Here is a 115,343-nt window from a genome sequence, read left to right on the forward strand (position 1 = left end):
AACGTCAAAGGAGCAAGCTCCTTCTTCGTCCGCTCGACTTGCATGTATTAGGCACGCCGCCAGCGTTCGTCCTGAGCCAGGATCAAACTCTCCATAAAAGAGAAATCTGAATAGCTCAAATCTCATTTGCTGGCATCATAATTAATATGATATCCAAAATTGTCTTACTTTATTGATTACGCTTTGTTTGTTCAGTTTTCAAGGTTCATTTTATGCGCCATCTCTTGGCGACTAATACATAATAACATCATTTATTCATGAAAGTCAACACAAAATCATAACTTTTTTTAGAGGTTTATTTTTTAATATAGAAATTAAACAATGGAGGAATGATTGATGAAGCGTAAAACATTGATTTTACTACTTTTCTTTATACCAATACTGGTTTTTAGTAAGCCATTATATTTTACAAGCATCCCTGTATTTAATCTTACCAATAAACCAGCTGTCCTCACAAAAGGACATTACGGACAATCACTTATTATTGAAATTTCTTTTTCTAATGAATGGTTGAAAGATTGGCTACAATCCGTTAAAGAACCGTACCCACTACTTTTATTAGATGCAGATTGGATAGCCCGTTCACCTGAGCACTTAGAAATCATTCGAGAACGTAAACTTCCTGTCGGTTTGCTTGGCCCTCAAGATACTGTGGATGACCCTACAGATTTTAGCATTATCCAAAAAAATATTGATACTTATGTAGAATATATGAAAGAAGCACCTTTATGGTTTGCCACACAAAATCATCACTATTCTCAAGATTTACAAAAAAACTTATTTCAGCAACATATAAATATGCTTGCTCCATCACGTATTTGGCAAGGAAATCACATAACCAAATTGCAACAAGGTGATTTTGTTTTTATTTCATTACATCAAAATAATCAAATGACACCTAAAGCACTTCATACATTTTTACAGGAACATCAATTTATATCTGTGGAAGAAAATATTTTTGGCTATAAAATTCAAACGAAAAAATCGCCTTAAAAATCAATTATATTTTAAAATGATTGTCTATACAGCACAAAACACAACCTTCATTCATAACCTTCGTTAATACTAAAAAGTTGCCATTAATTTTTGGCAACTTTTTTAGTATATCCAGCTTGTTTACGACGCTCTTCTAATTTTCGTCGGTCTTCCTCGGATTTTGAATTATATTTAGGTAATACTAATAATTGATACGCGTTGACAGCGATTAATGGAAATAATAGCAATGCTACATATTCATTAATTTTTTCATCGCGGCCCATTAAAGCAATTGTCCACTCCAACGTAGTAATCACAACCATAAAGAATACAGCCGAAATGAACACATGCTTTTTCCCTGTTAACTTTACTTTTTGGACAGCCGTAGCAATAGCGCTAAATAATAATACAATTAGTAGTCCAGCATAGAATAGCCAACTTTGACCATCTTTTACTCCTGGTACAAATCGGAAGAAAATAATATCAAAAATCGTAATAGCGATTAATAAAAGTTGGACCCAATTCCATAATGTCAGTGTTCTGAAAATATTAACACCTACTTGATGTAGTGTTAAATAAGCAAAAAAGCCTGCTTGTGCAATAACACTCATCGTGAATCCTAAAAATACCATCCATACAAAACCTGCTAAAAACTCCCCCCATTGTCCATTGGTTACATAGGGCTCAAAAAATTCCCATCGAATAAATAAACTACATATACCAGTAACTGCGCCACCCACTAGCAACGCAAAAAAGAAAAACTTGACCCAATTTCGTATCGTCACAACTAAAAATCCTCCAATTTTCAATATCTCTGTACTCATTTTAACAATGACACTTTAAAAAAGCTATTTCTCATCCCAATCAATACATAAAGTCGGTTGAAATGTGAACAATAATTGAAAGAGTCTATTTATAGAAAGGACTGATGATTCATGAGGAAACTAACTGTATTATTTATCCTACTCCTTCTTCTTTCCGCATGTGCTCAAGAAAAAAATTCAACCATGTCATATGATGAAATAAAAAAAATGATGATTGATTCTTTGCAGACTGAGGATGGTAAGAAGGCATTGCGACAATTGCTGGAGGAGCCAAGTTTCCGTGAGCTCTTAATTTTAGAACACGAAGAAGTAAAGAAGGCGACTGAGGAAACTTTGTTATCGAAAGAAGCTGAGGATTTTTGGAAAAAAACGTTTGAAGATCCTAAATTCAAAGAGACTGTCGCTAAAAGTATCCAAAAACAGCAACAGGATATTATGAAAGAGCTGATGAAAGACCCTACTTTCCAAAAAGATTTAGAATCCTTCTTTGGTCAACCTGATATGCAAAAGCAGTTAGAAACGATTTTGAAATCAGCGAACTTACGGAAGCAAATGGAGGAAATCGTCAAAGAGACTATTGAAAGCCCGCTTATGCAAACGAAATGGCAGGAGCTTATTCAAAAAGGTGGAGGTGAAGGGGATAGTTCGAAAAGCGAAGATAAAAAGGATAAAAACAGTGAGCAAAAAAGTTCATCATAAACGAAAATGGATTTCCTCCGATTTGCAGAGGAAATCCATTTTTATTATTTATTCATAATTTTCGTCGCAATATCTAAATAAATTTGGCCAGTCGGATGATTTTCTGCATAAACAGATGGAGCAAAATCAATATCAGACCAATCAGGCTGACCAAGTGGAATTTGACCAAGCAACTCTGCACGTAGCTCCTCAGCTAATTTCTCTCCACCGCCTTGCCCAAATACAAATTCACGTTCCCCCGATTTCGACTCATACCACGCCATGTTTTCAATAACACCTAAAATTTCATGCTCTGTTTGTAATGCCATTGCTCCTGCACGTGCTGCTACAAAGGCTGCTGTTGGGTGTGGTGTTGTGACAACAATTTCTTTAGAAGATGGTAGCATTTGGTGAATATCTAATGCCACATCACCTGTTCCTGGTGGTAAGTCTAATAGTAAGTAATCTAGTTCACCCCACTCTACGTCGCGGAAGAATTGATTTAATACCTTCCCTAACATCGGACCACGCCAGACAATCGGTGCGTTATTCTCCACAAAAAAGCCCATCGAAATCACTTTTACACCAAAGCGTTCTACAGGTATAATGCGATTATCAATTACTTTTGGCATATCAGGTACACCCATCATATCAGGCACACTGAAACCATAAATATCAGCATCAATTAAACCTACTTTTTTACCTAGGCGTGCTAAAGCTACCGCTAAGTTCACAGATACCGTCGATTTCCCTACGCCACCTTTACCAGAAGCGATTGAAATGACTTGCACTGTGCTTAATGGTGATAAAATGTCTTGCGCCTCTGCTTCTGTAGCCGTACCACGGAAGCTTTGTAATTTTTCCGCAGACAATTCCTCAAAGCGAATCCCCACTGTACCTACACCCGCTTCTTTCAGCACTTCCACAATTTTCATTTGTAATTGCAATTGTTCAGGTGTATTCGTTTTGGCAATCGCTACTTTTACACTAACATGATTTTTTTCTTCCTTCATTGCTACATGAATAATGCCATCTGTTTCTGCAAGTGGTTTATGTAAAAACGGATCTTGTAGTTGTCCTAGTATTTCTCTTACTTTTTGTTCAGTAATCACAACAAACACTCCTCTTATTTTCTCTCTATGTTAGTATAGCATAATGCTCTGATGTAAGTGGTAGTTGTTGCTCTACTCCATTTTCGCTAATAAATAGGATTCGATGCCTTCCACAATAGCATCGCCCATTTTTTCTTGGTATTTCTTATCAACTAATAAAGCGCGTTCTTCATCATTACTAATAAATCCTGTTTCCACTAAAGCAGCAGGAACACCTACTTTTTTCAATAAGTAAATTTGCTTAATGGATAATGCTTCACGATCTGTATTTTGCAAATTAGTTCGAATCGTTTGTTGAATACTTTTGGCTAATAATTCCCCATCGGCATGTCCATCTTTATGATAAAACACCTGTGCACCACGCCATTTTGTTTCAGGAATAGCATTCGCATGAATCGTAATAAAAATATCTGGCTGCTCCTTCTCTACGATATCCTTTCTTAAAAAGATATCCTGTTTTTTGCGTTCTCTCATCGTACTATAGCTGTTGGAGGCAGCATGTTCAGCAATTACATCTCCATCTGTTGTACGTGTCATAATAACGGTTGCCCCTTTTCTCTTCAACTGTCTTTCAACATGTTGAGCAATCGCTAATGTAATATCTTTTTCAATCACATTTTCTTTTGAAGCCCCACCGTCCTCGCCGCCATGTCCCGCATCAATGACAATTTTTATGCCACCGAGTGGGTCGGGCAAGAAGAAATTACGATCTGAAGCATTTGTTTCATATGCTACCACTACAACACTCATCAGCATAATAACCCCTAATGCCAACCAACGTTTCATCTATGTCCACCACCCTTTTACATTTAGTGTACGAAGCTTGCCTGTAAACTATGCTAAGGGATGGAAAATTCCTATGTTGACAAATAAAGATTGCAAATTATGTATAATGAAATAAATACGATTTAGCATTTTTACAAAGGAGGAAGCCATGACATCAGAAATACTAAAATTTTATTGTGGAGCAGTATCTTTGTCACATTGCTTTTCGCATTTTTCATATCCTATGAATCCAATCATTGTGGTGCACCATTTCAATGGTTGCGATATATAGGATATGATGCGCTATCCTCCATTTTTTCTTTATTGATGCGACATTGATATACGGTATCTTATTTTTAGGAACTCAAGCTATGACGTTTAAAAAAATATCTTAAAAACAACCATCTGACTTTGCTTCAGATGGCTATTTAGCCTGTCTTCCCTACAGCTTTTTTGTTCCATCGCTCATTATTTCTAATAGTCATAAAAAGTCGTATTGTAGCCATGTTTATATATACTTGCATAAAAAGCTGTATTAAGAATGTGCATACAAAAAGCCAGGGAACATTGGTCTCACAACGTTCATGGCTTTTCAAGTGTCCCAAAACTTTCATTTGGGAACGCTATGAAGAATATTGTAGGCATAAAATTTATTTTAATTGTGCATGAACAACCATTGAAATACTATTTGCATCAAACTTTTCTTTTTTCCATGAGCCATATAAATTAACTAGCTCAAATCCATGTTGTTGTAAAAGACGCTTTAGCTCTAATGGATATGTATATCGCAGTTTAATACTATCTTTATATTCATTATTTGAAGAGATGTATGTAGAAGTGCATTCTAAAATTTGAGTCAGATGATTGTATTTTTCTTTACTAATAACTTTTGTTGTTTCTCCATTCGATTCAATCAATTCTTCAGACATATCAACATTTGAAAGTTCATATAAAATTGGATTTCTTGTATCAAAAATGAATTCTCCTTTTGGGTTTAAATGTCTTTTGACAGAGGTGAATAGAGCATCTTGACTCTCATTTGTTAAAAAATGTTGGAAAGAGTTGCCTGTCATGTAGATAAAGTTCGTTTTAATAGGCAAGTTTAATTGTGTGCAATCTTGGACGCTTAAATGAATGTTAACCCCTTCAGTATCAGCTTTATTTTGTGCATATTTCAACATTCCTGCATCAATATCAACACCGTATACTAAGTGTCCTTGTTTTGCTAAAGGTATTGCTAAACGACCTGTTCCACAAGCCAGTTCAATGATTGAATGAGTCCTTTCAGTTAAATGAGCTTCAATGAATTCTAAATCTGCCGTATAACTTTTATAGGTTTCATCGTATTTCTTAGGATTGGCATATTTAGATAAGTTCTCGGTAAATTCATTATTGGACATAAATAAACTCCTTTTTGACTTTTGTGAATATTCATTATATCACTCTTACAAAAGTTCCTAAAGCTTCGTTTGGTCATATTTCTTAACTTAGCGTTGTAAATCTCCGTAATTTTGAAGGTACTCCTTGTTGCACTAAACTGCTTCGTTTGTTGAATAACAACCATCTTTTCGAAAACAGCTAACCAATAAAAGTAGTCTTTGCGAATACATCACTTTGTTAAATCAATAATTTCTTGGTTGGCTTTTATTAATTTATCCCACTTAGGTAATTGTTTCACTTCCTCGTCAAACTGAAGAAAATTTATTCCAAGTAGAAAATCGTAATTTTTTTACTAAAGAAGAACTGAAATTATTCTTTGAATGCTTAGAGGAAGATGGGGACTTATTAAACCTTTGTTTATTTCGTGTTCTCGCTTTTACAGGTATTCGTAAAGGAGAGGCACTTACCTGACATTGGAATGATATAAATTGGATAAATCGAGAACTATTTATTCAAAAAATGCTTGTACGTATACATTCTAAACATGTACTACATCGTCCAAAAACGAAAGCATCCTACCGTAAAATCAATATTGATACTAGAACACTAGAAATTTTAGAGCAGTGAAAAAATTCACAACAACCATTGTATAAGGAATTAGGCTTTAAAATCGCTACAGATGAATTGCAGCCTATTTTTACCCGTTTCCATCAACAGAATTATGAAATGACATATACGTGTGAATCAGCACCTAATGATAAATTAGCAGCTTTTTATAAACGCCATCCTAATTTACACCGTATAAAAGTACATGATTTCAGACATACACACACTTCATTATTCTTTGAATCAGGAGCGAGTTTAAAAGGTGTACAAGTACGGCTTGGTCATAGTGATATTAAAACGACCATGGATATTTACACACATTTACACACATGTTACACAAACAGCACGTGAAAAACTAGCGGATCAGTTCCAAAATTACATTGATTTTTAGTCGAAGGGGATTAACGGGGGATTATTTTTATTTTCAATGTAAAAAAGCTCCTCTCAGGAAAACCTGAGAAGAGCTTGGAAACGTTGATATAAAAGCGATATCAGCGTTTTGAGAACTGAGGTGCACGACGAGCGCCGCGTAGACCTGGTTTTTTACGTTCTTTCATGCGTGAATCACGAGTAAGTAATCCAGCAGATTTTAATGCAGGACGGAAATCTGGGTCTACTTGAAGTAGAGCACGTGCGATACCGTGACGTACTGCACCAGCTTGACCAGTGTAGCCACCGCCGTTTACGTTTACATGTACATCGTAGCTTCCAGTTGTTTCAGTAGCTACTAATGGTTGTTTGATAACTTCGCGTAATGCAGCGAACGGTACGTATTCTTCGATTTCACGTTTGTTGATAACAATTTTACCTGTGCCTGGTACTAAACGTACGCGAGCTACAGAGCTTTTACGGCGACCAGTGCCGATGTATTGAACTTGTGCCAAAGTAATATCCTCCTCTTATTTTATATTATCCACGAAGCTCGTATGCTTCTGGTTTTTGTGCAGCATGTGGATGTTCTGTGCCAGTATAAACGTTCAATTTAGTGAACATTTTACGTCCTAAAGAGTTTTTAGGAAGCATCCCTTTAATTGCTAATTCAAGCATTCTTGTTGGGTACTTATCTAACATTTCACCAGCAGTACGAGTTTTTAAACCACCCGCAAATTGAGTATGGTGACGGTAAAGTTTACCCTCTAATTTGTTACCAGTTAAATGGATTTTGTCAGCGTTGATGATGATTACGTGATCACCTGTATCAACGTTTGGTGTGAATGTTGGTTTATGTTTACCACGTAAGATTGCAGCTACTTCAGAAGCTAAACGTCCAAGAGTTTGGCCTTCTGCATCAACTACTAACCATTTACGGTCTACTTCGTGACCTTTAGCCATGAATGTTGTACGCATGTATATATCCTCCTAATCGATTCGATTACCGTTATTTTTCATTAAACTACACTATAAGTTTTCGGGGCTTATTTGTGGTGGTAATGAAAATACCATCTGTTATCATATAATGAATGCTACTTAAAGTCAAGCAATTTTATTAAACACCTGGTAAAGTTGTTAAAGCCTTATCCCCTATTACACAGAGGTGCAATTGTGCTCAAATTTCTCTCAATCTGCAAAAAAATTTTTGGCTATCTATCCATCGACTCAGTATGTGGTTAAACGTCTGCCACTTCGGGATAAAAAACCTTTTCCAAATATAACCCTTGTGGTGGTGCTGTTTTCCCTGCTTGTCCTCGATCCATTGTGGCGATGACATGAGCCACATTCGTAATGTCTCGTCGTCCTATCCCAACTTCCCAAAGTGTCCCTGCAATAATACGCACCATATTATACAAAAAGCCATTCCCTTCAATAATCATGTGTAACTCTTGTCCATGCCATTCAAATTTTAACGAAGCTACTGTACGCACTTTATCCTTTACACTCGTATTAGCCGCACAAAAACAGGAAAAATCATGTGTACCAATAATGGCTTGTGCGGCCTCCTGCATGGCGTTTACATTCGGTACAATTCCATTTGTCTCTACTGTATAATATCTGCGAAATGGGCTTTGTACAGGCTCACAGCACCATATATACCGATAACGCTTACCACTCACACTATAACGTGCATGAAAATCAGTGGATACTTCCTCTACTGTTAGCACACGAATATCCTTCGGTAGCTGTACATTGAAGGCTTTCATATACTTTTCGGGTGGAATCGTTAAGGGTGTATCAAAATGCACTGTTTGTCCTGTCGCATGTACTTTTGCATCTGTACGACCACTGGCTGTTACTTTTATGTTTTCTCCTTTGTGCATCACCGCTAGTACACGTTCAAGCTCTGCCTGTATTGTACGCTCTCCTGGCTGTACTTGAAAGCCTGAAAATTGTGTACCATCATAGCTAATGACTGCTTTTAATCGTCGCATCATGCTTACTCCTATCCTCTATAATAGAACAGTATAATGGCCATTACAGCTAGTAATACAAGTGCAAATGTGTCACTCATATCCCATTTTAGCTGACGATAACGTGTGCGACCTTCGCCACCACGATAGCCTCTTACCTCCATAGCTGTTGCCAAATCCTCTGCACGTTTAAATGCACTAACAAAGAGTGGCACTAATAAGGGAACTACAGCCTTGATTCGTTCACCAATTGGCCCTGAGGATAAATCTGAGCCACGAGCCATTTGTGCTTTCATAATTTTATCCGTTTCATCCATTAACGTTGGGATAAAGCGCAATGAAATGGACATCATTAATGCTAATTCATGCACAGGTACTTTGATTTTTTTGAGCGGATTTAACAACACCTCAATCCCATCTGTAATCGAAATAGGCGATGTCGTTAATGTTAAAATAGATGTCATAAAGACAAGCACAAGGAAGCGAGTTGAAATGAAAATTCCTTGTCGAATTCCGTCCTCATAAATGGTAATACTCTTCCAATGAAATACCTCTGCACCACCCTTTGTCATAAAAATATGAATGAGGAATGTGAATACCATTAAAAAGAGCACAGGCTTTAAGCCATTAATTAAAAAATAAAGTCGAATGCGTGATACTAAAACAATGAGCAATGTAAAGGTTAATAGCATGGCATATGTCACAACATTATTTGCTAAAAAGACAATAACGATAAACGCAAACACGAAAATGAGTTTTGAGCGTGGGTCTAGCTTATGGATGGGCGAATCCCCTGGTAGGAAACGGCCAAATATCATTTTTTCCATCATTGTTCCGCACGCTCCTCTCTTAGCTCTCGTGCAATTTCAGCAGCAAGCTCTTCCTCTGTCAAACACACTTTACTAAGAGGCTTGTTCATTAATTGTTCTACTTTTTGCTGGAATCGAACAATACGTGGTGGCTCTAAGCGAAAGCTGTTTAATGTCTCTGTATCTCTAAAAATTTCATGTGGTGCACCACTTAAGACATTTTTCCCCTCATGCATAATGATAATATTATCCGCATAACGAGCTGCATCTTCCATACTATGTGTCACTAAAATTGTTGTTAAACCACGTTTTTTGTGCAATTCATAAAACATATCCATAATTTCTTTTTGTCCACGTGGGTCTAATCCTGCTGTCGGCTCGTCCAATACAATGACTTCTGGCTCCATTGCGAGTACACCTGCAATAGCTACTCGTCGCATTTGTCCACCTGATAAATCAAATGGTGATTTTTCCAGCACCTCAGCAGGCAATCCGACTAAATTGACAAGTTTTCTTGCTCGTAACTCAGCTTCTTGCACAGCCACACCAAAATTTAGAGGCCCAAACATAATATCTTTTAATACGGTTTCTTCAAATAATTGATGCTCTGGAAACTGAAAAACAATTCCTACTTTTTGTCGTACAGCTTTTAAATCTCTTGCCTTCTTGCCAGCAGCAACAATACGATTGCCAATATGCACTTCACCAGTAGTAGGCTTTAATAAGGCATTAAAATGCTGAAGAATTGTTGATTTCCCAGAACCTGTATGCCCAATAATGGCTTGATATGTACCTGAGGGAATCGTAAAATCCACATCAAATAATGCACGTTTTTCAAAAGGTGTCCCTTGTGCATAAGCATAGCTTACTTGTTGAAGTTTGATGTCCATAAGTCATTCACCAGCTCTTCTTCTGTGATATGTTGTCCCAGCAATGGAACCCCTTCCTGTTGCAATAACTTCGATAGCTTCCATGCAAATGGTAAGTCTAATCCGAGCTCCACTAATTTATCTCCTAATGAGAAAATTTCACTCGGTAATCCTTCAGCAAATTTTTTGCCATCGTTCATAAAAAGCACACGGTTTGCTAGCATGGCTTCCTCTAAATCATGGGTAATGGATATAACCGTTAGCCCTATTTCCGCACGTAAGGCTTGAACGGTTTGTAGCACTTCCATGCGCCCCTGTGGATCTAACATGGATGTGGCTTCATCTAAAATAAGCAACTTAGGCTTTAAGGCAAGTGCACCAGCAATCGCCACACGTTGTTTTTGTCCACCAGACAGATGATGTGGTTCATGGTTCATAAAATCACTCATATTGACTTGTGCCAATGCCTGATGCACACGTGTAACCATTTCCTCAAAGGGAATTCCGTTATTTTCAAGTGCAAAGGCGACATCGTCCTGTACAGTAGCACCTACAAATTGATTGTCTGGATTTTGAAAAACCATGCCCATCTGTGAACGACTTTGCCAAAGGTTATCTTCATTTAGTGGTTTCCCTAAAATACGTACTTCTCCTTGCTGGGGGAATAATAAACCATTCATTAACTTAGCAATGGTCGATTTACCAGAACCATTATGACCCACAATGGCAATCCATTCGCCTTCTTGTATCGCAAAGTTAACATCGTCCACAGCGTTTCGACTTTCAGCTACTTCTGGTGTATATGAAAAAGTGACTTGATGTAATGATAATATTTCAGACATGGCTAAAGCTCCTCTCAACAGTCTCGACTCTACTACCTAACTTACACTGTTTTATGTATGAATTCTACTACAAGCTATACCTAGGTATAAAAAAAGCACCATCCAATTGGCGCTATCGTATGTTTACATATTCAATAATAAAAAAGCGCGCACCTCATTCAATAGAAATGCGCTAGTCGTTCCATTTATAAGAAACATGGGTGCTCAAGCCCATGTCCCTTCAGAATGAGGTGCGGAGAGCTAAACGAGACGCCACATCGAAATGCCCGCTCATCATAACGCTCAGCTTAATTATTTGTCGTATAAATCTTTTATAAAGAAAGAGGGTGGTGATTCCCACCCTCTTTCACACTTGTTTTCTACTATGATTAAACTAATTCAATCACAACAACAGGTGCACCGTCACCACGACGAGGACCTACTTTAAGAATACGAGTGTAACCACCTTGACGCTCTGTATAACGTGGTGCTACATCATCAAATAACTTTTGAAGTGCAAATGATGTAGATTCGTTACCTTCCGCATCAGTCGTTGTTACTAGCTCACGACGGATGAATGCAGCAGCTTGACGGCGTGCATGTAAATCTCCGCGTTTACCTAAAGTAATCATTTTTTCAACAGCTTTGCGTACTTCTTTAGCGCGAGCCTCAGTAGTTTCAATGCGCTCGTTGATGATTAAATCAGTAGCTAAGTCACGTAACATCGCTTTACGTTGAGAACTTGTACGACCAAGTTTTCTGTAACCCATGGATGTTTCCCTCCTTTTAACAAAAATATCTGTTTAAATCGCTTAGTCTTCTTTGCGTAATCCTAAACCAAGCTCTTCTAACTTCGCTTTTACTTCTTCTAGTGACTTACGTCCAAGGTTACGAACTTTCATCATATCGTCTTCTGACTTGTTTGCAAGCTCTAGTACTGTATTAATACCAGCACGCTTCAAGCAGTTGTAAGAGCGAACAGAAAGATCAAGTTCTTCGATAGTCATCTCTAAAACTTTTTCTTTTTGGTCTTCTTCTTTCTCGACCATGATTTCAGCAGTTTGTGCCTCGTCTGTCATGCCAACGAAGATGTTTAGATGCTCGGTTAAAATTTTCGCTCCGAGCGAAATCGCCTCTTTCGGACCAATGCTACCATCTGTCCACACATCAAGCGAAAGTTTATCGTAGTCAGAAGACTGACCTACACGAGTATTTTCCACTTGGAAATTAACACGTGCTACTGGAGTGTAAATAGAGTCGATCGGGATCACGCCGATAGGAAGATCCTCACGTTTGTTTTGATCAGCAGGAGTGTAACCACGACCACGTTGAGCATACATACGCATACGCAAATGACCGTTTTTAGCGATTGTTGCAATATATAGATCTGGATTTAAAATTTCTACGTCACTGTCATGTGTAATGTCAGCAGCCGTAACTGTACCATCGCCTTTTACATCAATCTCAATAACTTTTTCTTCGTCAGAGTAGATTTTAAGAGCTAGTTTTTTCACATTCAAAATAATTGAAGCTACATCTTCTACAACGCCTTCTACAGTTGAGAATTCGTGAAGAACACCATCAATTTGAATAGAAGTAACAGCAGCCCCAGGTAATGAAGACAGAAGGATACGACGTAAAGAATTACCCAAAGTGTTTCCATATCCGCGTTCAAGCGGTTCTACAACAAACTTTCCATATTTGGAATCTTCGCTGATCTCCACTGTTTCAATCTTTGGTTTTTCAATTTCGATCATTTCATTTACCCTCCCTCAAAACATCAAATGTATAGGTTCTTACCATCATAGATTCGATCGTCAATGACGTATCGTTTATTATCTGCACAAGACAGTTTGTACAAAAAATGATGTTCTCATACAATTATGAGACGCACCCATTACACGCGACGACGTTTTGGTGGGCGGCAACCATTGTGAGGAACTGGCGTAACATCTTTAATAGCAGTTACTTCTAAACCAGCAGCTTGAAGTGCACGGATTGCAGCTTCACGACCTGCACCAGGACCTTTAACAGTTACTTCCAACGTTTTCAGACCATGTTCAAGGGATGTTTTAGCAGCAGTTTCTGCAGCCATTTGAGCAGCAAATGGTGTAGATTTACGTGAACCACGGAAACCAAGAGCACCAGCGCTTGACCAAGATACAGCATTACCTTGCATATCTGTAATCGTTACGATTGTATTGTTAAATGTAGAACGGATGTGTGCAATACCAGATTCGATATTCTTTTTCACACGACGTTTACGAGTTTGTTGTTTACGAGCCATGTTAAGAAGGAACCTCCTTTACTTATTATTTTTTCTTGTTCGCTACAGTTTTACGAGGACCTTTACGAGTACGTGCGTTGTTCTTTGTATTTTGACCACGAACAGGTAAGCCACGACGGTGACGGATACCACGGAATGAAGCAATTTCCATTAAACGTTTGATATTTAAAGAAACTTCACGACGTAAATCACCTTCAAGTTTGTATGAATCTAATTGTTCACGGATTTTGTTTAACTCATCTTCAGTTAAGTCGCGTACGCGTGTATCTTCAGAAACACCTGCGCCTGCTAATACTTTCTGAGCTGTAGTTTTACCAATACCGTAAATGTAAGTTAATGAAATTACCACGCGTTTATCGCGAGGAATATCAACACCAGCAATACGTGCCATTCGCTAAAGCACCTCCTTTAAAATTATCCTTGTTTTTGTTTGTGTTTAGGATTTTCACAGATTACCATTACTTTACCGCGTCGGCGAATTACTTTACATTTTTCGCAGATCGGTTTCACAGATGGTCTCACTTTCATCTAACCTAACCTCCTTAATAGTCCGGAGCGCAAAAGATTATTTAAAACGGTATGTGATACGACCGCGAGTTAAATCATAAGGAGATAACTCGATAGTAACCTTATCTCCAGGTAGAATACGGATAAAGTGCATACGAATCTTACCAGATACGTGTGCTAAAATCACATGTCCGTTTTCTAATTCTACCTTAAACATCGCGTTTGGCAAAGTCTCAACAACTGTTCCTTCGACTTCAATTACATCATCTTTCGCCATCTACTCTGTCTCTCCTCTCTATATGCAAATTCAAGTTCTCATCGTTACATCAAACGGATATCTGCTGCAACTTTAGAAGCAACCTCGTTTCAACATATGTTTGGATTGTATGAGAGATGTTTGAAAGACGCTCGTCTGGTTTCGTTTCACACAATCCACGGAATAAACAGGACTCACAGAAGAGTACCGAATTTCACATGTTTACACGAATACCGGAATGTCTTGGATGAGATATTCATACCCGTTACACAGATGCTTCCACGAAAACCATTATACTCTTTTAATAGTCATCTTGCACTTTTTAAAAGAAATATATACCGGGCACAATATGCTTTTGCAACTCTCAAAAAAATTATGTTTCGTTGTTGCTTCCGCATGCCTCCCGCGGAAGCAGTATTCTGCGCCCGGAGCCGGGTATCAGCTGCGGCTGCCCTGTAATAGAGCATCAAGGTCAGCAAAAACTTTATCAATATCTTGCTGTCCGTCAATATTTGTTAGCACACCTTTAGCTTCGTAGAAATCAAGTAATGGTTGTGCTTGATTCATATTTACTTCCAGACGATTTGCAACCGTTTCAGGATTGTCATCGGCACGTGTATAAAGCTCGCCACCATCTTTATCACATTTTCCTTCCTCAGTTGGAGGATTGAAAATTAAATGATATGATGTACCACAAGTTTTACAAATACGACGACCTGACAAACGAGCAATAAGTTCTTCTTTTTCTACTTGAATGTTCAATGTATGCTCAATAGCTTTACCTAAGTCAGTAAGAATACTATCTAAAGCTTCAGCTTGAGGAACAGTACGTGGGAACCCATCTAGTAAAAAGCCTGTATTACAATCAGGTTTTGCAAGTCGCTCACGCACAATACCAATCGTTACTTCATCTGGTACTAATGCACCTTGATCCATAAATGATTTTGCTTGTAAGCCTAACTCTGTACCATCTTTAATAGCAGCGCGGAACATATCACCTGTAGAAATATGAGGAATCGCGTACTTCTCAACAATTTTATCTGCCTGTGTACCTTTACCAGCACCTGGAAGACCCATTAAAACGATATTCATAAGGAATATTCCTCCCACAAAAGGTTTGCTGATTTTAGGAAACGATAAAACGTTCCCCAAAAACCAACATTATTTCATAAAGCCTTTGTAGTGACGTTTAACAAGTTGAGATTCTAGCTGTTTCATCGTTTCCAGCGCTACGCCGACTACGATAATAATACTAGTACCACCGATCTGCACTGCAGCAGGCAATTTCATCATGTTAATGAATAAAATTGGCATAACAGCAATAACAGTCAAGAAAATCGCCCCAACGAATGTCAGACGATATAACACGCTTGTTAAATACGTTTGAGTGTTTTCACCAGGACGAATGCCTGGAATATATGCACCCTGTTTTTTCAAGTTATCTGCCACATTTTCAGGATTCACTTGTACGAATGCGTAGAAATATGTGAACGCTATGATCAAGGCAACGTAAATAATCATTCCAGCAGGTTTTGTATAATCAAACGTGTTTTGAATGAATGTTGTTACACTGTTTTGATCGAAAAACGCGACTAACATACGTGGTGTAGTAAGAAACGCTACTGCGAAGATTACTGGAATAACCCCTGCAGCATTTACTTTTAACGGTAAATGAGTTTGTTGTCCACCTGTTTGTTGATTGCGTCCAGTAACTCGTTTTGCATATTGAATTGGAATTTTACGCAACGCTTGTTGTACATAAATTACTCCAACTACAACAGCAAGTAAAATCAATACAAGTAAAGCAAGGATAATGATGTTGATAAATAATTTATCGCCAGCACCCTCGATTTGCTGTGCATAGATTTGGTTTACTCCTGTAGGTAATGCTGCAACGATACCTGCGAAGATAATCACAGAAATACCATTTCCAACACCGTGAGCAGTAATTTGCTCAGCTAACCATACAAGGAATGCTGTTCCCGCTGTCAATACAATAGAAATTGTAACATATGTTAAAATTCCCTCTTCTTTAATCAATGAGCCACCGTACATTTTGTTAAAACCAAATGACATTGCGAATGATTGAATAAAGGCAAGAATAATTGTAAAGTAACGAGTGAATTGTGCAAGTTTACGTCTTCCAACTTCACCTTGCTTCGCCCACTCTGCAAATTTCGGTACAACGTCCATTTGCAATAATTGGACAATGATTGAGGCCGTGATGTAAGGCATAATTCCCATCGCAAAGATAGAGAAGTTTGCGAGTGCACCACCGCCAAAAGTATTGAGGAAACCAACGAGGTTGAACTCATCAGTTGCCTTTAATACATTTGCGTCAACATTTGGTACAGGAACAAACGTACCAATACGGAACACAATTAACATCAATAATGTAAAGATGATTTTATTTCTTATATCTCGAACACGCATAAAGTTAGAGATTGTTTGAAACATTAAATCACCTCAGTAGTTCCGCCGGCATTCTCAATTGCTTCTTTTGCTGAAGCAGAGAATTTATGAGCTTTTACTGTAAGCTTTTTAGTAAGAGTTCCGTTTCCAAGAACTTTAATTCCAGCTTTTTCATTGCTCACTAGACCAGTTTCAAGTAATAATGCAGCTGTTACTTCTGCACCATCTTCGAAACGATTTAGTACGTCAAGGTTAACGATAGCGTATTCTTTACGGTTAATGTTCGTAAAGCCACGTTTTGGTAAACGACGGAATAATGGGTTTTGACCGCCCTCAAAGCCTGGGCGTACTCCGCCACCAGAACGAGCGTTTTGACCTTTATGACCTTTACCTGCTGTTTTACCGTTACCAGAACCGATACCACGACCAACGCGATTACGTTGTTTACGAGAACCTTCTGCTGGTTTTAACTCATGCAGTTTCATAGTGGGTGGCACCTCCTTGTTCAATAATTGAAAATTAATTTTCTTTTACAGTAACTAAGTGAGCTACTTTATTAAGCATACCGCGAATAGCTGCGTTATCAGCTTGTTCAACAGTTTGGTGTAATTTGCGTAAACCTAATGCTTCGACAGTTTTGCGTTGTCCTGGTTTTGCACCAATCACAGATTTAGTAAGGGTGATTTCTAATTTGTTTGCCATTATCTTTCCCCCCTTATCCTAATAATTCTTCCACTGATTTACCACGTAATTTAGCTACGTCCTCTACGCGTTTTAATTCAGTTAAACCTTGAATAGTTGCACGCACCATGTTAATTGGTGTGTTAGACCCAAGAGATTTTGAAAGAATATCAGTAATACCAGCAAGTTCTAGTACTGCACGTACTGGACCACCAGCGATAACTCCTGTACCAGGAGCAGCAGGTTTAATTAAGATTGAACCTGCACCGAAGCGACCTTGCACTAAGTGTGGAGTTGTTCCACCTACGCGTGGCACTTCGATTAAGTTTTTCTTCGCATCTTCAACAGCTTTGCGGATAGCATCTGGCACCTCTTGAGCTTTACCAGTACCAAAACCTACATGTCCGTTTTTATCGCCTACTACAACTAATGCTGTGAAGCGGAAGCGACGTCCACCTTTAACAACTTTAGCAACACGGTTAATAGTAACTACGCGTTCTTCAAGTTCTCCAAGTTTGTTTGCGTCAATTCGACTCATGAAATGTGTCCCTCCTTCTTATTAGAATACTAAACCGTTCTCACGTGCAGCTTCAGCTAAAGCTTTCACACGTCCATGATATAAGTAACCACCACGGTCAAATACTACAGCAGTAATATTTTTTTCCGCAGCGCGTTTTGCGATTGCTTCACCGATTTTAGCTGCCGCCTCAACATTGCTACCAGCACCTTCAAAACCTTTTTCTTGAGAAGATGCGCTCACAAGTGTTACGCCTGCTACGTCATCGATTAATTGCGCGTAAATGTTCTTGTTTGAACGGAATACGTTTAAGCGTGGACGCTCAGCAGTACCCGAAATTTTAGAACGTACACGTGCATGACGTTTTTTACGAACTTGATTTTTATCTTGTTTCGTAATCACAAGGGTCACTCCTTTCTAATGCTTAAGCCGCATTATTTACCTGTTTTACCTTCTTTACGACGTACATGTTCGCCTTCATAACGAATACCTTTACCTTTGTAAGGCTCTGGTGGACGAACGTCACGGATGTTAGATGCAAGAGCACCAACGCGTTCTTTATTAATACCTTTAATAATGATCTTAGTGTTAGAAGGAACTTCAATTTCTAAGCCATCTTCAGGTGTGAATTCAACTGGATGTGAATAACCAACGTTTAATACAAGCTTTTTACCTTGTAATTGCGCACGGTAACCGACACCAATTAGTTCTAATGCTTTTTCAAAACCTGCAGAAACACCAGTAACCATGTTTGCTAGAAGCGCACGAGTTGTACCATGGTTTGTACGATGTTCTTTTGATTCAGAAGGACGAGATACTGTGATGATGTTGCCTTCTTGCTCAATTTTCATATCTTGGTGGAAAGAACGAGCAAGTTCACCTTTAGGACCTTTAACAGTAACTGCATTGCCTTCAGCAACAGTTACAGTTACGCCAGCTGGTACCTCGATAATTTTTTTACCTACACGAGACATTTAGTTGCACCTCCATTCATTAATTGCTAATTACCAAATGTATGCTAGAATTTCGCCGCCAACTTGTTTAGCACGAGCTTCTTTATCTGTTAATAAACCTTGTGAAGTTGATACTAAAGCGATACCAAGACCGTTTAATACTTTAGGTACTTCATTTGTTTTAGCGTATACACGCAGACCAGGCTTAGAAATACGTTTTAAACCAGTAATAACACGCTCATTGTCTTTTCCATATTTTAAGAAAATACGAAGAACGCCTTGTTTATCGTCTTCCTTGTATTCTACATCACGAATGAAACCTTCACGCTTTAAAATTTCAGCGATTTCTCTTTTTAAATTAGAAGCTGGTACTTCTAATTTCTCGTGACGAACCATGTTCGCATTACGAATACGAGTAAGCATATCTGCAATCGGATCAGTCATTGTCATTACATTTACCTCCTTCCCAAATTAGGGGATTACCAGCTGGCTTTTTTCACGCCAGGAATTTGTCCCTTATATGCAAGTTCACGGAAACAAATACGGCAAAGTTTAAATTTACGATATACTGAATGTGGACGGCCACAGCGTTCACAACGTGTATATTCTTGTACTTTAAACTTTTGCTTACGTTGTTGTTTAACGATCATAGATTTTTTAGCCACGTTTTCGCCCTCCTTATTTAATTACTTCTGGAACGGCATACCGAATTGTGTCAATAACTCGCGAGCTTCTTCGTCAGAGTTCGCTGTCGTTACGATCACGATGTCCATACCGCGTACTTTCGAAACTTTATCGTAATCGATTTCTGGGAAAATTAATTGCTCTTTTACACCTAATGTGTAGTTACCGCGACCGTCAAATGCTTTTTTAGAAACACCACGGAAGTCACGTACACGTGGAAGTGCGATTGCGATTAATTTATCCAAGAATTCATACATACGCTCACCGCGTAATGTAACTTTAGCACCGATAGGCATACCTTCACGTAGACGGAAACCTGCAATCGATTTTTTTGCTTTTGTTACAACTGGTTTTTGACCAGTAATAATTGATAATTCTTCAACAGCTGCATCTAGCGCTTTTGAGTTTTGAACTGCGTCACCAACACCCATGTTGATTACGATTTTCTCAACTTTTGGTAGTTGCATAACTGATTTATAACCAAACTTGCTCATAAGAGCAGGTGAAATTTCATTTGAGTATTTTTCTTTTAGGCGGCTCATTTGTGTACCTCCCTTCTTTATTTACTAATTAGTCGATTACTGCACCTGATTTTTTTGCAACACGAACTTTTTTACCGTTTTCGATTTTATAACCTACACGAGTCGGCTCGCCAGATTTAGGATCGATTAGCATTACGTTCGAAACGTGAATTGCAGCTTCTTGGCTTACAATTCCACCTTGTGGATTCAATTGGTTAGGTTTAACGTGTTTTTTCACGATATTCACACCTTCAACAAGAACGCGATCTTGCTTAGGGTAAGCAGCAAGGATTACGCCTTCTTTGCCTTTATCCTTACCAGTGATTACCTTAACCTTGTCACCTTTTTTTACATGCATGCTGTCGCACCTCCTTGATTGGCACTATCATGAAATTAAAGAACTTCTGGAGCTAGAGAAACGATTTTCATGAAGTTGCTGTCACGTAATTCACGTGCAACAGGTCCGAAAATACGAGTTCCGCGTGGTGATTTATCATCACGAATGATTACACAAGCATTTTCATCAAATTTGATGTACGTGCCATCTTTACGACGAACGCCTGATTTAGTACGAACGATAACAGCTTTAACAACGTCACCCTTCTTGACAACGCCACCTGGTGTTGCTTTCTTAACTGTACAAACAACGATATCACCGATGTTAGCAGTTTTACGGCCAGAGCCACCAAGCACTTTAATTGTAAGAACTTCACGTGCACCTGAGTTGTCAGCAACTTTCATACGACTTTCTTGTTGGATCACTTAGGTTACCTCCCTTCGGAAATTGGTTGTTCCGAAATAGTTATTAAATAATAACCGCTTTTTCTACAACTTCAACTAGACGGAAACGTTTAGTAGCTGATAGCGGGCGAGTTTCCATGATACGTACGATATCACCGATTTTCGCTGTGTTTAACTCATCATGAGCTTTAAACTTTTTAGAGTATTTTACACGTTTACCATAAAGCTTGTGCTTTTTATAAGTTTCAACTAAAACAGTAACAGTTTTGTCCATTTTATCTGAAACAACACGGCCCGTGTAAACTTTGCGTTGATTACGCTCAGTCATACTTGAAAACCTCCTTTATCAGTTATTTGCACTGATTTCTCTTTCACGAATAACAGTTTTCATACGCGCGATAGCTTTACGCACTTCACGGATACGAGCTGTGTTTTCTAATTGACCAGTCGCCAATTGGAAGCGAAGGTTGAAAAGCTCTTCTTTCAGTGATTTCACTTTTAATTCTATTTCAGAAGTAGCAAGGTCACGAATTTCATTAGCTTTCATTAGATTCACCACCAGTTTCTTGACGTTTTACAATCTTACATTTAACAGGAAGTTTGTGAGATGCTAAACGAAGTGCTTCACGTGCAACTTCTTCAGATACGCCAGCAATTTCAAACATTACTTTTCCTGGTTTAACTACTGCTACCCAACCTTCTGGAGAACCTTTACCAGAACCCATTCGGACTTCTAGAGGCTTTTTCGTATAAGGTTTATGTGGGAAGATTTTAATCCAAACTTTACCGCCACGTTTCATGTAACGTGTCATCGCAATACGGGCAGATTCAATTTGACGGTTAGTAATCCAGCTAGCTGTTTGAGCTTGTAAGCCCCACTCACCGAATGCTACTTCTTTACCGCCTTTTGCTTCGCCACGCATGTTGCCGCGGTGTTCACGACGGTATTTAACGCGTTTAGGCAATAACATATTATTTGCCTCCTTCCACAGATTTCTTCGTAGGAAGAACTTCACCACGGTAGATCCATACTTTAACGCCTAATTTACCGTAAGTAGTGTCAGCTTCTGCGTGTGCATAATCAATGTCAGCACGTAGAGTATGAAGTGGAACAGTTCCTTCACTATAGTGTTCAGCACGCGCGATATCAGCGCCACCTAAACGACCAGATACTTGTGTTTTAATTCCTTTTGCACCAGCACGGATTGTGCGTTGGATCGCTTGCTTTTGCGCACGACGGAATGATACACGGTTTTCTAATTGACGAGCGATATTTTCAGCTACTAGACGAGCGTCAAGATCAGCACGTTTGATTTCGATAATATTGATGTGTACACGTTTACCAGTTAAATCGCTAAGGTATTTACGAAGATTTTCAACTTCAGTACCACCTTTACCGATTACCATACCTGGTTTCGCAGTGTGAATTGTAATGTTTACACGGTTTGCAGCACGTTCGATTTCTACTTTAGAAACAGAAGCGTCTTTAAGAGCCGTTTCAATGTGTTTACGCACTTTGATGTCTTCGTGAAGTAGAGTTGCATAGTCTTTTTCAGCGTACCATTTTGACTCCCAGTCACGAATAATACCAACGCGTAGTCCTATTGGATGTACTTTTTGACCCACGGATTAACCCTCCTTCTTCTCAGATACCACTAGAGTAATGTGGCTTGTGCGTTTGTTAATTGCGCTTGCACGTCCTTGTGCACGTGGACGGAAACGTTTCAATGTTGGACCTTCATCAACAAATACTTCAGATACTACTAAAGAATTGATGTCAAGATCGTAGTTGTGCTCAGCATTAGCAACTGCAGATTTTAATACTTTTTCAACGACTGGAGACGCCGCTTTTGGAGTATGACGTAAAATTGCAACTGCTTCACCAACTTGCTTGCCTCGAATTAAGTCTACAACTAGACGTACTTTACGAGGAGCAATGCGAACTGTACGAGCGATAGCTTTAGCTTGTGTCATTAGGATTTACCTCCCCTCAAATTAGCGTCTTGTTTTCTTGTCGTCTGCACCGTGACCTTTATAAGTACGTGTTGGTGCGAACTCGCCAAGTTTATGGCCTACCATATCTTCTGTTACGTATACAGGAACATGTTTACGTCCATCATAAACAGCAATCGTTAAACCGATGAAGTTTGGGAAGATTGTAGAACGGCGAGACCAAGTTTTGATAACTTGTTTCTTTTCTGAACTCTCTTGAGCTTCCACTTTTTTCATTAAGTGGTCATCAACAAAAGGTCCTTTTTTCAAACTGCGACCCATGTAGGAACCTCCCTCTGCGATTGCACCACGGCTCTCACATAGAACCGTAGTTTAATCACTTTATTTTTTACGACTACGGATGATGAATTTATCCGATTTGTTTTTCTTCTTGCGAGTTTTGTAACCAAGTGCTGGTTTACCCCAAGGAGTCATTGGTGATTTACGTCCGATTGGTGAACGTCCTTCACCACCACCGTGTGGGTGATCGTTAGGGTTCATTACAGAACCACGAACTACTGGGCGTTTGCCTAACCAACGGCTACGACCTGCTTTACCGATGTGTACAAGTTCATGTTGTTCGTTACCAACTTGACCGATTGTAGCACGGCAAGTAGCTAATACTAAACGTACTTCACCTGATTGTAAACGTACGATTACATATTTATCTTCACGACCAAGAATTTGTGCAGAAGTACCTGCAGAACGTACTAATTGTCCACCTTTACCAGGTTTTAACTCGATGTTGTGGATTGTAGTACCCATTGGAATGTTTGCTAATGGTAATGTGTTACCTACTTTAATATCAGCATCTGGACCAGATACGATTGTTTGACCAACCTCTAGACCTTTTGGTGCTAAAATGTAAGCTTTTGCTCCATCAGCGTAGTTGATTAATGCGATATTCGCAGAACGGTTTGGATCATACTCAATAGTAGCAACTTTTGCCGGAATGCCATCTTTAGTACGTTTGAAATCGATGACACGGTATTGCTTCTTATGACCTCCACCATGATGACGAACAGTGATTTTACCTTGGTTGTTACGACCAGCTTTGCGTTTTGTAGGTTCAAGCAATGATTTCTCAGGCTTGTTTGTTGTAATTTCCGCAAAGTCTAAAGACGTCATATTACGACGACCATTAGAGGTAGGTTTATACTTTTTAATCGCCATTGTGTTTTCCCTCCTTCTTAAGTGCTCAAAACATTATATCGTTCAATTATTACATGTTGAATAATTCGATTTCTTTGCTGTCTGCAGTTAATTTAACAATCGCTTTACGACGTTTGTTTGTATAACCACCATAACGGCCAACGCGTTTGAATTTACCTTTGTAGTTAAGAACGTTTACTTTCTCAACTTTTACGCCAAAGATTTCTTCTACAGCGTCTTTTACTTGCGTTTTGTTAGCGCGAGTGTCTACTTCAAAAGTATACTTTTTCTCTGCCATAAGTTCTGAAGAACGCTCAGTAATGACCGGACGTTTTAAAATATCACGTGCTTCCATTATCCAAGCACCTCCTCAACTTTTTCTACTGCAGCTTTTGTGAATACAACATTTTCATGACCTAATAAATCAAGAACATTGATTCCATTTGCAGTTAACACTGTTACACCAGGGATGTTACGAGCAGATAATGCTACATTTTCATCTAGGTCAGCAGTTACGAATAAAGATTTTTTCTCTAAAGAAAGATCTTTAAGAATTTTTGTGAATTCTTTTGTTTTTGGTGCAGCTAATGTTAGTGCATCAAGAACTAAGAAGTTTTGTTCAACAACTTTAGCTGATAAAGCTGATTTAAGAGCTAAGCGACGAACTTTTTTAGGTAATTTATAAGAGTAGCTACGTGGAGTTGGACCGAATACGATACCACCGCCGCGCCATTGTGGAGAACGGATAGAGCCTTGACGAGCACGACCAGTTCCTTTTTGACGCCATGGCTTACGACCACCACCAGCAACCTCAGAACGGTTTTTTACTTTATGGTTACCTTGACGTAGAGAAGCGCGTTGAGCGATTACTGCGTCGAATAATACTGCTTCATTTGGTTCGATTCCAAAAATCGCATCGTTCAATTCGATTTCACCAACTGAAGCACCTGTTTGACTAAGTACAGATACTTTTGCCATTCCTGTTTCCTCCTTTCTTTAATGATTACTTAGCTTTAATCGCAGTTTTAACTGTAATTAGAGCTTTTTTAGAACCAGGAACATTACCTTTAACAAGTAGTAAGTTACGTTCCACATCAACTTTCACGATTTCTAAGTTTTGGATTGTAACTACAGTGCCACCCATTTGACCAGGTAATTTCTTTTGTTTGAATACGCGGTTCGGAGCAACTGGACCCATTGAACCAGGACGACGGTGGTAACGAGAACCGTGGGCCATAGGACCACGAGATTGTCCGTGGCGTTTAATTACACCTTGGAAACCTTTACCTTTAGTAACACCTGTTACATCAATTACATCGCCTTCTGCGAAAATTTCTACTTTGACTTCTTGACCAACTTCGTACTCTTCCACGTTCACGTTGCGGAATTCACGAATGAAGCGCTTAGGAGCAGTGTTTGCTTTTGCTACGTGACCTTGTTCTGGTTTGTTAGAAAGCTTAATACGCTTGTCTTCAAAACCAACTTGGATTGCTTCGTAGCCGTCTGTATCAACAGTTTTCTTTTGAAGTACTACGTTTGGAGTAGCTTCGATTACTGTTACTGGGATTAAATCGCCATTTTCAGCAAAAACTTGTGTCATACCAATTTTTCTACCTAAGATTCCTTTAGCCATTTGTCACACCTCCTGTAAGTTTTAAAAAGTTATATTGTTTTTACCATTAAAGTTTGATTTCGATATCAACGCCAGATGGTAAATCAAGTTTCATTAACGCATCAACAGTTTGTGGTGTTGGGTTAACGATATCGATCAGACGTTTATGCGTACGCATTTCGAATTGCTCACGAGAATCTTTGTACTTGTGAACAGCACGTAGAATTGTGTACACAGACTTCTCAGTTGGAAGTGGAATCGGACCTGATACACTTGCACCCGAACGTTTTGCAGTTTCCACAATTTTCTCAGCAGATTGATCTAAAATACGGTGATCATACGCTTTCAAACGAATACGAATCTTTTGTTTTGCCATTATTTTCCCTCCTTCTCGCCTATTTTCTAGACATTCTCCACGAAAATTTTCCCACACACCGCCATGGCAAAGCGGCCGGGTGTGTCGGCAACCTCTCGCTTCATCGCAGTCAAAGACCAACATTCAACATTATATACAATAAAAAAAGAATAAGCAAGTCTTTTTCGCTAAATTCTTTTAAATGTTGCAGATATTCTTCAATAACTACTTTATATATTGCTTATTTAAGCCGTTTATAAGTATATAATCTTTTTAAACATATTGCAATACATAAGGTAGCTTATTAATATTTTAAAACTTTCAAATAATTCGAGTTGAAATGGAGCTATCAAAAAAACTAATAATCCGCGAAAGATGCAGAACTCTCTCACCGATTATTAGTTTCACTTTATCTCTTTTTCTTCATATCAACTACAACGATTCACGTACTACTCTTCTATAATAACCCACTGAAAGAATCGCAAAAATCGTATATAGTGCGATATAACAAGACATCGCTATCCATAATGGTGCCGTTAACTCTGTACCAAATAAAAACCAGCCCGACTTCACAGCAAAATAGCTATGTAATAAACCAATTACTAAAGGCACTCCAAAGTTAAACGCTTGCTTCATATAAATACCCTTCATGATATCTCTTTCTGTAAAGCCAATCTTTCTTAGAATTGTATAGGAATCACGTTCTTCTTCTGCCTCAGACATTTGTTTAAAGTATAGAATACTACCTGTTGTCATTAAGAAAGCCAATCCTAAAAATGCTGTTATAAAAATAGTTAGCCCTAAAGATTCAACGCTATCCTTACGTTGCATTTCATAAGATAGTTTTTTATACTGATATGTGCTCCCTGAACTATCGGTTACTGTCAAACGATTCGTACCTGTTTGAATATACAATTCCTCTGCCTTCGTTAGATCTTCTTTTGATTTTAACGTAATAGTCGTTTGTTGATGCCAAGGATATTCTTTCATGGATTTTAAAGAAATAATGTGTTGCTGCATGACTTGTTCTGATGTTGCTACTAAGTGATTAAACATTTCATCTGTCACAACAAAGACTGGCCCACCACCTCCTGCTGTCACAATACCACTTATCAAGCTATGTTTTTGAATATCCACAACACGGAATGTTTCTTCCGATTTCCCTATTGATGTAACAATATCTCGATCCTTCTCTAATGGAAACATCTCAGCCATATAACCACCATAGTTTGTTAAAATGACATCGCGATCTTTTAATGAAGTATCAGGAACAATTTGTTGATAATCAGAAAGTGGAATAGTATAAATAATCCCCTCCATTGTATATAAAGGGCTGTCCTTTTGTTCTTCAGACATTAATTGCCCTATAGCAGCTGATACACCTTGCAAACGGTAATCTGTTTTATCGTATGCAATCTTATTTTCATCTAATGCCTTTAAAAATGCTTCACCATCATTATCAAGTAATATAAAATCACCTGGTACTTCACTATAGGCAGATGTCTCTGCTGAATAATACGCAATATAAGACAATGTAGTAATCCCTAAAGATACACCTGTTAGTACCGTAATCAACGTTAAAGATTTTGCATTGCTTTTCATCCGATGCATAATGGGTGTTAAGGCTAGAACATCTCGGACTGATAAATGTCCCTTTTTATTTAAGCGAATTGTATTCATAATAAACGCTACAGAGAAACGAAAAACGAGGAACGTTCCACCAATTGTTGTGATTAAAATAATAAGCATGTTTAGAAATAAATTATTAGCCTCTTCCATATTAAATAGCTTTGTTGAAGCATAGTAGCCATAGCCAATTAACATAAGCCCTAAAAATCCGACTGTCATTTGGAAAGGGCTAAATCTTCTTACACGTTCATCAGCTTGCTTTGTAGCACTAAATAATGATAGCAATGACACGCGATGAATCATCCAAGCCATCTGTATAAGAACAATCATTAACAAAATAGCAAATACAACCATCGACTGCTGTAGTGCTTGTGTACTGAATGTCATTGTCACAAGCATTTCTTTTTCCAGTACACGTAATAACACCATTGCAAATACACGTGAGCTAAAGAAGCCTAAAAGCATCCCAATGAGTACTGCACCTACAAACAATACAACGTTTTCAATAGCTAATAAACGCACAATCAAGCCTTTTGTCATACCAATCAACTGATATAAACCAATTTCCTTACTGCGACGCTTCATAAATAAGTGATTAGCATAGAGAACAAAGAACAACACAATAAAATATAAAATATATGTTGCTACCTTAAAGCCTGCCGTCGCTGTCCCACTTAATTGTACAGCTTTCCATACCTCAGTATTATATTGCAATGTAACAAAGGAAAAATATAATGTAACACTAAAAATAAGTGCAAAGAAGTAAAGATAGTAATGTTTCATATTTTTCTTCATACTGCGTAGCACAAGTTTACTAAGACTCATAACCGTCACCACCTAGCACACTTTGTGTATGCATAATTTCTTGGAAAAATGCTTGTCTTGTTTTATCACCCTTATAAAGCTCACTATAAATTGACCCATCCTTTAAAAATAATACACGTGTACAGAAACTAGCTGCTACAGCATCATGTGTCACCATCATAATCGTTGCTTCTTTTGTTTCATTGATACTTTGTAAATTTTTTAATAAGGCTGTTGCTGATTTTGAATCCAATGCACCTGTAGGCTCATCAGCAAATACTAAGGATGGATTAGTAATCAGTGCACGAGCCGCTGACGTACGCTGTTTTTGACCACCTGATATTTCATTTGGATATTTATTTAAAATTTCTGTAATACCAAGTAAATTTGTTAACTCTTTAACACGACTTTCTGCAATGGTTTTAGATAACTTACCAATCGCCAATGGTAAAAGAATATTTTCCTTCACTGTTAACGTATCTAATAAATTATAATCTTGAAATATAAAACCTAGCTGCTCCCGTCGAAAATTGGCTAATGCCTTCTCTTTCATATTACGCAAGCTATGACCATTGATTTCAATCACACCCTCTGTTGCAAAATCAATAGAACATAAAACATTTAACAGCGTTGTTTTACCTGAGCCAGATGGTCCCATAATACCTACAAATTCGCCTTTATTCACTTCTATATCAATGCCCTTTAAAACTTCTTGTGCTGTTGATTTTTTCCCATAAACCTTCTTAATTTTACGACCAATTAAAACTGCCAATTTATAAACTCCCCTTTCTATATTTCAAGTGTACCCTGTTGTCTCTCATAATTCGTGCGTTTTACATGACAATATAAAAAGGTAGGTGACAATTTCGTCATCTACCTTTTAGCTTGGTATATTCATTTTGTAACGGAAAGCGTAGTGTGAATAATGAACCTTCCCCAGCTTTTGATTGTACATCAATACGAATGCCAATTTTTTGTGCTGCATTATTGGCTAAATAAAGCCCCATGCCTGTAGATTGTGTAGATTCTCTTCCTATTGTACCCGTATACGATTTTTGAAAAATACGAGGTAAATCTTCTTGAAGGATGCCTATGCCAACATCTTGGATATGTAATCGAGTTGCACCAGTTGCATCGATTTCTGTAAAGATAGTGATTTCAGTGTTCTCAGGGCTATATTTAATTGCATTTGAAAGAATTTGTCGTACAATAAACGCTAGCCATTTACCATCTGTCATCACCGTACCTGAAAGTGTGTCAATTTCAAAACCAATGCCTTTTTCCATACACCAAGCTTTTAATGCTCTAATTTCCTTATAAACAATTGATTTTAGTTCAACTGCTGTTAAATAATTGTCCTTTTCAATGGAATGTAGTCGAGTTTGATGTAGCTGTTGATCCACTAATAAATGAAGTCTTAGCCATTCATGTTCTAATTTTTGGCGCAATGCTACATCATCTACATGCTCTAGCATTAGATTAATCGCTGTTAATGGCGCCTTCACTTCATGAACCCATGCCAATAATTCATCTGCATACTCTTGTAGTTGCACCTTTGCTTGATTTAATTCGCTATTTTTAACGAAAAAAATATCTTCCATTTCTCGAAAATAAATCGTTTGAAATGGTGATAACGTTAAATTCATTTTATGAAGCTCATCCATCTGACTATTCATATTTCCCAGGAAATCTTTTAATTTCCCAACCTCTACAACATAACGCCAACTAAAAAAGAGTGTAAAGCTAACAAATAAGCTACTATTTACATACCAAATTGAAACACTATTTAATCCTATATCTAGCATAAATAATACATTCAGCATTACAACTATAAATAGAAAAAAGCCTAACCATGCTAATCGCTCTCGTATAAATAAAAATAACAATGTCATTCACCCTTGGTATACTGCTATATAGCCAAGTCCTTTTTTCGTTAAAATAACTTCCTGTAAACCGATGTCCTCCAGTTTTGTGCGTAATCGATTTACATTTACTGATAAGGTATTATCATTGACAAACCGTTCATCATCCCAAAGTTTTCTCATCAGTTCATCTCTTGATACAATTTGATTTGCTCTCTCTACTAAAATGCGTAATATAAATAGCTCATTTTTAGTCAATGAAGCAACGGCTCCCTCATACACAATTTCACTTCGTGTATAATCAATCACAGCATTATTAAAACGTGTAACATCCATTTTTTCTTCAACATAGTCATATGTTCTTCGTAAAATAGCCTGCACTTTCGCAAGCAGTACTTCCATATGAAAAGGCTTCTGTATAAAGTCATCCGCCCCCATTTGCATAGCCATCACCATATCCATTGGATGATCTCTAGAGGACAAAAAGAGGATTGGCACTTTCGATAGGTGGCGAATTTCACGACACCAATGAAAACCGTCATATGCTGGCAATTGAATATCAATTAGTACAAGCTGTGGCTTTTCTTCAAGAAAATCATCCATCACCTTTTGAAAATTTTTAGGTCCAATCACGTTTAAAGACCATTGTGCAAATCTTGTTTGAATCATTTCAAAAATTGATGGATCATCTTCTATTAATAAGATTTTCATCTTTCATCACCTTCTTCTCCTGTTTACTTCCCTTATTTTAACATAAAAAAACCAATCTGTAGGCGTCCCTACAGATTGGTTTAAAAAATTAGCATAGGCTAAAATTATTTTTGGATAGAAGCAACTACGCCAGCACCTACAGTACGGCCACCCTCACGGATAGAGAATTTAGTACCTTCTTCAAGAGCGATTGGAGCGATAAGTTCTACTGTCATTTCGATGTTATCGCCAGGCATAACCATTTCTACGCCTTCTGGTAAGTTACAGATACCTGTTACGTCAGTTGTACGGAAGTAGAACTGAGGACGGTAGTTAGAGAAGAATGGAGTATGACGGCCACCCTCTTCTTTTGATAAAACGTAAACTTCAGCTTTGAAGTTAGTGTGTGGAGTGATTGAGCCTGGTTTAGCTAATACTTGACCACGTTGGATTTCTTCACGAGCTACACCACGAAGTAATGCACCGATGTTGTCACCAGCTTCAGCATAGTCTAATAATTTACGGAACATTTCTACACCAGTTACAGTTGTAGATTTAGCTTCTTCAGTGATACCGATGATTTCAACAACATCACCAACTTTAACTTGACCACGTTCAACACGGCCAGTTGCTACTGTACCACGACCAGTGATAGAGAATACGTCCTCTACTGGCATCATGAATGGTTTGTCAGTTTGACGTTCTGGAGTTGGGATATAGCTATCTACAGCATCCATTAATTCGATGATTTTTTCTTCCCATTCTGCTTCGCCTTCAAGAGCTTTAAGAGCAGAACCTTTGATTACTGGTAGGTCATCACCTGGGAAGTCATATTCAGATAGTAGGTCACGGATTTCCATTTCTACTAATTCTAATAATTCTTCGTCGTCTACCATATCACATTTGTTCATGAATACTACTAAGTAAGGAACACCTACTTGACGAGATAAAAGGATGTGTTCACGAGTTTGTGGCATTGGACCATCAGCAGCAGATACTACTAAGATACCGCCGTCCATTTGAGCAGCACCAGTGATCATGTTTTTAACATAGTCAGCGTGTCCTGGGCAGTCAACGTGTGCATAGTGACGAGATTCTGTTTCGTATTCTACGTGAGAAGTATTGATTGTGATACCACGCTCTTTTTCTTCTGGAGCGTTATCGATATCAGCGTAAGATTTAGCTTCTCCACCCATTTTTTTAGAAAGAACTGTAGCGATTGCAGCAGTTAATGTAGTTTTACCATGGTCAACGTGTCCGATTGTACCAATGTTAGCATGCGTTTTCGAACGGTCAAATTTTTCTTTAGCCATTTGAGAAAGCCTCCCATAATCTATGTTTTAGTTTTTATGTTATGATTGCTGGCTCGAACCGGGCCCAGCTAAAGCCAGATAATCATAGCTTATAAATTAGTTATACTTGATGCAAGATGAAATTTCAATTATTCACCTTTATTTTTTTTAACGATTTCTTCAGAAATTGATTTTGGTACTTCCTCGTAGTGATCGAATACCATTGAGAATACACCACGACCTTGCGTTGCAGAACGTAAAGTTGTTGCATATCCAAACATTTCTGAAAGTGGAACCATTGCACGAACAACTTGAGCATTACCACGAGCTTCCATACCTTCTACGCGACCACGGCGAGAAGTGATGTTACCCATAATATCACCAAGGTATTCTTCTGGAATAACAACTTCTACTTTCATCATTGGCTCTAAAAGAACTGGGTTACATTTAGAAGCAGCAGCTTTTAGTGCCATAGAAGCAGCAATTTTAAATGCCATTTCGTTGGAGTCAACATCATGGTAAGAACCATCGAATAATTTCGCTTTGATGTCGATTAATGGGTAACCAGCGATTACACCACGGTCAAGTGAATCACGAAGACCTGCTTCAACAGCTGGGATGTATTCACGTGGAACTACACCACCAACAACAGCATTTTCAAATTCAAAGCCTTTACCCTCTTCATTTGGAGAGAACTCGATCCATACGTCACCATATTGACCACGACCACCAGATTGACGAGTAAATTTACCTTGAACTTGAGCAGAGCCACGGAATGTTTCACGGTAAGATACCATTGGAGCACCCACGTTAGCTTCTACTTTAAATTCACGACGCATACGGTCAACTAAGATATCAAGGTGAAGTTCACCCATACCTGAGATGATTGTTTGACCAGTTTCTTGGTCTGTATGTGCACGGAATGTTGGATCTTCTTCTTGTAGTTTTTGTAAAGCTTGACCCATTTTATCTTGGTCTGCTTTAGATTTTGGTTCTACAGAAAGAGAGATAACTGGTTCTGGGAACTCCATAGACTCAAGAATAACAAGGTTTTTCTCTTCACAAAGAGTGTCACCAGTTGTTGTATCTTTAAGGCCTACAGCAGCTGCGATATCACCAGCAAATACTTTTGAAATCTCTTCACGGCTGTTTGCGTGCATTTGTAGAATACGACCTACACGCTCACGTTTACCTTTTGAAGAGTTTTGTACGTATGAACCTGAATCAAGAACACCAGAGTACACACGGAAGAACGTTAATTTACCTACGAATGGGTCAGTCATAACTTTAAATGCTAAAGCTGAGAATGGCGCTTCGTCTGATGATGGACGTTCAGTTTCATCACCATCTGGAGTTGTACCTTTAATAGCAGGTACATCAGTTGGTGCTGGTAAGTAATCGATTACTGCATCAAGCATTTTACGAACACCTTTATGTTTGAATGCAGTACCACAGATTACTGGGTAGAATTCTACAGCGATTGTTGCTTTACGAATAGCTGCTTTTAATTCTTCTTTTGAAATTTCTTCGCCAGCGAAGTATTTTTCCATGATTTCTTCATTAACTTCAGCAATTGCTTCGATTAATTTTTCACGGTATTCTTCAGCTTGCGCTTGGTATTCTTCAGGAATTGGTTGACCTTCACGTAATGCAGTACCTTCTTCATTATCGTAGTAAGTTACTTCCATTTCAACTAGGTCAATGATTGCTTTGAATTCATCTTCAGCACCGATTGGTAATTGAATTGGATGTGCATTCGCTTGTAAACGATCATGTAATGTACCTACAGAATATAAGAAATCTGCGCCCATTTTATCCATTTTGTTAATGAATACAATACGTGGTACACCGTAAGTAGTTGCTTGACGCCAAACTGTTTCTGTTTGAGGTTCAACACCAGATTGTGCATCAAGTACTGTTACTGCACCATCAAGTACACGTAATGAACGTTCAACTTCTACAGTGAAGTCTACGTGTCCAGGAGTATCGATGATGTTAACACGATTGCCTTTCCATTGAGCTGTTGTCGCAGCAGAAGTGATTGTGATACCACGTTCTTGCTCTTGCTCCATCCAGTCCATTTGAGAAGCACCTTCATGCGTTTCACCAATTTTATGAATCTTACCTGTGTAATAAAGGATACGCTCAGTTGTTGTTGTTTTACCAGCATCAATGTGAGCCATGATCCCAATATTACGTGTATTCTCTAATGAGAATTCGCGTTTCATTGAGGTTTTCTCCTTCCATAATTGGACTTATGCAATGTTTAGATTACCAACGGTAGTGAGCGAATGCTTTGTTCGCTTCTGCCATTTTGTGCATATCTTCGCGTTTTTTCACTGATGCACCAGTGTTGTTAGAAGCATCAAGGATTTCATTAGCAAGACGCTCTTCCATTGTTTTTTCACCACGAAGACGAGAGTAGTTTACTAAGTAACGAAGACCTAAAGTTGTACGACGTTCTGGGCGTACTTCAACTGGTACTTGGTAGTTAGAACCACCTACACGACGAGCACGTACTTCAAGAACTGGCATTACATTGTTAAGTGCAGTTTCGAATACTTCGATTGGATTTTGACCAGAACGTTCTTTTACTAATTCGAACGCACCGTATAAAATCTTTTGAGAAGTACCTCTTTTACCATCAATCATCATTTTATTGATTAAACGAGTTACTAGTTTTGAATTATAAATTGGATCTGGTAACACGTCACGTTTGGAAACAGGACCTTTACGAGGCATGTGTTTTCCTCCTTTCACTAAGTAAGTAACATATAGATTTTAGATTATTTTTTCTCTTTAGGACGTTTTGTACCGTATAGAGAACGTGATTGCATACGACCGTTTACACCAGCAGTATCAAGAGCACCACGTACGATATGGTAACGAACACCCGGTAAGTCTTTTACACGACCGCCACGGATAAGAACAACACTGTGCTCTTGTAAGTTGTGGCCTTCACCAGGAATGTACGCTGTAACCTCGATTTGGTTAGTTAAACGTACACGAGCGTATTTACGTAACGCTGAGTTCGGTTTTTTAGGCGTCATAGTACCTACACGAGTACAAACACCACGTTTTTGAGGAGATTTAACGTCAGTTAAAGATTTTTTAAATGAGTTATATCCTTTGTTTAACGCTGGTGAGTTTGATTTCGTGATTTTAGATTTACGAGGCTTACGTACCAATTGGTTAATTGTAGGCATCGATTTTTCCTCCCTTCATTCCTTCTTTTTAATACCACACATCCAGGTGGTTCATTTTTAGGGTAAAAACAAAGTCTTTGTGCTTCATACACAAAAACTACTCTACAGCAATTGCAACTACTGCAGCACCTACGTGAATTCCGCAGGTTTTGCCCAGTTCCTTTTTGGACTCAACTAGAATAACTGGTATACCGATTTCTCTCGCGAAAGATATGGCCGAATCGGTTACCCAATTGTCTGCATCAAGTGCCACAAAAAGCTCTTTCACTGAACCAGTTTGCATTGCTTTCACTGCTTGCTTTGTACCTATGATTGTTTGACTAGCCCTTACTTTATCATAAGACATTTGCATATCCTCCGAAGTATAGACAGTTAACTATCAACCTTCAATATATTATCATTACTAATTTCAACTGTCAACTAAATATATAAAAAAATCCAAAGAGATGCATAAAGCACATCTCTTTGGGTTTGATGTTTTATTCAGCGGATACAAAATCCTCTGTGTCTAATTCGTCTTTTTCAATACGAATTTGACGGTAACGTTGCATACCAGTACCTGCTGGAACAAGTTTACCGATAATAACATTTTCTTTTAAGCCTAGAAGTTCATCACGCTTACCTTTAATTGCTGCATCTGTTAACACACGTGTTGTTTCTTGGAATGATGCGGCAGATAAGAATGACTCTGTTTCAAGAGAAGCTTTTGTAATACCAAGGATAACTGGACGACATGTTGCAGGTGTTTTTCCATTTAGCACTGCATCCATATTTGCTTCTTTAAATTGGTGAATGTCTAGTAATGAGCCTGGTAATAATTCTGTATCACCAGCTTCAATCACACGCACTTTACGAAGCATTTGGCGAACCATTACTTCGATATGCTTGTCACCAATTTCTACCCCTTGCATACGATATACTTTTTGAACTTCTTTTAATAAATATTCTTGAACAGTCGAAACGTCTTTAACTTTTAGTAACTGCTTCGGATCGATAGAACCTTCTGTTAAAACTTGACCACGTTCAATACTATCACCTTCAACCACTTTTAAACGTGCGTTGTAAGGTGCTTGATATTTACGTGTTTCGACGTCACCTTGAATTGTAATTTCTTTTAGGCCTTCACGAATTTCTGTGATATCTGAAACAGTACCTGCGATTTCGGAAATAACCGATTGACCTTTTGGATTACGTGCTTCAAAAATCTCTTGGATACGTGGAAGACCTTGTGTAATATCATCACCAGCAACCCCACCTGTGTGGAATGTACGCATCGTTAACTGTGTACCAGGTTCACCAATTGATTGGGCTGCAATAATTCCTACTGCTTCCCCAACTTCAACTTCTTCACCTGTTGCTAGGTTCATACCATAACATTTTTTACATACGCCATGTTTTGTATTACATGTGAAGGCTGAACGGATTGTTACTTCCTCAATACCAGCATCGATAATAGCACGAGCTACATCTTGGTCGATTAAGCCATCTTTCGCTAAAATCACTTCACCTGTTGTAGGGTGCAGAATTGTTTTCTTCGTATGACGACCTACAATACGCTCATCTAACGCTTCGATTAACTCTGTACCTTCCATTAAAGCGCCAATCGTTAAACCACGGTCAGTGCCACAGTCATCTTCACGCACGATAACATCCTGTGCAACGTCAACAAGACGACGTGTTAAGTAACCAGAGTCAGCTGTTTTTAGGGCTGTATCGGCAAGACCTTTACGAGCACCGTGAGTAGAGATAAAGTACTCTAATACCGTTAAACCTTCACGGAATGAAGATTTGATTGGTAACTCAATGATACGACCAGCTGGGTTGGCCATCAGACCACGCATCCCTGCTAATTGCGTAAAGTTAGATGCGTTACCACGAGCACCAGAGTCAGACATCATGAAGATTGGGTTTGTTTTCTCAAGCGATTTCATTAGTTTTGCTTGGATTTCATCTTTGGCAGCACTCCAACTTGAAATAACACGGTCATAACGCTCATCTTCTGTGATGAAACCACGACGGAATTGTGCTTGAACTTTATCTACTTTTTCTTGCGCTACTGCTAAAATTTCACCTTTATCTGGTAATACTACGATATCGGATACACCTACTGTAATACCAGCACGTGTTGAATATTGGAATCCAAGGTTTTTCATGCGGTCAAGCATTTTAGACGTTTCTGTAATGTGATAACGTTTAAAGACCTCTGCGATGATATTACCTAAGAATTTTTTACGGAATGGGTTTACAACTGGCATTGAAGCAAAGTTTTTACGCAACACAGCTGTACGCTGTGCATCTGCTTTACCTTTTTCATCAAGTCCATTGTAAGCCGCATCTGCTTCAAGCTCTTTTAATGTTTCTGCATCAATCACTAAATTCGCAAAATACTTACTTGGTGTTTCTTGTTCCAAGTTAAAGTCAGTTGGCTCGTTAATATATGGGAATGATCTTGGTAAGATTTCATTAAAGATCACTTTCCCAACCGTTGTTAATAAGAACATATTATTCTGTTCTTCTGTAAACGTTGGGTTATTTAGTGAGCCAGCTTTAATTGCAATTCTTGTATGCAGATGGACATGTCCTGTATCATAAGCCACTAATACTTCATTAGGACCATAGAAAACAGAGCCTTCCCCACGAGCATCTTCACGCTCAAGTGTTAAGTAATAGTTTCCTAATACCATATCTTGAGAAGGTGTTACAACTGGCTTACCATCTTTCGGGTTCAAGATGTTTTGAGCAGCAAGCATTAATAATCGAGCTTCTGCTTGTGCTTCAGCTGATAATGGTACGTGTACCGCCATTTGGTCACCATCGAAGTCCGCATTATACGCCGTACATACTAATGGATGCAGACGAATTGCACGTCCTTCTACTAATGTTGGCTCAAACGCTTGAATACCTAGACGGTGAAGCGTTGGTGCACGGTTTAATAGTACTGGATGCTCACGAATAACATCTTCTAAAACGTCCCATACATCGTTGTTTAAACGTTCGATTTTACGTTTTGCTGATTTAATATTATGCGCAAGACCACGCTCTACTAATTCTTTCATTACGAAAGGTTTAAATAACTCAATAGCCATTTCTTTTGGTAAACCACATTGGTACATTTTTAAGTTTGGACCTACTACGATAACGGAACGACCAGAGTAGTCCACACGTTTACCTAATAGATTTTGACGGAAACGACCTTGTTTACCTTTTAGCATGTGTGACAATGATTTCAATGGACGGTTACCAGGACCTGTTACAGGACGACCACGACGACCATTATCAATCAACGCATCAACAGCTTCTTGTAGCATACGTTTTTCATTTTGCACGATAATATTCGGTGCACCAAGATCTAATAAACGTTTTAAACGATTATTACGGTTGATAACACGACGATATAAATCATTTAAGTCTGAAGTGGCAAAACGTCCACCATCTAATTGCACCATTGGACGAAGCTCTGGTGGAATAACTGGTAGTACATCTAAAATCATCCACTCTGGAGAGTTGCCTGAGTTACGGAATGATTCTACTACTTCAAGACGTTTAATAGCACGTGTACGACGTTGACCTTGTGCTGATTTTAACTCTTCTTTTAAAGAATATGTTTCATCTTCAAGGTCAATATTAGCTAATAATTTTTTAATCGCTTCTGCACCCATTGATGCTTCAAATGAAGTACCAAATTTTTCACGATATGCACGGTATTCTTTTTCAGAAAGTAATTGCTTGCTTTCCAAGTTTGTTGCACCTGGATCAATAACAACATAAGAAGCGAAGTAAATAACTTCTTCCAATGCACGTGGAGACATATCTAAAATAAGACCCATACGGCTTGGAATTCCTTTGAAATACCAAATATGCGAAACTGGTGCTGCTAATTCGATATGCCCCATGCGTTCACGACGAACTTTAGCACGTGTTACTTCAACACCACAACGGTCACAAACGACACCTTTGTAGCGTACTCGTTTGTATTTACCACAGTGACATTCCCAATCTTTTGTAGGACCAAAAATGCGCTCGCAGAATAAGCCATCTTTTTCAGGCTTTAACGTACGGTAGTTAATTGTTTCAGGTTTTTTGACTTCACCATATGACCAAGAACGAATCTTGTCAGGAGATGCTAAACCAATCTTCATATATTCAAATTCATTAACGTCTATCAAGGAGCCTACCTCCCTCTAGTATAGGTCTTTATAAAGACTCTTTTTACGCAGCTCGACAATCGTTTGTAAAGAATAAGCTCTTTAACAAAGGATTAAAATAGAATAATTTATTGAAAGAAAAAGCCGAGCAGGGCGTTAAATCCTGCCCGGCTAATTTGAAAAATAAGTTTTGCCATATTCACAGCTGTGAATTTTGGTTATCCATTATTCAAAAGACTCTACTGGCTCTTCTTCTGTATCTGGCTGTGGTGCAATATTAAGTGCATCTGCTGGCTGAAGATCATCTTCTTCATCTAAATCACGAAGCTCGACTTCTTCATCATTCACTGTCAGCATTTTCACATCCATACCAAGAGATTGCAATTCTTTAATTAATACTTTGAATGATTCTGGAACACCTGGCTCTGGTACACTTTCTCCTTTAACGATAGCCTCGTATGTTTTCACACGACCTACAACATCATCGGATTTCACTGTTAAAATTTCTTGTAACGTATAAGCTGCACCATATGCTTCAAGTGCCCAAACCTCCATCTCACCAAAACGTTGACCACCGAATTGTGCTTTACCACCAAGCGGTTGTTGCGTTACTAATGAGTATGGTCCTGTTGAACGAGCATGTAATTTATCATCAACCATGTGCGCAAGTTTAATCATATACATGACACCTACTGATACACGGTTATCAAATGGTTCACCTGAGCGTCCATCATACAGGATTGTTTTACCATCACGGTTCATGCCTGCTTCTTCCATTGTTTCCCATACATCTTCTTCGTTCGCACCATCGAATACTGGTGTCGCCATATGAACACCTAAAGAACGTGCAGCCATACCTAAGTGTAGCTCTAAAACTTGTCCGATATTCATACGTGAAGGTACACCAAGTGGGTTTAACATGATATCAACAGGTGTTCCATCTGGCATAAATGGCATATCTTCTTCAGGTAAGATACGAGAGATAACCCCTTTGTTACCATGACGTCCAGCCATTTTGTCCCCAACACGAATTTTACGTTTTTGAACAATATATGCACGTACTAATTGGTTAACACCTGGTGGTAATTCATCGCCATCTTCACGATTAAATACTTTGACATCAAGGATGATACCGCCAGCACCATGTGGTACACGTAATGATGTATCACGTACTTCACGAGCTTTTTCACCAAAGATTGCATGTAATAAGCGTTCTTCAGCTGTTAACTCTGTAACCCCTTTAGGCGTTACTTTCCCCACAAGAATATCGCCGTCACGTACTTCCGCACCGATGCGAATAATACCACGTTCGTCTAAGTTACGAAGTGCATCTTCCCCAACGTTTGGAATATCACGAGTGATTTCCTCTGGTCCTAATTTTGTATCACGAGATTCTGATTCATATTCTTCAATATGAACAGATGTATAAACATCGTCTTTCACAAGGCGCTCACTCATAATAACAGCATCCTCATAGTTAAAGCCATTCCAAGTCATGAATGCAACAAGTACGTTACGTCCAAGAGCTAGCTCACCTTTTTCCATTGATGGACCATCTGCTAAAATATCACGAGGTTTCACACGATCTCCAACTTTTACAAGTGGTCTTTGATTGTATGATGTACCTTGGTTTGAACGAATGAATTTTTGTAATTTATATTTTGTTAAATCGCCTTTAACTTCCTTGCCATCGACTGTTTCAATACGGCGAACATGAATTGTACGAGCTTCAACATGCTCTACAATACCGTCATACTTCGCTACGACAGCCGCACCTGAGTCACGCGCATCAACATGTTCCATACCTGTACCAACAAATGGTGCTTCTGGGTTAAGAAGTGGAACTGCTTGACGTTGCATGTTGGCACCCATAAGTGCACGGTTAGAGTCATCATTTTCTAAGAATGGAATACATGCAGTGGCAGCAGATACTACCTGCTTCGGTGATACATCCATATAGTCGATAACATCACGCTTAAATACTGTATTATCACCACGGAAACGTCCTACAACTTCTTCGTTGGCAAAAGCTCCATCAGCTGTTAAAACAGAATTCGCTTGCGCTACCACATAGTTATCTTCTTCATCAGCTGTTAAGTAATCAATTTGTTCCGTCACTCTTCCTGTTTCAGGATCAATACGACGGTATGGCGTTTCAATAAAGCCAAATTTATTTACTTTCGCAAATGAAGATAATGAGTTAATTAACCCGATGTTTGGTCCCTCTGGCGTTTCAATCGGACACATACGACCATAGTGAGAATAGTGAACGTCACGTACTTCAAAGCCAGCACGTTCACGTGTTAAACCACCAGGCCCTAATGCAGATAGACGACGTTTGTGCGTTAATTCTGCTAATGGGTTTGTTTGGTCCATGAATTGTGATAATTGTGAACTACCAAAGAACTCTTTAATTGACGCAATTACTGGACGAATATTAATCAATTGCTGTGGTACGATTGCAGCAGTATCATTAATAGACATACGCTCACGTACAACACGTTCCATACGAGATAAACCAATACGGAATTGATTTTGTAATAATTCACCAACAGAACGTAAGCGACGATTTCCTAAATGGTCAATATCATCTGTTGCTCCTACTTGATAAAGCAGATTGAAGAAATAACTTACAGATGCTAAAACATCAGCAGGTGTAATATTTTTCACTTCTTCGTCAATGTATGCATTGCCGATAATGTTAATTTCTTTTTGTGCTTCATCTTTTGGTGCATAAATTTTAATAGATTGGATTGTCACATCGTCTTCCAATACACCACCAACTTGTGATAGCTTACGGTAACCGATACCTTTCGATGAATCCTCTAAGTAAGGTAAAATCTTGTCTAATGTACGACGATCAAGAACTGTACCTTTTTCTACTAAAATTTCGCCTGTTTCTGGGTCTACAAGCGTTTCAGCAATCGTTTGATTAAATAAACGATTTTTGATGTGTAGCTTTTTGTTCATTTTATAACGACCAACATTCGCTAAATCATAGCGTTTTGCATCAAAGAAGCGAGAATATAGTAAGCTCTTTGCACTTTCTACTGTTGGTGGCTCACCTGGACGTAAACGTTCATAGATTTCTAAAAGTGCCTTTTCAGTACTTTCAGAGTTATCTTTTTCTAATGTATTACGCAAGTATTCGTTATCCCCGATAATATCGATAATTTCTTGGTCAGAACCAAAGCCTAATGCACGAAGCAATACTGTCGCTGGTAGTTTACGAGTACGGTCAATACGCACATACACTACATCCTTGGCATCAGTTTCATATTCTAACCACGCACCGCGGTTTGGAATAACTGTTGCTCCGAAGCCTTTTTTACCATTTTTATCTGTTTTATCATGGAAATATACACTTGGTGAACGAACTAATTGTGAAACGATAACACGTTCAGCACCATTGATAATGAACGTACCTGTTTCTGTCATTAATGGGAAATCACCCATAAATACATCTTGTTCTTTTACTTCATCAGTTTCTTTGTTGTAAAGACGCACTTTCACACGTAATGGAGCTGCGTAAGTAACATCACGTTCTTTACATTCATCGACATCATATTTAGGCTCACCTAATGAATAATCGATAAATTCTAATGAAAGATTACCTGTAAAGTCCTCGATAGGCGAAATGTCATGAAACATTTCACGTAAACCTTCTTCAAGGAACCACTCATAAGACGCCGTTTGAATCTCAATCAGATTTGGAAGCTCAAGCACCTCGTTAATACGCGCAAAGCTTCTACGCTGGCGGTGTTGTCCATACTGAACTAGTTGACCTGTCAACTCATTCACCCCTCAATAAAGCGATATTAGGTCTTTGCAAAAACATACAAATAGTGTATGCTGTCGAAAGACAAAAAGAAAACGAGTCTTCAAAAGATCTCATTTTCGGTTAACTAAACTTATCTTGGCAAGTATACCCATATTAAAAGAATTATATACAAAAGGGCATACGACCTCAAAATAATATTTTTGCATTTTATTATGTTATCATAGCCAATTTGTCAAGTCAATATTTTATACATATTTCGTTTATTTTTTTGCACGAACAATCCAATATCCCTTTTTCTTTTCTACGATATCGACTGTCTCATACTTTTCTTCTAAGTAATTTACTGTCGACGGTGCACCTTGCTTCTTTTGTATCACTACCCACAGCTCACCAGAAGGCATCAATTTATCATATGCTTCATCATAAAAACGAAAAATGGTTTCTTTTCCTGCACGAATTGGAGGATTTGTTAAAATAGCTGCCGCCTGTATATCTTCAGCAACCGCTGATAGTCCGTCACTTACAAATATGCGTACATTTTGAACACCGTTGACTTGTGCATTTTTTTGCGCTAATGCGACAGCTCTTTCATTAATATCCATCATCCAAACTGCACGTTCTGGATGTGCCTTAGCCAATGATAATCCGATTGGCCCGTACCCACAGCCCACATCAAACACAGCTCCTGCAATAGCAGGCATTTCAAACGTATCTATTAACACACGGGATCCAAAATCTACTTCGCTTTTACTAAACACGCCCGAGTCTGTTTCAAAAGAAAATGTGTAACCCAACAAATCAAATGTCCAGTGTCGAGGCTTACTTTCAGCTTGAGGTTTATTTGTATAATAATGATCTGACATATCTACGCCTACCTCCTTTAAATAGAAGAAAAAAGCTCGCCAAAATGACGAGCTTTCTTTTTTGTTTGAAGTAACGTAAAATTACTTAACTTCTACAGATGCGCCAACTTCTTCAAGTTTAGCTTTGATTTCTTCAGCTTCATCTTTAGAAACACCTTCTTTAAGAGCTTTAGGAGCGTTATCTACTACTTCTTTAGCTTCTTTAAGACCTAAACCAGTGATTTCACGAACCACTTTGATTACTTTAATTTTTTCTGCACCAGCAGATGCTAATACTACGTCAAACTCAGTTTTTTCTTCAGCAGCAGCAGCACCGCCAGCTACTACAGCTACAGGAGCCGCAGCTGTTACACCGAATTCTTCTTCGATAGCTTTTACTAAATCGTTTAATTCAAGAACTGTCATAGCTTTGATAGCTTCTAAGATTTGCTCTTTATTCATTATAATTTCCTCCTAATTGGATAATGTTTTTTTATTACGGTCATGCCGCTAGGGTGAGAACAGTTATGCGATTATGCGCCTTGTTCTTCTTTTTGTTCTGCAACAGCTTTTGTTGCAAGTGCGAAGTTACGCACTGGTGCTTGAAGTACAGATAAAAGCATAGAAAGAAGACCTTCGCGTGATGGAAGTTCTGCAAGTGCTTTAATATCTTCAGCAGAAGAAATTGTACCTTCAATAATACCTGCTTTAATTTCTAAAGCGTCATTTTTCTTAGCGAACTCGTTGATGATTTTAGCAGGAGCTACAACATCTTCATTTGAGAACGCAATTGCGTTAGGACCAACTAATACGTCGTTGATTCCTTCAAGACCAGCAACTTCAGTAGCACGACGAGTTAAAGTGTTTTTGTATACTTTGAACTCAACGCCAGCTTCACGAAGTTGTTTACGAAGTTCTGTTACTTGCGCAACGTTCAGACCACGGTAATCCACAACTACTACAGAAGCAGCGTTTTGGAATTTCTCAGTAATCTCTTGAACTTGTACTTTTTTGTTTTCGATTGCTTTGCTCATGATGACACCTCCTATTAGAATGGGTCATTTATACCGACAAAAGAAAAGCCTCTGAGCTAAATAGACACAGAGGCTGAAAGTCATCATCTTTAAAAATAAGAATCCGAATTCCGATGTCCTCGGTAGGAACATTAAGTGACAAGTCACTCCTACTGTCTACGGTACAAATGGATAATTCACAACAGCGATAATTCTATCACGTAGATAAATCACTGTCAAGAAATTTATTATTATTTTACAACTACGTTTGCAGCGTCAATTTTAACAGCTGGTCCCATTGTTGTTGTAACGTTTACAGACTTCATGTAAGTACCTTTAGCTGCTGCAGGTTTTGCTTTTTGCACTACGTCAAATACAGCTAAGAAGTTTTCTACTAATTGTTCTGTTGTGAATGAAGCTTTACCGATAGGAGCATGGATAATACCAGACTTTTCAGCACGGTATTCTACTTTACCAGCTTTGATTTCTTCGATAGCTTTTGTTACATCAAAAGTAACTGTGCCAGTTTTAGGGTTTGGCATTAAACCTTTAGGTCCTAATACACGACCAAGTTTACCAACTTCACCCATCATATCAGGAGTTGCTACGATTACGTCAAAGTCAAACCAACCTTGTTGAATTTTTTGAACGTATTCTGCATCACCAACATAGTCAGCGCCAGCTGCTTCAGCTTCTTTTAACTTTTCACCTTTAGCGAATACTAATACACGTTGAGTTTTACCAGTACCGTTTGGTAACACTACTGCACCACGGATTTGTTGGTCATTTTTACGAGTATCAATTCCTAAACGGAAAGCAACTTCTACAGTTGCATCAAAGTTTACTGTGCTAGTTTTTTGAGCAAGTTCGATTGCTTCATGTGCACTATATAGTGTATTACGATCAATTAATTTTGCTGCTTCTTGCAGTTTTTTACCTTTTTTAGCCATTATATTCTTCCTCCTTGATTGTGGTTATAGCGGATTTTACCTCCCACGAATAAAGGTTGCGCGTTCACAAAGAAACTCCGCAACCTTCCAAAAACAAAACATCATCAAGTAACAGGGATTAGTCTTCGATAACAATACCCATGCTTCGTGCAGTACCTTCAACCATTAACATAGCAGCTTCTACTGAAGCAGCGTTAAGGTCTGGCATTTTTTGTTCAGCGATTTCGCGAACTTTATCACGTTTAACCGTTGCCACTTTTTTACGGTTTGGTTCACCAGATCCAGATTGGATACCAGCTGCTACTTTAAGTAGAACTGCTGCAGGTGGAGTTTTTGTAATGAAAGTGAAAGAACGGTCCTCGAATACTGAAATTTCTACTGGAATAATAAGACCAGCTTGATCAGCAGTACGCGCATTGAATTCTTTACAGAATCCCATGATATTCACACCTGCTTGACCTAATGCAGGACCAACTGGTGGAGCTGGATTCGCTTTACCAGCAGGGATTTGAAGTTTTACAACTTTAATAACTTTTTTAGCCACGAGACACACCTCCTTAAGTCCGTGATGTGGTAACTGGGTTGCCCCTCCCACTCAAATATCTGTCTGTCAGCTACTTGCCGATAACATTAAAATTATCATTGCAGACATCAAAACAAAGTATGATAGTCTGACCTATGAAATAATACCACTTTTATTTTTTTAAAGCAAGTGGTAATTAACAAAATTTGCGAAACACCTATACAAATTTATCTTTAAATCTTTTGAATTTGTTCAAAATCAAGTTCCATAATCGTTTCTCGCCCAAACATATCTACAGATACTTTCACTTTTCCTTTTTCCGTGTCTATTTCTTCTACACGGCCTTGGAAATGTGCAAATGGCCCTTCTAATACTTCAACCGCTTCGCCAATTGTAATATCCACTTCAACCACTTTTTCTGTCATGCCCATTTGTTGTAATAGGCGATCCACTTCTTCTGGTAATAATGGCGTTGGCTTTGCACCACCACCAGACGAACCAATGAATCCTGTTACACCTGGCGTATTACGGACAACATACCATGAATCATCTGTCATAATTAACTCTACTAAAACATACCCTGGGAATACCTTACGCATCATTGTACGTTTTTTACCGTCTTTCATTTCTGTTTCCTCATGCTCTGGCACGATTACACGGAAAATCTTATCTTGCATCCCCATTGTTTCTACACGTTTTTCTAAGTTCGCTTTTACACGATTTTCATACCCTGAATAAGTATGAACAACATACCAATTTTTCTCCATAACTATTAGGACTCCTCCTTAGCAACTAAATGTTACATAACCTTCCTAAACTCTACATTCTATTTTACAAAGCAAACGAAAAAACCCGTTTATTATAATGACGGGCTATTTTCAAAGATATTCACATGATACTACTGACTATTATAAATCTAAGAACCAGCGGAATAAAGAAGAAATACCTAAGTCAGTTAACACAAAAAATATAGCCATAACAACAACAGTTGCAATAACAACAGTCGTGTACTTTGTTAGCTCTTTACTTTTTGGCCAGCTTGTCTTGCGCATTTCCGACATTACATCGCTGAAAAAGCTTTTAATCTTGCCCATTTTAGCTTAACCCCCGAATCAACTTATCTATTCACAAATATATCTCATAGCGTTTGTTTATGCACTGTATGCTCATTACAATGCGAGCAAAATTTTTTTAATGTGAGACGTTCTGTTGAACCTTCCTTTGCGGGGACGGTATAATTTCGTGAACCACATTTCTCACAGTTAAGTACGACTTTTTTTGCCATATAATCACCTTTTCGGCACTTTGTCTTTTAAAGACTAACACCTATATTTCTCAATGTCAACAATGCTCTTGCTGTTGCGAAAGCGAAGCGACAGCAAAAAGCGCTGAACATCCCTATAAGATTTCTTCTAGCACCAGATGCCTCTCTAATTTACGCTTCACGCGCTGTAATGCATTATCAATAGATTTAACATGGCGATTCAATGTTGCTGAAATTTCATGATAAGATTGACCGTCAAGATAGAGTGCTAACACTTGTAGCTCTAGCTCACTCAAAATCTCACCCATCTTCTCTTCCAAATAGCCAAACTCTTCTCTATGAATAATTAACTCCTCTGGATCATCCATCGGTGCGCCTGTTAGTACGTCCATTAATGTACGATCAGATTCTTCATCATAAATAGGTTTGTCTAAAGATACATAAGAATTTAAAGGGATATGCTTTTGCCTTGTCGCCGTTTTAATAGCGGTAATAATTTGTCTGGTAATACATAATTCCGCAAAAGCTCGAAAAGACGCCAATTTATCTCCTTTAAAGTCACGAATTGCTTTATATAAACCAATCATACCTTCTTGTACAATATCTTCCTTATCGGCACCGATTAAAAAATAAGATTTCGCCTTAGCTCTTACTAATAAACGATATTTGGTAATTAAAAAATCTAACGCATCTGTATTACCTCGATGCACCATTTCAACAAGCTCTTCATCATTAAATAGTTCAAAATTTTGTGCTACTTGTATCGGATTACTTTTAATCATGGTATCACCTCAGCCATCACAGATAATTAGGAACAGTATAACGGACTTCAAAAATGTGCGTCAATGAATCATTTTAAACCCCGACGCCATTTTTCAAACATCAAAGCAACGTCAGGTTTTAACTCTATACGAGAAGGTGGCTTGTCCTCTTGCTTCCCCTTCACATCATGTGTAATTCTATGTTGAATAATGCCTACATCAATTTCTAGCTCTCTTGCTGACTTTCGCAAAGCACCATTACCAAAAATCACACTTTGTTCTGCCATATCCGAGGTTGCTACATGAATTTGTACATTTCTAGCTTTTAAGTCCCTCGTCATTTTTTCAATGCGCTCATCTGCCGTCTCATTTTTTCGTGTATAGATGACTTCAACGTCATTTTCAATATACGTTTGTTCAACACCTGGTACAAGATGCGCATCAAAAACGATAATAACACGCCACCCCATTGTTGCTTTGTATTCTGCCATCAACTCGATCAGCCTTCTACGTGCATCTTCAAAATTTGTATCTCGTAATGGGCGTAACTCTTTCCAGGCGCCAATCATATTATAGCCGTCAACAAGCAAAATATTTTGCATTTTTACTCATTCGCTTCTTGACGTTTACGATACACTTCATACATTAAGAGTGCAGCAGCAACAGAGGCATTCAATGATGTAACATGTCCCACCATTGGCAAATGATAAAGGAAATCACATTTTTCTTTTAATAAACGCCCCATCCCTTTTCCTTCACTACCAATAATCAAAGCAAGTGGCAACGTAGCGTCCATTTTACGATAATCCGCAGAACCCTTTGCATCTGTCCCTGCAATCCATACACCGCGCTCTTTTAATTCATCGACTGTTTGGGCAAGATTGTTTACTCGTACAACAGGTACATGCTCAATTGCCCCCGTTGAAGCCTTTGCAACAACAGCCGTTAAGCTAACAGAACGACGCTTTGGTATAATAATACCATGTGCACCAATTGCATCGGCTGTTCGCATAATAGAACCAAGATTATGTGGATCTTCAAGCTCATCTAAAATCAAAAAAAATGGATCTTCTTGCTTTTGTGTTGCTACTGCAAATAAATCCTCTAGCTCCGCATAGCTATACGCTGCAACAGAGGCTACAATACCTTGGTGATTCGCACTTGATAACTGATCGACCTTTTTCTTTGGCACAAATTGTACAATGATGCCACGTTCCCTCGCTAAATCAAGTAGCTCATTAATTCCTGATTTTTTTACCCCTTCTGCAATCCACACTTTATTCATGTCACGGCCTGATCGTAGTGCTTCTAACACAGGATTTTTTCCAGCAATCATTTCACCATTTTGTTCTGTCATGAATTCGTCACTCCTTTCGTTTCATCAATAATTTGAATCGCATATGCAATAATTTCATAGACACGCTCTAGTTCATTTACTAAATATAAGTTGCCTAGTATCGCTTCAAAGCCTGAGCTATTACGATATGTTTGTACATCTGTATTTTTTGGAACAGAGCCAGATTTGGCATTGCGTCCACGGCGGAACACAGCCAACTCCTCCTCTGTTAAAAAGTTTTCATCCATCATGCGATAAACAATCATCGACTGCGCTTTTGCCGATACATAGCGTGTTGCCTCTCGATGCAATATGTTTGGCTTTACACGACCTGTGCGCAGTAAATGCTCACGTACTTTTTGCTCAAGAACAGCATCTCCCATATAAGCTAGTGCTAGCGCATTCAGTTGTTTTACATCTTCATTACGAAGTTTATCCACATTCCTTACCCTCGTTTCCATCTAGTTCCTTGGCGTGTATCCTCTAAAATAATACCTTGCGCTTGTAAATGGTCCCGAATTTCATCTGAACGAGCAAAATCGCGATTTTTACGTGCCTCAACACGCTCCTGCAACAATGCCTCAATCTCTTCGTCCAACAGTTCTTCTTCTTTAACAAACTCAATACCTAAGACGTCACCAATTGCCTCAAAGGTTTCGACAAATTTCTCTAATACTGCTGCATTTGTATTTACTTCGTTTAAATAAATATTAGCAATACGAGCTAATTCAAATAATACTGAAATCGCATTTGCTGTATTAAAATCATCATCCATCGCTTCTTCAAAAGCTGTTTTTTGCGCAGCAATCTGTTCAAACCATTGTGCTGAATCCTCACCTAAATTCGCTGTTGCTGTCAAACGGTGCTTCACATTGTGATAAGCTGTACGAATTCGCTCCAAGCCAGCCGCAGCCGCATCTACTAAATCTTTGGCAAAATTAATTGGATGACGATAATGCACAGATAGCATAAAGAAACGCAAAATTTGTGGGTCAATTTGCTTTCGGATATCATTGACAAGTATAAAGTTGCCCAGAGATTTAGACATTTTTTCATTATCAATATTAATATAGCCATTATGCATCCAATAACGAGCGAATGTTGCATCATTATGCGCTTCTGACTGAGCAATTTCATTTTCATGATGCGGGAATGTTAAATCTTGACCGCCTGCATGTATATCAATTGTATCACCTAAATGCTCACGAGCCATAACTGAGCACTCAATATGCCAACCTGGGCGCCCTTGCCCCCAAGGACTTTCCCAAAAAATCTCGCCTGGTTTAACAGCCTTCCATAGAGCAAAATCTAAAGCATCGTCCTTTTTCTCGCCCGCTTCAATACGTGCACCGATTTTTAAATCATCCACATCTTGATGTGACAATTTACCGTAGCCATTAAATTTACGTGTACGATAGTAAACATCTCCTGCTGATTCATATGCATAGCCTTTATCAATCAACACTTGAATAAATTGAATAATATCGTCCATATGCTCTGTCACACGTGGATGAGCATCTGCCTTTTTGCATCCTAATGCTGTTACATCCTCAAAATAGGCTGCAATAAAGCGCTCCGTTAACTCATTTACTTCTTCCCCTAATTCATTAGCTGCTTTAATAATTTTATCATCAACATCTGTAAAATTAGAGACAAACTTCACCTCATAGCCACGATACTGAAGATAGCGACGCACTGTATCGTATACAATGACAGGACGTGAATTTCCGATATGAATATAATTGTAGACGGTTGGTCCGCATACATACATTTTGACCTTACCTTCTTCTAGCGGTACGAACACTTCTTTTTGACGTGTTAACGAGTTAAAAATTTGAATACTCATGGATTTTTCCCCCTCTTATATTTTATAGAAAATAAAAAAACGTCTCTATCATCCGAAAACGGTATGACAGAGACGCTAATTTGCGCGGTTCCACTCTGATTGAAGGTAAGCCCCTCCACTCTGAACGTTCTTTAACGGGAACGACTCGACAAAGCCTACTTCACTGTTCAGCTTTATGCTCAAAGGTGCATTTCTGTTTTGCCTTGGCTCAGACCACTTGCAGCCGATGATGGTCCTCTCTTTAGAGCATGCGCCACATACTTCTCCTTTTCAACGCTTTCTCAATTTAACTACATTGTACAATGAATACTTAAATTGTCAATCCATATAACATTGAAATTATTTTGCAAATTTCTCTACACGATCAATTACTTTTTCTTTACCAATTAAACAAATGGCATTCGGCAAATCTGGGCCATGTGTTTCCCCTGTTGCTACAACACGGATTGGCATAAATAGGTTTTTCCCTTTATGGCCTGTTTCTTTTTGTACAGCTTTAATAGCCGCTTTAATCGCATCGGCTGTAAATTCTTCTAGGCTTTCCAACTGTGCCTTAAACGCCGCCATCACTTCTGGTACTTGCTCTCCTGCTAAAACAGCTTGTGCCTCTTCATCATATTCAACCGCATCATTAAAGAATAGGCTCGATAGCTCTACAATTTCAGCACCAAAGCTCATTTGGTCATGATATAGAGCGATTAAATTAGTTGCCCATGCATGTTGTTCTGCTGTTAGCTCTGCTGGCAATAAGTTTGCTTTTTGCAGATGTGGTAATGATAGTGCAACTACCTCTTCTAACGATAGTTTTTTAATATATTGATTATTCATCCATGTTAATTTTTGTTTATCAAACATAGATGGTGATTTAGATAGACGTTGCTCATCAAAAATGTTAATAAGCTCTTCTTTTGAGAAAATTTCCTCTTCACCCTCTGGAGACCAACCAAGCAACGCAAAGAAGTTAAACATTGCTTCAGGTAAGTAACCTAAATCTTTATATTGCGTGACAAATTGGATAATTGATTCATCACGTTTTGATAATTTTTTGCGGTTTTCATTAACAATTAATGTCATATGACCGTAACGTGGGTATTCCCAACCAAATGCATCGAAAATCATCATCTGCTTTGGTGTATTCGATAAGTGTTCTTCACCACGGAAAACATGAGAAATTTCCATGAAGTGGTCATCTAAAACAACTGCATAATTATACGTTGGAATGCCATTTGCTTTTACTAATACCCAATCACCAATATCCTTCGATTCAAACGTTACTTGACCACGTACTAAATCTTCAAAGTCATATGTGACATTTTCAGGTACACGCATACGAATGGTAAAGGCTTCTCCAGCCGCTTCCTTCGCTGCTACTTCTTCCTCTGATAAATGACGACAAGTACCATCATATGTTGGTGCTGCTACACCTCGTGCTTTTTGTTCTTCACGAGAAGCCTCCAATTTTTCAGAAGAGCAGAAACATTTATAAGCCACACCTTGCGCAAGTAACTTCTCCGCATGCTCCTTATAAATATCAAGACGCTCCATTTGGCGATACGGCGCATATGGTCCACCGATATCAACTGACTCATCATAGTCAATACCTAACCATCTTAAATTATCTAGCTGTGATGCTTCTCCACCCTCTACATTACGCTCAATATCTGTATCTTCAATACGGACAATAAATTTGCCATTATGATGTTTTGCATATAAATAATTAAATAATGCCGTACGCGCTCCACCGATGTGTAAAAAACCAGTTGGAGATGGTGCGTAACGAACACGAATTTCCTTCGTCATACCTAAATACCTCCTCGATTTAGCTATTCTTAGCTTTTGACTTTGTTCATTTTACCATTGTGCCCAAGCAAATAAAAGTAGGGCTATTTTTTTATCAACAAAATGGTTGCTAATGCAGCAATGCCTTCCTCACGTCCTGTAAATCCAAGCTTTTCAGTCGTTGTGGCTTTCACATTCACTTGTGACGGCTCTGCATTTAGTAATTCGGCAATGCGATTTTTCATTGGCTCAATATAAGGGGCCATTTTAGGTCGCTGGGCGATAATCGTTGCATCTACATTCCCTAATGCATAGCCTTTATCCTCAACGATTTTCCAAATATACTGCAATAATTTTGCAGAATCTGCATCTTTCCACTCTGCGTCTGTATCAGGAAAATGACGACCAATGTCGCCCTCACCAATTGCGCCAAGTGCGGCATCTGTAATTGTGTGCAACAAAACATCTGCATCTGAATGTCCCAGAAGCCCACGATCATGTGGAATTTCAATACCACCTAAAATCAATTTTCGCCCTTCAGCAAATGCATGTACATCATAACCTTGTCCAACTCGAAACATATCCATCTTCCTTTAATCCGTATTTACTTTCTATCATATCAAAGTTTGCCTAGAAATAGGGAAAATCTCTCCTTATGACAAAGAGAGATTTCATCGTTAAATATGATATTCAATATTTTTCATTTGGCTATTGCTAATGTTTGGGGATGGCTGTGAATTATAAACACGAGAATATGGTGGCACAGAATGTGTTAGCCAAATATTACTACCTAGCACGGAATCATGCCCAATGTTTGTTTCGCCACCTAAAATCGTTGCCCCTGCATAAATGACTACATTATCCGCAATATTCGGATGACGCTTAATACCTTTAATTGGATTACCATTTCCATCTAGAGGGAAACTTAATGCCCCAAGTGTTACACCTTGATAAATTTTGACGTTCTTACCAATTGTGCATGTTTCACCAATAACAACACCTGTTCCATGGTCGATAAAGAAAGACTCTCCAATTGTCGCTCCTGGATGAATATCAATGCCCGTCAAACGATGCGCATATTCCGACATAATACGTGGCACAATTTGTACACCCATCTCATAAAGCTCATGTGCAACACGATGAATATATACAGCCACAATAGATGGATAGCTCAGTAAAATTTCCTCTGTTGATAAAGCTGCTGGATCGCCATTATAGGCTGCTTGAATATCTGTTTGTAGCATTTGGCGAATTGCTGGGAATTGATTAATCAAATCCATAACAATTTTATCTGCTTGCTCACGGCAATATTTTTCACAATTTGCTGGATTACTGTCCTCCATATTGTAAATCAGCACTTTTTCAATAATATCACGTAAATCAAGTGCTGTTTCTCGTAGCTTATTACTGCTCACAACATTAATTTTCGTTTCGTCAGCAGGCTCAGTCGTGTAAACACCTGGGAACAGCACCTCATGAAAATTATCTATAATTTTATAAATACGGTCACGTCCAACGAAGCCAATGGAATTTTCGATATCGATATACTGTTTATTCATCTCATTCAACGAACTAGTAATTTGCGGAACTTGTTGATTTAGCCATTCATTTAAATTCATAGCAAGCAAACACCTCTCACAGCTTTTTCATCTATTCTATTATCATATTAACCAGATATCCATACTTATTTTTAAAAAGAGCTTGTTGTAGTATTTTTGTTGACTATACTATGATTCATACATTTTTCAAGCTAGGTGTTTATCACCAACAGTAAAACTTTTGAACAGTACACTACGAAATCTTCATTTATAAAACACAAGAGGCTAAGGTTTTTATCCCTTGCCTCTTCTCTACAACACTCACTACTATCCTTCCAGAGCACGCTTATGTAAAATTGCCTCGCCGAATACTAAATCTTCTTGTGTGGTAATTTTGACATTTTCATAGCTGCTCTCTACAATTCGCACCTCATGACCTAAGCGCTCCATTAACATGGCCTCATCCGTTCCAAGAAAACCAACCTTTTCAGCTACATCCTCAGCCTCCACGATTAACTCGAAACGAAAAGCTTGAGGCGTTTGCACCATCCATAAACTTTCACGATCAACGGTTTCCTCAATGATGCCATTTGACACTTTTTTCATCGTATCCTTCGCACGTACACCCGCAATGGCTGCACCGTAATCATGCGCACTTTCCACAAGATGCGCAATAATATCATGTGTGATAAATGGACGTGCTGCATCATGCACAAGTACGATGCTTACCTGTTCCATCGCCTTTAAGCATGAATGCACCGAATGCTGTCGTTCAGCCCCACCATCAGGCAAGCCCTTTACCTTCGTAATCCCATATTCGACAAGCATTCGTTCAATAAAGGCACGCTCCTCAGGCTTCACTGCAAGCCAAATACCTGTGCATCTGTCATCACGCTCAAATACTTCCAATGTATGCGCAAGAATTGGCTTGCCTAAAAGATATAAAAATAATTTATTTTGCCCTGCGCCCATTCGCTTGCCACTCCCCGCAGCAGGCAATACTACTTCATATTGCATAGTCCCACTTCCTAATCATCCTTTGGCTTCGCAAAAATCATTCGTCCCGCTGATGTTTGCAAAACGCTTGTTACCGTTACTGTAATGGCTTGTCCAATATAATGACGTCCACCCTCTACAACAATCATCGTACCATCATCTAAATAAGCAACACCCTGATTATGCTCTTTACCATCCTTAATGACGACAACCTGCATATCTTCGCCTGGGATTACAACAGGCTTAACAGCATTCGCTAAATCATTAATATTCAAAACTTTTACTTGATGAAGCTCACAAACCTTATTCAGATTAAAGTCATTCGTAACAATTTTTGTATTATTACCCATTTTCTTAGCAAGTCTCACAAGCTTCAAATCGACTTCTTGCACATCGTCAAAGTCTTCTTCCGTAATTTCTACCTTCGTTGCTCGTTCATCCTGTAGCATTTTCAAAATGTCCAAGCCTCGACGACCTCTTGTGCGCTTTAATGTATCAGACGAATCTGCAATATGCTGTAGCTCTGTCAGCACAAACTGAGGAACCACCAATACCCCCTCGATAAAACCTGTTCCCGAAATATCAGCAATGCGCCCATCAATAATCACACTCGTATCTAGCAGCTTATAACTGCCTTGTATCTCGATAACCTCAGCATCTTCAGCAGCTTTCTTTTTCGCATTGCTGCTTTTTAATGTGAATATTTGCAATAATTCTTCCCGCTTTTTAAAACCTACACGGAACCCTAAATAGCCTAAAATAAAGGATAAAATAATCGGCATAAACTTCATGATATTTGTGATGATTGGAAATTGAATACTATCAAGCGCAAAACCTAAGAAATACGCTACGATTAAGCCGATAATCAATCCTAATGTACCGAATAATAAATCAGCAACAGGTATTTTAAACAATACCTCCTCCATCCAGCTTATCCATTTGACTAAATAATCCGAAAAGCCAAAGGATAACGTAAATAAAAAAAGTGCACCGATTGCTACCGATATGTATGGATTATCAAGCCAAGGAATAGATGATAAATGAAGCAACTCGTATAATGGCGGTAAGACAACAAGACCTAATGCTCCTCCTATCAGTAAACAAGCAATTTGAACAAACCTTTTCATCGTCTTCTCTCCTTTCAATTTTAGATTACTTTAATAATATGAGGTCATATGTACGTGACAGATTATTAGTCTACTGTTACCTCTTATTTTATTATTATTTCGATTATACATAGTTTATAGTAGAAAATCCTGTATAAGCCTATAAATTTATGATGAAAATGCATGTCGGCTTTTCACCAACATGCATTGATCCACTATCTATCTGTAAAACAGGCATTTAACGCATCTTTAATTGTTTCGACACCGACAATTTCAATACCTTCTGGGAATTGCCATCCACCAATATTAGAAGCGGGAATAAAGGCACGTTTAAAGCCAAGTTTAGCCGCTTCGACTACACGTTGCTCAATACGTGTCACACGCCGTACTTCTCCTGTTAGCCCTACCTCACCTACAAAGCAATCCGTGGCACGAACAGCTTGATCCTTAAAGCTAGATACAATACTTGTAAGGACAGCTAAATCAATCGCAGGCTCATCTAATTTAACACCACCCGCTACTTTAATATATGCATCCTGTGCTTGCAGCATGAGGCTCATTCTTTTCTCCAACACAGCCATAAGTAACTGTACACGGTTTTGATCAACACCTGTCGTCATTCGCTTTGGATAATTAAAGCTCGTAGGTGTGACAAGTGATTGAATCTCTACTAAAATAGGTCGAGTTCCCTCCATAGAAGCAACAATGGTAGATCCCGCAGCTCCCTGTGAACGCTCCTGTAAAAAGAGCTCAGATGGATTTAACACTTCCTTTAAGCCACCTTGTAGCATTTCAAAAATAGCAATTTCATTTGTTGAACCAAAGCGATTTTTTTGACTGCGTAAAATGCGATGATTGTGATGACGTTCTCCTTCAAAATAAAGCACCGTATCTACCATATGCTCTAAAATACGTGGCCCTGCAATTTGCCCTTCCTTCGTCACATGCCCAACTAAGAAAATAGCAATGCCCTTCGTTTTAGCAATGCGCATTAATTCAGCCGTACATTCACGCACCTGCGAAACACTACCTGGTGCACTTGTGACCTCTGGATGAAAGACTGTTTGAATGGAGTCGACAATCACAAATTTCGGCTGTACATCCTCAATTGTTTGATGTAAAAATTCTAAGTTCGTTTCCGAATAAATATAAAGCTCCTGTGATATCACACCTAAACGTTCCGCACGTAGCTTTGTTTGACGAATCGATTCCTCACCTGAAATATAGAGCACCCGATGCCCTTTATTTGAGAGAAGTGCGGAAACCTGTAGAAGCAAGGTTGATTTCCCAATCCCAGGGTCCCCCCCAATTAATACGAGAGAGCCTGGTACAATTCCTCCACCTAGCACACGATTTAACTCACCCATTTCCGTTGCGACACGAGGTTCTTCTGCTGCTTCTACATGAATAATAGGCACAGCTTTTTGTGTCACTGTCGCTGAATGCTGGAATGCGCCACGTGGTCCCTTTGCCACAATCTCTACCTCTTCTACCATCTTGTTCCATTCACCGCAGCCAGGACAGCGCCCCATCCATTTAGCTGACTCATAACCACAGCCTGAGCAAACAAATTTTGTCTTCTTTTTCGCCATACAATCCCTCGATTCTTTACTACTAGTAGCTTTAGTATAGCAAATATTTTTAGTGTACGTTTTCTATGCACTTGTTTCGGATATTGAAAATTTTTACGAAAAAAATAGATAAAGCCCCAAAAGACTTTATCTATTATCTATTCATCGTATTCGCTTAAACTTCAAGCACCTTTTCTTTACTACGCACAACAAATTCGCCTTCCACATAGTCGAAAATAATTGTTCCTCCAGTTAAAACTGTACCTTTTAACAGTTCTTCTGATAGGCGGTCTTCCACGTGCTTTTGCAATGCACGACGTAATGGGCGTGCACCGTATTGTGGGTCATAGCCTTCATCCACAATTTTCTCTAACGCTGCATCTGTCAGCTCTAGCTCGATATCTTGCTCTCTTAGACGTTTTGTTAGAGCGTTTGCCATTAAGGACACGATTTCTTTTAAATGTTCTTTCTCCAATGAATGGAAGACAATCATTTCATCAATACGGTTTAAAAACTCTGGACGGAAGGCCTTTTTCAGCTCTTCTAGCATTGTGCTCTTCATGTCCTTATGTTTTGAATCTACCCCGCCTGTAGTAAAGCCAAGGTTTTTACGGTATTTCAATGCGTCTGCCCCAACATTTGATGTCATAATCACGACCGTATTACGGAAATCAACCGTGCGACCTTTAGAATCAGTTAAACGGCCATCCTCTAATACTTGTAGTAAAATATTGAAAACATCTGGATGTGCCTTTTCAATTTCATCTAATAATACAACAGAATACGGTTTGCGACGTACTTTTTCTGTTAGCTGACCGCCATCATCAAAGCCCACATAGCCTGGAGGTGAACCAACTAAGCGTGATGTCGAGTGTTTTTCCATGTATTCGGACATGTCTACACGAATCATTGCATCCTCATCACCAAACATCACTTCTGCTAATGCTCTCGCAAGCTCGGTTTTCCCTACCCCTGTAGGACCTAAGAAAATAAAGGAGCCAATTGGACGTTTTGGATCTTTTAAGCCTGCTCTTGCACGACGAATAGCACGAGAAATAGCTTCGACCGCTTCACCTTGCCCTACAACGCGTTTGTGTAATTCTTCTTCAAGCTGTAAAAGCTTTGCTGATTCCTCTGAAGCAATTTTCGATACTGGGATTCCTGTCCACATCGATACAACGGCTGCAACATCATCCACTGTGACTTGTGATTCGGAGCGACCTTGCTCTTCCTTCCAGTTCTTTCTTGTTGCCTCGATTTCATCTTTTAGCTTTTGCTCTGTATCTCGTAATGATGCCGCTTTTTCAAATTCTTGACCTGATACCGCTGCATTTTTCTCTGAACGTACATTTTCAAGACGGTCTTCTAAAGCCTTTAAACTTGGTGGCACTGCGAATGAACGTAAGCGTACTTTCGAGCCTGCCTCATCAATTAAATCAATCGCTTTATCTGGTAAGAAACGATCTGAAATATAGCGATCACTTAGCTTTGCTGCAGCTTCAATCGCTTCATCTGTAATTTTCACACGGTGATGTGCCTCATAACGGTCACGTAATCCATGAATAATTTGGATTGCTTCTTCAACAGTTGGCTCATCTACTCGAATTGGTTGGAAACGGCGTTCTAGAGCGGCATCCTTCTCAATGTATTTACGATATTCATCCAATGTTGTTGCACCAATACATTGTAACTCACCACGTGCTAGAGATGGTTTCAAAATATTAGAAGCGTCAATTGCCCCTTCTGCACCACCTGCACCGATTAATGTATGCAATTCATCGATAAATAAAATAATATTACCTGCTTGGCGAATTTCATCCATTACTTTTTTCAAACGATCTTCAAATTCACCACGATATTTTGTGCCTGCGACAACTGTTCCCATATCCAATGTCATCACGCGTTTATTGCGTAAAATCTCTGGTACTTCATTGTTAATAATTTGTTGTGCTAAGCCTTCTGCAATTGCTGTTTTACCAACACCAGGCTCCCCGATTAAGACAGGGTTATTTTTCGTACGGCGAGATAAAACTTCAATGACACGTGTAATTTCATTGCTACGACCAATTACAGGGTCTAATGAGCCTTCTCTTGCAATTTGTGTTAAATCACGTGCAAGACTATCTAATGTTGGCGTGCTGACAGCTTGTGTTGCCTGTTGGCTAGCTTGTGGATTATCATTATTCCCTAATAGCAATAATACCTGTTGGCGTGCTTTATTTAAGCCAACTCCTACATTGTTCAATACACGAGCTGCTACGCCTTCACCCTCACGAATTAACGCTAACAGCAAATGCTCTGTTCCAATATAAGAGTGCCCTAGCTTACGTGATTCATCGACAGATAATTCAATGACTTTTTTCGCTCTTGGTGTATAATGTACGATTGGACCTACATCCTCTGTACCTTTCCCAACAAGCTCCTCAATACCTGCTTCAATCATTTGTGGACTTACTTCAATCGCCTCTAGTGCTTTTGCGGCAATACCGCCACCTTCACGAATTAGTCCCAATAAAATATGCTCTGTCCCAATTGACTCATGTTTCCAATGAATGGCTTCTTCTTGCGCTAATTGCAATACTTTTTGTGCACGTTGTGTAAAACGATTAAACATCATATAGCATCTGCTCCTTTTTCATCAATCATCGGTTTATTCATTAATACTTCCCGTAACATCGTTGCACGTATACGGTCTCGCTCAGCAGGCGGTAAAATTTCATTAACATAATGCTGTAAAAAGCCTGGCTGCATACTAACAATACATTCATTAATCGTTGTAGCTGGAATATTGTCGATCAGTTTTAAATCAATTCCTAAACGCACATTCGATAAACAGGTTGCTGCCTCTTCACTCGTTAAAATGCGTGCATGTGTTAGCGTACCTAAAGCACGATAAACACGATCTTCCAGCGCAAACTCAGCCTTTTCCAACAGTCTCTCTCGTGCCTGCCGTTCTTTTTGAATAATTTTTTCAGCCACACTCTGGATATCGGCTAAAATATCATCTTCCGCTTTCCCTAATGTAATCTGATTTGAAACTTGATACATATTGGCTAAGCTTTCACTACCTTCACCATAAATTCCTCTAACAGTCATCCCTAATCTGGTCATCGCATTAATGATTTGATTCATCTGACCAGTCAAGGTCAATGCTGGTAAATGCATCATCACAGATGCTCGTAAACCTGTGCCAATATTTGTAGGACAACTTGTTAAATAACCAAAAGTTCCTCGAAAAGCATATGGTAAAGTTTTTTCTAATATACGGTCAATCGCATCTGCCTGCTCATATGCCTGTTGAAGCTGAAAACTTGCTGTCATACATTGAATCCGAAGATGATCTTCTTCATTCACCATAATGCTCACAGCTTCATCTTCTGATAACAGCATGGAACCTACCTGCTCCTTTTTAGCTAATTGCGGACTAATTAAATGCTTTTCCACTAAGATTTGACGCTGTAATGGCGATAAATCCTTAATAGCAAAATAGGCATAGTTTTGGCTCAGCTGTGTACTATCCTTAATAGCATGTGTCACTGCCTGTTCAATTTGCAAAGCTTCATTCTCTGAAAAGGCTAATGGAAATCGATACCCATCTAAATTACGTGCAAGACGAATGCGTGTACTAATCACAATATCTGAATAGTCGTCTTCTCTATTCATCCATGTAGGGGTAGCTCGTGTTAAAAACGAGTCAATCATCACGATACATCACCACCTTCAAGTTGCAATTGCTGTTCAAGCTCCCTTGCTTCATCTCGTAGCTTTGCGGCTTCTTCAAACTGCTCGTCCTCAACGGCCACTTGCATTCGTTTACGAATCGATTCAATTTGCTTCTTAATGGCAAAGCGATTATTGTAAGTGCTTGGTATTTTCCCACTATGCTGTGGACTTGCTTGTATGCGATTAAAGAGCTTGGGTAAATGTTCACTAAACGTATCATAGCAACTCGGACACCCAAATTTGCCTTCCTTTAAAAAACGTTTATACGTGAATCCACATTGTGGACATGTTTGCTGTGTCTGCACTTGTTGCTTTTCATCCATTTTTTGTTGCCAAGATGGTGAGCCAAACCAATTAGATAATAGCTGCTGAATAGATATTGGCTCTTGCTTAAATTCTGCATGAAATGGATGGAACTGCGAAGCACAAACATCACAATAATGATGCTCTACTTTCTGACCATTTTGAACTTGTGTCACAGTCACTGTAGCATTACGCTGTTTACAGTGTTCGCAAATCATTCCCATCACCTCTTTACATTTGTTGCTGACGCTTCGTTGCACTCTAGCTTTCGCACAGAAAACATTTGTTGCTGTTGCTTCGCTTTCAGTACAAAAAACACTATTTTTGTTGCTCGTACTTAATGGTCGTCAGCATCGCTCGTAAAACTTTTGCACGAATGCTATCTCGCAATGGCAGTGACACATCTAAACTTGTACGATCAATAGCAGCTAACATTAACTTCGCCTCCCGCTTTGAAATTACCTGCTCGTCAATTAAACGATAGATAATATCTTCTCCCATTGTTTGGGACGCCCCACCTTCAATTTGCTTTAAAATGGCGTCGATTAAATCAATCTGGGAGTTTTCGCGGACACGTAAAATTCGGATGTACCCACCACCGCCTCGCTTACTCTCTACAAGATAACCTCGCTCGGCTGTAAATCGTGTATTAATTACATAATTTATTTGCGAAGGGACACATTGAAATTTATCAGCAATTTCACTGCGCTTAATTTCAATATACCCTTCTCTATCTAATTCAAGTACTTGTTTTAAATAGCCTTCTATGATGTCTGATATATTACGCATTTTCGGAATACACCTCGCTTATCTCATTGACTTTGACTATCTTTGACTTTATTATACAAAATCATAAAAATTAAATGCAATTAATTCGCCCATTGAAACTTGAAATAATATTTTATAAAAAGGGTTTTAGACACAAGGATTTTTCTTAAATATGTAGAACTTTTTAAATGATAGATGAATACACCATCACTCAAATGGAATTTAAAAACAAAAAATAACGGATTTTAGAAAGGGTTTTACAGATGAAAATTAAATCATTGCTCGTCTCTGTCATTATCATCACCATAGTGTTATTTTTAATAAACATTGGTAGCTTTTTCTTTTTAATACAAAGCAATAACCAACAAGTGAATGCCTTTCAAAAAGAAAGTACTATTCTTTACTTAAAAGAGCAGTTGGTCAGAGTATCAGATGATTTAACGACGCTTGCACGTGCCTATGCTAGCACAGGCGATAAAAAATTTTATGATGAATATATGAAGGAAGTTAACGAAACGCAAACCTATCAGAAAGTGATTACGCAATTTGAAGATGTATTGCCGCAAAATTTATTGAATATCGTGCAAAATGTACAAGCCGAGTCGGCTGAATTAGCAAAGACCGAAGAACAAGGATTTCAATTGATTCAAACAGGGGACTTACAAAAAGCAGCTGATTTAATGTACAGTAATGAATACTTTTCAGGTAAAGAACAAATTAATAATTACTTAACTCAATTTAATACAGAGGTAGAAGAGTGGATTTCAGAGCAAACGGGGGCAGCACATTCACGTGTTACAACAAGCCTGATTATACTTGGATCCTCCATTGCTTTCTTTTCCCTTTTCAGCTTATTAGCAAGCATTTTAATTATTACAAAGCTCAAACCGTTATTTACTATGATCGAACAAACAAAACAAGTAGCTCAAGGAAACTTAACCATTGAACCATTAAGCCTAAAAGAGGGAGCAAAGGATGAAATCTCACAGCTTTCTCAAGCATTTAATCACATGTTTGCCAATTTAAAAAATATGCTGTCCGTAGTGGCCCATTCCAGTATCGAATTATCTGCCTCAACTGAAGAATTGATTGTCAATGTCGATCAATCCACAAAAGCAACGGAGAAAATCGTACTAGCTACAGAAGAAATTGCAAATGGCTCTACCACACAATTAGTACAAATCGAAGAAAGTTCAAAGGCTATGTCAGAAGTGGCGCAAGGCATTCACCATGTAGCTACAACGGCTTCTGATGTCGCAATTGCTTCCGAGAAATCCTCTAACAAAGCAGTGGATGGCGGTAAAAGCTTAACATTAGCTGTTACACAAATGCAGCAAATTGAAAAAGTGGTAGGCGAAACGATGGGTTCTATTACATCTCTATCAACACGCTCACAAGAAATTGAAAAAATTGTCGATGCCATTACAGATATTGCCGATCAAACGAACCTATTAGCCTTGAATGCAGCAATTGAGGCAGCTCGTGCTGGAGAAGCTGGGAAAGGCTTTGCCGTGGTAGCCGATGAGGTGCGTAAGTTAGCTGAGGAGTCCAGTCGTTCTGCACAGCAAATTACAACGATTATTTACTCTATTCAAGCTGAAACACAATTGACTGTACAAAAAATGGGCCAAGTGAATGATAACGTATCACAAGGTGTAGAAATTGTCGCAAACACAGGAGCAGCATTCCAAGAAATTATTACAGCAGCTCGTCTCGTAACAGATCAAATTCAAGAAGTATCAGCCGTATCACAGCAAATGGCAGCAAGTGCTGAGCAAGTTTCAGCGACATTTGAGTCATTACAAACGATTTCTGCCTCTTCAAATGATTCTACACAGCAGGTAGCTGGCCTATCAGAGGAGCAGCTTGCATCTATGGAAGAAATCTCTTCAGCAACACAATTATTGAACAATTTAGCAAGGGAATTAAATGATGAGGTTAGTAAATTCAGCGTTTAATTATATGAAAAAGGAGATGTCGCATAATGGACATCTCCTTTTAATTGATAGATTAAAACCAGCGACCAACAATTGGATAACGCCATGATTCGTCAGATAATGCTTTCACAATACCGATAATCGGTACAACAATTGTCATCAGGATGAAAATTAATAAGAATGGTAACCCAATGATTAGGAAGCTTAGTACACCTGAAATCGCAATTAAAACACCCATAACAATTTGGAACAACAATGCTTGAATCGAAATCGCTTTTACTTCCTCATCTGAACTAATTAAGAAAAAAATAATGGGCACTAACCATGGTGCGAAAAAGGCACTCGCATGTATGATTACTTTAGACCATTTTGTCTCCATGTATATCAACTCATTTCTTTATATTTTATTTATTACTATATACGGGGCTATACTAAAAATAGTTTCATGAATTAAAAAATTTTTGAAAGGTATGTGAAGCATTATGCAATTCGATCACACACTTGCTCCTGAATATGAAAAAGGCATTCGCCGCACACTACCGAGCTATGATGCCATGTTACGTTTAGCACAGAGCTTTTATCAAGCTGCATTACCTGAAAAAGCGACATTGCTAATTGTTGGTTCAGGTAGTGGTAATGAAATTCTACAGTTTGCTGAAAATCGATCACACTGGACATTTGTTGGCTTAGACCCTGCTGAAGCGATGCTAGAAATTGCCCAGCAGCGTGTAAGTACTTTACCTAACGCTGTGTCTTTACTAAAAGGAACAATGCTGGATAGCCTGCTACCCGATGAAAAATTTGATGCGGCTAGCTGTATTTTAGTGCTTCATTTTATTCATACATATGAGGAGAAATTAGCCACATTGCAAGCCATTGCTGCTCATTTAAAACCTGATGCTCCGTTTGTTATTGTCTCTAAATACGGTCAACTCCATTCAGAGGAAACAGAACTACAATTTGATTTATGGCGTGCTTATTGGCAACAGCATACAAGGCTATCTAAAGAAGAAATCGCCACTATGGAGAATACTGTACGCTCATTGTCCTTTATGCCAGAGCAAGATATAGTAGCATTATTAAGCCAAGCAGGATTTACACAGCCAGCTCGATTTTTTGCCACTACATTATTTGGTGGTTGGCTATGTTATAAAAAGAGGTGAACCCCATGATACACACAATAGGTATTACGAAAGATCAACAACTTATTAAGGATTTTCCTCTTGAGATGATTCAACAAAAGGAATTTGAATGGTATTGGGTTGATTTTGATTGCCCTACTACTAAAGAAGAATCATTATTGGACACGTTTTTTCATTTCCATCCATTAGCGATAGAAGACTGTCTTACCCTTTTGCAGCGTCCTAAGTTAGATTTTTATGATGATTTTCATTTTTTCGTCTTACATCGTATAAATGAAAGTACATTGGTTTCTGAGGAGATTAATATTTTTCTATCTCATCAATTTGTCGTCACATTCCATAAAAGCAATGCCCCTGAAATAGAGCTGGTTCGTAAAAGCTTAGAAGCCCAATCAAAAAACTGGGAGCGTGGAACGGTTTATTTAACTTATCAAACCATTGATAAAATTGTGGATAGTTACTTCCCACTTGTTTATCAAATCGAGGATCAATTAAATACACTAGAGGATGAACTCACCTATCATAATAATGTCCACGCGATGAAAACCGTGTTTGAATTCCGTAGTGACTTATTGCATTTAAGAAGAACTATTTTGCCAATGCGAGATTTACTGTACCGTATCATGAATTCAGAACGCTTTTCACTGAATCCATCTGAGCGTGCTTATTTTGGGGATATTTATGACCATCTACTCAAGCTAGCCGAGATGATTGAGTCAAACCGTGAACTGACAGCAGATATGCGGGATAGCTATATGGCGATGAGCTCGACTCGCATGAATGGCATTATGATGACTTTAACCATCGTCTCCACTATTTTTATTCCATTAACCTTTATTGCAGGTGTTTATGGGATGAATTTTGATTATATGCCTGAACTTCATGGACACTATAGCTACTTTATTGTATTAGGTATTATGCTAATTATTGTTTTATTAATGCTGGTATTTTTCAAACTAAAAGGCTGGTTCAAATTGTTGAAGCCATAAAAAAATTGCCCTGTTTCACGAAAAATGTGAAGTGGGGCAGTTTTTTTAACGAGGACCACGATCATCAATTTTATTTTCCCCTTGTTGTGGGAATAAAAAATAAGCTAATATACCTGACACGAATGTTGCGCCAATGGTAATCAGTAATTGATTTACACTTGGTACTTCTTCATAATAGTTGCGTAACATAAAAATCGAGCCTATGAAAACAATGACCATGACAGGAATAATAAATTTAAATCGTTTCTTCTCCATATGTAACCTCCGCCCAAATTCATCACTAAACAGTTCGTATTTTACAGGTTCCTACGTGCAAATTCAAATCGCTCTAAAAAACTATTAACAATTATTTGCTTTCAATAGAAAAAATAATGAAAAAAATAATATTTTTAACCAAATCTTTATAAAAGATAGTAAAATGGATTAAATATTTCATTTATCCTACGTTAACAAACAGTAAAATCTCTACTTCAATCAATTACAAGTGGATGATTAATTATTTGTCAAAACCCGATTAATGAAAATTATTAATTAGCGGATGCGATCACCTCCACTGATTGGAGGTTCACTTTATATTAAGGAATGGAGCATATTCATAATGAGTTGGTTTACAAGTAAACGAAGTTCGGATGGGTCAATCACATTAACACCAGATGCATATAGAAATCATGTGAAATTAGATATTTCTCATCATCCCAACCTTCAAAAGCAGTTGCAATTATTACATTTAACAGTTGAAGATTTAGCCGTTATTAAACAATTGCAGCCATTAACGAAGGAGCTAATTCCTCAAATGGTGGATCGATTTTATGCAGCCATCAGTTTGAGCCAAGAATTATTAACTATTATTAATCAAACTTCTCACATTGATCGTTTAAAGGTTACGCTACATAAACATTTAAGTGATATTTTTGATAGTTACATTGACACCGCTTACATTAATGAACGCAAAACTATTGCAGAAGTACACGTACGCATTGGTTTACAATCTAAATGGTATATCGCTTCGTTTCAATCCTTGACTTCTACTTTCATCGATTTTGTTACTGAGCTCGATATGTCTAAAGAAGATGCACTACTTGCAATTAATGCCTTTAGTAAAATCATTAATTTTGAGCAGCAGCTTGTAATCGAAGCCTATGAAAAAGAAGAGGAACGCATTCGCACCCTAACAAATGAAACGAAAAATTCGCTGGTGACAACCATTCAGCAAACAGCAGAGGAATTGAATGCTATTAGTGAAGATACAGCAGCATCCCTACTTGCGATTTCCTCTCAAACAGATGATATCGCTGGCGCAACACAACAAGGCTTACATTTAGTTGCCAATACACAGGAGAAATCCCAACGTGGACAATCACAACTACAAGAGCAAAATAATTTGATGCAAACAATCGCTCAAAGTGTCAACAGCCTTGAAATAACAATGAACCAACTACGTGTTTCATCTCAAAAAATCTCAGAGATTGTTGGACTTGTGACAGGTATAGCAGACCAAACCAATTTATTAGCGTTGAATGCATCGATTGAGGCAGCACGTGCTGGTGAACATGGGAAAGGTTTTGCAGTTGTAGCAGATGAGGTGCGCAAGCTAGCAGAAGAAACGAAAAATGCTGTACAAAATGTTTCTCATCTCATTAAAGACACTGAAAACAACATTACAACAATGGCTAACTCTGTTACAAATGTGGACCAAAAAATTCAACATAGTGTAGATACACAGCAAAGTTTATCAAAATCTTTTCATGATATTATCGATGCTATTTCAGGTATCCAGCAACAATACGTTAGTACCTCAAAAGATATCTCGACCATCTCTCATTTGATTACAGAGTTATCACAGGGTGCAACACTCGTGTCTTCTTCATCCGACTCACTCATTAATGTCATTAACGAACTCAATACTTAATAAAAGTGAGGAGATTGATTAACATCAATCTCCTCACTTTTATTAATGTCGTAATGCACGTTTTTGTTTACGGTGTTCTCTTCTAGCTAGACCTGTTTCAAATAAACGTTTTTCCTCATCCGTTTCTGGATAAACGGGTGGTATTGGTCGTGGTCTACCATTCTCATCAACAGCAACCATTGTCACAAAAGACTCTGTTGTTAGCTTTTCTTCACCTGTTTCAATATTTCTTGATACTACTCGCACATAAACCTCTATTGAAGTACGTCCTGTTGAGGATACTACACTCTCAATTTCAAGAATATCCCCTACATAGGCCGCTGATAAAAAATCAACTGAGTCAATTGAAGCTGTGACCACTTGCCCTTTAGCATGTTTCATAGATGTAATTGCAGCAATCTCATCAATATAAGCTAATACTTTTCCCCCAAAAATGGAGTGATGGTGGTTTGTATCTGGTGGTAATATAAGATGCGTTTGAACAGTACGTGACTGACTCATAGGTATAGCATTATTTGTCATAGTTCTGATAACTTCCTTTCAAGATGTCTATCAACATCGTATCGCAGAAAAATCATTCAAGCAAATTTGAAATGTATAGCACTATGTCGCCTTTTGTCATTATTTGTTCCATGTGAAACAATTTTAGCGATTTTTATCTTAGTTCACCCTTCTTCAACGTGTAGGTAGATTTTTCACTTTCTTCAGTGGATGTCCAAAAACCTATATCTGACGCTACGTTACACTGTGCTTTCGGTACAAAAATCCGAACACAATTACGCTGGGGTGTAATTGATTTTTTATGACGAGCTTGAACTAGCTGCGGCACTTGCAGTAACTGCTGCAATCATGGCTGCCTGCTGTGCCTGTAGCAATAACTCAATCGATGACATAATGGCCATTGATAATGATTTTTGGACGTGTGCCATATCATAGATCACTAGTTGCACAGCCATAAATAGCACAAACTCTCGATGCCATTTTAATGGTTTCATATCTTTTAATTCATGATATAAATCGACAATTTGTTCGAGCTGTGTATAGTTGACGTCAAGAATCGCCAAAAATCCAAGCAATGGGTAATGTCTTGTTTTCACTTTGACACGTTGCTTTTTCAACGCATCACGAATTGTTACAACGCTTGGTACTAGCTTGCTATCATACTGTGGCGATAAAATTGTTAATACTTGCGATAGCCATTGCAAATCATTCCCTGCGACAAAATGATATGTGCGCAATTCTTTATAATAGCGATTCATTGTATCCGCACGTAATACCACATCATCTGTCGGGCTACTCAGCAATACGACATATGGAATATCTTCATGAGAGGTTAAAAAACGATGATGCTCCCGAATCGCTTCAAATAAAGCACGAGCTGCCTTCGCATGTGCTTGCTTTTCGCTCGGTACTCCTGTTAAATATTGTGCCGCAATATAACTAAAATTTCCTCTTTTTAGCTTCGCTTCCTTTAAAATTTGGGCGTTTGCTATTAGATTACTCACAGCTTGTTCAACGTTCTCCTCCTCCATTAAATTAGCCGCAATACTATACCCTATCGCCGTTCTTAATGGAGATGTCCATGATGCCTGTTTTTTCATTTCTTGAATAATAGCCTTATATTTCACCGTATCAAATGATTTTCCTGATGCCACATATGTACTAGCAATTGCTAATACTGTTTTACGGTCAACTGTCCATCCTACTGCCTTCGCTACATCTTCTACCATATTAGTAAATTGATTTTCCACCATTATCACATCCACATTCAACACGCTCCTTTTTGTATTATTTACGAATAGCTCTATTCCAAAGATTCACTACCTCTAACTAATTAGCAAATTTATTTTTCCCCGCAATCATGTATACTAAAACATAAATAATATACAGGAGAATTCATTATGCGCATTAATAAATATTTAAGTGAAGCTGGTATTGTGTCACGTCGTGGGGCTGACCAATGGATAGCTGACGGTCGAGTAACAATCAATGGTGAACTTGCTACTGTTGGCAGTCAAGTTGAGACGAATGATGTAGTTTACGTTGATGGAAAAGAGGTAAAAAAAGAACAACAGCTTGTTTATATTGCTTTAAACAAACCTGTAGGCATTACAAGTACAACAGAGCGTCATATTAAGGGGAATGTTGTCGATTTCGTCAATCATCCTCTACGCATCTTCCATATTGGACGACTAGATAAAGAATCTGAGGGGTTATTATTACTTACGAATGATGGTGATATCGTCAATAAAATCTTGCGTGCGGAAAATCATCATGAAAAGGAATATATCGTACAGGTGGACAAGCCCATTACAGCAGCATTTATTCAAAAAATGAGCGCTGGTGTCGATATTTTAGATACGACAACATTACCTTGTCATGTAGAAAAAATATCAGATAAAGTATTCAAAATTATTTTAGAGCAAGGGCTTAATCGCCAAATTCGTCGCATGTGTTCTGCACTTGGGTACTCTGTAAAACGTCTACAACGCATTCGGATTATGAATATCCATTTAGGGAATCTAAAGGTAGGACAATGGCGTGATTTAACGGATAAGGAACGTACGGAACTATTTAAACTCCTCGATTACACACCAAAATAAAACAAGGGGGGCAGGCATATGATAACCATTCAAAGCACAGAGCAACTAACAGGCGGATGCATTAGTGGCGATTTTTGGGATTTAGATGAACTTGTAAACGCCATCTACAAAATAACAGGTGATGAAAATAAGTATTATGACTATCAGGGGGCGCGTCTACGCATCTTACATGTCTGCTACAAGCTTCGCCAAGCTGCTAAAGGTGAGCATCGTCTTGAGTTTGTCAGTAATGGCTTAACGAAAAATGTACTGACTCAGCATGAATATATTTTTCCTAGTAAAAATGCGTATTTTGCAACCGAAATTATTTGGCCTGAACTGCTTTTTACAGCCATCGCTTTAAATGACTTTATTCGCTTACACAAAGAGCATGTTGACGACTCTGATTGGAATATTGAAGTGGCTATTATTCGAAAATTTCAAGCAGTAGTTGCCGATTGTCTTAAACAGGAAATGGATGATGAGCAATATTTAGTATTTTTAAGAATGTTGCACACTAAAATTCCATTAACCTTCCGATATGCTACACAATATATTGATGTCTTAAATTTAGAATATTTATATTTGGATAAGGAAGAGCGACAAATTCAATTAGCTGCATTTGCCCTCCGTATTATGTTAGAAAATGAAGATTATATGGCTTTAAAATCACAATTGATGGAAGCTGCCATTATGACAAAAAAGGCGTTACATGACATCGAAATCAATATTCGCTATCCAGAGGAAATATGGTGGTAAAATAAAGAGGTTGCCCATTATTGAGCAACCTTTCTTGTTAAGGCAATGTAGGATAAGCCATTTTACGAATGACCTCTTCATGCTGTGGGTAAACTTTTAAAAGTTCATCTTGTGTAAAGAGCTCAAAATCGGCAAAATCAAAGCCTGGTGCAACCATACAGCCTACTAAGCTAAATGTTGCTGCATCATCCACAGATGAACCGAAAATTGTATGCTTTGGTACAGCAATTTGCGGCACTTCACCTGCCTCAACATTCAGTCCTAATTTTTTTGCCTCATATGTACCATCTGGATAAATCATATGCACTGTGAGTGGGCTACCTGCATGGTAATACCATAGCTCATCCGACTGTAAACGATGTAAATGCGAAATATCCTGTGAATGCAATAAAAAATAAATGCTCGTATAAATCGGACGTTGCACATCTCTGACAACCATTTCGTCAGTTGCTCTAAAGGAGGATATATAGTAACCTCCCTCTGGATGCTGTGCTAAATTTAATTTTTCAATAAAGTATTGTGCTGTATATTGCATTCTAAATCACTCCTTCTACTGTTACGGCTATCTACATTTTATACTAATCAAGGAGGAACACGTAATGATTTATTTAGGAATTTTTCCTCTTATATTTTTTGTTATCTTTCTTATTTCTTACTTAAAAGATGCAAGAAAATTAGTAAATGGTTTTTTATTTAATCTATTTTTCGTAGCATTTCTCATCTTTTGTTTAGCTATATCTGTCTCATCTGATAACCAATTTGTAAGATTAATTATTCTTATTCCAGCTATCGCTATTATATTGATGCTACCCTTTGCTTTTTTAGCTTTGATGTTCGGTTTATTTTTGAATGCACGAATTTTATGGCAGCGAGAGGGTAAACGTTTTGCCAATTCTTTAACATTGCTTGTCGCTATCATCATGCTTTTATTTATGCTCTTGCCAATTGTTTATCCTGAGAGCTTGCGTTCAGAGCATTTACAGCCTATTTTTGTTGCGATATCACTCATTACTTTTTATTTTTTCATTAATTTATCTAATTTTTTAACCGCTTATTTTTTATATCAATTCAATCGACCTAAATACAATCAGGATTTCATCATCGTGTTGGGCAGTGGCTTAATTAATGATAAAGTACCTCCACTACTAGCCAGTAGAATTCAAAAGGCGATTCAATTTTACCGTAAGCAAGCTACCATCACTACACCACCAACCATTATTTTCTCAGGTGGACAAGGCGCTGACGAAAATCTTCCCGAGGCTGAAGCCATGCAAAAATATGCGATTGAGCAGGGTATTCTACTAGAACATACTTTGCAGGAAAATCGTTCTGTGAATACATATCAAAATATGCTATTTTCAAAGCAATTAATGGATCAACTCACACAAGGAAAATCCTACAATAGTATTTTCACAACAAATAATTTCCATTTATTTCGTGCTGGGCTATATGCAAGACAGGCAGGCTTAAATAGTCAAGGTATCGGCTCTAAAACCGCCTTCTACTATTGGCCAAATGCTATGATTCGTGAATATGTAGCCATTGTGGTACTACAACGCAAACGCCATATCAAAATTATTGCACCGATACTGCTGTTAGCCATCACTTTCGCTATTTTAAGCTTTATATTGGTATAATAAAAATCCACTATGCTGACAATATGCATAGCGGATTTTCCTTTGTATGAAGTTTTACAAACCACCTAAATAAGCAGCTTTTACTTGCTCACTTTCTTGTAACTCTTTTGCTGTACCTGACAGCACAATACGACCCGTTTCTAATACATATGCACGATTGGCTACAGATAATGCCATATTTGCGTTCTGCTCAACAAGTAATACCGTTGTGCCCTCTTTGTTAACTTTCTCAATAATATTAAAGATATTTTTTACCATTAGTGGTGCTAGCCCCATTGAAGGTTCATCCATCAATAATAGCTTTGGTTTAGCCATCAACGCTCTTCCCATTGCTAGCATTTGCTGCTCACCACCAGATAATGTGCCCGATTGCTGTTTACGGCGCTCTAATAGGCGTGGGAATAATTCAAAAACGTGATCCATATCCTTTTTAATTCCCGCTTTATCGTTACGCAAATACGCTCCAAGCTCTAAATTTTCCTCAACAGACATATTGGCAAAAACACGTCGACCTTCTGGTACATGTGAAATACCTGATTTTACAATCGTTTGTGCTGCTTTACCTGCTATCGAAAACCCTTCATATTCAATCATGCCACCCTTGGGCTTCAATAAACCTGATAAAGTTTTCAACAAAGTACTTTTACCAGCACCATTCGCTCCAATTAATGTAACAATTTCACCCTCATTTACTTCTAAAGAGAGGCCTTTTAATGCTTGGATATTGCCGTAGTATACATCGATGTTTTGTACTTTTAGCATTAGCCGATAACCTCCTCTCCAAGGTACGCTTCAATTACCTTTGGATTATTGCGAATTTCCTCTGGTGTACCATCTGCAATAAGCTGCCCATGATCCAGTACATAAATACGCTCGCAAATCCCCATTACTAAGCTCATATCATGCTCAATCAACAGAATCGTTAAGCCAAACTTCTTCCGAATAAAAGCAATTAACTCCATTAAATCATGTGTTTCCTGTGGGTTCATACCTGCTGCAGGCTCGTCTAGCAATAGTAACTTAGGATTTGCTGCGAGCGCACGTGCAATCTCCAAGCGGCGCTGCATGCCATAAGGTAAATTTTTAGCCAGTTCGTCTTTATAAGTATCTAAACCAAAGATTTTTAAAAACTCAATAGACTGCTTTTCCATTGCTACTTCACCACTGAAATGACTTGGTAAACGGAAAATAGATGCCCACATAGAATGCTTTGCTAATGAATGGTTGGCTACTTTTACATTATCTAACACCGATAGTTCTTTAAATAAACGAATGTTTTGGAATGTACGGCTAATACCTCTTTGTGTTACTTGATAAGGTGCAAGACCATTCAATTTCGTACCATCAAAGATAATTGTTCCTTCCGTTGGTGTATAAACACCTGTCAGCATATTAAAGCTTGTCGTTTTACCTGCACCATTCGGACCGATTAAACCGACCAATTCTCCTGTATTCAGGTACATGTTCACACCTTGTACCGCTTTTAAGCCACCAAATTGAATCCCCATATTTTCAACATTAATTAGAAGGTTACTCGTCATGATTTTGTACCTCCTTTTTTACCAAACTTCAATAAATCTGTAATTTCCTTTGTGCCCATTAAACCTGTTGGACGATATAGCATCACGAAAATTAATACTAAGCTGTAAATAATCATACGTGTTTCTGGGAAATTCGCTAAATAAGCTGACACAATTGTTAAGAAAATAGCTGCAATCGTTGCACCTGAAAGACTTCCTAAGCCACCAAGTACAACATAAATTAAAATATCAAATGATTTTAAGAAGCCGAAAGTTGTTGGCTGAATAATATAAAAATTATGTGCAAAAATAGCTCCTGCAAGTCCTGCAAAGAAAGAACCAATCGCAAACGCCACTACTTTATAGTATGTTGTATTAATGCCCATCGCATCTGCTGCAATTTCGTCCTCACGAATCGAAATACATGCACGACCATGACGAGAATTTGTGAAGTTAGAAATCACCAAAATTGTGAGTACAACACCGATAAAGGCATATGTCCAGTTAGATAAATATGTTACCTGCATACCTGCTGCCCCACCGACATATTCCGTATTTAAAAAGATAATACGAATAATCTCTGCAAAACCAAGTGTTGCAATTGCTAAATAGTCACCCTTTAAGCGCAGTGTTGGAATACCTACAATTAAGCCTGCTACAGCTGCTGCCACAGCCCCTAATAAAATAGCTAATGGGAAAGGAAGCATTAATTTAGTTGTAATAATAGCTGAAACATATGCACCAACAGCTAGAAAACCAGCATGCCCAATCGAAAATTGTCCTGTAATACCAATAACAATATGCAAACTTACAGCCAACATAATATTAATACACATCGTGATTAGCATATTTTGATAATAAATATCGATTAAATTCATAGAAATGAGTACCTGTACAACAGCATAGATGACTAATGCCAAAATCGCATAGCCCCAAAAAACTTTCGATTTTTTCATAATATCGCTCACCTACACTTTCTCACGGGCATTTTTACCAAAGATACCCGATGGTCTGAAGATTAAGATTAAAATCAAAATAACAAATGCTGCTGCATCACGCCATAATGAGAAGCCCAGTGCACTAACTAAAGACTCTACAACACCAAGTAACATCCCACCCACCATCGCACCTGGAATGATACCAATACCGCCAAGTACGGCTGCGATAAATGCTTTTACTCCTGGAATAACACCCATCAACGGATCAATTTTTGTGTAATATACACCGAAAATAACGCCTGCTGCACCTGCTAAAGCTGAACCAATGGCAAATGTTGCTGAAATTGTATTATCAACATTGATACCCATTAAACGGGCTGCATCCACATCGTGCGAAACTGCACGCATCGCCTTACCGATTTTTGTTTTGTGTACGATAAATTGTAAAAGAACCATCAAGATAATTGCTACAGATAAAATTAAAATAGATGTACTGCTAATTTGAACACCTAAAATAGTAAATGATTTATTTGCAAAAACATCAGGATAGGCTGCTGGCTGTGCGCCTCTAAAGAAAATTGTTGTATATTCGATTAATAAAGATACCCCGATTGCTGTAATTAATGCTGCAATTCGTGTGGCATTACGTAAACGTTTATAAGCAATCCTCTCAATGACTACTCCAAACACTGCACATAAAGCCATTGCTAATAGTAATGCTGGGAAAAAGCCTAACTGCCATTCAGCGATTGCGTAAAAACCAATAAATGCACCAATCATAAAAACATCGCCATGTGCAAAGTTAATTAGCTTAATAATGCCATATACCATCGTGTACCCTAATGCGATTAATGCGTAGATACTTCCCAACGAAACGCCATTCACAAGTTGTTGTATCCATTCCATATGATGCTCACTCCCTTTATGATGTTGGTTCTCCTCACAGTCCTTCACAAAAAAAGAGGGAGGCGTGTTACCCGCCCCCCTCTTCATCACTTGCATACTAGTTTCTGTATATACTAGTCGCTAGAGATATTATCCTGATTCAATCTTATAGAAGGCATATCTATAGATTAAATAAAAGATAAAACATTAAGGATTAACTTTAGAGTTGAACACTTGTTTACCGTCTTTGAATTCAAGAACTGTTGCAGATTTAATTGGATTATGATTTTTGTCAACTGAGAAAGTACCTGTTACTAAAGATAAATCTTTTGTGCCAGCTAATGCATTTTTAATTGCTTCTCCATCTGTAGAGCCAGCACGCTTAATTGCATCTGCAATATAGTAGATAGAGTCATAGCCTAATGCATTGAATGCATCTGGTGCTTTATCGCCATTTGCTGCTTTAAATGCTTTTACGAAATCCTGAATTTTTGCATCTGGATCTTCCGCAGAGTAGTGATTTGTGATGAATGTGTTATTTAACGCCTTTGCACCAGCCAAATCTACTAGTGTTGGAGAATCCCAACCATCTGCACCCATTAACGGTACAGTAATACCCATTTCACGTGCTTGCTTCACGATTAGACCAACTTCTTCATAGTAGCCTGGAATAAAGATGAAATCTGGGTTTTTTGATTTAATAGTTGTTAACTGTGTACGGAAGTCTGTATCTTTTGCTACATATGCCTCTTCTTCCACAACTGTACCGCCATTTGCTGTAATTGTTTCTTTAAATGATTTTGCTAGCCCTTTTGCATAATCAGAGGCATTATCAGCAAAAACAGCTACATTTTTCACTTTTAGCTCATTTGAAGCAAAGTTTGCTGCTACAACCCCTTGGAATGGGTCAATGAAGCATGTACGGAAAGCGTATTCATTTACACTGCCATCTTCATTCACTGTAATAATTGGTGATGTCCCTGAGCCTGTAACAATTGGAATTTTATTTTGATTCGCAATTTGAACTGTTGCTACTGTGTTCCCAGAAGTGGCAGGTGCTAGCATCGCTACAACTTTATCTTGCGTTGCTAACTTAAGCGCTGCGGCTGTCGCTTCTGAGTTTTCTGATTTATTATCTACTTTGATTAGTTCGATTTTCTTACCGTCAATACCGCCCTTGTCATTGATTTCCTTTACAGCAAGCTCAGCACCTACTGCAATTGAAGAACCGTAAGAGGCTACATTTCCTGAAAGCTCTAGGTTGGCACCAATTTTAATTGTATCTCCATCAGATGAACCGCCCCCTGAAGATGAGCTACCACTTGATGAATCTCCCCCAGCACCACAGCCTGCAAGAACACCTGTCAGTAATGATGACGCAACTAGTAAGCTTCCAAACTTTTTAAGTTTTTTATTCTCTTTCATAATTGTATCCCCCTAAAATTCTAAAATATTAGATATTTCTGATAATTATAAACAATTAATAACAATTCCTCAAGACTTAAAATAATTTAATATTATTTCAAACAACTATGTCCTAGCGTAATGGCATCCAGATTTTGCAGAGTTACCTCCAAAGATGCCCTCTTAAAATTCGCTAAAGCCAATATGTTGCTTCATTGAATGAGAATTGTCATTTGCTAAATCAGCATAAACAATTACACAAAATATCAATGCCGTTTTTGCTTCATAACATAAATATTATTTAACTAAAACCTTTTTCATTGTAAAACATTCTATATATTTAGTCTAGTTGCATTTTTCTGATTTTTGAAGCAAATTATTTTTTAGAGGTAATTTCATATAGAAGGCTTGATGCAATAAAGATCAATTTATTGCATCAAAGCAAATACACATAAACGTTCGTTAACATTTGTCTCGCTCTCTAAGTGAACTTCATGTACTAATTGGAAAGGCGTATCTTGATGTAAGAATTGCAAATAATCTGCGGAAGGATAATATAAGATGATATGAATTTCTCGCATATGTTTTTCATATGACTGCCAAATCATATGCACCACCGTACGAAAAATATGAATAGAAAATGGATTAAAAAAGAAAAATACATTGTCTGATGGCTTAATGGTATAAGCCTCTGCTATAGCATGAATGAAGGTAATTGGTGCATAGCTATTATGCTTTTGCAAATACCGTTTCTTATTATGCTCAGCCTCCATATAAAACCCTGCATCCATTTCTACCCCAATTGTTGGTATATGGAATTGGTAATTTATATAAATAGGCACCCTACCTTTACCACAACCCATATCTATAAATACTGCGTTATCAGGCATTTCATAGTCCTTAAATAATTGCTGCAATCCCGTGTAAGGGGTGGGCTCATAGCGATGGTAATGTGCGAGCTTTGGAAAGCCATATTGTTCGCCGATTGTATCAATATGCAGTAGTTTATCAAATTGTCTTTCATTCATATGCAAAGACTCCTTAAAAAAGAATGCTTTCTCTTCGTTCAGTGTGAAGAGAAAGCCTCTGGACACAATTACACCAGAGCGTAATTGATTTTAGCATATACAATAATAAAAAGCTTTGGACGATACTTCAAAGTCTATCTTCCTTATAGCTCTCTACCGTTTGTAGCAATGACGTTTTTATACCAATCAAATGATTTTTTCTTCATACGATTGAATGTGCCGCTGCCGTCATCATTTTTATCTACATAAATAAAGCCATAACGTTTACTCATTTCACCTGTTCCAGCACTGACAATGTCAATCGGTCCCCACGATGTATAACCCATAAGCTCCACTCCGTCCTCAATTGATTCTGCCATAGCTGTAATATGTTCTCTTAAATAATCGATACGATAATCGTCCTGAATTGTTCCATCCTCTTCAATCGTATCATTCGCACCTAATCCATTTTCTACGATAAATAAAGGTAGACGATAGCGGTCATACAAATCATTGAGGGAAATACGCAGACCATGCGGGTCAATTTCCCAGCCCCATTCACTCGCTTTAAGGAATGGATTTTTAAAGCCACCAATCATATTTCCTAACACGCGCTCTTTTTGATCGCCAATAATTTTTTCTGTACAAGACATATAGTAACTGAAAGAAATAAAGTCCACTTTTCCTTCTTTCAATAAGGCTAAATCCCCCTCTTGAATATCCAGTTTTACATTGTGCTCCTTAAAATATCGATTAATGAATCTTGGATATTCACCAAATACATGGACATCTCCACAGAAATAATTAAATAAACGGCTCTCTTCTTTTGCATATAGCACATTTTCTGGATGGCAATTATACGGATAAATAGGTGCATATAAAAGCATACAGCCCACTTGTGAACCTGGAATCATCTCATGCCCCAGTTTTACCGCTAATGCACTAGCTAAAAGCTGATGATGCAGACCTTGAAACACTAGCTGCTCCTTTTGTTCATCGTTTTTTGGGATAAATCCAAGGCTATATAGTGGCAATCTTAAAGCACTATTAATTTCATTGAACGTTAACCAATACTTTACTTTATCTTTGTAACGATTGAATACGGCTTTTACGTATCTTTCGAAAAAGGTTAATAGCTCTCTATTTTTCCAACCACCATATTCCTTTACAAGATGCAGAGGTATCTCATTATGAATAAGTGTCACGAGAGGCTCAATCCCGTATTTATTTAATTCATCAAATACCTTGTCATAAAACGCTAATCCTTCTTCATTTGGCTCTGTTTCATCACCATTCGGGAAAATGCGACTCCAAGAAATACTCATTCGATACGTTTTAAATCCCATTTCAGCAAACAAGGCAATATCTTCTTTATAGCGATGGTAGTGATCGATTGCTTGATGATTTGGGTATACATATTTTGTTGTATCCATTTCAAAATGAAAGTCGGGGTTGTTTCTAAATGAGCCTCTAATTTTCCCCCCAGGCATTACATCGGCAATACTTAACCCTCTGCCTCCTTCAAGATAGCCACCTTCTAATTGGTTGGCAGCCGTTGCTCCACCCCATAAGAAATTCTCTGGAAATTGATATTCTTTTGTCATACCATTGCCTCCTCTAATTTTCAAAAAGGAAACCCAAATTATCAGGAATCATCTCGATAATTTAGGTTTTCCTTTTTGAATAATGCTAACAAGTTAACTTATTGAACCCGAATTAATACGTCTTGCTCTTTAACACTTTTTCCTGTTGTTGGTTCAACTTTTTCATAATTTGTTGTATTGGTAATAATAACAGGCGTTACAATTGGATAACCTGCCTCTTTAATTTTTTCAATATCGAACTCGACCAGTACGTCACCTGCACTAATTTTGTCACCTTGTTTGACATGTGGCGTGAAATATTTTCCTTCTAGCTGCACCGTGTCCATACCGATATGAATTAAGACTTCCACACCATTATCAGATGTAATACCAATAGCGTGCTTCGTGTCAAAGAATGTTGTAATAACACCATTTACTGGCGCTACCGCTCGGCCTTCTGTTGGAATAATCCCAACACCCTGACCCATAGCTCCTGATGCAAACAGTTTATCTGGCACTTCAGAAAGAGCGATTGCTTCCCCTGTGATTGGGCTTAAGATATCTTCATTTGTGAATGCTTTCGTTTCTTTCTTTGTCGCTGCCATTGCCTCTTCCTTTTTATTCACTCCACCGAATAGTACAGTAAGAACGAATGCTAATACAAAAGCAACGATGATCGCAATTACAGCACCCCAGAAGCTAGAATCAATTCCCGTCTCTGGGTTAATATAAGTAGGCAATTTGAATATGCCTAGTGGTCCTGCTGAATAAAGTTTTGATCCCATCAACGCAAGAATTGCTCCACCAACACCAGCAGAAATACAGCTAATGATAAACGGTCTCTTCAGCGGTAGTGTAATACCATAAATAGCTGGCTCTGTTACACCAAAGAAGCCCGAGATAAATGCTGGAATACTTAAAGATTTGATTTTTTGATTTTTTGTTTTTACCATAACCCCTAATACCGCACCAATTTGTGCAAACGATGCCCCAAATGTCATAGCGACTAACGTATCATAGCCAAGTACAGCTAGATTATTATAGTAAATAGGGATTAATCCCCAGTGAACACCGAAAATAACGAATACTTGCCAGAATGCCCCTAGAAGTAAACCAGCTAGTAGTGGCGCTACTTCATGCATTCCTACAATTCCTTTACCAAGAAGTGTTGCAACCCATGTAGCAACAGGACCAATGATTAAAAACGTTAATGGTACGATAACTAATAATGTTAATAATGGTACAACAAATGTTTTGATAACTGCTGGAATCACTCTTGCAAAATATCTTTCTACTTTGGCTGCAAAGAATGAAGCTAAAATAATTGGCACAACACTTGATGTATAACTCATTAAAATAACAGGGATTCCTAAAAAGTCAATTTGAACTGGTGATTCAAACGGCGTGCCTTTAAAGAGGACCATTATTGCTTCGCCCGCTTTAATACCTGCAAGACTTGGATGAACAAGTGCCGCTGCAATTGCCATACCTAGCATAGGTGTTCCACCAAATTTTTTCATTGCTGTATAGCCTAAGAAGATTGGTAAGAATACAAAGAAGCCATCACCAATCGCATTTAACAATAAGTATGTGCCATCTGTATTTTTTAACCAACCTAATGCAACAAATGCTGAATTCAAACCTTTGATGATACCTGTAGCCATTAAAAGAGCTAAAACAGGTGAGAAGATATTCGAGATAATATCAATAAATCGATTGAACAAACTTTGCTTTTCTTGACTTTCATCATCTGCGTCAACTGGTCCTGCAGAAGCAAAACCACCTTCTGTCACAACAGCCTTGTAAACATCAGGAACGTGATTTCCAATAACTACTTGGTATTGTCCGCCACTTTTAATGACTGTTACAACGCCCTCCATGTTTTGTAACACTTCTGTATTTGCTTTTGATTCATCCTTCAATTTAAAACGTAATCTTGTAATACAGTGCACAACACTGTTTACGTTTTCTTTTCCTCCAACATTTTGAATGATGTCTTTTGCTAATTTTTCATAACTCATCGTCCTAACACCTCCATGTTTTTAAATGCTTTTAAACGGGTAGTTCGCTTTAGTTTTGTTACCCAAAAAAATAAAAAACCTAAATCACCTAACGTAAGACATAATTGTCCTATGTTTTGTGATTTAGGTTTTGCCTGCTTTATCAGTAACAATCCTAAAATTGTGATATTCACTTTATGGAATTACTATAATTCTTCTTCGAATAAATGTCAACGCTTTCATCAATATTTTTCTGTTTATTCTGACAAAATACATCAATAAATTGATTTCCTTTGCGTGAAAATAACCTATTCTGCGCTAATAGTAGTCTATCTATGAATGCTTGTGAAACCCCCGATTTTAACAAATCAGAGGTTTTATGATTATTATTCAATTACAAATAAAGACTACATATATGACATTTCAACCTTAAGGACGTCCTCGTCGATTAAATTTTAAAACAACCACTAGAGCAATTAGCAGTAAAATACATGATGCTGCTACCACTATTAAGTATTGAGGGTCAATTGTCGTATCCTGTGTTGCTGACATGTCCTTATTTCCATTAGGCATACCTCTAAACCCACCATTATTGCGGTCAGATGGCTGCATACCGTTTGGTCGCTCTCCCTTATTCATTTCTTCATTCATCGGTGGCATTTTGGAGGAATCAAAATCCTCAGGCATATTATTAAAATCAGGCATCTGACCATTCTCAGGTATGTCGCCAAAATTAGGCATACCTCCTTCTTGCTGTGTTTCTGCCTCCACAACAAGCTCTCCCGACAGCTGTTTTAAAATAGATGCTGAACGTTGTTTTGCAAATTCAGGTAAACTATTTTCTCCTTCAACTCCAGCTAAAAATTCCTCTGTTGTAGAGAATTTTGTCGGGTCTGCCTCTACATACGTTGTTAATAAAACAGCTAGCTTTTTCGTCATCTCTTGAATATTACTTTCTGTTAAATACTTCGTGGCAATCTCATCTAAATAGGCTTCATATTGCGCACGATATTCTTCATTTGTTAATAAAGCATTGAGCAATGGGCGGTCTTCCAATGATGCGCCACTGACAGGGCTTGTGATACTAAAATTAATGGCACTATCTGTCATTAGCTCACCTGTCATTCCCATACCCATCCCTGCTCCTCTAGCATTCGCAGGTTGTTGCTCATTATCGGCTTGCGGTTCTTTATTCACTGGATGTTCCGTATTCGCTTGGGAGGTTTCATTTGGCATATTTCCACCCATTCGTCCATTTCCTCTAAAGCCACCAAAAGCCATATTGTAATCCCAAGGTATAATTGAAAACACACCATTTTCCTCATACAAATAATAGTTGTGCTTCATCATTCCCTGATAGCTATCTAAACTTACCAGTGCTGTATTCATAGCAAAATAACGTAACATTTCGTCCACGTCTATATATTTCTCAATATCTCCACCGTTATTGATAGCATCTATCATCTCAATCAGCTTCGATTCATCGATATTAGACTCGTTCGTTTTCACAGCAATTCCTGTATAATCTTCTATGCTATCACTAATATATTTTAAATCACTGCCAACCCCATCTGGCTTATACAGGAAGCCATTATTTGAGCCGAATTGATTGGCTAAAAATGTTTCATCTACCGCTTCTACGCCTACATATAAGCCAAAATCCTCGCCATTCACTGTTACATACATATAAGAATGTGCAGGTGTAGGTAAGCCCATTTGCTCCATCAGCTCATAGGAAATATATTCTCGCATTAAAGTTGTATCACTAAAATTATTATTCAAATTTAATTTTTTCAAGCCATACAAGCTTTGTGTATTATCATAGTAATCAAAATCTACCTTCAAGCTATAACGATTAGAATCACTATTCACAACAGAAGTTAACGAAGAATTCCCTTTTGTACGAATACCCACATTATCAACTTTCTTGCCATTCACTGTAATCGTAGCCTGCTGTATTTCCTCATCTGCTGCATTGTCTAGCATATCTTGCCAATCTTCCTCTGCTATTTCAATATCCACTGTTGTTACCTTATTTTCATTAAATATGATATTCTCATATGAAAACTCGGTATTTTTCGTTTCGATGCCTATATTCGGTAACACCGTGTACAGTAGGATAAAGAGCAGGAGTAACACTGTCATGCAAAGATACACAATTTTTGATTTCACCATAAATTACACCTCTTTTAGGCTGTAAAGTTACCATCATAACTAAGCATAATAGCAGATTTCACACCAGCTACCTCAGTAATAGCAGCCATTAGTTTTGCATCATTTTGTTTGACACGAATTTCATATGTTGTTTCAATTTCTTCATTACCCATAATGGATTTTGATTTTAAAGCATATTTCTTCGCCTGTGTTGCTACAATACGTTCTGCTTCCTCACAAGCACGTTCTGTTTCATATTTCACTACTAACAAATAAGGATTTTCCACTGTAATTTTATTGACAAATACAAGTAACACTAGACCAATGACTACCGCACCGATAAGAACAAGTGGAATAAAACCTGCTCCACAAAGGATACCAGAAACAATTGCCCAGAAAATATATACTAAATCCATAGGGTCTTTAATCGGCGTTCGGAAACGTACAATCGATAATGCCCCAACCATACCAAGTGACAACAAGACATTTGAACTAATCCCCATGATGACCAACGCTGTAGCCATTGTCATAATCAGCAATGCAATATTAAAAGAATGTGAATAAATCACGCCATTGAATGTCTTTTTATACACAAAATAAATAAATAACCCAACAAAGAAGGCAACCACTAAGCCTATAATTGAATCCACCAATGAGAACGATGTTGTTTTTTCTAAAAAATTCGATTTAAAAATATCACTAAAATTTGTCGTCTCCATAAATCATCTCTCCCTTTAACCGTACATACGGCTCAATTGATATTTTGAATAAGCCTCTGCTCTCGTATCTACAGATTGTAGTAAGTACTTCAGCACATCAGGTAAATACTCATCATACTTTACCTCTAAAATGACTAAGTTCGGTTCAAGAACATCCACCATTGGTAAATCCTTATTGAACATAGCTGTATTGCGTAAACTCGACTGTACCTTACTATCAAACGTTACACGCACATTACCAAATGGGTAAGTATAAGCCTCACGCTCATAATCCACCACTGTAACAGGTTTAACTTGGTTATATTTCATTTCCTGATACAGCTCACGAATCAATACACGCTCATCCTGCTCCATCCATGCAATATCCCCGCTACACATTTGTTCATATTCTTGCTGTGCTATACGGCATTTCGATTTATACGTTAAATTATTACGTTTACTTTTCCGCTCTAAATGAATCATATCTGCTGATTTTTCATAAATGCGTACTCGGTATTTATCACGATGAATATAGCCTTCTTTCTTCTCGTTTAACACCTTGTTGGCAAAGTTATCAAAATACATGCTGCGAATTAAATATTTGCCATTTGGCCCAGCATGTTGGTCTCGCTGCATCACATGCTGTAGCTTCATTTTTAACATGGCGTACTGTGCATAGGAAATGGCTTGCTTGATTTCCTTACGTCCATTTGGATTAAATGATGTCATAATAGGCATTGTGTTCACTCCTTTCGTTTACATTTCTCACTATAAAGTCCGAATGTGTCAGGAAAATGTCAAGGTAAAATAATGCAAAAAAGCTACCACATGCTTTAACATGTAGTAGCTTTTGGAATGGTGATTTCAAAGCATGTGCCTGATGGTTGACTATCGACTAATCGTAAGTCTCCTCCCATAGACTGTGCCATCATTTTACTTAAAGGAAGCCCTAAGCCTAAGCCACGAACAGCATACTTTTTCTGCTCTCCTCGATAAAAACGTTCAAAAATAAAGGACTGCTCTTCTTGTGCAATACCTGAGCCTGTATCCTGTACAAAAATGGATATATGCTCCTCTTGTTCTTGCAGCGTAACTGTAATTATGCCCGCTTGCATAGCTTGTCTAGCGTTTGTTAGTAAATTTGTAATAATTTGCTGTACCCTTATATGATCTGCATGGACATCTATAGCTGATGCGAGAGGCTGTATGTACACGTTAACAGCTTCATCATCTTGCATCACCTCCCATTGAATCACTGCATCACGGACTAATTGATTGGCATTGATTGTTTTTAGCTTAACGGGTATAGCACCGACTGCAAATTGATTAAAAGCCAATAAATCACCAACCATTGTTTTCATTTTTGCCGTTTCACCTAATGCCATTTGAATAAATTCAGTAGCTTCCTCACCTGTCACAACATCATCTTTGACCGCTTGTAGCAATCCACTAATTGAGGTAACAGGTGTTTTTAATTCATGTGTTACACCAGCTAAAAGCTCTGTCCTTGTCTTTTCTAATTGCTCTAGCCGCATCGCCATTTCTTTAAAGGAAGTCACCAGCTCATAGATTTCAGCCTCTTTATAATTTTGCGGTAAATCAAATTGATAATGTCCCTCCTGCACCATTTTTGCTGCTTCTGCCACTTGTTTAATCGGATGCGCTAACCGCTTCGACAATAAATAAATAGCGCCCCAGCCTATTAATGCTAACGTGCCAATTAATAATGCTAATTGCCCATATGCCTGATTGACTCGTGTTAAATTTTCTTTTTTATCGATGACTAATACCCAACCGACCACTTGATTGTCCAGCTCGATTTTTCTTTTGACGACATACTCTACTACCTCTCGTCCATTAAGTGTGATTTTCTGCTGTTGAATTTCTTCTTGCTTATCCAGTATGTTCTTCATATTTCTCGGTGGAGTGGGGCGATTACTCGTTATTAAATTCCCCTCCATATCCACAATATAAAGCGTAGGATTAATATCCTTCATATTCAATCGTTCACGCTCGCCGATAAAACTAGGAATATTGCCCATCGCTCCACCATTCTCTGTTAAGCGGGAAACCGTTTCATCCGCTAAAAATGTCATAAGCTCCAGCCGATTTTCTAATGTTGTATAACGAATCCAAAGCACCGAGCTACAAAAAATAATGGCAAGACCAATTAATAATGTCCATGCATAACGTGTCGTCCAATATTGCCTTAACGGAATGCGTTTATTTTTTTGGAACACTTAGCTGATACCCCAATCCACGTAATGTCTTTATTTCCCCTTCTGCTTCACTCCAATTATGCAGGGCTTTGCGCAATCGCTTCACAACTAAATCCACTGCTCGATCACTGCCATCATAATCCCAACCCCATACTTGCTCAATCAATTGATCACGTGTAAAGGTTTGATTTGGATGCTCTGCTAAAAACAACAGCACAGACAAATCTCTTGGCGTCAAAATAATTTCTTGTCCATGCAGTACTACTCGGTGGGCTTTTCTATCAATTTCAAGCCCACCAAAACGCTGCAAAGCATTGTCTTCCTGCTGTCCCTCTGTACGTCTTAATACAGCTTTTACCCTCGCCACCACCTCATCGGCTATAAATGGTTTAACAATATAATCATCTGTCCCTTGATTGAAGCCATCTAAACGATTTTCGACATCGCCTAATGCCGTTAACATAATCACAGGACAGGCACTACTCTCTCTAATTTCTTGTAAAATCAGCCAGCCATTTTTCTCAGGTAGCATAATATCCAACAACACTAAATCAGGTTTCTCTATTTCAAATAAGTCAAGTGCCTGTCCACCATTAAAGCACTGTACCACATTATAGCCTGCCTTTTTTAAATAGGCTTTTAATACTTGACTGATTGCATACTCATCCTCAACAACTAATATTTTTGTCATCGCATATCCTCCCAACTTTTTATAACATGGCTATATGTCAGTTCAATGTCCAACCTCACATTAAATTTTAATTTGGATATGTTTATGTTCCACCATTTCAACAAATTTCATGGCTGCACGTGATAATGGCACGCTTTTTACATAGCACATACCGATATGACGGGCTGGAATACTATCTACAAGCGTCAGCTCATATAAAAATCCTCTTTGCAGATAATCTTGGGAAAATTCCTTCGTCACACAAGCAATGCCTAAATTACTACGTGCAAACTCTAGCACAAGGTCATGTGAACCAAGCTCAAATTCTGGCTCAATTTGAATACCCTTTGTCAGTAAATAATTCTCGATATACCTTCTCGAATTCGATTTTTTCTCTAATAAAATCAATGGAAACCTTAGAAGCTCCTCGTAGTTAATCTTTTTTTGAGCTAATGTTTTATACTTTTCACCACAGACAAAGACATCCTGCACCTCTGTACAAATGGTTAACTGAAAAGTCGGCTCCTCTATTGGTAAATTACAAAATCCCACATCTACCTCACCTGATTTAATAAATTGGCAAATTTCCACTGTTGTACCATTGAATATTTGAAGCTTAATATTAGGATAAATTGTATGAAAAGCCTCTAAATATGGTAATAGAAAGAATCTTGAAATAGTATCCCCTACGCCTATTTTTAATTGCCCTGTTGTTAAATTTTTAAATTCAAGCAATTTTTCTTCGCCAGCATCTACAAGTCGCAATGCCGAATGAATATATTCGTTCAGAAGATTTCCTTCTGTTGTTAGCGTCACACCTTTCGGGCTGCGATTAAAAAGTCTTGTATCTAGCTCTCTTTCTAGCTGTAACATCGCTTGGCTAACAGCGGGCTGTGTCATATATAATTCTTTTGCGGCTTTTGAAAAGCTATGATGCTTTGCGACAATACTAAATACACGATATAAATCAAGTTTGCCTATCATATAACTACTCCTTATATCTATTATATAAACTATTAATTTTACTTATATCATTAAACGAGCGTATAGTAAAACCATCATGTGCTTTAGAAGGAGAGATAAACGTGGAACGTGTAGTTGGTACAGTAGTAAGAGGGCTTCGTGGCCCTATCATTAATGAGGGCGATCAAATTGAGCAAATCGTCGTTGATACCGTATTAAATGCAGCAAAAGTAGAAGGTTACTCAATTGAAGACCGTGATATCGTTACAGTAACAGAATCCGTTGTCGCCCGTGCGCAAGGGAATTACGCATCGATTGATGATATCGCAGCAGATGTAGCCGCTAAATTTGGTGACGAAACAGTGGGTGTCATTTTCCCAATCTTAAGTCGTAATCGCTTTGCCAACTGCTTGCGTGGTATTGCAAAAGGTGTGAAAAAAATCGTGCTGATGTTGAGCTATCCATCTGATGAGGTAGGAAATCACCTCGTAGACATTGATGAATTAGATGTTAAAGGGATTAACCCATGGACGGACACATTAACAGAGGCTGAATTCCGTGAGCATTTCGGCTACAAAAAGCATACATTTACAGGTGTGGATTACATCGAATACTATAAAGAATTAATCGAGGCTGAGGGAGCTACTTGTGAAGTCATTTTCTCAAACAATGCTAAAACAATTTTAGACTATACAAAATACGTGTTAACATGTGATATTCATACTCGCTTCCGTACAAAGCGTCTATTAAAAGCTAATGGTGTCGAAAAGGTATATAGCCTTGACGATATTTTAGCAACATCGATTAATGGCTCTGGCTTTAATGAAGAATATGGATTACTCGGCTCTAACAAGGCGACGGAGGATAGCGTTAAATTATTCCCTCATACTTGTCAGCCAATTGTCGATGGTATCCAAGCTAAAATTAAAGAAGCAACAGGTAAAACAGTTGAGGTCATGATTTATGGCGATGGTGCATTTAAAGATCCTGTGGGTAAAATTTGGGAGCTAGCAGACCCTGTTGTCTCTCCAGCTTATACAGCAGGCTTAGATGGTACGCCAAACGAAGTAAAGCTTAAATATTTAGCGGACAACGATTTTGCCAACCTGCGTGGTGACGAATTAAAAGCAGCCATCTCTGAATATATTCAAAATAAAGATGAAGACTTAACAGGGCAAATGGCTGCACAAGGCACAACACCTCGTCGCCTAACAGACCTAATCGGTTCTCTTTCTGACCTTACTTCAGGCTCAGGTGACAAAGGAACACCAATGATTTATATTCAAGGCTATTTTGATAACTATACAAAATAAGGACACATAGCAAAAGCCCATTAGATATACAATATATCTAGTGGGCTTAAAATATTTACAACGTATGCTAAACTGCTTGGTATTTACTCATATTAAAATAATCTTTTGTTTTTGTAACCTTTACATGATTCATTTTCGCAAAGCTTTCTCAATGTGATAGCACCTCTTGTTGTTTAAAATGAAGAATGCGCAAGTTCATACCCTTTTTTACAATAATAGACGCTCCCTTTGTTGCCCAGCCATAGCGTTTAAAATGAATTTGTTGTATTTCAGTGGAACGTAAATGCTTTGAAAATACAACTATGTTAAAAATCTTCACTTTAAAAAATAATTCATCTTCTTCAATAAAGAATTCATATCTCACCATAAGACCTACCAAACATATGAATATCGAAAGACCAAATAATGTGGTAATGAATAAACTATCACCTAAAGTAGTAATCATGTAGGTAAAGCCAAAAGTTAGAGGAATGACTACGTTATTTTTAGGTTGCTTCGCTTCATACTTCATCCGACTACCCCCTAAAGACATCTTCCTTATACTCTTATTATAACATATTTTTGCAATTATTTTTAGACTATATTTATCCACCAATTCGCAGTATGATAAGTTTCCTAGCTATATATGCCACGGAAAGGATTGTGATGTGCAATGACAAAGCATGCTGATGAAATCCAAGAAAGAAATTATCTTGTATTATGTCTACAAGCTATTGGTGAACAAAGAGAAGAAGCTGTACAACGAGAGCAAAGCTTACAGAACAATGTTATTTCATTAAAAGAAACCTTTTGGGATGATGTGAGAATCAACTTTGATACATTCAGTGACATCGAGGAAACCTATTTAACAATGAAGCAGCAAGCCGAGCTACTATCTGGCTCTGAGGTGGTACAACAGCATATTGTCAAAAGCATTCAAGTATATGACCGCTTACAGCAATCACCTTACTTTGCTCGTATTGATTTTTTACCACAAAATCAGCAGGAGCCACTTCAAGTTTATATCGGTGTGGCAAATTTATTTGATGAAAAACAGGATGACATCTTAATCTATGACTGGCGTGCGCCAATAGCGAGTATGTATTACGACCATACGCCTGGGCCAGCACATTATGAAACACCCACTGAGCAAATTCAAGGAGACATGCTACTAAAACGGCAATTTATCATCAAAAATGGACAATTACAGGCTATGTTTAATACAGGCTTAACGATTGGGGACGATTTACTACGCAATATTCTTGCCCAAAATGCAGATGAGCACATTCGAAGCATTGTTGCCACAATCCAAGCCGAGCAAAACAAAATTATTCGCCATGTTCAAACACCTCACCTCATTGTAGAGGGTGTCGCTGGCAGTGGAAAAACGGCTGTAGCACTCCAACGAATTGCTTATTTACTCTACCACTATCGCAATCAAATAACGGCTGACCAAATTGTTTTAATTACGCCTAATCAATTATTCAATCAGTATGTCAATGCTGTACTGCCCGATTTAGGCGAGGATAATATGCAACAGCTCACGTTTTCTGACTATGCAAATCAACGTTTAGGTCGTCAATTTCAGCTAGAATATCCATATGAGCAACTAGAATCATTATTGAGTGAAAAAGATGACACTCGCTATCAAACAAAGCTCCATGCGATTACCTTTAAAGCTAGTCATGCTTATCGTCAACTATTAGACCAATATCTCGGCTATCTATCCAAACAAGGGCTTCTATTTAAAAATATCGTGTTTCGTGGCGAACGCATTATTACAGCACAGGAAATTACAAAATACTTTTATTCATTAGATACCGCTATTTCTATCCCTAATCGCCTACAATTCGTCAAGGAATGGTTATTGCAATGTTTAACAGCTATCGAAAAGGCTGAGCGACATAAGGAGTGGGTTGAGGAGGAAAGCGATTTATTAGAAACGGAGGAATATACAAAAACCTATAGCGAGCTTTTACAGGAGGGTCGTTTTGCAGAAGATACATTCGATGATTTTGAGCAAGAACGTCGTACATTAGCCAAGCAAATTGTCCAAAAGCAATTTATGCCATTACGTCGCTCTGTTACTCAATTAAAATTTGTACATCTCTTAGGAATTTATCGTCAATTCTTTACACATCAACATGCTGGCTCACTTCCCCCTCAATGGGAGGAAATTTGTCATTATACACAAAATAATCTAACCAAACGACTTATTGCATACGAGGACATTGCGCCACTCATTTATTTGCAGGATAAAATTGAAGGGCAACGAACAAATACCACTATCCGCCATGTACTGGTTGATGAGGCACAAGATTATTCACCATTCCAGCTTTATGTACTACAGCAATTATTCCCCTATGCTCGCATGACAATTTTAGGGGATGGGCATCAAACCATTCATCCACATACATTCCATAATCCCTCCTTGTTAGCACCTGAGCTTTATGGTGAACAAGTAGCGAAAATGGTTTTAACACGAAGCTATCGCTCTACCAAGCAAATTATTCATTTCACGAGTAAGATTTTAAAGACAGAGGCTACGATAGAGGCGTTCAATCGAAATGGCACTGAGCCTACCATTACAGTAGTCACAAATGAGGATGATTTAATTACACAGCAAGTAGAAAGGGTAAATAGCTTAACCTCTCAATTCGATACCATTGCGATTATTTGTAAAACAGCAGAGGAATGTCAACGAGCATATGATAAATTGCACCCCTATTTAGAAGTGCAGCTCGTTACATCGACAACGAAGCAACTGAAAAAAGGAATTTTACTACTGCCTGTGTATATGGCAAAAGGGCTGGAATTCGATGCTGTCCTACTATTTAATGCCTCTAATACTACTTATTCAAGAGAAACCGAACGAAATTACTTTTATACAGCTTGTACAAGAGCTATGCACAAATTGCATATTTATGCAATTGATACGTTAACACATTTGATTCCTCAGTAATGCGAAGAGACTATTCAATATGTCTTTTTCAAAATGAATTTTTGTAAGATTAAAAAGGCAGAAAAATTGTTAAATCAATCTTTCTGCCTTTCATTATTTAAATATTCTTTAGCTATCAATAGCCGATTGAGCCAATTTTTGAATCGTCATATCGTCCATTGGTGGATTATGAAGCCCTGCACGAACATTGCGATAATGTCGCTGCAATGGACATGTTAATTGTAAGCTCTTCGCTCCTACAATTCGCATTGCTTGATCGACAGTTTGAATAGCTAAATTCGTTACAGTATGTTTGGCTACGGCAATTTCATTCACCAGCAATGGTCGCCTTGCTGGATCATCATATGCCTCCGCAGCACCATACAAAACAAAACGAGCCTGCTGCAGCTTCAATTCCATATTACCAATAAGCTGGTGCACATTTGGTAGTGTACTAATGGGCACTTGTAAACTATTTGGCTGGTAGTGTTTTGCGAAATCCACAGCATAATCACGGGCAGCTTGGGCAATCCCTAAATAAGTAGCTGGAATATGCAATAACCAACCACTCACCTTTTTAGCATTTGTCTGGTCGACTAATTCTACTAAATATTCGGCTGGAACAATGGCATTTTGTAGCACTATATCATGACTACTTGTACCACGCATTGCCGCCATATCCCAATTTTCTTCTACGGATAAGCCTTCTGTACTTTTCGGAATTAAAAAAAAGCCAACTTGCTGCTTTTCTTCAATCCAAGCAGATGTTAAAAAATAATCTAATACAGGCGCAGCTGTTGTAAAAATTTTGCGACCATTCAATCGCCAACCCTTTTTTACCGAAACAGCATTTGTCTGTGGTCTTCCTCCACGTGTTGGACTTCCTGTCGCTACTTCACTGGCAGCACGATTAATAATAGCGCCTTTCATTATTTCTTGGGAAATGGTTTTTAATACAGCTGGCGACCAAATTTTCCTTTCGTAAATTTCGCCTACAGCTCCCAATGTCCACCCTAACGACAATGAACTATTTTCATCATAGCTTGCTAACGTTTCTTGAATGAGCACCATATCATATACTGTGAATCCTTCCCCACCATACTCCATAGGCAAGGTTAACTTCGGATAACCTAATTGTAATAACAGTCGATGGGCTTCAAAGGGAAAATGTGCTTTCTCATCTACTTCTGTGGCACCAGCTTTAATCGGCTCTGCAATGGTGGCTAATTTTTGAAGCCAATACCGTTGTCTTTCTGTTTTAATAAATAGTTCCTTCAAAAAATCTCCTTCTCTCTAATATTTATCTATTTTCTAAGATTTGAGACTATTTCTATTTGTGTATAGAGCGTAACTTTGAATGTTTCATGCACCACATTCTATTCACAACATATGCTAACACTAAAGAAAGAGGTGTGTAAATGACTAGTATAGCGCCACAGGTTATTCAAACGAAATTTGGCGACATTAATGGTGATGGTCTTTTTGAAACAATCTTTTTAATGGGCACTTCATCTGCTGATAGTCCGTTATGGCGAGATCTTACTCTTGTTATTTTTGACAGTCAAACAAGACTATTTGAACAAATACCATTGCAACAAAATGTAGGATATCATCCAACATTATTTTTAGGAGACTTTACAAACAATCATCTGGAGGATATTTTAGTCATTTCTGACACAGGTGGTAGTGGTGGTATTATTAATGGTGAGCTATTTTCCTTTATAGACGGCAAGATACGCTCGATTTTTGATGCTGAATCCTTTAATCAAAAAATGAGCTACACTGTTAACTATCAAAATCATTATCAGGTAGCTGTTCGTAGTGCCAACCCTAAAAAACGCTATATTCTTGATCTACACTATAAGGGGCAAGACTATTTAAATGAAATTTACAATAAAGATGGTATATTAAAACAACCGATTGAAGGATGGGTTGACCCAATTGGCGGGCTATATCCAATTGACTTTGAACGTGATGGTGTTTATGAGATGCTCGCGATTCAAGCCATTGCAGGAAGATATCATGCCGACGGATTAGGCTATGTTGAGAATATTTTAAAATGGAATGGTACAGAATTTATCATCGCTCGACAAACCGTCAGCATCATTGGAAAGGATTTGCAGTAAAGCAAAACAAGGCCGTTATGTACGAAATAAATAAAAATCTGTTTGCCTTTTTCATATAAAAGGCAAACAGATTTTTATTGTGGTTATTTTTCTATCAACGCAAAATAATTATTTTCAGGATCAGCAAAGTTAAATACTCTTCCCATTGGCATCGTTACTAAATCTCCTACTTTAATGCCCTTTGTTTGAAAATCCTGATACAACGCCTCGATATTATTCGCATAAAACATAATAGAGGGGGTTCCTAAATTTAGTTCAGGCTGCATTTTTGCAATCACCTCTTTATTATGTAGCACGAAAGACGTTTGGGCCTCTGTTGAAGGAGCAATTTCAATCCATCTCATACCTGCCTCATTTTGTTCAGCGACTACTACAAACCCAATCTTCTCTGTCCAAAACTTCAGTGCTGCATCTTGGTCATTAACATATAACATGACTTGCCCAATTTGTTGAATCATAAAATCCCTCCGACTCATTTAGTCTACGGCTTGTTCGTATTGTCATTATACTTTATCTTAAAAGCACTTTTCTACCTAAATTGCTAAGTCTATTTTGCTCATTTTCACATATTTACATACCTAGCCATTCAACTTATATCACATGTCTAAATTATCAAAAAAATTCAAATACAATCCTTGTCTTTTCTGATAGAATGTTTTAATGATGATTTTTTTGGCAAAAGAATCATTGTACACTACATGATAGCAGAAAGGAACAATATTAAATGAAACGTATAAGTCTTCGAAAAAAACTAATTTTCTCATTTTTAACCATATTACTTATCCCAACATTATTAATTGGTAGTATCTCTTATCAGAGTGCTAAAAGTAATATACTTGAGCAGCAACAATTAAGTACCACCGAGAGTGTGCGTATGCTAGACTCTAATATCACGAATATGATTAAACCTAAAATTCATGATATTGAATATTTCTCAAAAAAAATTAATTCAACATTTTTACAAGCCGAAAACAAGGACATGCTTAAAAATCTTTTCCAGGAATACATAAGCACACATCCAGAGATAGAATTACTTTATATCGGGACTGCCGATGGTAAAATAATTGATGAACCTGTTCATGACTATGCTAGTGATTATGATCCACGTGCAAGACCTTGGTACAAAGAAGCAATGGACAATAAAGGAAATGTAACAATTTCTGCTCCATATATTGCATTATCTACAAATAACATTGTGGTAACGGTAATGAAAACCCTTCCAGATAATTTAGGTGTCATTGCATTGGACCTAAATATTTCTATCTTAAATGACATGGCAAACGACATACGTATTGGGAAAGCAGGCTTTACATCACTAATAGATCACAATAAAATTTACATTACACATCCAAATAAAGAAAGTGGCTCTGAAGCTACAGAAAGTTATATTTCCGAAATTTACAAACAAGAATCTGGTTTGATTCGTAAAAAAGATCGTCAACTCATATTTGCAACAAATGAAATCACTGGCTGGAAAGTCGTAGGAACAATGTTTACAGCAGAAGCAATACAAGCAGCTTCTTCGACTTTAAATGTAACATTCATTGTTACACTCGGCTCAATTATAGTAGGTTTCATTTTTATGCTCTTCATGCTTAAATCTATTGTTAGCCCAATTAAACAGCTTCAGCAAAGTGCACTAAAAATTAGTGAGGGCGATTTAACAACCTTTATCGAGGTACATTCTAAGGATGAAATTGGTCAGCTTGGAGAAGCTTTCATTGCGATGAAACTCAGCTTGAAAAAATTAATTCGTAATGTCGATCAGAGTGCACAGCATGTTCAAAGCTCTGCACAAAATTTATCTGCTAATGCAGAGCAAAATATCGCAACTTCCGAGCAAGTTGCGAAGGCTATGCAGCAAGTAATCCTTAGTACAGACAAGCAAACAACTGGTATTGAACAAAATGCTCTTTCTGTTGAGGAAATTGCACGTGGTGTTGTGGAAGTAGCTGATAGTGCCACACAAGTAGCCGATTTGTCTGGAAGTGCAATACAGCTCGCTGAAGATGGCGGTCATACTGTTGCACAAACTGTTAATCAGATGGAATCCATTCATACATCTGTTGCACAATCTAATGAAATGATTCAATCACTCTATAGTCGCACACAGGAGATTGGCTCGATTCTGCAAATCATTACAGCCATTTCTGACCAAACAAACCTACTTGCATTAAATGCAGCCATTGAAGCCGCACGAGCAGGTGAGCATGGTAAAGGCTTTGCTGTTGTAGCTGATGAGGTACGTAAATTAGCGGAGCAATCGTTGCATTCAACGGAGCAAATTGCAGCACTTATTACAGCTATTCAGCAAGACACAGCTCAATCTGTCCAAGCAATGGGGGAAGCTTCCACAGATGTTCAAACTGGCTTACAATTAACAGCAGACACAAGACAAAAATTTATGAATATTGTGGAGAGCTTACGCAATATTGCTCCACAGCTAGAAGGTATTTCTGCTGCTTCTGAAGAGATTTCTGCTGTTGTTCAGGAAGTAGCTGCAACTGCCATCGACTTATCAGATCATGCAAAAATGAATGCTGCCTCTTCAGAGGAGGTTGCTGCTTCAACAGAAGAGACACTTTCTTCTACACAGGACATAGCTGCCGCAGCCAAAGACTTACTTGATATGGCTGATGAATTACAAAATCAAGTGAGCTTCTTTAAATATTAATTGCTTAATTAAATAATTCATCAAACTGAGTTCAATCAAAAGCTGAACTCAGTTTTTTTATTTAGAATATAGCCCTTGTAAATAGTCTGAATTTTCCATCTCTTTATGTTATAATCTACTTAATCTAAAAGCTCTTTTACTATAGAAGATTGATTAGCTTTTTATCTCTCAAAATAATTAATAATTTCAGATTATCTAAATAATACATTTTATTATGCCGAAACATGCCAATTAATGTATATTATAATTATTTTCGAAAGGAATGATACATATATGAAACAAATTAGTCTAAAAACCAAGCTTATATTCTCATTTTTAGTAATACTTCTTATTCCAACATTATTAATAGGCATAATTTCTTATCAAAGTACTAAAAAGCAAATTTTAATAGAGCAACAAGCCAATACAACAGAGAGTATTCGTCTACTCAACTCAAATATTACAAATATGATTGAGCCAAAAGTAAAGGATGCTCAGTATTTTTCCCAGAAATTCAATCAAGCCTCTTTACAGGAAAATAAGGTTCCCGAATTAAAAGCTCTTTTAACAGAGTATGTGAATATGCATCCAGAAGTCGAATTAGTCTATATTGGTAGTGCTGATGGGGAAATATTTGATGCACCAACTCAACAGTATCCAGAGGGCTTCGATCCCCGAACTAGGCCATGGTATGAACAGGCTATGGCAAGTAAAAATCAAGTATCTATTACATCCCCATATATTACACAATCAACCGGAGACATGGTTATTACAATTACTCAAGCCTTACCTGATGGCTCTGGCGTAGTTGGGATAGATGTGAATATTTCTACATTAGCAACGATTACAAGCGAAATACGCATTGGGGAAACAGGTTTTGCCTCTTTGCTAGATGCTCAAAAGCTGTATATTACACAGCCAAATAAGGATAGTGGCACTGAGGCTACAGAGAGCTATATTTCTCAAGTTTATGCAAAAGATGCAGGGACAATTGTTGAAGAGGACAGCCATTTCCTATTTGCTACAAATGAGCTAACTGGTTGGAAAATAATCGGAACAATGTTTACTGCAGAAGCTACTGAACTGGCTGCAGCCACATTCAATATCAATCTTATTATTATTGTAGCTTCTGTCATCATCGGCATCATTTTCATCTTATTTATGATTAAATCGATTGTTGCGCCAATTAAATTACTCCAACAAAGTGCGTTGAAAATCAGTGATGGCGATTTAACAGAGTTCATTGAAGTACATTCAAAAGATGAAATTGGTCAGCTTAGTGAAGCCTTTATTGCCATGAAAGTAAGCTTGAAAAAATTGATTCGTAATGTTGATCAAAGTACACAACATGTTCAAAGCTCTGCACAAAATCTATCCGCCAATGCGGAGCAAAATATTGCTACCTCTGAGCAAGTGGCTGAAGCTATGCAACAAGTCACGATTAGTACAGATAAACAAACAACTGGTATTGAACAAAATGCCCTTTCCGTTGAAGAAATTGCACGTGGCGTTGTGGAAGTTGCTGATAGTGCCACTCAAGTATCTGATTTATCAAGCACTGCCATTCAGCTTGCTGAAGATGGCGGTCATACTGTTACACAAACTGTAAATCAAATGGCATCTATTCATACATCTGTAGCACAATCAAATACAATGATTCAATCGCTTTATGACCGTACACAAGAAATTGGCTCTATTTTACAAATCATTACAGCAATCTCTGACCAAACGAATTTATTAGCATTAAATGCAGCCATCGAAGCCGCACGTGCTGGGGAGCATGGCAAAGGTTTTGCTGTTGTAGCGGATGAAGTACGGAAATTAGCGGAACAATCCCTTCATTCCACAGAGCAAATTAGCACCCTAATTACAGCGATTCAACAGGATACAGCCCAATCGGTGCAAGCAATGGGGAAAGCATCTACAGATGTTGAGCATGGCTTACAGTTGACAAAAGAGACAAGTGATAAATTTGCTCATATTGTAGAAAGCTTACGAAATATTGCACCACAGTTAGAAGGTATTTCTGCGGCATCGGAGGAAATTTCGGCTGTTGTCGAAGAAGTGGCTGCAACGGCTATTGAATTATCCGACCATGCCAAAATGAATGCTGCGGCATCTGAAGAGGTTGCTGCTTCAACAGAAGAAACATTATCCTCTATGCAGGATATTGCCTTTGCTTCTAAAGCTTTACTCGATTTAGCTGATGAATTACAAGCATATGTACATCGTTTTAAATATTAATATAAAAAAATGCCAAAGCGCTCATAAACGCCTTGGCATTTTTCTATTTGTTATACTTCGTGGCTAAATTGCCATTCAACACCGAATTTATCTACAAGTGAGCCATAGCACTTACTCCAAAATGTTTCTTGTAGCTCCATTTTAACTGCCCCACCCTCTTTAAGACCTTCAAAGGCTTGGCGCAATTTTGCTTCATCATTAGAGATAACGGCTAACGTAACATTATTTCCTACCGTAAATGGGGAACCAGGGAATGTATCTGAAAACATCACCCTACTACCAAAAATAGATAACCTTGTATGCATAACCAGATTCTTTGCTTCTTCTGGCATTGGGTAGTTTGGGTCTTGCGGTGATTCACCAAATGTCGTGAAATCCGATTTATTTGTATCAAATACTTTTTCATAAAAAGATACAGCTTCTCGACAATTACCATTAAAAATTAAATATGTTTCTACAGCCATTTTCCAAACCCCTTTGTTAGTTAATATTTGAGCTTGCACACCCAACAACAGAATGTACGTTCTTATTTTATCACACTGAAAATACTTTAGCAATTACATGGATTAAAAATATTCTCTCCAAAACCTTTGACATTTACTCAAAAATCGTGTAAATTACCAAATGGCGAACATTATTAAATTTAAACAAAAAAATATTCGTATTTAGAGGTGTATATAATGGATAATGTATTTGACTATGAAGATATTCAATTAATTCCTGCAAAATGTATCGTAGAAAGTCGTTCTGAATGTGACACGACTGTTACTTTAGGTGGGCACACATTTAAATTACCTGTTGTACCAGCAAACATGCAAACAATCATTGATGATACACTAGCACTTCAACTTGCTGAGAATGGTTACTTTTATATTATGCACCGTTTCAATCCTGAAACACGCATTCAATTTATCAAAGATATGCAGGCACGTAAATTAATTGCTTCAATCAGTGTAGGTGTAAAAGAAGAAGAATATACATTTGTTGAAGAGTTGGCTGCTGCTAATTTAGTTCCTGAATTCATCACAATTGATATTGCACATGGACATTCCAATGCTGTTATTCGCATGATTCAACACATTAAAAAGCATTTACCAACTAGCTTCGTTATCGCTGGTAATGTTGGCACACCTGAAGCAGTACGTGAGCTTGAAAACGCTGGTGCTGACGCAACAAAGGTTGGTATCGGACCAGGGAAAGTATGTATTACTAAAATTAAAACAGGCTTCGGCACTGGTGGCTGGCAATTAGCTGCTCTACGTTGGTGTTCAAAAGCAGCAACAAAACCAATTATTGCCGATGGTGGTATTCGTACAAATGGTGATATTGCAAAATCTGTTCGTTTCGGTGCATCAATGGTCATGATTGGCTCATTATTTGCAGGTCATGAAGAATCGCCTGGCCAAACAATTGAAGTAGATGGCAAAGTCGTAAAGGAATATTTCGGTTCCGCTTCAGAATTCCAAAAAGGCGAACGTAAAAATGTAGAAGGTAAAAAAATGTACGTTGAACATAAAGGTAGCATTCATGATACATTAATCGAGATGCAGCAAGACCTTCAATCTTCTATTTCTTACGCTGGTGGCACGAAGCTAGATGCCATTCGTAATGTAGATTATGTCATTGTCAAAAACTCTATTTTTAACGGTGATAAAGTATATTAATAATCAATTGGGGCTAATGCTTCTCCCAAAGAATAAATAGCAAAAGGCAGAAATGTTGATTTAACAACCTTTCTGTCTTTTTAATTTTATCCAAATACATCTTTAGCCATCATAAATATAAATTTTTCAGAATTTTCTATTTTATAGGTATTATTTATATTATAATTAAATATATCTCATACTTATCTCGTAATTAACGATTTAAAAAGAAAGGCGGTTTTACCTATGATGAAGTCAGTGCGTGCTAAACTTGTTATGTTAGCCGTTATTGTCATATTATTTTCGACAGTGCTTGTTGGTACAGTCAATTACTTTGTAGCCAAGAATGAATTAGAAACATTAGGTCGTCAAAGTTTGAAAAATGGAACATTAGGGCTCGTTGAACTTATTGCACAATTAGATGACCAAGTACAAGCTGGGTATCTAACACTAGCAGAAGCACAGGAGCAAGCTCGTATACAAATGATAGGTAAAAAAATAGAGGATGGTAAACGCTCTATTGACAATCCAGTCACATACGGTGATGAGTTTTATTTTTATGCACTTTTGGACAATGGTATTGCCATTGCACACCCTTCCCTTGAAGGACAAGATTTATCTGATTTTCACACGGAGGATGGTCGTTATTTCATCAAAGAAGTAATTGATGTAGCAAAATCAGGTGGCGGTTATGTTCAATATGATTGGGCACTCCAAAGTGATCCAAATGTGGAAGCACCAAAGATTGTCTATGCCATCACCGACAAGCATTGGGGCTGGGTTATCGCTGCTGGTACATATGAAATGGACTTCAATGCTGGTACAAACCGTGTACTATACTCTACATTGGCTCTGACACTGATCTCAACAATACTAGGTGTTGGCTTGTATTGGTATTTCTCTGGTAGAATGACTTCTTATATACGCCGTATTATGCTAACAACTTCCGATATTTCACAGGGAAAACTAACTGGAGAAGACATTCCAATTGTTATTCATGATGAATTAGGTACACTTGCACAAAACGTGAACAACATGAAGCAGAGTTTACACGCTATGGTCCATACAACAAAGGAAAGTGCCTTTAAAATGCGTACTTCTTCCGAAATGCTGAGTGCCATTACAGAAGAAACTACCGCCTCCACCGATGAAATCCACCATGCCATTACAGAAATTTCAAAAGGTGCTGTTCATCAGGCAGAAGAAGCGGATACAGCTATTAATAGAGTAAATCATTTATCGACACTCATTTCTGTAGCAACCGAAAAATACGATACCATTACAAACCATATGAATGATATCAACCAATCTCAAGAAAATGGGCGAAAAAAGATAGATAGTTTACAGCAAAATTCTATGGAATTCGCCAATGTGATTGAAGATTTACGGGCAAATTTCTCAAGCCTAACAAATCAAATGACTGAAATTCAACAAGTTGTCCAAACCATTACCTCTATTTCAGAGCAAACAAATTTATTGGCACTAAATGCAAGTATTGAGGCTGCACGTGCTGGGGAGCATGGAAAAGGCTTTGCTGTTGTAGCGGAAGAGGTACGAAATTTATCAGAGGAAACGAATCGAGCGACAAGTCGTGTAAGAGATTTATTGCAACGAATCGAAAGTGATACTGTTAATGCCGATACGAAAATGATGCATACACTACAGCTTTCACAAGATCAAACTTCATCTATCCATGAAGTTAAACATGCCTTTACCCAGTTAGCAGATGCGATTCAAGATATCACACAGCATCTTCATTCTTTAAGTAGTAATATGGGAGAAATGGACGAAAATCGCTCTGTTGTTGTGCAGACAATTAATGAAATCGCTAGTGTAGCCATGCAATCTGCTGCCGCTACAGAACAAATCAATGCTTCTGTGGATGAACAAAAATCAGCCGTTACCTCCATCATGCATTCCTCTGTCGAATTACATACAGAGGCAGAGAATATGCATGACCTTGTGGAACGTTTTACTTAATGATTCACAAAAAAATTATCTTGATCTAGCAGCGTTTTATTGCTAAATCAAGATAATTTTGTTTTCTACATGTATTACAGCTTATTCACAAGGGCATGAATTGTTTCTTTTAACTCTTCATCATGCTCTGAAAGATCGACAAGGTTCCCAACACGCTCACGTAGAATTGGGCGTTCAATTACTAGCTTTTCATCCAATACTTGTACTAATAGCTCGATAATTAGACGATCACGTACATTCAACGCTTCCTCTAAACGCTCAGGTGTAATTTTAGCATCTGTTTTTGCTGCTTTTGCCATAATCAAAAACCCCTTTTTATAGATATTTACGCATCTCTATTTTAGCATACCGTTAATTTATTGTGGAAAAATTCTTTTAGCTCTTAACTAAATTTTAACAAAAAATACGATAATTATTCATCCTAACATGCTACAATGCCAGCATATATTCTTTAGAAGAATGGAGGCATTCAATGAAACGAAACTATTTTACTTATGAGTATCTCGTCAAAGCTGTCCCAAAATATTTACAATTATTTTTAAATATTTGTCTTGTCCTGTTGGCACTTGTTTTATCCTTTTCTCTCTTTAAAGAGCTACTTGAGTTTTTTAATATCTTATTATTCAAGAATAATGATGGAGATTATAAGCTATTTTTAGCGAATATTCTTATCTTCTTTTTATATTTTGAATTCATTACAATGATTATTAAATATTTTAAAGAAGATTATCACTTCCCATTGCGCTACTTTATTTACATTGGGATTACAGCAATGATTCGCTTAATTATTGTAGAACACGACCACCCTATGGATACATTTATTTACTCAATTATTATTCTAATATTGATTATTAGCTATTTCATTATCAATATTACGCCGCTAGAAAGACCTGCACGCTCTCCCTTTTTCATAAAGAAAGATGAGCATTAACCTACCAAAAAAGCCTTCAATCTCTTAATAGGATTGAAGGCTCTTTACTTTATTTCAAACGAAGTGCTTCGTCTGTTGATTTGTTAATTTCAGCTAGTAGCTGTGGATTGTTAGCTAATGATACACCATAAGATGGAATCATTTCTTTAATTTTTGGCTCCCATTCATTCATTTGTTGTGGGAAACATTTTCTAATGACCTCCAACATAACATGAACAGCTGTAGAAGCTCCTGGAGAAGCCCCTAATAATGCCGCAATGGAACCATCTTCTGCACTGACAACCTCTGTACCAAATTGTAATGTTCCTTTACCGCCAGCCTCTGTATCTTTAATTACTTGTACACGTTGCCCAGCTACGATAGTATCCCAATCATCGCTTTTCGCATTTGGAATGAATTCACGTAATTCTTCCATACGTTGCTCTTTTGATAATAATAGCTGCTGGATTAGGTATTTTGTTAAAGCCATTTCCTTCATACCTGCTGCTAATAATGTCGTGATATTATGTGGTTTCACAGAAGCGAATAAATCCATATTTGAGCCCGTTTTTAAAAACTTCGGTGAAAAGCCTGCAAATGGGCCAAATAATAATGTCTTTTTATTATCAATATAACGTGTATCAAGATGTGGTACAGACATCGGTGGTGCGCCCACTTTTGCTTTACCATATACTTTTGCATGGTGTTGATCCGCAATTTCTTGGTTTTTACATACCAAGAATAAGCCACTGATTGGGAAACCGCCAATATGCTTCCCTTCAGGAATACCTGATTTTTGAAGCAATTCTAAGCTTCCTCCACCAGCACCTAAAAATACGAATTTCGCTGTATGGTATTCCATTTTACAGCCTTCTAAGTCATGGACATTGACTTCCCATGAGCCATCACTAGTGCGCTTCAAACTATCAACACTATGTTTATAGTTAATATCTACGCCTTGCTCCTGTAATTGGGCAAACAACATACGTGTTAATGCACCGAAATTCACATCTGTACCTGTATCAATTTTTGTTGCAGCAATTGGTTCATCCGTTGTACGGTCTTGCATAATCAATGGAATCCATTGCTTTAATGTTTCAGGATTATCCGAAAACTCCATTCCTTCAAATAAAGGATTTTTAGTCATTGTTTCAAAACGTCTTTTCAAAAACTCTACATTTTCTTTCCCATGCACTAAACTCATATGTGGTAGTGGCATAATAAAGTCTTGTGGATTTTGAATGATGTTTTTATTCACAAGATGTGACCAAAACTGTCTTGACACTTGGAATTGCTCATTGACATTAATAGCTTTACTAATATCAATAGTGCCGTCCTTTTTCTCTGATGTGTAGTTTAACTCACATAAAGCAGCATGCCCTGTTCCCGCATTGTTTAACTCTTGGGAACTTTCCTCACCTGCTTTATCAAGTGTTTCAAATACTGTAATTTTCCAATCTGGTGCTAATTCTTTAAGCAATGTTCCTAAAGTCGCACTCATGATTCCGGCACCAATTAAGATAACATCTGATTTAATTTGTCTGTTACTCATTTTTACCTTCCTTATATATTAAGATTTGCAGAAAAGATTCACTTTATCGACACACAAATCTTTCCTGTATCATTTATTACCTTATTGCAGTTTATCACAATTAGTCGAAGATTAACATATCAACTAACTATATAAGAATTATTAGTATTTTCTGCGCTTTCTATTGTTTTATTTCAGCAGAAACAAAATAGAGAAGTTACAATCAAAAGGAATTGGAAAAACACCCTTTGATTGTAACTTCTCCATATTCCATTAATCCTCAGACACTTGTACTCGATTGCGCCCCTGCTGTTTTGCTACATACAATGCTTGATCTGCTCGGTTAAGAAGCTGGTATAAAGTCAACTCTTCCTGCATTTCGGCAACACCACAACTAACTGTTACTGAAATTGCTTCGCCGTTTAAGAGAAAAGGATGTGTCTCGATATGTTGGCGAATACGGTTTGCTAAAGCTTCTCCCTCTACTAATGTGTAGTCATTTAACGCAAGAACAAATTCCTCCCCGCCATAACGAGCCAATATTTCTCGATGATGTAATTGAGATTGACACATCTCCACTACATGAACAAGTACATGGTCACCTACAACATGCCCATATACATCATTTATTTTTTTAAAATAATCAATATCCATTAATATGACACTAAAGGCTGTAGATGTTCTTTGTGCCTCTTCAAATTCCTTATTGCACTGCTGGAAAAAGGCACGACGATTATAAATTTGCGTCAACTCATCATAGTAAGCTAAATTTTCTAGCTTTCCTTGCAACATTTTTAACTCTGTAATGTCTGTGAAAATAATGAGCCAGCCTTTACTATTTTGAGAATGCTGTAATAATGTCACTTGAACTCGATACGTATAACTCGCTGTATCAGCCAACTCTAATTGACATTCATAACTACTCGTAATCGTATCTAATTGAAATGGCATAACATCCTTTGATAACATTCGCCAAACCTCATAAATATCTTTGCCAAACATTGATTTATCCAATTGAGGAAACATTTTCTGACACGCTGGATTAAATTCAATAAGACGATAAAATTCATCTAATACGATAACACCATCATTGATACTGTTGAAAATAGCATCTTTCGTCACAGGCATAATGCGAAATAATCGTGAGGAGCTAATAGACCATAAAAATAACAATGAGGAAATTAGCATAACAATAGGTACTGGATCAATTCCATGTGATATAACACCCATTAAATAAATAAAAGACGTTACCATTGGGATTAGTTGGCTACACATTAAAGAGATTAATTGTACACGATATGTTTTAGCTGTCTCTCTCCATTGAAATAGCACTAATAAAAATGCCACAAGTAGACAAGTAAAGGTAAACACACCGTGAATAATATACCAAATTCCGATTTCTTGCTCAATATACGGTGCTCCTAGATGTGGGTCAAATTCGTATATTCTATAATGAAAATGGTGTATATCATTGGTTGCTACCATAATAAAGCTAATGCAAGGAATAATTAATAAGGCGACAATCCTTTGTGTCGTTATTTTCAATCCTAAGTAGTACATGATAAATAGTAAGCCGATTGGTGCTGAAAAGGCGATTCCGACATACTGTAGCGTTACCCAAAACTTAGCAGCTGTCATCGTAGTTGCCATCAGACCAAATGCTGAGGCAAAACAATAAATAGCCAGCAAACCTGTATAAAGGATAAACCAATAAGCTATTTTTGTGTAATGATGGCGTTTCATCAATACATGCACACATAAATACAAATTTAATACACCAGATGTGCAAGCTAAAGTAATAATCATAGTCAATGGTGAATGCATATTTTATGCACCTCTTAAAACGTTAGACTACCCTATCTGTCGGTGATGCTCAATGAGTAGTAGGACGTTGATATTTTTCACTGAAGCAATATTTATTACATCTTCAGTATATCAAAACTTAACCAATAAATTTAGTTAACGCATGTGCAACACCATCATCATTATTTGATATAGTAACAAAATCTGCCATATTCTTTACCTCTTGTGGTGCATTATCCATAGCAATAGCAAGACCCGCCACCTCAAACATTGGTAAGTCATTAAAACTATTCCCCATCACAATCACTTCTTCAGGTGAAATATGTAGCTTCTCCATCACTTGTTGAAGACCATTCCCCTTTGATACATTCATATTCATAACATCTAAACACATATCTGCTGAACGTGTAATATAAAGGCTATCCTTGTATTTATCGGCTAAATATTCACATGCCTCTTCAATCTTTTCTGGCGTTTGGCCATAAATAATTTTATATAATTCTTTATCACTATCGAACTTGTCAATAAGCTTAGCCTGTAACTTTTCTAACTCTAGGTGGACTTTTGCCATACTCTCATTAAAAGTATGTACTTCTGCATCAAGGTAAAGGCTCATTTCAAACTGATGTTTTTGCCCATATTCAATGATTTCTTCTGCTAAATGGCGAGGTAAGCTTTCCGAATAATACACTTCACCAGATAAAGGGTTTTTAATAAAAGCTCCGTTCGCTGCAATAATCGGTAAATCAATACCTAAATCTTCTATAAAAGGATAAATGGATTCATATGTTCTTCCACTTGCCACTGTTACACCGACGCCCATTTTCTTTATGCGGTGAATGGCCTCCTTATTTGCTTCTGACACACCATGATTATCATTCAACAATGTACCATCCATATCTAATACAACTAATTTATATTGCATAGTATTATCCATCCTTATTTATCATCATCTATTTTAAAATTTTTTCTTGTAATTAAGCTAATCCATAAAATTTATCATATCACTTCTATCTCATCCATACTAGTAAAATCCCTTGCCATAACTGCATTTCTCATACTTTTATGCTTAAAAATCTGAAAATTTAATTTATTTTATTTGTAAAGCGCTTGCATTATTGACAATTCCGTTTATAATACTTGTATACAAGTATACTTTGTAGTTGGAAGGTGAACTTATGATGAATGAGCCTAAAAATTTACTCTATCCTCAAAAATGGCTTGCTAAGTCTTCTACTGGTGAGCAAGTAGCTTCTGAACTAAGATTGCATATCATTTCAGGTGTCATTGAAAGCGGTACCATTCTTTCTGAAAATAAATTAGCCGCTGAATTTGCCGTTAGTCGTTCACCCATTCGCGATGCACTAAGAATGCTGGCATCTGAAAATCTTATTCGTTTAGAGCGTATGGGGGCAGTCGTACTCGGTTTAACAGATAAAGAAATTGAAGAAATTTATGATGTACGTTTATTAATTGAAACTTTTGTTTTTGAACGTCTATTAAAAATAGAAACAGCTGATTTAACAATGGAGCTAAGCAAAATTGTAGAAATGATGAAAGTTGCTATTAAATATCACGATGCAGACGAATTTTCCTATCAAGATTTGCTATTTCATGAAACGATTATTCGCTCCGTTGAACATTCTTATATTTTAATGATTTGGAATAACCTAAAGCCTGTTATGGAAGGCCTCATTCTATTATCGATGCGTATGCGCTTCAAAGAAAAATATGAGGACTTTCCACGTATTGTGAAAAACCATGAACTCTATATTGAAGCCATTCAAGCGAAAGACCGAAAATTAATGGTGCAATCTTTACATGACAACTTTGATGATGTTCAAGGAAAAGTCGAGGATTTATGGAGATCTCAACAAATACTCATAAAAGGAGTGGAACAGCAAAATGACTGAATATATGTTAGGTGTCGATATTGGAACAACTAGCACAAAGGCCGTATTATTCACAACGCAAGGTGCCGTTATTCAGCAAGAAAATATAGGCTACCCGTTACATACGCCTGATATTTCAACCGCTGAACAAAATCCAGAGGAAATTTTTCAAGCTGTACTACAAGCTATCGCCACTATTATGTCGCAGCACATAGAGAAAAAATTAGCCTTTATTTCTTTTAGTAGTGCCATGCACAGTGTCATTGCTGTCGATGAAACAGGCCAACCTTTAACACCTGTTATTACATGGGCAGACAATCGTAGTGAAGGATGGGCACGCAAAATTAAAGAAGAGCTTAACGGACATGCTGTTTATTTGCGTACAGGTACACCAATTCATCCGATGTCACCATTAAGTAAAATCGCTTGGCTCACACATGAGTACCCTGCTATCGCAGCTAAAGCTAAAAAATATATCAGTATTAAAGAATATATTTTCAAAAAGCTATTTGATCAATACGTTGTTGACCATTCACTAGCCTCTGGTATGGGATTGATGAATCTTCAAACATTGGATTGGGATACAGAAGCATTACACATTGCAGGCATTTCGAGGGAGCAATTATCTACACTTGTGCCAACCACACAATCATTTCAAGGTTGTGAACTCGAACTAGCGAAAAAAATGGGAATTGATCCTCAAACACCATTTATCATTGGTGCGAGCGATGGTGTGTTGTCTAATCTAGGTGTCAATGCGATTCATAAGGGGGAAATTGCCGTTACTATCGGCACGAGTGGAGCTATTCGTACCATTATTGATAAGCCACAAACCGATAGTAAAGGTAGAATTTTCTGCTATGCCTTAACAGAAAAGCATTGGGTAATCGGTGGGCCTGTCAACAATGGAGGTATGGTGTTTCGCTGGATTCGAGATGAATTTGCCTCTTCTGAAATAGAAACAGCCAAACGATTAGGCATTGATTCATACGAGGTATTAACAAAGATTGCTGAACGTGTAAGACCCGGATCGGATGGGTTATTATTCCACCCATACTTATCAGGAGAACGTGCACCTTTATGGAACCCAGATGTACGTGGGTCATTCTTTGGCTTAACAATGGCTCATAAAAAGGAGCATATGATTCGGGCTGCCCTTGAAGGGGTTATTTACAATTTATATACCGTCTATTTAGCTTTAACGGAGTGTATGGACGGCCCTGTCACACGAATACAGGCAACAGGTGGCTTTTCACGCTCTGAAACTTGGCGACAAATGATGGCAGATATTTTTGAATCAGAGGTCATCGTGCCAGAAAGCTATGAAAGCTCTTGCTTAGGTGCATGTATTTTAGGGCTATATGCTACAGAACGAATTGATTCCTTTGATGTTGTAGCTGATATGGTTGGTGAAACATATAAACATATGCCAAAAGAGGAAGCCATAAAAGAATATCGTCAATTATTGCCGATTTTCATTCATTTATCACGAGCATTAGAACAAGATTATACAGCAATTGCCCAGTATCAACGTGGGCTAATTCAATAAAAGGAGGCGTTTACATGCCATTAGTTATTGTAGGAATTGGGATTATTGCGTTATTAATTTTAATTATGGGCTTCAAGCTCAATACATTTATCTCACTTATTATCGTTTCATTTGGTGTTGCCTTAGCATTAGGTATGCCTTTAGAGGAAATTGTTAAAACAATTGAAGCTGGCTTAGGTGGCACACTCGGACACTTAGCACTTATCTTTGGACTTGGTGCGATGCTAGGTAAATTAATTGCTGATTCAGGTGGTGCACAACGCATTGCCATGACTTTAGTCAATAAATTTGGCGAAAAGCGCATTCAATGGGCTGTTGTAGCTGCATCATTTATTATTGGGGTAGCGCTATTCTTTGAAGTAGGTCTTGTATTATTAATTCCTATTGTGTTTGCGATTTCAAGACAATTAAAAGTCTCTATTTTATATTTAGGGATTCCGATGACCGCCGCATTATCTGTCACACACGGCTTCCTACCTCCACATCCAGGTCCTACTGTTATCGCAGGTGAATACGGTGCGAATATTGGAGAAGTATTATTATATGGCTTTATCATTGCCATTCCTACTGTGATTTTAGCAGGTCCTGTATTTACGAAAATCGCTAAAAAATTAGTACCTGAATCATTTACAAAAACAGGTAATATCGCTTCATTAGGTGAGCAAAAAACATTTAAGCTTGAAGATACACCTGGTTTCGGTATTAGTGTGTTCACTGCCTTACTACCTGTTATTTTAATGTCGATTGCTACAATTATTACATTGCTGCAAAAAACGATGGGCTTTGAGGATAATAGCTTTTTAGCAGCCATTCGTTTTATTGGTGATGCAGGTACAGCGATGCTCATTTCATTATTAGTAGCGGTATATACAATGGGTATTGCACGCAAAATTCCAATCAAAACGGTGATGGAGTCCTGTACAACGGCCATTTCTCATATCGGTATGATGCTATTAATTATCGGTGGTGGCGGTGCATTTAAACAGGTGCTTATTAACGGTGGTGTTGGTGACTATGTGGCTGAGCTATTCTACGGTACAAATTTATCACCAATTTTACTTGCATGGATCATTGCTGCCATTTTACGTGTTTCTCTTGGTTCGGCAACGGTTGCTGCCTTAACAACAGCAGGGCTTGTTATTCCAATGCTTGGACAAACAGATGTGAATTTAGCATTAGTTGTACTAGCTACAGGCGCAGGTAGCTTAGTAGCCTCTCATGTAAATGATGCTGGCTTCTGGATGTTTAAAGAATACTTTGGCTTAAGCATGAAAGAAACATTTGCTACATGGACATTATTAGAAACAATTATTTCCGTAGCAGGACTAGGCTTTATTTTATTACTAAGTTTATTTGTATAAGGAGTGGAAACAATGGTCAATACAATTGGTGTCATTGGTTTAGGAGTTATGGGAAGCAATATCGCATTAAATATGGCGAATAATCATGAGCAAGTAGCGGTATATAACTATACACGAGATTTAACAGATCAGCTTATGACAAAGCTAGAGGGACAAACGCTTACACCTTATTATGAGCTAGAAACATTTGTTCAATCATTAGCGACACCACGCAAAATTTTTCTAATGGTGACAGCTGGTGCAGCAATTGATTCTGTTATCCAGTCTTTAATTCCATTGCTTCAAAAAGGCGATATCATCATGGATGGTGGGAACTCTCACTATCAAGATACGGAGCGCCGCTACAATGAATTACATGCACATGGTATCGGTTATTTAGGGATTGGCGTATCAGGTGGTGAAGTTGGCGCATTAACTGGTCCTTCTATTATGCCTGGTGGAGATCTTCATTTTTACAACGAGGTTGCCCCTATCTTAACGAAAATTGCTGCAAAGGCAGATGGAGAGCCTTGCTGCACATACATTGGTCCAAAAGGTGCAGGTCACTTTGTTAAAATGGTGCATAACGGTATTGAGTATGCTGATATGCAATTAATTGCTGAAGCTTATACATTTTTGCGTAACAATGTGGGATTAACTGTAGAAGAAATTGCTGCTATTTTTGATGCTTGGAATCAAGGTGAATTAAAAAGCTATTTAATCGAAATTACCGCTGAGATTTTACGCAAAAAAGATGATATCACAGGCTTACCATTAATCGATGTTATCCTAGACCAAGCTGGACAAAAAGGGACTGGTAAATGGACAAGTTTACAAGCAATTGACAATGGCATTCCAGCA

Annotated in this window: 122 protein-coding genes, 1 rRNA gene, 1 pseudogene and 2 other annotated features (1 of these 126 running past the window's edge); of the genes and pseudogenes, 22 read left to right on the forward strand and 102 right to left on the reverse strand. The window is 37.9% G+C overall.

Annotated features, from left to right (window positions below):
- A 16S ribosomal RNA gene (locus tag OPF91_RS15545) occupies nt 1–98 on the reverse strand; the annotation flags it as partial.
- Between the two features lie 238 nt (nt 99–336).
- Here OPF91_RS15545 and OPF91_RS15550 point away from each other — a divergent pair.
- On the forward strand, nt 337–993 hold the full coding sequence (locus OPF91_RS15550; protein WP_264989841.1) for a hypothetical protein: 657 nt from the start codon (nt 337–339) through the stop codon (nt 991–993).
- Between the two features lie 86 nt (nt 994–1,079).
- Here the strand turns inward: OPF91_RS15550 and OPF91_RS15555 are convergent, their stop codons facing one another.
- On the reverse strand, nt 1,080–1,760 hold the full coding sequence (locus OPF91_RS15555; RefSeq protein WP_264989843.1) for a KinB-signaling pathway activation protein: 681 nt from the start codon (nt 1,758–1,760) through the stop codon (nt 1,080–1,082).
- Between the two features lie 150 nt (nt 1,761–1,910).
- Between OPF91_RS15555 and gerD the strand changes: the two genes are divergently transcribed.
- Nucleotides 1,911–2,498: a spore germination lipoprotein GerD gene (gerD, locus tag OPF91_RS15560; RefSeq protein ID WP_264989844.1), complete on the forward strand. Its 588-nt coding sequence runs from the start codon at nt 1,911–1,913 to the stop codon at nt 2,496–2,498.
- A 44-nt stretch (nt 2,499–2,542) separates the two neighbouring features.
- Here the strand turns inward: gerD and salA are convergent, their stop codons facing one another.
- From salA to OPF91_RS15575, 3 genes are all read right to left on the reverse strand, one after another.
- Nucleotides 2,543–3,589: an iron-sulfur carrier protein/transcriptional regulator SalA gene (salA, locus tag OPF91_RS15565; RefSeq protein WP_264989846.1), complete on the reverse strand. Its 1,047-nt coding sequence runs from the start codon at nt 3,587–3,589 to the stop codon at nt 2,543–2,545.
- Between the two features lie 72 nt (nt 3,590–3,661).
- Nucleotides 3,662–4,375 (reverse strand): N-acetylmuramoyl-L-alanine amidase, encoded by a 714-nt coding sequence (locus OPF91_RS15570; RefSeq protein WP_264989847.1) that lies wholly within the window; start codon nt 4,373–4,375, stop codon nt 3,662–3,664.
- A gap of 629 nt (nt 4,376–5,004) precedes the next feature.
- Nucleotides 5,005–5,754: a class I SAM-dependent methyltransferase gene (locus tag OPF91_RS15575; protein ID WP_264989849.1), complete on the reverse strand. Its 750-nt coding sequence runs from the start codon at nt 5,752–5,754 to the stop codon at nt 5,005–5,007.
- A gap of 625 nt (nt 5,755–6,379) precedes the next feature.
- Here OPF91_RS15575 and OPF91_RS15580 point away from each other — a divergent pair.
- The gene (locus OPF91_RS15580) at nt 6,380–6,691 is read left to right on the forward strand and encodes a tyrosine-type recombinase/integrase (RefSeq protein ID WP_264989851.1); all 312 of its coding nucleotides are present in this window, start codon (nt 6,380–6,382) and stop codon (nt 6,689–6,691) included.
- A gap of 140 nt (nt 6,692–6,831) precedes the next feature.
- Here the strand turns inward: OPF91_RS15580 and rpsI are convergent, their stop codons facing one another.
- The 70 genes and pseudogenes from rpsI to OPF91_RS15930 all read right to left on the reverse strand — a co-directional run bounded on the left by rpsI (nt 6,832) and on the right by OPF91_RS15930 (nt 63,603).
- Entirely contained in the window at nt 6,832–7,224 is a 393-nt protein-coding gene (gene rpsI, locus OPF91_RS15585; protein ID WP_264989852.1) for a 30S ribosomal protein S9, read from the reverse strand.
- 25 nt (nt 7,225–7,249) lie between these two features.
- The gene (gene rplM / locus OPF91_RS15590) at nt 7,250–7,687 is read right to left on the reverse strand and encodes a 50S ribosomal protein L13 (RefSeq protein WP_264989854.1); all 438 of its coding nucleotides are present in this window, start codon (nt 7,685–7,687) and stop codon (nt 7,250–7,252) included.
- Nucleotides 7,688–7,947: 260 nt separating this feature from the next.
- Nucleotides 7,948–8,706 (reverse strand): tRNA pseudouridine(38-40) synthase TruA, encoded by a 759-nt coding sequence (truA, locus tag OPF91_RS15595; RefSeq protein WP_264989855.1) that lies wholly within the window; start codon nt 8,704–8,706, stop codon nt 7,948–7,950.
- 11 nt (nt 8,707–8,717) lie between these two features.
- On the reverse strand, nt 8,718–9,515 hold the full coding sequence (locus OPF91_RS15600) for an energy-coupling factor transporter transmembrane component T family protein (RefSeq protein WP_264989856.1): 798 nt from the start codon (nt 9,513–9,515) through the stop codon (nt 8,718–8,720).
- Nucleotides 9,512–10,384 (reverse strand): energy-coupling factor ABC transporter ATP-binding protein, encoded by an 873-nt coding sequence (locus OPF91_RS15605; RefSeq protein ID WP_264989857.1) that lies wholly within the window; start codon nt 10,382–10,384, stop codon nt 9,512–9,514. The genes OPF91_RS15600 and OPF91_RS15605 overlap by 4 nt, the downstream gene beginning before the upstream one ends.
- The gene (locus tag OPF91_RS15610; protein ID WP_264989858.1) at nt 10,360–11,205 is read right to left on the reverse strand and encodes an energy-coupling factor ABC transporter ATP-binding protein; all 846 of its coding nucleotides are present in this window, start codon (nt 11,203–11,205) and stop codon (nt 10,360–10,362) included. The genes OPF91_RS15605 and OPF91_RS15610 overlap by 25 nt, the downstream gene beginning before the upstream one ends.
- 368 nt (nt 11,206–11,573) lie before the next feature.
- Nucleotides 11,574–11,954 (reverse strand): 50S ribosomal protein L17, encoded by a 381-nt coding sequence (gene rplQ / locus OPF91_RS15615; RefSeq protein ID WP_264989859.1) that lies wholly within the window; start codon nt 11,952–11,954, stop codon nt 11,574–11,576.
- A gap of 42 nt (nt 11,955–11,996) precedes the next feature.
- Nucleotides 11,997–12,941, reverse strand: a complete 945-nt coding sequence (locus OPF91_RS15620) for a DNA-directed RNA polymerase subunit alpha (protein WP_264989860.1) — start codon at nt 12,939–12,941, stop codon at nt 11,997–11,999.
- A 140-nt stretch (nt 12,942–13,081) separates the two neighbouring features.
- Nucleotides 13,082–13,471, reverse strand: a complete 390-nt coding sequence (gene rpsK / locus OPF91_RS15625) for a 30S ribosomal protein S11 (RefSeq protein WP_004233731.1) — start codon at nt 13,469–13,471, stop codon at nt 13,082–13,084.
- 25 nt (nt 13,472–13,496) lie between these two features.
- Nucleotides 13,497–13,862, reverse strand: coding sequence for a 30S ribosomal protein S13 (gene rpsM / locus OPF91_RS15630; protein WP_264989861.1), 366 nt, complete (start codon nt 13,860–13,862; stop codon nt 13,497–13,499).
- A 23-nt stretch (nt 13,863–13,885) separates the two neighbouring features.
- A complete protein-coding gene (gene rpmJ / locus OPF91_RS15635; RefSeq protein ID WP_000868344.1) occupies nt 13,886–13,999 on the reverse strand; it encodes a 50S ribosomal protein L36 in 114 nt (37 codons plus the stop codon).
- Between the two features lie 37 nt (nt 14,000–14,036).
- Nucleotides 14,037–14,255 carry a translation initiation factor IF-1 gene (gene infA, locus OPF91_RS15640; RefSeq protein ID WP_004233690.1) on the reverse strand — a complete coding sequence of 73 codons (219 nt, stop codon included), beginning with the start codon at nt 14,253–14,255 and terminating at the stop codon, nt 14,037–14,039.
- A gap of 88 nt (nt 14,256–14,343) precedes the next feature.
- A pseudogene (locus tag OPF91_RS15645) lies at nt 14,344–14,430 on the reverse strand (type I methionyl aminopeptidase); the annotation flags it as partial.
- 242 nt (nt 14,431–14,672) lie between these two features.
- Nucleotides 14,673–15,326, reverse strand: coding sequence for an adenylate kinase (locus OPF91_RS15650; RefSeq protein ID WP_264989864.1), 654 nt, complete (start codon nt 15,324–15,326; stop codon nt 14,673–14,675).
- A gap of 69 nt (nt 15,327–15,395) precedes the next feature.
- Complete coding sequence (gene secY, locus OPF91_RS15655) at nt 15,396–16,691, reverse strand: preprotein translocase subunit SecY (protein WP_264989866.1); 1,296 nt, start codon at nt 16,689–16,691, stop codon at nt 15,396–15,398.
- Complete coding sequence (gene rplO / locus OPF91_RS15660) at nt 16,691–17,131, reverse strand: 50S ribosomal protein L15 (protein WP_264989868.1); 441 nt, start codon at nt 17,129–17,131, stop codon at nt 16,691–16,693. The genes secY and rplO overlap by 1 nt, the downstream gene beginning before the upstream one ends.
- A 34-nt stretch (nt 17,132–17,165) precedes the next feature.
- On the reverse strand, nt 17,166–17,348 hold the full coding sequence (gene rpmD / locus OPF91_RS15665) for a 50S ribosomal protein L30 (RefSeq protein ID WP_264989870.1): 183 nt from the start codon (nt 17,346–17,348) through the stop codon (nt 17,166–17,168).
- A 13-nt stretch (nt 17,349–17,361) separates the two neighbouring features.
- The gene (gene rpsE / locus OPF91_RS15670) at nt 17,362–17,865 is read right to left on the reverse strand and encodes a 30S ribosomal protein S5 (RefSeq protein WP_264989872.1); all 504 of its coding nucleotides are present in this window, start codon (nt 17,863–17,865) and stop codon (nt 17,362–17,364) included.
- Between the two features lie 21 nt (nt 17,866–17,886).
- Nucleotides 17,887–18,246 carry a 50S ribosomal protein L18 gene (gene rplR / locus OPF91_RS15675; protein ID WP_264989874.1) on the reverse strand — a complete coding sequence of 120 codons (360 nt, stop codon included), beginning with the start codon at nt 18,244–18,246 and terminating at the stop codon, nt 17,887–17,889.
- 32 nt (nt 18,247–18,278) lie between these two features.
- Nucleotides 18,279–18,818 carry a 50S ribosomal protein L6 gene (gene rplF, locus OPF91_RS15680; protein ID WP_264989875.1) on the reverse strand — a complete coding sequence of 180 codons (540 nt, stop codon included), beginning with the start codon at nt 18,816–18,818 and terminating at the stop codon, nt 18,279–18,281.
- 30 nt (nt 18,819–18,848) lie between these two features.
- Nucleotides 18,849–19,247: a 30S ribosomal protein S8 gene (gene rpsH / locus OPF91_RS15685; RefSeq protein WP_264989877.1), complete on the reverse strand. Its 399-nt coding sequence runs from the start codon at nt 19,245–19,247 to the stop codon at nt 18,849–18,851.
- A gap of 29 nt (nt 19,248–19,276) precedes the next feature.
- Nucleotides 19,277–19,462 (reverse strand): type Z 30S ribosomal protein S14, encoded by a 186-nt coding sequence (locus tag OPF91_RS15690; RefSeq protein ID WP_004233656.1) that lies wholly within the window; start codon nt 19,460–19,462, stop codon nt 19,277–19,279.
- A 21-nt stretch (nt 19,463–19,483) separates the two neighbouring features.
- Nucleotides 19,484–20,023 (reverse strand): 50S ribosomal protein L5, encoded by a 540-nt coding sequence (rplE, locus tag OPF91_RS15695; RefSeq protein ID WP_264989880.1) that lies wholly within the window; start codon nt 20,021–20,023, stop codon nt 19,484–19,486.
- Nucleotides 20,024–20,051: 28 nt separating this feature from the next.
- A complete protein-coding gene (rplX, locus tag OPF91_RS15700) occupies nt 20,052–20,360 on the reverse strand; it encodes a 50S ribosomal protein L24 (RefSeq protein ID WP_053482809.1) in 309 nt (102 codons plus the stop codon).
- A gap of 35 nt (nt 20,361–20,395) precedes the next feature.
- Complete coding sequence (gene rplN, locus OPF91_RS15705) at nt 20,396–20,764, reverse strand: 50S ribosomal protein L14 (RefSeq protein WP_004233650.1); 369 nt, start codon at nt 20,762–20,764, stop codon at nt 20,396–20,398.
- 43 nt (nt 20,765–20,807) lie between these two features.
- The gene (gene rpsQ / locus OPF91_RS15710) at nt 20,808–21,071 is read right to left on the reverse strand and encodes a 30S ribosomal protein S17 (RefSeq protein WP_004233648.1); all 264 of its coding nucleotides are present in this window, start codon (nt 21,069–21,071) and stop codon (nt 20,808–20,810) included.
- Between the two features lie 18 nt (nt 21,072–21,089).
- Nucleotides 21,090–21,290 (reverse strand): 50S ribosomal protein L29, encoded by a 201-nt coding sequence (rpmC, locus tag OPF91_RS15715; RefSeq protein ID WP_004233646.1) that lies wholly within the window; start codon nt 21,288–21,290, stop codon nt 21,090–21,092.
- Nucleotides 21,280–21,714: a 50S ribosomal protein L16 gene (gene rplP / locus OPF91_RS15720; RefSeq protein ID WP_264989882.1), complete on the reverse strand. Its 435-nt coding sequence runs from the start codon at nt 21,712–21,714 to the stop codon at nt 21,280–21,282. The genes rpmC and rplP overlap by 11 nt, the downstream gene beginning before the upstream one ends.
- A 1-nt stretch (nt 21,715) precedes the next feature.
- A complete protein-coding gene (gene rpsC / locus OPF91_RS15725) occupies nt 21,716–22,369 on the reverse strand; it encodes a 30S ribosomal protein S3 (protein ID WP_264989884.1) in 654 nt (217 codons plus the stop codon).
- Between the two features lie 3 nt (nt 22,370–22,372).
- Complete coding sequence (gene rplV / locus OPF91_RS15730; protein ID WP_004233639.1) at nt 22,373–22,717, reverse strand: 50S ribosomal protein L22; 345 nt, start codon at nt 22,715–22,717, stop codon at nt 22,373–22,375.
- Nucleotides 22,718–22,738: 21 nt separating this feature from the next.
- Entirely contained in the window at nt 22,739–23,017 is a 279-nt protein-coding gene (gene rpsS / locus OPF91_RS15735) for a 30S ribosomal protein S19 (RefSeq protein ID WP_036200750.1), read from the reverse strand.
- Nucleotides 23,018–23,077: 60 nt separating this feature from the next.
- Nucleotides 23,078–23,908 carry a 50S ribosomal protein L2 gene (gene rplB, locus OPF91_RS15740; RefSeq protein WP_264989885.1) on the reverse strand — a complete coding sequence of 277 codons (831 nt, stop codon included), beginning with the start codon at nt 23,906–23,908 and terminating at the stop codon, nt 23,078–23,080.
- A 49-nt stretch (nt 23,909–23,957) separates the two neighbouring features.
- Nucleotides 23,958–24,242, reverse strand: a complete 285-nt coding sequence (gene rplW, locus OPF91_RS15745) for a 50S ribosomal protein L23 (protein ID WP_264989886.1) — start codon at nt 24,240–24,242, stop codon at nt 23,958–23,960.
- Nucleotides 24,242–24,865 (reverse strand): 50S ribosomal protein L4, encoded by a 624-nt coding sequence (gene rplD / locus OPF91_RS15750; protein ID WP_264989887.1) that lies wholly within the window; start codon nt 24,863–24,865, stop codon nt 24,242–24,244. Before rplD ends, rplW begins: the two co-directional genes overlap by 1 nt.
- Before the next feature lie 25 nt (nt 24,866–24,890).
- Entirely contained in the window at nt 24,891–25,520 is a 630-nt protein-coding gene (gene rplC, locus OPF91_RS15755; protein WP_264989888.1) for a 50S ribosomal protein L3, read from the reverse strand.
- A gap of 46 nt (nt 25,521–25,566) precedes the next feature.
- Nucleotides 25,567–25,875 carry a 30S ribosomal protein S10 gene (gene rpsJ, locus OPF91_RS15760; protein ID WP_004233624.1) on the reverse strand — a complete coding sequence of 103 codons (309 nt, stop codon included), beginning with the start codon at nt 25,873–25,875 and terminating at the stop codon, nt 25,567–25,569.
- 411 nt (nt 25,876–26,286) lie between these two features.
- Nucleotides 26,287–28,308: an FtsX-like permease family protein gene (locus OPF91_RS15765; protein WP_264989889.1), complete on the reverse strand. Its 2,022-nt coding sequence runs from the start codon at nt 28,306–28,308 to the stop codon at nt 26,287–26,289.
- The gene (locus OPF91_RS15770) at nt 28,298–29,059 is read right to left on the reverse strand and encodes an ABC transporter ATP-binding protein (RefSeq protein WP_264989890.1); all 762 of its coding nucleotides are present in this window, start codon (nt 29,057–29,059) and stop codon (nt 28,298–28,300) included. Before OPF91_RS15770 ends, OPF91_RS15765 begins: the two co-directional genes overlap by 11 nt.
- Nucleotides 29,060–29,156: 97 nt before the next feature.
- A complete protein-coding gene (locus tag OPF91_RS15775; protein WP_264989891.1) occupies nt 29,157–30,173 on the reverse strand; it encodes a sensor histidine kinase in 1,017 nt (338 codons plus the stop codon).
- A 6-nt stretch (nt 30,174–30,179) separates the two neighbouring features.
- Entirely contained in the window at nt 30,180–30,860 is a 681-nt protein-coding gene (locus OPF91_RS15780; RefSeq protein WP_264989892.1) for a response regulator transcription factor, read from the reverse strand.
- 104 nt (nt 30,861–30,964) lie between these two features.
- The gene (gene tuf, locus OPF91_RS15785) at nt 30,965–32,152 is read right to left on the reverse strand and encodes an elongation factor Tu (protein ID WP_264989893.1); all 1,188 of its coding nucleotides are present in this window, start codon (nt 32,150–32,152) and stop codon (nt 30,965–30,967) included.
- Between the two features lie 128 nt (nt 32,153–32,280).
- Nucleotides 32,281–34,359, reverse strand: coding sequence for an elongation factor G (fusA, locus tag OPF91_RS15790; protein WP_264989894.1), 2,079 nt, complete (start codon nt 34,357–34,359; stop codon nt 32,281–32,283).
- 43 nt (nt 34,360–34,402) lie between these two features.
- Entirely contained in the window at nt 34,403–34,873 is a 471-nt protein-coding gene (rpsG, locus tag OPF91_RS15795) for a 30S ribosomal protein S7 (protein ID WP_264989895.1), read from the reverse strand.
- A 44-nt stretch (nt 34,874–34,917) separates the two neighbouring features.
- Complete coding sequence (rpsL, locus tag OPF91_RS15800; protein WP_004233609.1) at nt 34,918–35,337, reverse strand: 30S ribosomal protein S12; 420 nt, start codon at nt 35,335–35,337, stop codon at nt 34,918–34,920.
- Nucleotides 35,338–35,434: 97 nt separating this feature from the next.
- Entirely contained in the window at nt 35,435–35,683 is a 249-nt protein-coding gene (locus OPF91_RS15805) for a ribosomal L7Ae/L30e/S12e/Gadd45 family protein (protein ID WP_264989896.1), read from the reverse strand.
- Between the two features lie 133 nt (nt 35,684–35,816).
- The gene (gene rpoC, locus OPF91_RS15810; protein ID WP_264989897.1) at nt 35,817–39,503 is read right to left on the reverse strand and encodes a DNA-directed RNA polymerase subunit beta'; all 3,687 of its coding nucleotides are present in this window, start codon (nt 39,501–39,503) and stop codon (nt 35,817–35,819) included.
- A 204-nt stretch (nt 39,504–39,707) separates the two neighbouring features.
- A complete protein-coding gene (gene rpoB / locus OPF91_RS15815) occupies nt 39,708–43,283 on the reverse strand; it encodes a DNA-directed RNA polymerase subunit beta (RefSeq protein WP_264989898.1) in 3,576 nt (1,191 codons plus the stop codon).
- A 240-nt stretch (nt 43,284–43,523) separates the two neighbouring features.
- The gene (locus tag OPF91_RS15820; protein ID WP_264989899.1) at nt 43,524–44,126 is read right to left on the reverse strand and encodes a class I SAM-dependent methyltransferase; all 603 of its coding nucleotides are present in this window, start codon (nt 44,124–44,126) and stop codon (nt 43,524–43,526) included.
- Nucleotides 44,127–44,207: 81 nt separating this feature from the next.
- The gene (rplL, locus tag OPF91_RS15825; protein WP_004233598.1) at nt 44,208–44,567 is read right to left on the reverse strand and encodes a 50S ribosomal protein L7/L12; all 360 of its coding nucleotides are present in this window, start codon (nt 44,565–44,567) and stop codon (nt 44,208–44,210) included.
- Between the two features lie 71 nt (nt 44,568–44,638).
- Entirely contained in the window at nt 44,639–45,139 is a 501-nt protein-coding gene (rplJ, locus tag OPF91_RS15830) for a 50S ribosomal protein L10 (protein ID WP_264989900.1), read from the reverse strand.
- Between the two features lie 32 nt (nt 45,140–45,171).
- Nucleotides 45,172–45,319: a sequence feature (ribosomal protein L10 leader region), on the reverse strand.
- A 50-nt stretch (nt 45,320–45,369) separates the two neighbouring features.
- A complete protein-coding gene (rplA, locus tag OPF91_RS15835) occupies nt 45,370–46,068 on the reverse strand; it encodes a 50S ribosomal protein L1 (protein WP_264989901.1) in 699 nt (232 codons plus the stop codon).
- 118 nt (nt 46,069–46,186) lie between these two features.
- On the reverse strand, nt 46,187–46,612 hold the full coding sequence (rplK, locus tag OPF91_RS15840; RefSeq protein ID WP_042478596.1) for a 50S ribosomal protein L11: 426 nt from the start codon (nt 46,610–46,612) through the stop codon (nt 46,187–46,189).
- Between the two features lie 212 nt (nt 46,613–46,824).
- Nucleotides 46,825–47,358: a transcription termination/antitermination protein NusG gene (nusG, locus tag OPF91_RS15845; RefSeq protein WP_264989902.1), complete on the reverse strand. Its 534-nt coding sequence runs from the start codon at nt 47,356–47,358 to the stop codon at nt 46,825–46,827.
- 141 nt (nt 47,359–47,499) lie between these two features.
- Nucleotides 47,500–47,685: a preprotein translocase subunit SecE gene (gene secE, locus OPF91_RS15850; protein ID WP_264989903.1), complete on the reverse strand. Its 186-nt coding sequence runs from the start codon at nt 47,683–47,685 to the stop codon at nt 47,500–47,502.
- Nucleotides 47,686–47,729: 44 nt separating this feature from the next.
- Entirely contained in the window at nt 47,730–47,876 is a 147-nt protein-coding gene (gene rpmG / locus OPF91_RS15855; protein ID WP_264989904.1) for a 50S ribosomal protein L33, read from the reverse strand.
- A 113-nt stretch (nt 47,877–47,989) separates the two neighbouring features.
- Complete coding sequence (sigH, locus tag OPF91_RS15860) at nt 47,990–48,637, reverse strand: RNA polymerase sporulation sigma factor SigH (RefSeq protein WP_264989905.1); 648 nt, start codon at nt 48,635–48,637, stop codon at nt 47,990–47,992.
- Nucleotides 48,638–48,705: 68 nt separating this feature from the next.
- Nucleotides 48,706–49,218, reverse strand: a complete 513-nt coding sequence (locus OPF91_RS15865) for an NYN domain-containing protein (protein WP_264989906.1) — start codon at nt 49,216–49,218, stop codon at nt 48,706–48,708.
- A 2-nt stretch (nt 49,219–49,220) separates the two neighbouring features.
- Nucleotides 49,221–49,973, reverse strand: coding sequence for a 23S rRNA (guanosine(2251)-2'-O)-methyltransferase RlmB (gene rlmB / locus OPF91_RS15870; RefSeq protein WP_264989907.1), 753 nt, complete (start codon nt 49,971–49,973; stop codon nt 49,221–49,223).
- Nucleotides 49,970–50,392, reverse strand: coding sequence for a Mini-ribonuclease 3 (locus OPF91_RS15875; RefSeq protein WP_309297445.1), 423 nt, complete (start codon nt 50,390–50,392; stop codon nt 49,970–49,972). Before OPF91_RS15875 ends, rlmB begins: the two co-directional genes overlap by 4 nt.
- Before the next feature lie 5 nt (nt 50,393–50,397).
- The gene (gene cysS, locus OPF91_RS15880) at nt 50,398–51,798 is read right to left on the reverse strand and encodes a cysteine--tRNA ligase (RefSeq protein ID WP_264989909.1); all 1,401 of its coding nucleotides are present in this window, start codon (nt 51,796–51,798) and stop codon (nt 50,398–50,400) included.
- Between the two features lie 65 nt (nt 51,799–51,863).
- Nucleotides 51,864–52,081: a binding site (T-box leader), on the reverse strand.
- A gap of 56 nt (nt 52,082–52,137) precedes the next feature.
- Complete coding sequence (gene gltX, locus OPF91_RS15885) at nt 52,138–53,598, reverse strand: glutamate--tRNA ligase (RefSeq protein WP_264989910.1); 1,461 nt, start codon at nt 53,596–53,598, stop codon at nt 52,138–52,140.
- An 83-nt stretch (nt 53,599–53,681) separates the two neighbouring features.
- The gene (ispF, locus tag OPF91_RS15890) at nt 53,682–54,158 is read right to left on the reverse strand and encodes a 2-C-methyl-D-erythritol 2,4-cyclodiphosphate synthase (protein WP_264989911.1); all 477 of its coding nucleotides are present in this window, start codon (nt 54,156–54,158) and stop codon (nt 53,682–53,684) included.
- A gap of 96 nt (nt 54,159–54,254) precedes the next feature.
- Nucleotides 54,255–55,196: a serine O-acetyltransferase EpsC gene (epsC, locus tag OPF91_RS15895; RefSeq protein ID WP_264989912.1), complete on the reverse strand. Its 942-nt coding sequence runs from the start codon at nt 55,194–55,196 to the stop codon at nt 54,255–54,257.
- 246 nt (nt 55,197–55,442) lie between these two features.
- Nucleotides 55,443–56,132: a 2-C-methyl-D-erythritol 4-phosphate cytidylyltransferase gene (ispD, locus tag OPF91_RS15900; RefSeq protein ID WP_264989913.1), complete on the reverse strand. Its 690-nt coding sequence runs from the start codon at nt 56,130–56,132 to the stop codon at nt 55,443–55,445.
- An 11-nt stretch (nt 56,133–56,143) separates the two neighbouring features.
- A complete protein-coding gene (locus tag OPF91_RS15905; RefSeq protein WP_264989914.1) occupies nt 56,144–57,238 on the reverse strand; it encodes a PIN/TRAM domain-containing protein in 1,095 nt (364 codons plus the stop codon).
- Nucleotides 57,239–57,432: 194 nt separating this feature from the next.
- Nucleotides 57,433–58,809, reverse strand: a complete 1,377-nt coding sequence (gene radA, locus OPF91_RS15910) for a DNA repair protein RadA (protein WP_264989915.1) — start codon at nt 58,807–58,809, stop codon at nt 57,433–57,435.
- A 154-nt stretch (nt 58,810–58,963) separates the two neighbouring features.
- Nucleotides 58,964–61,405, reverse strand: coding sequence for an ATP-dependent Clp protease ATP-binding subunit (locus OPF91_RS15915; protein WP_264989916.1), 2,442 nt, complete (start codon nt 61,403–61,405; stop codon nt 58,964–58,966).
- A complete protein-coding gene (gene mcsB / locus OPF91_RS15920) occupies nt 61,402–62,493 on the reverse strand; it encodes a protein-arginine kinase McsB (protein WP_264989917.1) in 1,092 nt (363 codons plus the stop codon). Before mcsB ends, OPF91_RS15915 begins: the two co-directional genes overlap by 4 nt.
- On the reverse strand, nt 62,490–63,032 hold the full coding sequence (locus tag OPF91_RS15925; protein WP_264989918.1) for a UvrB/UvrC motif-containing protein: 543 nt from the start codon (nt 63,030–63,032) through the stop codon (nt 62,490–62,492). Before OPF91_RS15925 ends, mcsB begins: the two co-directional genes overlap by 4 nt.
- Before the next feature lie 100 nt (nt 63,033–63,132).
- A complete protein-coding gene (locus OPF91_RS15930) occupies nt 63,133–63,603 on the reverse strand; it encodes a CtsR family transcriptional regulator (protein WP_264989919.1) in 471 nt (156 codons plus the stop codon).
- Between the two features lie 242 nt (nt 63,604–63,845).
- Here OPF91_RS15930 and OPF91_RS15935 point away from each other — a divergent pair, with 242 nt between their 5' ends.
- Entirely contained in the window at nt 63,846–65,540 is a 1,695-nt protein-coding gene (locus OPF91_RS15935) for a methyl-accepting chemotaxis protein (protein WP_264989920.1), read from the forward strand.
- A gap of 52 nt (nt 65,541–65,592) precedes the next feature.
- Here the strand turns inward: OPF91_RS15935 and OPF91_RS15940 are convergent, their stop codons facing one another.
- The gene (locus tag OPF91_RS15940; RefSeq protein WP_264989921.1) at nt 65,593–65,898 is read right to left on the reverse strand and encodes a DUF4870 domain-containing protein; all 306 of its coding nucleotides are present in this window, start codon (nt 65,896–65,898) and stop codon (nt 65,593–65,595) included.
- Nucleotides 65,899–66,001: 103 nt separating this feature from the next.
- Between OPF91_RS15940 and OPF91_RS15945 the strand changes: the two genes are divergently transcribed.
- Nucleotides 66,002–66,682: a class I SAM-dependent methyltransferase gene (locus OPF91_RS15945; protein WP_264989922.1), complete on the forward strand. Its 681-nt coding sequence runs from the start codon at nt 66,002–66,004 to the stop codon at nt 66,680–66,682.
- A 5-nt stretch (nt 66,683–66,687) separates the two neighbouring features.
- Nucleotides 66,688–67,650, forward strand: coding sequence for a magnesium/cobalt transporter CorA (corA, locus tag OPF91_RS15950; RefSeq protein ID WP_264989923.1), 963 nt, complete (start codon nt 66,688–66,690; stop codon nt 67,648–67,650).
- Between the two features lie 45 nt (nt 67,651–67,695).
- On the opposite strand, the gene OPF91_RS15955 is transcribed toward corA, so the two are convergent.
- Nucleotides 67,696–67,905 (reverse strand): hypothetical protein, encoded by a 210-nt coding sequence (locus OPF91_RS15955; RefSeq protein ID WP_264989924.1) that lies wholly within the window; start codon nt 67,903–67,905, stop codon nt 67,696–67,698.
- Nucleotides 67,906–68,248: 343 nt separating this feature from the next.
- Between OPF91_RS15955 and OPF91_RS15960 the strand changes: the two genes are divergently transcribed.
- Complete coding sequence (locus OPF91_RS15960; RefSeq protein ID WP_264989925.1) at nt 68,249–69,559, forward strand: globin-coupled sensor protein; 1,311 nt, start codon at nt 68,249–68,251, stop codon at nt 69,557–69,559.
- A 42-nt stretch (nt 69,560–69,601) separates the two neighbouring features.
- Here OPF91_RS15960 and OPF91_RS15965 read toward each other — a convergent pair whose 3' ends face one another.
- Together OPF91_RS15965 and OPF91_RS15970 are read right to left on the reverse strand one after the other, a co-directional pair.
- The gene (locus tag OPF91_RS15965; protein WP_264989926.1) at nt 69,602–70,081 is read right to left on the reverse strand and encodes an acyl-CoA thioesterase; all 480 of its coding nucleotides are present in this window, start codon (nt 70,079–70,081) and stop codon (nt 69,602–69,604) included.
- A gap of 278 nt (nt 70,082–70,359) precedes the next feature.
- Nucleotides 70,360–71,325 carry a DUF4003 family protein gene (locus tag OPF91_RS15970; protein WP_264989927.1) on the reverse strand — a complete coding sequence of 322 codons (966 nt, stop codon included), beginning with the start codon at nt 71,323–71,325 and terminating at the stop codon, nt 70,360–70,362.
- A gap of 135 nt (nt 71,326–71,460) precedes the next feature.
- On the opposite strand from OPF91_RS15970, the gene rluF reads away from it, so the two are divergent.
- Together rluF and OPF91_RS15980 are read left to right on the forward strand one after the other, a co-directional pair.
- The gene (rluF, locus tag OPF91_RS15975) at nt 71,461–72,162 is read left to right on the forward strand and encodes a 23S rRNA pseudouridine(2604) synthase RluF (protein WP_264989928.1); all 702 of its coding nucleotides are present in this window, start codon (nt 71,461–71,463) and stop codon (nt 72,160–72,162) included.
- An 18-nt stretch (nt 72,163–72,180) separates the two neighbouring features.
- On the forward strand, nt 72,181–72,900 hold the full coding sequence (locus OPF91_RS15980; protein WP_264989929.1) for a DUF6904 family protein: 720 nt from the start codon (nt 72,181–72,183) through the stop codon (nt 72,898–72,900).
- 37 nt (nt 72,901–72,937) lie between these two features.
- Here OPF91_RS15980 and OPF91_RS15985 read toward each other — a convergent pair whose 3' ends face one another.
- Nucleotides 72,938–73,435 carry a cupin domain-containing protein gene (locus tag OPF91_RS15985; RefSeq protein ID WP_264989930.1) on the reverse strand — a complete coding sequence of 166 codons (498 nt, stop codon included), beginning with the start codon at nt 73,433–73,435 and terminating at the stop codon, nt 72,938–72,940.
- A gap of 64 nt (nt 73,436–73,499) precedes the next feature.
- On the opposite strand from OPF91_RS15985, the gene OPF91_RS15990 reads away from it, so the two are divergent.
- Complete coding sequence (locus OPF91_RS15990) at nt 73,500–74,537, forward strand: YdcF family protein (RefSeq protein ID WP_264989931.1); 1,038 nt, start codon at nt 73,500–73,502, stop codon at nt 74,535–74,537.
- 54 nt (nt 74,538–74,591) lie between these two features.
- Here the strand turns inward: OPF91_RS15990 and OPF91_RS15995 are convergent, their stop codons facing one another.
- The 14 genes from OPF91_RS15995 to OPF91_RS16060 all read right to left on the reverse strand — a co-directional run bounded on the left by OPF91_RS15995 (nt 74,592) and on the right by OPF91_RS16060 (nt 90,599).
- Nucleotides 74,592–75,299, reverse strand: a complete 708-nt coding sequence (locus tag OPF91_RS15995; protein ID WP_264989932.1) for an ABC transporter ATP-binding protein — start codon at nt 75,297–75,299, stop codon at nt 74,592–74,594.
- Nucleotides 75,299–76,078, reverse strand: coding sequence for an ABC transporter ATP-binding protein (locus tag OPF91_RS16000; RefSeq protein ID WP_264989933.1), 780 nt, complete (start codon nt 76,076–76,078; stop codon nt 75,299–75,301). Before OPF91_RS16000 ends, OPF91_RS15995 begins: the two co-directional genes overlap by 1 nt.
- Nucleotides 76,075–77,013 (reverse strand): branched-chain amino acid ABC transporter permease, encoded by a 939-nt coding sequence (locus OPF91_RS16005; RefSeq protein WP_264989934.1) that lies wholly within the window; start codon nt 77,011–77,013, stop codon nt 76,075–76,077. The genes OPF91_RS16000 and OPF91_RS16005 overlap by 4 nt, the downstream gene beginning before the upstream one ends.
- Nucleotides 77,014–77,025: 12 nt before the next feature.
- Nucleotides 77,026–77,901, reverse strand: coding sequence for a branched-chain amino acid ABC transporter permease (locus tag OPF91_RS16010; RefSeq protein ID WP_264989935.1), 876 nt, complete (start codon nt 77,899–77,901; stop codon nt 77,026–77,028).
- 186 nt (nt 77,902–78,087) lie between these two features.
- Nucleotides 78,088–79,305, reverse strand: coding sequence for an ABC transporter substrate-binding protein (locus tag OPF91_RS16015; RefSeq protein WP_264989936.1), 1,218 nt, complete (start codon nt 79,303–79,305; stop codon nt 78,088–78,090).
- A 407-nt stretch (nt 79,306–79,712) separates the two neighbouring features.
- Nucleotides 79,713–80,312 (reverse strand): class I SAM-dependent methyltransferase, encoded by a 600-nt coding sequence (locus OPF91_RS16020; RefSeq protein ID WP_264989937.1) that lies wholly within the window; start codon nt 80,310–80,312, stop codon nt 79,713–79,715.
- A 143-nt stretch (nt 80,313–80,455) separates the two neighbouring features.
- Nucleotides 80,456–81,895 (reverse strand): glycoside hydrolase family 1 protein, encoded by a 1,440-nt coding sequence (locus OPF91_RS16025; RefSeq protein ID WP_264989938.1) that lies wholly within the window; start codon nt 81,893–81,895, stop codon nt 80,456–80,458.
- Nucleotides 81,896–81,993: 98 nt separating this feature from the next.
- Nucleotides 81,994–83,895, reverse strand: a complete 1,902-nt coding sequence (locus tag OPF91_RS16030; RefSeq protein ID WP_264989939.1) for a beta-glucoside-specific PTS transporter subunit IIABC — start codon at nt 83,893–83,895, stop codon at nt 81,994–81,996.
- A 408-nt stretch (nt 83,896–84,303) separates the two neighbouring features.
- Entirely contained in the window at nt 84,304–86,049 is a 1,746-nt protein-coding gene (locus OPF91_RS16035) for a CotH kinase family protein (RefSeq protein ID WP_264989940.1), read from the reverse strand.
- 14 nt (nt 86,050–86,063) lie between these two features.
- The gene (locus OPF91_RS16040; protein WP_264989941.1) at nt 86,064–86,747 is read right to left on the reverse strand and encodes a DUF4956 domain-containing protein; all 684 of its coding nucleotides are present in this window, start codon (nt 86,745–86,747) and stop codon (nt 86,064–86,066) included.
- A gap of 15 nt (nt 86,748–86,762) precedes the next feature.
- The gene (locus OPF91_RS16045) at nt 86,763–87,464 is read right to left on the reverse strand and encodes a polyphosphate polymerase domain-containing protein (protein WP_264989942.1); all 702 of its coding nucleotides are present in this window, start codon (nt 87,462–87,464) and stop codon (nt 86,763–86,765) included.
- Between the two features lie 95 nt (nt 87,465–87,559).
- The gene (locus OPF91_RS16050) at nt 87,560–88,966 is read right to left on the reverse strand and encodes a HAMP domain-containing sensor histidine kinase (protein ID WP_264989943.1); all 1,407 of its coding nucleotides are present in this window, start codon (nt 88,964–88,966) and stop codon (nt 87,560–87,562) included.
- On the reverse strand, nt 88,950–89,636 hold the full coding sequence (locus OPF91_RS16055) for a response regulator transcription factor (RefSeq protein ID WP_264989944.1): 687 nt from the start codon (nt 89,634–89,636) through the stop codon (nt 88,950–88,952). The genes OPF91_RS16050 and OPF91_RS16055 overlap by 17 nt, the downstream gene beginning before the upstream one ends.
- Before the next feature lie 60 nt (nt 89,637–89,696).
- Nucleotides 89,697–90,599, reverse strand: coding sequence for a LysR family transcriptional regulator (locus OPF91_RS16060; protein ID WP_264989945.1), 903 nt, complete (start codon nt 90,597–90,599; stop codon nt 89,697–89,699).
- Between the two features lie 101 nt (nt 90,600–90,700).
- Here OPF91_RS16060 and OPF91_RS16065 point away from each other — a divergent pair, with 101 nt between their 5' ends.
- The gene (locus OPF91_RS16065) at nt 90,701–91,891 is read left to right on the forward strand and encodes a coenzyme F420-0:L-glutamate ligase (protein ID WP_264989946.1); all 1,191 of its coding nucleotides are present in this window, start codon (nt 90,701–90,703) and stop codon (nt 91,889–91,891) included.
- A gap of 148 nt (nt 91,892–92,039) precedes the next feature.
- Here the strand turns inward: OPF91_RS16065 and OPF91_RS16070 are convergent, their stop codons facing one another.
- Nucleotides 92,040–92,402: a hypothetical protein gene (locus OPF91_RS16070; protein WP_264989947.1), complete on the reverse strand. Its 363-nt coding sequence runs from the start codon at nt 92,400–92,402 to the stop codon at nt 92,040–92,042.
- A 141-nt stretch (nt 92,403–92,543) separates the two neighbouring features.
- On the opposite strand from OPF91_RS16070, the gene helD reads away from it, so the two are divergent.
- On the forward strand, nt 92,544–94,832 hold the full coding sequence (helD, locus tag OPF91_RS16075) for an RNA polymerase recycling motor HelD (protein WP_264989948.1): 2,289 nt from the start codon (nt 92,544–92,546) through the stop codon (nt 94,830–94,832).
- Nucleotides 94,833–94,940: 108 nt separating this feature from the next.
- Here the strand turns inward: helD and OPF91_RS16080 are convergent, their stop codons facing one another.
- Nucleotides 94,941–96,089, reverse strand: coding sequence for an acyl-CoA dehydrogenase family protein (locus tag OPF91_RS16080; protein WP_264989949.1), 1,149 nt, complete (start codon nt 96,087–96,089; stop codon nt 94,941–94,943).
- Between the two features lie 140 nt (nt 96,090–96,229).
- Here OPF91_RS16080 and OPF91_RS16085 point away from each other — a divergent pair, with 140 nt between their 5' ends.
- Nucleotides 96,230–96,937, forward strand: a complete 708-nt coding sequence (locus tag OPF91_RS16085) for a YybI family spore inner coat protein (RefSeq protein ID WP_264989950.1) — start codon at nt 96,230–96,232, stop codon at nt 96,935–96,937.
- 83 nt (nt 96,938–97,020) lie between these two features.
- Here the strand turns inward: OPF91_RS16085 and OPF91_RS16090 are convergent, their stop codons facing one another.
- A complete protein-coding gene (locus OPF91_RS16090) occupies nt 97,021–97,395 on the reverse strand; it encodes a VOC family protein (protein WP_264989951.1) in 375 nt (124 codons plus the stop codon).
- Between the two features lie 266 nt (nt 97,396–97,661).
- Here OPF91_RS16090 and OPF91_RS16095 point away from each other — a divergent pair, with 266 nt between their 5' ends.
- Both OPF91_RS16095 and OPF91_RS16100 read left to right on the forward strand, forming a co-directional pair.
- Nucleotides 97,662–99,611, forward strand: a complete 1,950-nt coding sequence (locus OPF91_RS16095; RefSeq protein ID WP_264989952.1) for a HAMP domain-containing methyl-accepting chemotaxis protein — start codon at nt 97,662–97,664, stop codon at nt 99,609–99,611.
- Nucleotides 99,612–99,884: 273 nt separating this feature from the next.
- Nucleotides 99,885–101,834: a methyl-accepting chemotaxis protein gene (locus OPF91_RS16100; protein WP_264989953.1), complete on the forward strand. Its 1,950-nt coding sequence runs from the start codon at nt 99,885–99,887 to the stop codon at nt 101,832–101,834.
- Between the two features lie 50 nt (nt 101,835–101,884).
- Here the strand turns inward: OPF91_RS16100 and OPF91_RS16105 are convergent, their stop codons facing one another.
- A complete protein-coding gene (locus OPF91_RS16105; protein WP_264989954.1) occupies nt 101,885–102,298 on the reverse strand; it encodes a VOC family protein in 414 nt (137 codons plus the stop codon).
- Nucleotides 102,299–102,514: 216 nt separating this feature from the next.
- Between OPF91_RS16105 and guaC the strand changes: the two genes are divergently transcribed.
- Together guaC and OPF91_RS16115 are read left to right on the forward strand one after the other, a co-directional pair.
- On the forward strand, nt 102,515–103,498 hold the full coding sequence (guaC, locus tag OPF91_RS16110) for a GMP reductase (RefSeq protein ID WP_264989955.1): 984 nt from the start codon (nt 102,515–102,517) through the stop codon (nt 103,496–103,498).
- 225 nt (nt 103,499–103,723) lie between these two features.
- Nucleotides 103,724–105,457, forward strand: coding sequence for a methyl-accepting chemotaxis protein (locus OPF91_RS16115; protein ID WP_264989956.1), 1,734 nt, complete (start codon nt 103,724–103,726; stop codon nt 105,455–105,457).
- Between the two features lie 74 nt (nt 105,458–105,531).
- Here OPF91_RS16115 and OPF91_RS16120 read toward each other — a convergent pair whose 3' ends face one another.
- Nucleotides 105,532–105,756 carry a phosphate-starvation-inducible protein PsiE gene (locus OPF91_RS16120; RefSeq protein ID WP_264989957.1) on the reverse strand — a complete coding sequence of 75 codons (225 nt, stop codon included), beginning with the start codon at nt 105,754–105,756 and terminating at the stop codon, nt 105,532–105,534.
- Nucleotides 105,757–105,929: 173 nt separating this feature from the next.
- Here OPF91_RS16120 and psiE point away from each other — a divergent pair, with 173 nt between their 5' ends.
- Entirely contained in the window at nt 105,930–106,388 is a 459-nt protein-coding gene (gene psiE / locus OPF91_RS16125) for a phosphate-starvation-inducible protein PsiE (protein WP_264989958.1), read from the forward strand.
- 49 nt (nt 106,389–106,437) lie between these two features.
- Here psiE and OPF91_RS16130 read toward each other — a convergent pair whose 3' ends face one another.
- The 3 genes from OPF91_RS16130 to OPF91_RS16140 form a co-directional block, all read right to left on the reverse strand.
- Nucleotides 106,438–107,919, reverse strand: a complete 1,482-nt coding sequence (locus OPF91_RS16130) for a malate:quinone oxidoreductase (RefSeq protein ID WP_264989959.1) — start codon at nt 107,917–107,919, stop codon at nt 106,438–106,440.
- 252 nt (nt 107,920–108,171) lie between these two features.
- Nucleotides 108,172–109,722: a histidine kinase N-terminal 7TM domain-containing diguanylate cyclase gene (locus OPF91_RS16135; protein ID WP_264989960.1), complete on the reverse strand. Its 1,551-nt coding sequence runs from the start codon at nt 109,720–109,722 to the stop codon at nt 108,172–108,174.
- Nucleotides 109,723–109,840: 118 nt separating this feature from the next.
- Nucleotides 109,841–110,626 carry a Cof-type HAD-IIB family hydrolase gene (locus tag OPF91_RS16140; RefSeq protein ID WP_264989961.1) on the reverse strand — a complete coding sequence of 262 codons (786 nt, stop codon included), beginning with the start codon at nt 110,624–110,626 and terminating at the stop codon, nt 109,841–109,843.
- Nucleotides 110,627–110,882: 256 nt separating this feature from the next.
- Between OPF91_RS16140 and OPF91_RS16145 the strand changes: the two genes are divergently transcribed.
- The 4 genes in view from OPF91_RS16145 to gnd are tightly spaced (at most 14 nt apart) and all read left to right on the forward strand, a layout consistent with a single transcriptional unit that may run on beyond the window.
- Nucleotides 110,883–111,614 (forward strand): GntR family transcriptional regulator, encoded by a 732-nt coding sequence (locus tag OPF91_RS16145; RefSeq protein ID WP_264989962.1) that lies wholly within the window; start codon nt 110,883–110,885, stop codon nt 111,612–111,614.
- Nucleotides 111,607–113,142 carry a gluconokinase gene (gene gntK / locus OPF91_RS16150; RefSeq protein WP_264989963.1) on the forward strand — a complete coding sequence of 512 codons (1,536 nt, stop codon included), beginning with the start codon at nt 111,607–111,609 and terminating at the stop codon, nt 113,140–113,142. Before OPF91_RS16145 ends, gntK begins: the two co-directional genes overlap by 8 nt.
- Nucleotides 113,143–113,156: 14 nt before the next feature.
- Entirely contained in the window at nt 113,157–114,503 is a 1,347-nt protein-coding gene (locus tag OPF91_RS16155) for a GntP family permease (RefSeq protein ID WP_264989964.1), read from the forward strand.
- A 12-nt stretch (nt 114,504–114,515) separates the two neighbouring features.
- On the forward strand, nt 114,516–115,343 hold the 5' portion of the coding sequence (gene gnd, locus OPF91_RS16160) for a decarboxylating NADP(+)-dependent phosphogluconate dehydrogenase (RefSeq protein ID WP_264989965.1). 573 nt of this gene lie beyond the right edge of the window; the window shows 828 of its 1,401 coding nt (coding positions 1–828); it begins with the start codon at nt 114,516–114,518; its stop codon lies beyond the right edge, outside the window.

The organism is Lysinibacillus piscis, assembly GCF_026012395.1.
Lineage (GTDB): Bacteria > Bacillota > Bacilli > Bacillales_A > Planococcaceae > Lysinibacillus > Lysinibacillus piscis.

What these genes read in the sequence shown, in the direction of transcription:
- OPF91_RS15550 (WP_264989841.1), top strand. Translation starts at nt 337, where the DNA reads ATGAAGCGTAAAACATTGATTTTACTACTTTTCTTTATACCAATACTG.
- gerD (WP_264989844.1), top strand. Translation starts at nt 1,911, where the DNA reads ATGAGGAAACTAACTGTATTATTTATCCTACTCCTTCTTCTTTCCGCA.
- OPF91_RS15570 (WP_264989847.1), bottom strand. Translation starts at nt 4,375, where the DNA reads ATGAAACGTTGGTTGGCATTAGGGGTTATTATGCTGATGAGTGTTGTA.
- OPF91_RS15575 (WP_264989849.1), bottom strand. Translation starts at nt 5,754, where the DNA reads ATGTCCAATAATGAATTTACCGAGAACTTATCTAAATATGCCAATCCT.
- rplM (WP_264989854.1), bottom strand. Translation starts at nt 7,687, where the DNA reads ATGCGTACAACATTCATGGCTAAAGGTCACGAAGTAGACCGTAAATGG.
- truA (WP_264989855.1), bottom strand. Translation starts at nt 8,706, where the DNA reads ATGCGACGATTAAAAGCAGTCATTAGCTATGATGGTACACAATTTTCA.
- OPF91_RS15600 (WP_264989856.1), bottom strand. Translation starts at nt 9,515, where the DNA reads ATGATGGAAAAAATGATATTTGGCCGTTTCCTACCAGGGGATTCGCCC.
- OPF91_RS15605 (WP_264989857.1), bottom strand. Translation starts at nt 10,384, where the DNA reads ATGGACATCAAACTTCAACAAGTAAGCTATGCTTATGCACAAGGGACA.
- OPF91_RS15610 (WP_264989858.1), bottom strand. Translation starts at nt 11,205, where the DNA reads ATGTCTGAAATATTATCATTACATCAAGTCACTTTTTCATATACACCA.
- rplQ (WP_264989859.1), bottom strand. Translation starts at nt 11,954, where the DNA reads ATGGGTTACAGAAAACTTGGTCGTACAAGTTCTCAACGTAAAGCGATG.
- OPF91_RS15620 (WP_264989860.1), bottom strand. Translation starts at nt 12,941, where the DNA reads ATGATCGAAATTGAAAAACCAAAGATTGAAACAGTGGAGATCAGCGAA.
- rpsK (WP_004233731.1), bottom strand. Translation starts at nt 13,471, where the DNA reads ATGGCTCGTAAACAACAAACTCGTAAACGTCGTGTGAAAAAGAATATC.
- rpsM (WP_264989861.1), bottom strand. Translation starts at nt 13,862, where the DNA reads ATGGCACGTATTGCTGGTGTTGATATTCCTCGCGATAAACGCGTGGTA.
- rpmJ (WP_000868344.1), bottom strand. Translation starts at nt 13,999, where the DNA reads ATGAAAGTGAGACCATCTGTGAAACCGATCTGCGAAAAATGTAAAGTA.
- infA (WP_004233690.1), bottom strand. Translation starts at nt 14,255, where the DNA reads ATGGCGAAAGATGATGTAATTGAAGTCGAAGGAACAGTTGTTGAGACT.
- OPF91_RS15650 (WP_264989864.1), bottom strand. Translation starts at nt 15,326, where the DNA reads ATGAATATCGTTTTAATGGGTCTTCCAGGTGCTGGTAAAGGTACACAG.
- secY (WP_264989866.1), bottom strand. Translation starts at nt 16,691, where the DNA reads ATGTTTCAAACAATCTCTAACTTTATGCGTGTTCGAGATATAAGAAAT.
- rplO (WP_264989868.1), bottom strand. Translation starts at nt 17,131, where the DNA reads ATGAAACTGCATGAGTTAAAACCAGCAGAAGGTTCTCGTAAACAACGT.
- rpmD (WP_264989870.1), bottom strand. Translation starts at nt 17,348, where the DNA reads ATGGCAAACAAATTAGAAATCACCCTTACTAAATCTGTGATTGGTGCA.
- rpsE (WP_264989872.1), bottom strand. Translation starts at nt 17,865, where the DNA reads ATGAGTCGAATTGACGCAAACAAACTTGGAGAACTTGAAGAACGCGTA.
- rplF (WP_264989875.1), bottom strand. Translation starts at nt 18,818, where the DNA reads ATGTCTCGTGTAGGTAAAAAAATTATCGAGGTACCAGCTGGCGTAACT.
- rpsH (WP_264989877.1), bottom strand. Translation starts at nt 19,247, where the DNA reads ATGACAATGACTGATCCGATTGCAGATATGCTTACTCGTATTCGTAAT.
- rplE (WP_264989880.1), bottom strand. Translation starts at nt 20,023, where the DNA reads ATGAGCCGCCTAAAAGAAAAATACTCAAATGAAATTTCACCTGCTCTT.
- rplX (WP_053482809.1), bottom strand. Translation starts at nt 20,360, where the DNA reads ATGCATGTAAAAAAAGGTGACAAGGTTAAGGTAATCACTGGTAAGGAT.
- rpsQ (WP_004233648.1), bottom strand. Translation starts at nt 21,071, where the DNA reads ATGACTGAGCGTAATCAACGCAAAGTTTACACGGGCCGTGTTGTTTCA.
- rpmC (WP_004233646.1), bottom strand. Translation starts at nt 21,290, where the DNA reads ATGAAAGCTAATGAAATTCGTGACCTTGCTACTTCTGAAATAGAATTA.
- rplP (WP_264989882.1), bottom strand. Translation starts at nt 21,714, where the DNA reads ATGTTATTGCCTAAACGCGTTAAATACCGTCGTGAACACCGCGGCAAC.
- rplV (WP_004233639.1), bottom strand. Translation starts at nt 22,717, where the DNA reads ATGACACAAGCTAAAGCTATCGCTCGTACAGTTCGCATTGCTCCTCGT.
- rpsS (WP_036200750.1), bottom strand. Translation starts at nt 23,017, where the DNA reads ATGGGTCGCAGTTTGAAAAAAGGACCTTTTGTTGATGACCACTTAATG.
- rplB (WP_264989885.1), bottom strand. Translation starts at nt 23,908, where the DNA reads ATGGCGATTAAAAAGTATAAACCTACCTCTAATGGTCGTCGTAATATG.
- rplW (WP_264989886.1), bottom strand. Translation starts at nt 24,242, where the DNA reads ATGGAAGCACGTGATATTTTAAAACGTCCGGTCATTACTGAGCGTTCT.
- rplD (WP_264989887.1), bottom strand. Translation starts at nt 24,865, where the DNA reads ATGGCAAAAGTATCTGTACTTAGTCAAACAGGTGCTTCAGTTGGTGAA.
- rplC (WP_264989888.1), bottom strand. Translation starts at nt 25,520, where the DNA reads ATGGCTAAAGGAATCTTAGGTAGAAAAATTGGTATGACACAAGTTTTT.
- rpsJ (WP_004233624.1), bottom strand. Translation starts at nt 25,875, where the DNA reads ATGGCAAAACAAAAGATTCGTATTCGTTTGAAAGCGTATGATCACCGT.
- OPF91_RS15765 (WP_264989889.1), bottom strand. Translation starts at nt 28,308, where the DNA reads ATGAGTCTTAGTAAACTTGTGCTACGCAGTATGAAGAAAAATATGAAA.
- OPF91_RS15780 (WP_264989892.1), bottom strand. Translation starts at nt 30,860, where the DNA reads ATGAAAATCTTATTAATAGAAGATGATCCATCAATTTTTGAAATGATT.
- tuf (WP_264989893.1), bottom strand. Translation starts at nt 32,152, where the DNA reads ATGGCTAAAGAAAAATTTGACCGTTCGAAAACGCATGCTAACATTGGT.
- fusA (WP_264989894.1), bottom strand. Translation starts at nt 34,359, where the DNA reads ATGAAACGCGAATTCTCATTAGAGAATACACGTAATATTGGGATCATG.
- rpsG (WP_264989895.1), bottom strand. Translation starts at nt 34,873, where the DNA reads ATGCCTCGTAAAGGTCCTGTTTCCAAACGTGACGTGTTACCAGATCCA.
- rpsL (WP_004233609.1), bottom strand. Translation starts at nt 35,337, where the DNA reads ATGCCTACAATTAACCAATTGGTACGTAAGCCTCGTAAATCTAAAATC.
- OPF91_RS15805 (WP_264989896.1), bottom strand. Translation starts at nt 35,683, where the DNA reads ATGTCTTATGATAAAGTAAGGGCTAGTCAAACAATCATAGGTACAAAG.
- OPF91_RS15820 (WP_264989899.1), bottom strand. Translation starts at nt 44,126, where the DNA reads ATGTCAGATCATTATTATACAAATAAACCTCAAGCTGAAAGTAAGCCT.
- rplL (WP_004233598.1), bottom strand. Translation starts at nt 44,567, where the DNA reads ATGAATAAAGAGCAAATCTTAGAAGCTATCAAAGCTATGACAGTTCTT.
- rplJ (WP_264989900.1), bottom strand. Translation starts at nt 45,139, where the DNA reads ATGAGCAAAGCAATCGAAAACAAAAAAGTACAAGTTCAAGAGATTACT.
- rplA (WP_264989901.1), bottom strand. Translation starts at nt 46,068, where the DNA reads ATGGCTAAAAAAGGTAAAAAACTGCAAGAAGCAGCAAAATTAATTGAT.
- nusG (WP_264989902.1), bottom strand. Translation starts at nt 47,358, where the DNA reads ATGGAGAAAAATTGGTATGTTGTTCATACTTATTCAGGGTATGAAAAT.
- secE (WP_264989903.1), bottom strand. Translation starts at nt 47,685, where the DNA reads ATGGGCAAGATTAAAAGCTTTTTCAGCGATGTAATGTCGGAAATGCGC.
- rpmG (WP_264989904.1), bottom strand. Translation starts at nt 47,876, where the DNA reads ATGGCAAAAAAAGTCGTACTTAACTGTGAGAAATGTGGTTCACGAAAT.
- sigH (WP_264989905.1), bottom strand. Translation starts at nt 48,637, where the DNA reads ATGATTAAAAGTAATCCGATACAAGTAGCACAAAATTTTGAACTATTT.
- OPF91_RS15865 (WP_264989906.1), bottom strand. Translation starts at nt 49,218, where the DNA reads ATGCAAAATATTTTGCTTGTTGACGGCTATAATATGATTGGCGCCTGG.
- rlmB (WP_264989907.1), bottom strand. Translation starts at nt 49,973, where the DNA reads ATGACAGAACAAAATGGTGAAATGATTGCTGGAAAAAATCCTGTGTTA.
- cysS (WP_264989909.1), bottom strand. Translation starts at nt 51,798, where the DNA reads ATGAGTATTCAAATTTTTAACTCGTTAACACGTCAAAAAGAAGTGTTC.
- gltX (WP_264989910.1), bottom strand. Translation starts at nt 53,598, where the DNA reads ATGACGAAGGAAATTCGTGTTCGTTACGCACCATCTCCAACTGGTTTT.
- ispF (WP_264989911.1), bottom strand. Translation starts at nt 54,158, where the DNA reads ATGTTTCGAGTTGGACAAGGTTATGATGTACATGCATTTGCTGAAGGG.
- epsC (WP_264989912.1), bottom strand. Translation starts at nt 55,196, where the DNA reads ATGAATTTAAATGAATGGCTAAATCAACAAGTTCCGCAAATTACTAGT.
- ispD (WP_264989913.1), bottom strand. Translation starts at nt 56,132, where the DNA reads ATGCAATATGAAGTAGTATTGCCTGCTGCGGGGAGTGGCAAGCGAATG.
- OPF91_RS15905 (WP_264989914.1), bottom strand. Translation starts at nt 57,238, where the DNA reads ATGAAAAGGTTTGTTCAAATTGCTTGTTTACTGATAGGAGGAGCATTA.
- radA (WP_264989915.1), bottom strand. Translation starts at nt 58,809, where the DNA reads ATGGCGAAAAAGAAGACAAAATTTGTTTGCTCAGGCTGTGGTTATGAG.
- OPF91_RS15915 (WP_264989916.1), bottom strand. Translation starts at nt 61,405, where the DNA reads ATGATGTTTAATCGTTTTACACAACGTGCACAAAAAGTATTGCAATTA.
- OPF91_RS15925 (WP_264989918.1), bottom strand. Translation starts at nt 63,032, where the DNA reads ATGATTTGCGAACACTGTAAACAGCGTAATGCTACAGTGACTGTGACA.
- OPF91_RS15930 (WP_264989919.1), bottom strand. Translation starts at nt 63,603, where the DNA reads ATGCGTAATATATCAGACATCATAGAAGGCTATTTAAAACAAGTACTT.
- OPF91_RS15935 (WP_264989920.1), top strand. Translation starts at nt 63,846, where the DNA reads ATGAAAATTAAATCATTGCTCGTCTCTGTCATTATCATCACCATAGTG.
- OPF91_RS15940 (WP_264989921.1), bottom strand. Translation starts at nt 65,898, where the DNA reads ATGGAGACAAAATGGTCTAAAGTAATCATACATGCGAGTGCCTTTTTC.
- OPF91_RS15945 (WP_264989922.1), top strand. Translation starts at nt 66,002, where the DNA reads ATGCAATTCGATCACACACTTGCTCCTGAATATGAAAAAGGCATTCGC.
- corA (WP_264989923.1), top strand. Translation starts at nt 66,688, where the DNA reads ATGATACACACAATAGGTATTACGAAAGATCAACAACTTATTAAGGAT.
- OPF91_RS15955 (WP_264989924.1), bottom strand. Translation starts at nt 67,905, where the DNA reads ATGGAGAAGAAACGATTTAAATTTATTATTCCTGTCATGGTCATTGTT.
- OPF91_RS15960 (WP_264989925.1), top strand. Translation starts at nt 68,249, where the DNA reads ATGAGTTGGTTTACAAGTAAACGAAGTTCGGATGGGTCAATCACATTA.
- OPF91_RS15965 (WP_264989926.1), bottom strand. Translation starts at nt 70,081, where the DNA reads ATGACAAATAATGCTATACCTATGAGTCAGTCACGTACTGTTCAAACG.
- rluF (WP_264989928.1), top strand. Translation starts at nt 71,461, where the DNA reads ATGCGCATTAATAAATATTTAAGTGAAGCTGGTATTGTGTCACGTCGT.
- OPF91_RS15980 (WP_264989929.1), top strand. Translation starts at nt 72,181, where the DNA reads ATGATAACCATTCAAAGCACAGAGCAACTAACAGGCGGATGCATTAGT.
- OPF91_RS15985 (WP_264989930.1), bottom strand. Translation starts at nt 73,435, where the DNA reads ATGCAATATACAGCACAATACTTTATTGAAAAATTAAATTTAGCACAG.
- OPF91_RS15990 (WP_264989931.1), top strand. Translation starts at nt 73,500, where the DNA reads ATGATTTATTTAGGAATTTTTCCTCTTATATTTTTTGTTATCTTTCTT.
- OPF91_RS15995 (WP_264989932.1), bottom strand. Translation starts at nt 75,299, where the DNA reads ATGCTAAAAGTACAAAACATCGATGTATACTACGGCAATATCCAAGCA.
- OPF91_RS16000 (WP_264989933.1), bottom strand. Translation starts at nt 76,078, where the DNA reads ATGACGAGTAACCTTCTAATTAATGTTGAAAATATGGGGATTCAATTT.
- OPF91_RS16005 (WP_264989934.1), bottom strand. Translation starts at nt 77,013, where the DNA reads ATGAAAAAATCGAAAGTTTTTTGGGGCTATGCGATTTTGGCATTAGTC.
- OPF91_RS16010 (WP_264989935.1), bottom strand. Translation starts at nt 77,901, where the DNA reads ATGGAATGGATACAACAACTTGTGAATGGCGTTTCGTTGGGAAGTATC.
- OPF91_RS16015 (WP_264989936.1), bottom strand. Translation starts at nt 79,305, where the DNA reads ATGAAAGAGAATAAAAAACTTAAAAAGTTTGGAAGCTTACTAGTTGCG.
- OPF91_RS16020 (WP_264989937.1), bottom strand. Translation starts at nt 80,312, where the DNA reads ATGAATGAAAGACAATTTGATAAACTACTGCATATTGATACAATCGGC.
- OPF91_RS16025 (WP_264989938.1), bottom strand. Translation starts at nt 81,895, where the DNA reads ATGACAAAAGAATATCAATTTCCAGAGAATTTCTTATGGGGTGGAGCA.
- OPF91_RS16030 (WP_264989939.1), bottom strand. Translation starts at nt 83,895, where the DNA reads ATGAGTTATGAAAAATTAGCAAAAGACATCATTCAAAATGTTGGAGGA.
- OPF91_RS16035 (WP_264989940.1), bottom strand. Translation starts at nt 86,049, where the DNA reads ATGGTGAAATCAAAAATTGTGTATCTTTGCATGACAGTGTTACTCCTG.
- OPF91_RS16040 (WP_264989941.1), bottom strand. Translation starts at nt 86,747, where the DNA reads ATGGAGACGACAAATTTTAGTGATATTTTTAAATCGAATTTTTTAGAA.
- OPF91_RS16045 (WP_264989942.1), bottom strand. Translation starts at nt 87,464, where the DNA reads ATGCCTATTATGACATCATTTAATCCAAATGGACGTAAGGAAATCAAG.
- OPF91_RS16055 (WP_264989944.1), bottom strand. Translation starts at nt 89,636, where the DNA reads ATGACAAAAATATTAGTTGTTGAGGATGAGTATGCAATCAGTCAAGTA.
- OPF91_RS16060 (WP_264989945.1), bottom strand. Translation starts at nt 90,599, where the DNA reads ATGATAGGCAAACTTGATTTATATCGTGTATTTAGTATTGTCGCAAAG.
- OPF91_RS16070 (WP_264989947.1), bottom strand. Translation starts at nt 92,402, where the DNA reads ATGAAGTATGAAGCGAAGCAACCTAAAAATAACGTAGTCATTCCTCTA.
- helD (WP_264989948.1), top strand. Translation starts at nt 92,544, where the DNA reads ATGACAAAGCATGCTGATGAAATCCAAGAAAGAAATTATCTTGTATTA.
- OPF91_RS16085 (WP_264989950.1), top strand. Translation starts at nt 96,230, where the DNA reads ATGACTAGTATAGCGCCACAGGTTATTCAAACGAAATTTGGCGACATT.
- OPF91_RS16090 (WP_264989951.1), bottom strand. Translation starts at nt 97,395, where the DNA reads ATGATTCAACAAATTGGGCAAGTCATGTTATATGTTAATGACCAAGAT.
- OPF91_RS16095 (WP_264989952.1), top strand. Translation starts at nt 97,662, where the DNA reads ATGAAACGTATAAGTCTTCGAAAAAAACTAATTTTCTCATTTTTAACC.
- OPF91_RS16100 (WP_264989953.1), top strand. Translation starts at nt 99,885, where the DNA reads ATGAAACAAATTAGTCTAAAAACCAAGCTTATATTCTCATTTTTAGTA.
- OPF91_RS16105 (WP_264989954.1), bottom strand. Translation starts at nt 102,298, where the DNA reads ATGGCTGTAGAAACATATTTAATTTTTAATGGTAATTGTCGAGAAGCT.
- guaC (WP_264989955.1), top strand. Translation starts at nt 102,515, where the DNA reads ATGGATAATGTATTTGACTATGAAGATATTCAATTAATTCCTGCAAAA.
- OPF91_RS16115 (WP_264989956.1), top strand. Translation starts at nt 103,724, where the DNA reads ATGATGAAGTCAGTGCGTGCTAAACTTGTTATGTTAGCCGTTATTGTC.
- OPF91_RS16120 (WP_264989957.1), bottom strand. Translation starts at nt 105,756, where the DNA reads ATGGCAAAAGCAGCAAAAACAGATGCTAAAATTACACCTGAGCGTTTA.
- psiE (WP_264989958.1), top strand. Translation starts at nt 105,930, where the DNA reads ATGAAACGAAACTATTTTACTTATGAGTATCTCGTCAAAGCTGTCCCA.
- OPF91_RS16130 (WP_264989959.1), bottom strand. Translation starts at nt 107,919, where the DNA reads ATGAGTAACAGACAAATTAAATCAGATGTTATCTTAATTGGTGCCGGA.
- OPF91_RS16135 (WP_264989960.1), bottom strand. Translation starts at nt 109,722, where the DNA reads ATGCATTCACCATTGACTATGATTATTACTTTAGCTTGCACATCTGGT.
- OPF91_RS16140 (WP_264989961.1), bottom strand. Translation starts at nt 110,626, where the DNA reads ATGCAATATAAATTAGTTGTATTAGATATGGATGGTACATTGTTGAAT.
- OPF91_RS16145 (WP_264989962.1), top strand. Translation starts at nt 110,883, where the DNA reads ATGAATGAGCCTAAAAATTTACTCTATCCTCAAAAATGGCTTGCTAAG.
- gntK (WP_264989963.1), top strand. Translation starts at nt 111,607, where the DNA reads ATGACTGAATATATGTTAGGTGTCGATATTGGAACAACTAGCACAAAG.
- OPF91_RS16155 (WP_264989964.1), top strand. Translation starts at nt 113,157, where the DNA reads ATGCCATTAGTTATTGTAGGAATTGGGATTATTGCGTTATTAATTTTA.